At 62.4% G+C, this 113946-nt stretch carries 109 protein-coding genes and 1 tRNA gene (1 of these 110 running past the window's edge); 73 read left to right on the forward strand and 37 right to left on the reverse strand.

All coding sequences use genetic code 11. From position 1 onward, the window contains the following. Both pheS and pheT read left to right on the forward strand, forming a co-directional pair. Positions 1-1361, forward strand: the 3' portion of a protein-coding gene (gene pheS / locus EA462_RS02760; RefSeq protein ID WP_124177031.1) for a phenylalanine--tRNA ligase subunit alpha. It extends 166 nt beyond the left edge of the window; 1361 of the gene's 1527 nt are visible here — the last part of the coding sequence; the start codon falls outside the window, past its left edge; the stop codon is at positions 1359-1361. Beyond that, positions 1361-3091, forward strand: coding sequence for a phenylalanine--tRNA ligase subunit beta (gene pheT, locus EA462_RS02765; protein WP_124177032.1), 1731 nt, complete (start codon positions 1361-1363; stop codon positions 3089-3091). Before pheS ends, pheT begins: the two co-directional genes overlap by 1 nt. 192 nt (positions 3092-3283) lie before the next feature. On the opposite strand, the gene EA462_RS02770 is transcribed toward pheT, so the two are convergent. Then, complete coding sequence (locus EA462_RS02770) at positions 3284-3481, reverse strand: hypothetical protein (protein WP_124177033.1); 198 nt, start codon at positions 3479-3481, stop codon at positions 3284-3286. A 229-nt stretch (positions 3482-3710) separates the two neighbouring features. On the opposite strand from EA462_RS02770, the gene EA462_RS02775 reads away from it, so the two are divergent. The 5 genes from EA462_RS02775 to leuS all read left to right on the forward strand — a co-directional run bounded on the left by EA462_RS02775 (position 3711) and on the right by leuS (position 9264). Further along, positions 3711-4019 carry a non-histone chromosomal MC1 family protein gene (locus EA462_RS02775; protein ID WP_124177034.1) on the forward strand — a complete coding sequence of 103 codons (309 nt, stop codon included), beginning with the start codon at positions 3711-3713 and terminating at the stop codon, positions 4017-4019. 325 nt (positions 4020-4344) lie between these two features. Beyond that, positions 4345-5157, forward strand: a complete 813-nt coding sequence (gene pheA, locus EA462_RS02780; RefSeq protein WP_124177035.1) for a prephenate dehydratase — start codon at positions 4345-4347, stop codon at positions 5155-5157. Between the two features lie 273 nt (positions 5158-5430). Continuing rightward, complete coding sequence (locus EA462_RS02785) at positions 5431-5892, forward strand: peroxiredoxin (protein WP_124177036.1); 462 nt, start codon at positions 5431-5433, stop codon at positions 5890-5892. Between the two features lie 89 nt (positions 5893-5981). Beyond that, positions 5982-6401: an Hsp20/alpha crystallin family protein gene (locus tag EA462_RS02790; RefSeq protein ID WP_124177037.1), complete on the forward strand. Its 420-nt coding sequence runs from the start codon at positions 5982-5984 to the stop codon at positions 6399-6401. Between the two features lie 202 nt (positions 6402-6603). Next, positions 6604-9264, forward strand: a complete 2661-nt coding sequence (leuS, locus tag EA462_RS02795; protein ID WP_124177038.1) for a leucine--tRNA ligase — start codon at positions 6604-6606, stop codon at positions 9262-9264. Positions 9265-9328: 64 nt separating this feature from the next. Here leuS and EA462_RS02800 read toward each other — a convergent pair whose 3' ends face one another. Beyond that, positions 9329-10447, reverse strand: coding sequence for an ArsR/SmtB family transcription factor (locus tag EA462_RS02800; protein ID WP_124177039.1), 1119 nt, complete (start codon positions 10445-10447; stop codon positions 9329-9331). 323 nt (positions 10448-10770) lie between these two features. On the opposite strand from EA462_RS02800, the gene EA462_RS02805 reads away from it, so the two are divergent. Both EA462_RS02805 and EA462_RS02810 read left to right on the forward strand, forming a co-directional pair. Continuing rightward, positions 10771-11049: a hypothetical protein gene (locus EA462_RS02805; protein ID WP_124177040.1), complete on the forward strand. Its 279-nt coding sequence runs from the start codon at positions 10771-10773 to the stop codon at positions 11047-11049. Then, positions 11046-11486, forward strand: coding sequence for a type II toxin-antitoxin system VapC family toxin (locus EA462_RS02810; protein WP_124177041.1), 441 nt, complete (start codon positions 11046-11048; stop codon positions 11484-11486). Before EA462_RS02805 ends, EA462_RS02810 begins: the two co-directional genes overlap by 4 nt. Positions 11487-11657: 171 nt before the next feature. Here EA462_RS02810 and EA462_RS02815 read toward each other — a convergent pair whose 3' ends face one another. Further along, positions 11658-13856 carry a heterodisulfide reductase-related iron-sulfur binding cluster gene (locus tag EA462_RS02815; RefSeq protein WP_124177042.1) on the reverse strand — a complete coding sequence of 733 codons (2199 nt, stop codon included), beginning with the start codon at positions 13854-13856 and terminating at the stop codon, positions 11658-11660. Between the two features lie 177 nt (positions 13857-14033). Between EA462_RS02815 and EA462_RS02820 the strand changes: the two genes are divergently transcribed. From EA462_RS02820 to EA462_RS02865, 10 genes are all read left to right on the forward strand, one after another. Beyond that, positions 14034-14624, forward strand: coding sequence for a conditioned medium-induced protein 4 (locus EA462_RS02820; RefSeq protein ID WP_124177043.1), 591 nt, complete (start codon positions 14034-14036; stop codon positions 14622-14624). A 77-nt stretch (positions 14625-14701) separates the two neighbouring features. After that, positions 14702-15394: a CRISPR-associated protein Cas4 gene (locus EA462_RS02825; protein ID WP_124177044.1), complete on the forward strand. Its 693-nt coding sequence runs from the start codon at positions 14702-14704 to the stop codon at positions 15392-15394. A 45-nt stretch (positions 15395-15439) separates the two neighbouring features. Beyond that, positions 15440-16252, forward strand: a complete 813-nt coding sequence (locus EA462_RS02830; protein WP_124177045.1) for a tetratricopeptide repeat protein — start codon at positions 15440-15442, stop codon at positions 16250-16252. A 2-nt stretch (positions 16253-16254) separates the two neighbouring features. Next, positions 16255-16548, forward strand: coding sequence for a DUF424 domain-containing protein (locus EA462_RS02835; protein ID WP_124177046.1), 294 nt, complete (start codon positions 16255-16257; stop codon positions 16546-16548). A gap of 65 nt (positions 16549-16613) precedes the next feature. Beyond that, positions 16614-17522, forward strand: coding sequence for a hypothetical protein (locus tag EA462_RS02840; RefSeq protein ID WP_124177047.1), 909 nt, complete (start codon positions 16614-16616; stop codon positions 17520-17522). A 105-nt stretch (positions 17523-17627) separates the two neighbouring features. Beyond that, positions 17628-18872 carry an aminotransferase class V-fold PLP-dependent enzyme gene (locus tag EA462_RS02845; protein ID WP_124177048.1) on the forward strand — a complete coding sequence of 415 codons (1245 nt, stop codon included), beginning with the start codon at positions 17628-17630 and terminating at the stop codon, positions 18870-18872. Positions 18873-18955: 83 nt separating this feature from the next. Beyond that, complete coding sequence (locus EA462_RS02850; protein ID WP_124177049.1) at positions 18956-20167, forward strand: PGF-CTERM-anchored ABC transporter substrate-binding protein; 1212 nt, start codon at positions 18956-18958, stop codon at positions 20165-20167. A gap of 12 nt (positions 20168-20179) precedes the next feature. Continuing rightward, a complete protein-coding gene (locus EA462_RS02855) occupies positions 20180-21064 on the forward strand; it encodes an ABC transporter substrate-binding protein (RefSeq protein ID WP_124177050.1) in 885 nt (294 codons plus the stop codon). A 200-nt stretch (positions 21065-21264) separates the two neighbouring features. Continuing rightward, a complete protein-coding gene (locus EA462_RS02860) occupies positions 21265-21669 on the forward strand; it encodes a carboxymuconolactone decarboxylase family protein (protein ID WP_124177051.1) in 405 nt (134 codons plus the stop codon). 371 nt (positions 21670-22040) lie between these two features. After that, positions 22041-22745, forward strand: a complete 705-nt coding sequence (locus tag EA462_RS02865; RefSeq protein WP_124177052.1) for a hypothetical protein — start codon at positions 22041-22043, stop codon at positions 22743-22745. 57 nt (positions 22746-22802) lie between these two features. Here EA462_RS02865 and EA462_RS02870 read toward each other — a convergent pair whose 3' ends face one another. Continuing rightward, positions 22803-24308, reverse strand: coding sequence for a flippase (locus EA462_RS02870; protein WP_124177053.1), 1506 nt, complete (start codon positions 24306-24308; stop codon positions 22803-22805). Between the two features lie 96 nt (positions 24309-24404). Further along, complete coding sequence (locus tag EA462_RS02875; protein WP_124177054.1) at positions 24405-24893, reverse strand: metal-dependent hydrolase; 489 nt, start codon at positions 24891-24893, stop codon at positions 24405-24407. Between the two features lie 217 nt (positions 24894-25110). Here EA462_RS02875 and EA462_RS02880 point away from each other — a divergent pair, with 217 nt between their 5' ends. The 4 genes from EA462_RS02880 (at position 25111) to EA462_RS02895 (ending at position 29998) form a co-directional block, all read left to right on the forward strand. Beyond that, entirely contained in the window at positions 25111-25359 is a 249-nt protein-coding gene (locus tag EA462_RS02880; RefSeq protein WP_124177055.1) for a hypothetical protein, read from the forward strand. Between the two features lie 155 nt (positions 25360-25514). Continuing rightward, on the forward strand, positions 25515-27902 hold the full coding sequence (locus tag EA462_RS02885; RefSeq protein ID WP_124177056.1) for an ATP-dependent DNA helicase: 2388 nt from the start codon (positions 25515-25517) through the stop codon (positions 27900-27902). Continuing rightward, on the forward strand, positions 27899-28489 hold the full coding sequence (gene cgi121, locus EA462_RS02890) for a KEOPS complex subunit Cgi121 (protein ID WP_124177057.1): 591 nt from the start codon (positions 27899-27901) through the stop codon (positions 28487-28489). The genes EA462_RS02885 and cgi121 overlap by 4 nt, the downstream gene beginning before the upstream one ends. Before the next feature lie 147 nt (positions 28490-28636). Then, positions 28637-29998 carry an oxidoreductase gene (locus EA462_RS02895; protein ID WP_124177058.1) on the forward strand — a complete coding sequence of 454 codons (1362 nt, stop codon included), beginning with the start codon at positions 28637-28639 and terminating at the stop codon, positions 29996-29998. Positions 29999-30097: 99 nt separating this feature from the next. Here the strand turns inward: EA462_RS02895 and EA462_RS02900 are convergent, their stop codons facing one another. Continuing rightward, positions 30098-30847 carry a rhodanese-like domain-containing protein gene (locus EA462_RS02900; protein ID WP_124177059.1) on the reverse strand — a complete coding sequence of 250 codons (750 nt, stop codon included), beginning with the start codon at positions 30845-30847 and terminating at the stop codon, positions 30098-30100. Between the two features lie 131 nt (positions 30848-30978). Continuing rightward, a tRNA-Gln gene (locus EA462_RS02905) sits at positions 30979-31051 on the reverse strand. A 224-nt stretch (positions 31052-31275) separates the two neighbouring features. On the opposite strand from EA462_RS02905, the gene EA462_RS02910 reads away from it, so the two are divergent. From EA462_RS02910 to cysE, 3 genes are all read left to right on the forward strand, one after another. Beyond that, positions 31276-31866, forward strand: a complete 591-nt coding sequence (locus EA462_RS02910) for an IMP cyclohydrolase (RefSeq protein WP_124177060.1) — start codon at positions 31276-31278, stop codon at positions 31864-31866. Positions 31867-31918: 52 nt separating this feature from the next. Continuing rightward, positions 31919-32587: a metallophosphoesterase family protein gene (locus EA462_RS02915; protein ID WP_124177061.1), complete on the forward strand. Its 669-nt coding sequence runs from the start codon at positions 31919-31921 to the stop codon at positions 32585-32587. A 121-nt stretch (positions 32588-32708) separates the two neighbouring features. Further along, a complete protein-coding gene (gene cysE / locus EA462_RS02920; RefSeq protein ID WP_124177062.1) occupies positions 32709-33221 on the forward strand; it encodes a serine O-acetyltransferase in 513 nt (170 codons plus the stop codon). Positions 33222-33236: 15 nt separating this feature from the next. On the opposite strand, the gene EA462_RS02925 is transcribed toward cysE, so the two are convergent. Then, on the reverse strand, positions 33237-33650 hold the full coding sequence (locus EA462_RS02925) for a hypothetical protein (RefSeq protein WP_124177063.1): 414 nt from the start codon (positions 33648-33650) through the stop codon (positions 33237-33239). A 189-nt stretch (positions 33651-33839) separates the two neighbouring features. Here EA462_RS02925 and EA462_RS02930 point away from each other — a divergent pair, with 189 nt between their 5' ends. Further along, the gene (locus EA462_RS02930; protein ID WP_124177064.1) at positions 33840-34205 is read left to right on the forward strand and encodes a hypothetical protein; all 366 of its coding nucleotides are present in this window, start codon (positions 33840-33842) and stop codon (positions 34203-34205) included. Between the two features lie 75 nt (positions 34206-34280). Beyond that, positions 34281-36431, forward strand: a complete 2151-nt coding sequence (locus tag EA462_RS02935; RefSeq protein ID WP_124177189.1) for an ATP-dependent DNA helicase — start codon at positions 34281-34283, stop codon at positions 36429-36431. Between the two features lie 26 nt (positions 36432-36457). Here EA462_RS02935 and EA462_RS02940 read toward each other — a convergent pair whose 3' ends face one another. After that, complete coding sequence (locus EA462_RS02940) at positions 36458-36808, reverse strand: hypothetical protein (protein WP_124177065.1); 351 nt, start codon at positions 36806-36808, stop codon at positions 36458-36460. An 85-nt stretch (positions 36809-36893) separates the two neighbouring features. Then, complete coding sequence (locus EA462_RS02945; protein ID WP_124177066.1) at positions 36894-37394, reverse strand: 2'-5' RNA ligase family protein; 501 nt, start codon at positions 37392-37394, stop codon at positions 36894-36896. 115 nt (positions 37395-37509) lie between these two features. Here EA462_RS02945 and EA462_RS02950 point away from each other — a divergent pair, with 115 nt between their 5' ends. Next, on the forward strand, positions 37510-37959 hold the full coding sequence (locus tag EA462_RS02950) for a DUF2085 domain-containing protein (protein WP_124177067.1): 450 nt from the start codon (positions 37510-37512) through the stop codon (positions 37957-37959). A gap of 44 nt (positions 37960-38003) precedes the next feature. Next, on the forward strand, positions 38004-38438 hold the full coding sequence (locus tag EA462_RS02955) for a TM2 domain-containing protein (RefSeq protein ID WP_124177068.1): 435 nt from the start codon (positions 38004-38006) through the stop codon (positions 38436-38438). 132 nt (positions 38439-38570) lie between these two features. Here EA462_RS02955 and EA462_RS02960 read toward each other — a convergent pair whose 3' ends face one another. After that, on the reverse strand, positions 38571-38756 hold the full coding sequence (locus EA462_RS02960) for a DUF7554 family protein (protein WP_124177069.1): 186 nt from the start codon (positions 38754-38756) through the stop codon (positions 38571-38573). 88 nt (positions 38757-38844) lie between these two features. Here EA462_RS02960 and EA462_RS02965 point away from each other — a divergent pair, with 88 nt between their 5' ends. The 12 genes from EA462_RS02965 (at position 38845) to EA462_RS03020 (ending at position 51632) form a co-directional block, all read left to right on the forward strand. Next, positions 38845-40074 (forward strand): helix-turn-helix transcriptional regulator, encoded by a 1230-nt coding sequence (locus EA462_RS02965; RefSeq protein WP_124177070.1) that lies wholly within the window; start codon positions 38845-38847, stop codon positions 40072-40074. Between the two features lie 294 nt (positions 40075-40368). Further along, positions 40369-41556: an argininosuccinate synthase gene (locus EA462_RS02970; RefSeq protein WP_124177071.1), complete on the forward strand. Its 1188-nt coding sequence runs from the start codon at positions 40369-40371 to the stop codon at positions 41554-41556. 2 nt (positions 41557-41558) lie between these two features. Continuing rightward, the gene (gene argH, locus EA462_RS02975; RefSeq protein ID WP_124177072.1) at positions 41559-43088 is read left to right on the forward strand and encodes an argininosuccinate lyase; all 1530 of its coding nucleotides are present in this window, start codon (positions 41559-41561) and stop codon (positions 43086-43088) included. A gap of 187 nt (positions 43089-43275) precedes the next feature. After that, positions 43276-43440, forward strand: coding sequence for a lysine biosynthesis protein LysW (lysW, locus tag EA462_RS02980; protein WP_124177073.1), 165 nt, complete (start codon positions 43276-43278; stop codon positions 43438-43440). A gap of 109 nt (positions 43441-43549) precedes the next feature. Beyond that, positions 43550-44455 carry a lysine biosynthesis protein LysX gene (gene lysX, locus EA462_RS02985; protein WP_124177074.1) on the forward strand — a complete coding sequence of 302 codons (906 nt, stop codon included), beginning with the start codon at positions 43550-43552 and terminating at the stop codon, positions 44453-44455. Beyond that, on the forward strand, positions 44455-45531 hold the full coding sequence (gene argC, locus EA462_RS02990) for an N-acetyl-gamma-glutamyl-phosphate reductase (RefSeq protein ID WP_124177075.1): 1077 nt from the start codon (positions 44455-44457) through the stop codon (positions 45529-45531). The genes lysX and argC overlap by 1 nt, the downstream gene beginning before the upstream one ends. 79 nt (positions 45532-45610) lie before the next feature. Further along, positions 45611-46483, forward strand: coding sequence for an acetylglutamate/acetylaminoadipate kinase (locus EA462_RS02995; RefSeq protein ID WP_124177076.1), 873 nt, complete (start codon positions 45611-45613; stop codon positions 46481-46483). Further along, positions 46480-47634 (forward strand): aspartate aminotransferase family protein, encoded by a 1155-nt coding sequence (locus EA462_RS03000; protein ID WP_124177077.1) that lies wholly within the window; start codon positions 46480-46482, stop codon positions 47632-47634. Before EA462_RS02995 ends, EA462_RS03000 begins: the two co-directional genes overlap by 4 nt. Then, entirely contained in the window at positions 47631-48743 is a 1113-nt protein-coding gene (locus tag EA462_RS03005) for a [LysW]-lysine hydrolase (protein ID WP_124177078.1), read from the forward strand. Before EA462_RS03000 ends, EA462_RS03005 begins: the two co-directional genes overlap by 4 nt. Beyond that, positions 48736-49704 carry an ornithine carbamoyltransferase gene (argF, locus tag EA462_RS03010; protein ID WP_124177079.1) on the forward strand — a complete coding sequence of 323 codons (969 nt, stop codon included), beginning with the start codon at positions 48736-48738 and terminating at the stop codon, positions 49702-49704. The genes EA462_RS03005 and argF overlap by 8 nt, the downstream gene beginning before the upstream one ends. Before the next feature lie 185 nt (positions 49705-49889). After that, positions 49890-51167, forward strand: coding sequence for a threonine synthase (gene thrC, locus EA462_RS03015; protein WP_124177080.1), 1278 nt, complete (start codon positions 49890-49892; stop codon positions 51165-51167). A gap of 132 nt (positions 51168-51299) precedes the next feature. Next, entirely contained in the window at positions 51300-51632 is a 333-nt protein-coding gene (locus EA462_RS03020; protein ID WP_124177081.1) for a hypothetical protein, read from the forward strand. 22 nt (positions 51633-51654) lie between these two features. On the opposite strand, the gene EA462_RS03025 is transcribed toward EA462_RS03020, so the two are convergent. From EA462_RS03025 to EA462_RS03035, 3 genes are all read right to left on the reverse strand, one after another. Continuing rightward, positions 51655-52401, reverse strand: a complete 747-nt coding sequence (locus tag EA462_RS03025; protein WP_124177082.1) for a type 1 glutamine amidotransferase — start codon at positions 52399-52401, stop codon at positions 51655-51657. Between the two features lie 126 nt (positions 52402-52527). Beyond that, positions 52528-53733 carry a class I adenylate-forming enzyme family protein gene (locus EA462_RS03030; RefSeq protein ID WP_124177083.1) on the reverse strand — a complete coding sequence of 402 codons (1206 nt, stop codon included), beginning with the start codon at positions 53731-53733 and terminating at the stop codon, positions 52528-52530. 98 nt (positions 53734-53831) lie between these two features. Then, positions 53832-54269: an ArsR family transcriptional regulator gene (locus EA462_RS03035; RefSeq protein ID WP_124177084.1), complete on the reverse strand. Its 438-nt coding sequence runs from the start codon at positions 54267-54269 to the stop codon at positions 53832-53834. A gap of 138 nt (positions 54270-54407) precedes the next feature. On the opposite strand from EA462_RS03035, the gene EA462_RS03040 reads away from it, so the two are divergent. Beyond that, positions 54408-55007: an aminopeptidase gene (locus EA462_RS03040; RefSeq protein WP_124177085.1), complete on the forward strand. Its 600-nt coding sequence runs from the start codon at positions 54408-54410 to the stop codon at positions 55005-55007. A gap of 65 nt (positions 55008-55072) precedes the next feature. On the opposite strand, the gene EA462_RS03045 is transcribed toward EA462_RS03040, so the two are convergent. Beyond that, positions 55073-55864 carry an alpha/beta fold hydrolase gene (locus EA462_RS03045; protein WP_124177086.1) on the reverse strand — a complete coding sequence of 264 codons (792 nt, stop codon included), beginning with the start codon at positions 55862-55864 and terminating at the stop codon, positions 55073-55075. A 500-nt stretch (positions 55865-56364) separates the two neighbouring features. On the opposite strand from EA462_RS03045, the gene EA462_RS17965 reads away from it, so the two are divergent. From EA462_RS17965 to EA462_RS03065, 4 genes are all read left to right on the forward strand, one after another. Further along, the gene (locus EA462_RS17965) at positions 56365-57285 is read left to right on the forward strand and encodes an ArsR/SmtB family transcription factor (protein WP_124177190.1); all 921 of its coding nucleotides are present in this window, start codon (positions 56365-56367) and stop codon (positions 57283-57285) included. 190 nt (positions 57286-57475) lie between these two features. Beyond that, entirely contained in the window at positions 57476-58171 is a 696-nt protein-coding gene (locus EA462_RS03055) for a class I SAM-dependent methyltransferase (RefSeq protein ID WP_243641348.1), read from the forward strand. An 85-nt stretch (positions 58172-58256) separates the two neighbouring features. Then, entirely contained in the window at positions 58257-59891 is a 1635-nt protein-coding gene (locus tag EA462_RS03060) for a serine hydrolase domain-containing protein (protein WP_243641349.1), read from the forward strand. Further along, entirely contained in the window at positions 59888-60292 is a 405-nt protein-coding gene (locus tag EA462_RS03065) for a hypothetical protein (protein ID WP_124177088.1), read from the forward strand. Before EA462_RS03060 ends, EA462_RS03065 begins: the two co-directional genes overlap by 4 nt. 468 nt (positions 60293-60760) lie before the next feature. Here the strand turns inward: EA462_RS03065 and alaS are convergent, their stop codons facing one another. Continuing rightward, positions 60761-63535, reverse strand: a complete 2775-nt coding sequence (gene alaS / locus EA462_RS03070) for an alanine--tRNA ligase (RefSeq protein ID WP_124177089.1) — start codon at positions 63533-63535, stop codon at positions 60761-60763. Positions 63536-63799: 264 nt separating this feature from the next. On the opposite strand from alaS, the gene EA462_RS03075 reads away from it, so the two are divergent. From EA462_RS03075 to hjc, 3 genes are all read left to right on the forward strand, one after another. Further along, the gene (locus EA462_RS03075; protein WP_124177090.1) at positions 63800-65812 is read left to right on the forward strand and encodes a GAF domain-containing protein; all 2013 of its coding nucleotides are present in this window, start codon (positions 63800-63802) and stop codon (positions 65810-65812) included. 148 nt (positions 65813-65960) lie between these two features. Then, a complete protein-coding gene (locus EA462_RS03080) occupies positions 65961-66770 on the forward strand; it encodes a CPBP family intramembrane glutamic endopeptidase (protein WP_124177091.1) in 810 nt (269 codons plus the stop codon). Between the two features lie 183 nt (positions 66771-66953). Beyond that, positions 66954-67475 carry a Holliday junction resolvase Hjc gene (gene hjc, locus EA462_RS03085; RefSeq protein ID WP_124177092.1) on the forward strand — a complete coding sequence of 174 codons (522 nt, stop codon included), beginning with the start codon at positions 66954-66956 and terminating at the stop codon, positions 67473-67475. 269 nt (positions 67476-67744) lie between these two features. Here the strand turns inward: hjc and EA462_RS03090 are convergent, their stop codons facing one another. Beyond that, positions 67745-68386 (reverse strand): SWIM zinc finger family protein, encoded by a 642-nt coding sequence (locus EA462_RS03090; protein WP_124177093.1) that lies wholly within the window; start codon positions 68384-68386, stop codon positions 67745-67747. A gap of 290 nt (positions 68387-68676) precedes the next feature. Between EA462_RS03090 and pspAB the strand changes: the two genes are divergently transcribed. From pspAB to radA, 3 genes are all read left to right on the forward strand, one after another. Further along, a complete protein-coding gene (gene pspAB / locus EA462_RS03095; RefSeq protein WP_124177094.1) occupies positions 68677-69297 on the forward strand; it encodes a PspA-associated protein PspAB in 621 nt (206 codons plus the stop codon). 107 nt (positions 69298-69404) lie between these two features. Next, entirely contained in the window at positions 69405-70520 is a 1116-nt protein-coding gene (locus tag EA462_RS03100; protein WP_124177095.1) for an outer membrane protein assembly factor BamB family protein, read from the forward strand. Between the two features lie 251 nt (positions 70521-70771). Further along, the gene (gene radA, locus EA462_RS03105) at positions 70772-71803 is read left to right on the forward strand and encodes a DNA repair and recombination protein RadA (RefSeq protein WP_124177096.1); all 1032 of its coding nucleotides are present in this window, start codon (positions 70772-70774) and stop codon (positions 71801-71803) included. A gap of 182 nt (positions 71804-71985) precedes the next feature. Here radA and EA462_RS03110 read toward each other — a convergent pair whose 3' ends face one another. After that, complete coding sequence (locus EA462_RS03110; protein ID WP_124177097.1) at positions 71986-72405, reverse strand: iron-sulfur cluster assembly scaffold protein; 420 nt, start codon at positions 72403-72405, stop codon at positions 71986-71988. 196 nt (positions 72406-72601) lie between these two features. Here EA462_RS03110 and EA462_RS03115 point away from each other — a divergent pair, with 196 nt between their 5' ends. Then, positions 72602-72847: a ferredoxin gene (locus EA462_RS03115; RefSeq protein ID WP_124177098.1), complete on the forward strand. Its 246-nt coding sequence runs from the start codon at positions 72602-72604 to the stop codon at positions 72845-72847. Positions 72848-72861: 14 nt separating this feature from the next. On the opposite strand, the gene EA462_RS03120 is transcribed toward EA462_RS03115, so the two are convergent. Continuing rightward, positions 72862-73518: a helix-turn-helix domain-containing protein gene (locus tag EA462_RS03120; protein ID WP_124177099.1), complete on the reverse strand. Its 657-nt coding sequence runs from the start codon at positions 73516-73518 to the stop codon at positions 72862-72864. 80 nt (positions 73519-73598) lie between these two features. Between EA462_RS03120 and EA462_RS03125 the strand changes: the two genes are divergently transcribed. Beyond that, entirely contained in the window at positions 73599-75023 is a 1425-nt protein-coding gene (locus EA462_RS03125) for a cytochrome P450 (RefSeq protein ID WP_124177100.1), read from the forward strand. A 70-nt stretch (positions 75024-75093) separates the two neighbouring features. On the opposite strand, the gene mdh is transcribed toward EA462_RS03125, so the two are convergent. Beyond that, positions 75094-76008: a malate dehydrogenase gene (mdh, locus tag EA462_RS03130; protein ID WP_124177101.1), complete on the reverse strand. Its 915-nt coding sequence runs from the start codon at positions 76006-76008 to the stop codon at positions 75094-75096. A 278-nt stretch (positions 76009-76286) separates the two neighbouring features. On the opposite strand from mdh, the gene EA462_RS03135 reads away from it, so the two are divergent. Together EA462_RS03135 and EA462_RS03140 are read left to right on the forward strand one after the other, a co-directional pair. Beyond that, positions 76287-76739 (forward strand): TIGR00725 family protein, encoded by a 453-nt coding sequence (locus tag EA462_RS03135; protein WP_124177102.1) that lies wholly within the window; start codon positions 76287-76289, stop codon positions 76737-76739. Between the two features lie 87 nt (positions 76740-76826). After that, positions 76827-77549: an Sjogren's syndrome/scleroderma autoantigen 1 family protein gene (locus EA462_RS03140; RefSeq protein ID WP_124177103.1), complete on the forward strand. Its 723-nt coding sequence runs from the start codon at positions 76827-76829 to the stop codon at positions 77547-77549. A gap of 62 nt (positions 77550-77611) precedes the next feature. On the opposite strand, the gene EA462_RS03145 is transcribed toward EA462_RS03140, so the two are convergent. The 3 genes from EA462_RS03145 to EA462_RS03155 form a co-directional block, all read right to left on the reverse strand. Next, positions 77612-78028, reverse strand: a complete 417-nt coding sequence (locus EA462_RS03145) for a thiol-disulfide oxidoreductase DCC family protein (protein ID WP_124177104.1) — start codon at positions 78026-78028, stop codon at positions 77612-77614. A gap of 42 nt (positions 78029-78070) precedes the next feature. Further along, entirely contained in the window at positions 78071-79672 is a 1602-nt protein-coding gene (locus EA462_RS03150) for an HTTM domain-containing protein (RefSeq protein ID WP_124177105.1), read from the reverse strand. Positions 79673-79784: 112 nt separating this feature from the next. Next, positions 79785-82289, reverse strand: a complete 2505-nt coding sequence (locus EA462_RS03155) for a DEAD/DEAH box helicase (RefSeq protein ID WP_124177106.1) — start codon at positions 82287-82289, stop codon at positions 79785-79787. Between the two features lie 100 nt (positions 82290-82389). On the opposite strand from EA462_RS03155, the gene EA462_RS03160 reads away from it, so the two are divergent. Continuing rightward, positions 82390-83181: an ABC transporter ATP-binding protein gene (locus EA462_RS03160; RefSeq protein WP_124177107.1), complete on the forward strand. Its 792-nt coding sequence runs from the start codon at positions 82390-82392 to the stop codon at positions 83179-83181. After that, positions 83181-84539 carry an ABC transporter permease gene (locus EA462_RS03165; RefSeq protein WP_124177108.1) on the forward strand — a complete coding sequence of 453 codons (1359 nt, stop codon included), beginning with the start codon at positions 83181-83183 and terminating at the stop codon, positions 84537-84539. The genes EA462_RS03160 and EA462_RS03165 overlap by 1 nt, the downstream gene beginning before the upstream one ends. A 30-nt stretch (positions 84540-84569) precedes the next feature. Here EA462_RS03165 and EA462_RS03170 read toward each other — a convergent pair whose 3' ends face one another. Continuing rightward, positions 84570-85118, reverse strand: coding sequence for a DUF5518 domain-containing protein (locus EA462_RS03170; protein WP_124177109.1), 549 nt, complete (start codon positions 85116-85118; stop codon positions 84570-84572). A gap of 76 nt (positions 85119-85194) precedes the next feature. Then, on the reverse strand, positions 85195-86343 hold the full coding sequence (locus EA462_RS03175; RefSeq protein WP_207891620.1) for an AI-2E family transporter: 1149 nt from the start codon (positions 86341-86343) through the stop codon (positions 85195-85197). Between the two features lie 90 nt (positions 86344-86433). Here EA462_RS03175 and EA462_RS03180 point away from each other — a divergent pair, with 90 nt between their 5' ends. Together EA462_RS03180 and EA462_RS03185 are read left to right on the forward strand one after the other, a co-directional pair. Continuing rightward, positions 86434-87690 (forward strand): thiamine ABC transporter substrate-binding protein, encoded by a 1257-nt coding sequence (locus EA462_RS03180; RefSeq protein WP_124177110.1) that lies wholly within the window; start codon positions 86434-86436, stop codon positions 87688-87690. A gap of 98 nt (positions 87691-87788) precedes the next feature. Next, positions 87789-88175, forward strand: coding sequence for a hypothetical protein (locus EA462_RS03185; RefSeq protein ID WP_124177111.1), 387 nt, complete (start codon positions 87789-87791; stop codon positions 88173-88175). 35 nt (positions 88176-88210) lie between these two features. Here the strand turns inward: EA462_RS03185 and EA462_RS03190 are convergent, their stop codons facing one another. Next, on the reverse strand, positions 88211-89389 hold the full coding sequence (locus tag EA462_RS03190) for an aspartate kinase (protein ID WP_124177112.1): 1179 nt from the start codon (positions 89387-89389) through the stop codon (positions 88211-88213). A gap of 179 nt (positions 89390-89568) precedes the next feature. Here EA462_RS03190 and EA462_RS03195 point away from each other — a divergent pair, with 179 nt between their 5' ends. Further along, on the forward strand, positions 89569-90006 hold the full coding sequence (locus tag EA462_RS03195; protein WP_124177113.1) for a hypothetical protein: 438 nt from the start codon (positions 89569-89571) through the stop codon (positions 90004-90006). Positions 90007-90009: 3 nt separating this feature from the next. Here EA462_RS03195 and EA462_RS03200 read toward each other — a convergent pair whose 3' ends face one another. Next, positions 90010-91560, reverse strand: coding sequence for a DNA-directed DNA polymerase II small subunit (locus tag EA462_RS03200; protein ID WP_124177114.1), 1551 nt, complete (start codon positions 91558-91560; stop codon positions 90010-90012). Positions 91561-91676: 116 nt separating this feature from the next. Between EA462_RS03200 and EA462_RS03205 the strand changes: the two genes are divergently transcribed. Next, positions 91677-92699: a S26 family signal peptidase gene (locus EA462_RS03205; RefSeq protein WP_124177115.1), complete on the forward strand. Its 1023-nt coding sequence runs from the start codon at positions 91677-91679 to the stop codon at positions 92697-92699. 11 nt (positions 92700-92710) lie between these two features. On the opposite strand, the gene EA462_RS03210 is transcribed toward EA462_RS03205, so the two are convergent. Beyond that, entirely contained in the window at positions 92711-93172 is a 462-nt protein-coding gene (locus EA462_RS03210; protein WP_124177116.1) for a hypothetical protein, read from the reverse strand. 144 nt (positions 93173-93316) lie between these two features. After that, positions 93317-95092: a Cdc6/Cdc18 family protein gene (locus EA462_RS03215; protein WP_124177117.1), complete on the reverse strand. Its 1776-nt coding sequence runs from the start codon at positions 95090-95092 to the stop codon at positions 93317-93319. Between the two features lie 1170 nt (positions 95093-96262). On the opposite strand from EA462_RS03215, the gene EA462_RS03220 reads away from it, so the two are divergent. The 5 genes from EA462_RS03220 to EA462_RS03235 all read left to right on the forward strand — a co-directional run bounded on the left by EA462_RS03220 (position 96263) and on the right by EA462_RS03235 (position 99490). Further along, entirely contained in the window at positions 96263-96901 is a 639-nt protein-coding gene (locus EA462_RS03220) for an Era-like GTP-binding protein (protein ID WP_124177118.1), read from the forward strand. A 6-nt stretch (positions 96902-96907) separates the two neighbouring features. After that, positions 96908-97309 (forward strand): DUF2073 domain-containing protein, encoded by a 402-nt coding sequence (locus tag EA462_RS03225; RefSeq protein ID WP_124177119.1) that lies wholly within the window; start codon positions 96908-96910, stop codon positions 97307-97309. Then, a complete protein-coding gene (locus EA462_RS03230) occupies positions 97309-98247 on the forward strand; it encodes an OapC/ArvC family zinc-ribbon domain-containing protein (protein WP_124177120.1) in 939 nt (312 codons plus the stop codon). The genes EA462_RS03225 and EA462_RS03230 overlap by 1 nt, the downstream gene beginning before the upstream one ends. A gap of 371 nt (positions 98248-98618) precedes the next feature. After that, positions 98619-98708 (forward strand): hypothetical protein, encoded by a 90-nt coding sequence (locus EA462_RS17970; RefSeq protein WP_449289199.1) that lies wholly within the window; start codon positions 98619-98621, stop codon positions 98706-98708. Further along, on the forward strand, positions 98708-99490 hold the full coding sequence (locus EA462_RS03235) for a DUF7089 family protein (protein WP_124177121.1): 783 nt from the start codon (positions 98708-98710) through the stop codon (positions 99488-99490). Before EA462_RS17970 ends, EA462_RS03235 begins: the two co-directional genes overlap by 1 nt. 419 nt (positions 99491-99909) lie before the next feature. On the opposite strand, the gene EA462_RS03240 is transcribed toward EA462_RS03235, so the two are convergent. The 3 genes from EA462_RS03240 to EA462_RS03250 all read right to left on the reverse strand — a co-directional run bounded on the left by EA462_RS03240 (position 99910) and on the right by EA462_RS03250 (position 103609). Further along, on the reverse strand, positions 99910-100488 hold the full coding sequence (locus EA462_RS03240; RefSeq protein ID WP_124177122.1) for a DUF7090 family protein: 579 nt from the start codon (positions 100486-100488) through the stop codon (positions 99910-99912). Positions 100489-100590: 102 nt separating this feature from the next. After that, a complete protein-coding gene (locus EA462_RS03245) occupies positions 100591-102213 on the reverse strand; it encodes an ABC transporter permease (protein ID WP_124177123.1) in 1623 nt (540 codons plus the stop codon). A gap of 151 nt (positions 102214-102364) precedes the next feature. Then, on the reverse strand, positions 102365-103609 hold the full coding sequence (locus tag EA462_RS03250; RefSeq protein ID WP_124177124.1) for an extracellular solute-binding protein: 1245 nt from the start codon (positions 103607-103609) through the stop codon (positions 102365-102367). A 331-nt stretch (positions 103610-103940) separates the two neighbouring features. On the opposite strand from EA462_RS03250, the gene EA462_RS03255 reads away from it, so the two are divergent. Further along, positions 103941-104621: a class I SAM-dependent methyltransferase gene (locus tag EA462_RS03255; RefSeq protein WP_124177125.1), complete on the forward strand. Its 681-nt coding sequence runs from the start codon at positions 103941-103943 to the stop codon at positions 104619-104621. A gap of 47 nt (positions 104622-104668) precedes the next feature. On the opposite strand, the gene EA462_RS03260 is transcribed toward EA462_RS03255, so the two are convergent. The 4 genes from EA462_RS03260 to EA462_RS03275 form a co-directional block, all read right to left on the reverse strand. Further along, entirely contained in the window at positions 104669-105268 is a 600-nt protein-coding gene (locus tag EA462_RS03260; protein ID WP_124177126.1) for a DUF1684 domain-containing protein, read from the reverse strand. A gap of 220 nt (positions 105269-105488) precedes the next feature. Continuing rightward, positions 105489-106760 carry an ethylbenzene dehydrogenase-related protein gene (locus EA462_RS03265; RefSeq protein ID WP_124177127.1) on the reverse strand — a complete coding sequence of 424 codons (1272 nt, stop codon included), beginning with the start codon at positions 106758-106760 and terminating at the stop codon, positions 105489-105491. 15 nt (positions 106761-106775) lie between these two features. Continuing rightward, positions 106776-107258 (reverse strand): DUF892 family protein, encoded by a 483-nt coding sequence (locus EA462_RS03270; protein WP_124177128.1) that lies wholly within the window; start codon positions 107256-107258, stop codon positions 106776-106778. A gap of 88 nt (positions 107259-107346) precedes the next feature. Further along, entirely contained in the window at positions 107347-107919 is a 573-nt protein-coding gene (locus EA462_RS03275; protein ID WP_124177129.1) for a hypothetical protein, read from the reverse strand. A gap of 104 nt (positions 107920-108023) precedes the next feature. Between EA462_RS03275 and EA462_RS03280 the strand changes: the two genes are divergently transcribed. From EA462_RS03280 to EA462_RS03295, 4 genes are all read left to right on the forward strand, one after another. Next, positions 108024-108452 (forward strand): arsenate-mycothiol transferase ArsC, encoded by a 429-nt coding sequence (locus EA462_RS03280; RefSeq protein ID WP_124177130.1) that lies wholly within the window; start codon positions 108024-108026, stop codon positions 108450-108452. Positions 108453-108464: 12 nt separating this feature from the next. Next, positions 108465-109793, forward strand: coding sequence for an MFS transporter (locus EA462_RS03285; RefSeq protein ID WP_124177131.1), 1329 nt, complete (start codon positions 108465-108467; stop codon positions 109791-109793). A 170-nt stretch (positions 109794-109963) separates the two neighbouring features. Then, complete coding sequence (locus EA462_RS03290; RefSeq protein ID WP_124177132.1) at positions 109964-110884, forward strand: CPBP family intramembrane glutamic endopeptidase; 921 nt, start codon at positions 109964-109966, stop codon at positions 110882-110884. 65 nt (positions 110885-110949) lie between these two features. Continuing rightward, complete coding sequence (locus EA462_RS03295; protein WP_243641350.1) at positions 110950-113343, forward strand: ATP-dependent DNA helicase; 2394 nt, start codon at positions 110950-110952, stop codon at positions 113341-113343. A gap of 35 nt (positions 113344-113378) precedes the next feature. On the opposite strand, the gene EA462_RS03300 is transcribed toward EA462_RS03295, so the two are convergent. Further along, positions 113379-113855 (reverse strand): GNAT family N-acetyltransferase, encoded by a 477-nt coding sequence (locus tag EA462_RS03300; protein ID WP_124177133.1) that lies wholly within the window; start codon positions 113853-113855, stop codon positions 113379-113381. Positions 113856-113946: the final 91 nt, after the last annotated feature.

Here is a 113946-nt window from a genome sequence, read left to right on the forward strand (position 1 = left end):
ACGAAACGAGTAGACTCACCGACGAGGGAGAAACGTACGCGGACGACGGACTCCCCGAGGTCCGGCTCTACGAGGCCGCACTCGAGGCCGGCGCGGACGACGACCCCGCCTCGATGGGACGGGTCATCGGTGCGTCGGGACTCGAGGGATCGCAGGTCGATATCGCGCTCTCGAACTACGCGCGAAAGGGCTACGGAGCGATCGACAGCGGCGAGCTCACCGCCGACCCCGACGCCGATCCCGCGGCCGACGCCGAGGCGAACGCACTCGAAGAACTCGCCGGAACCGACGATACACCGCTCGAGGTCGTCGATGTCGACGGCGAAACGATGGGCGGACTCGAGCGTCGCGGGCTCGTCGAGATCGCCGAGACGACGGTGCGCGAGGTGAGGCTGACCGAACGGGGTGTCACGGTCCGAACGGACGGTCTCGAGCGCTCCGAGACGGTCGGACAGGTTACGCCGGAACTGTTGACCAGCGGCGAGTGGGAGGACGTCGAGTTCGCAGAGTACAACGTCGAAGCCGACGCCGAACAGGTAAAAGGCGGGCGGGTTCACATCCTGCGCCAGACCGCAGACCGCGTGAAAGACGTCCTCGTTGGGATGGGCTTTCAGGAGATGGAAGGACCACACGTCGACGCGGACTTCTGGATCAACGACTGTCTGTTCATGCCCCAGGACCATCCCGCACGAACCCACTGGGATCGGTTCGCACTCGAGGAACCGACCCACATCGACGAGCTTCCGGAAGGGCTCGTCGAACGCGTCGAGCGCGCCCACCGCGAGGGCGTCGGCGACGACGGCGAGGGCTATCACTCGCCGTGGGACGAAGACTTCGCGCGGGCGCTTGCGCTTCGCGGACACACGACGTCGCTGTCGACGCGCTACCTCTCCGGCGAACAGATCGGTGAGATCGAGCCGCCGGCGCGCTTTTTCAGCGTCGAGAAGGTCTATCGGAACGATACGCTCGATCCGACCCACCTCCTCGAGTTCTTCCAGATCGAGGGCTGGGTGATGGCCGAGGACCTCTCGGTTCGGGACCTGATGGGCACCTTCGAGGAGTTCTACGCCCGGTTCGGCATCACCGACATCGAGTTCAAACCCCACTACAACCCCTACACGGAGCCGAGCTTCGAGCTGTTCGGCACTCACCCGACGACGGGCGAACTGGTGGAGATCGGTAACTCGGGCATTTTCCGCGAGGAGATGCTAGAGCCACTCGGCGTGGAGTGCGACGTGATGGCGTGGGGGCTCGCGCTCGAGCGGCTGCTCATGTTGATGTACGGCTTCGAGGACATTCGCGACATCCACGGCACGCTGTGTGACCTCGAACTGCTGCGGGAAACGGAGGTGACTTACTGATGCCCACGGTCGACATCGACCCCGATGAACTGCGCGAACTGACCGGCCACGAGGAAAAAGACGACGACGAACTCAAAGACGACCTGTTCGGGCTCGGCCTCGAGTTCGAGGGTCGAACCGACGACGGCGCGTTCGAACTCGAGTTCGCCCCCGACCGTCTCGATCGGCTCTCCGTCGAGGGAGTCGCACGCTCCGTGCGGTACCAGTACGGCGACGCCCGGGGCGTCCACGTCCCGTCGACGAACTCGCCGGAGTGGACGATCGTCGTCGACGAGTCGGTTCCCGAGGAGCGCCCCTACGTGACGGGTGCGGTAATCAGGGACGTCGATCTGGACGACGCGAGCCTCGAGTCGCTGATCCAGCTCCAGGAGAAACTCCACGCGACGATGGGGCGAAAGCGCGCGAAAGGTGCGGTCGGGATCCACGATCTGACGATGCTGAAAGGCTCGACGGCGACGGAAGGCAACCCGACCATCGAGTACGTCGGCGTCGAACCCGACGGGGATCGGTTCGTTCCCCTCGATTCGGACGCCGAGATGACGCCGGCGGACGTCCTCGAGGACCATCCGACGGGACAGACCTACGCGGACCTCGTCAGCGAGTACGAGCGCTATCCCGCGATCTACGACGACCTCGGACTGTTCTCGTTCCCGCCGGTGATCAACGGCCGCCGGACGGAGGTTTCGACCGATTCGCGGGACCTGTTCGTCGAGATGACCGGCACCGACCAGTGGACGATCGACAAGATGCTGAACATCGTCTGCTACGCGCTCGCGGCGAGGGGAGCGACCCTCGAGGAGGTTCGGGTCGAGTATTCCGACGGCGAGTCCGGCGAACGCGAACTGGTCCGGCCCGACCTCTCGACGAAGACCAAGACCGTCTCCCACGACCGAATCGAGACGATCCTCGGCATCGACCTCGATCCGGACGAGGTGATCGACCTCGCGGAACGGTCGGGACTCGAAGCGGAGAAACGGGAGAGCGGAGACGACGACGGACTCGTCTACGAGGTGACGATCCCGCCCTATCGGGTCGACGTGCTTCATCCGCTCGACGTCATCGACGACCTCGGACGAGCCTACGGCTTCAACGACCTCGAGCCGAAGTACCCCGACGTGGGAACCGTCGGCGGCCGCCACGAGCGCTCGAGACTCGAGGACGCCGCCCGGACCCAGCTCGTCGGGCTCGGCTTCGAAGACCTGCTGAACTTTCACATGATCAGCGAGGGAGAGAACTTCGATCGACTCTCCGCCTCACCGGGAGACGACGTTTACGGTCCCGGCGAGCCGGCGACGATCAAAGGTCCGTACAGCGAGGATTACACCATGTTGCGGACCTGGGTCACGCCCTCGTTGTTGATGGTCCTCGAGCGAAACACCCATCGTGCGTATCCACAGAACCTGTCCGAGATCGGGTTCACGGCAGCGGTCGACGAGGCCGAAACCACCGGTATCAGCGAACGGCGTCGCGTCGGGGCCGTCCTCGCGAGTCACGAATCCGGCTACGAAGACGCCAAAGCCAGATTGCAGGCCCTCTGTCGACGGTTCGACGTCGACCTCGAGACGCCATCCACGGAACACCCGACGTTCATTTCGGGTCGTACGGCGAGCGTCGTGATCGACGGCGAGGCCGTCGGCGTGATCGGAGAAGTACATCCGCGCGTGCTCGTCGAACACGACCTCAAGGTCCCCGTCGCCGGCTTCGAGTTCGACCTGGCGGCGCTGTCGTAAGATCTCGGACGAAGCGACCGCCTCGTTTTCGCCGTGGACGCCGTAACGTACCGCGAGCGAACGACGTGAGCGAGCGGGCCGACGACTGACGTGAAGTGACGCTACGCGTCACGGAACGGAAGGAGGAGTGCTTTTAATCGAATTTTTGCCGAGGGTGCGCCTTGGCGCACCCGCAGAGCAAAACTTCGATGGCTAGAATTCGTGTTCGACGTCCTCTCCGTCGGCTTTCTGAATAATGATCTTCCCGTCCCGGACTCGGACGAAGACCTCGTCGCCGATATCCATCCCCGCGACTGCGAGTTCGTCCTCGTGGAGATTGAGGTGGACGTTGTGGTAGTTTCCGTCGTCGTCTTTCGCACCGCTTGGACTCAACTTCTTTTTCCGTACCATCGCGGGATTCTATGACGAACTTCGCCGTAGGATATACTTAAGTGTTTTCTACGAGATACCAGACGGCCGTCCGTGGCAAACGATCATCAGAACCACGCGTGAAACCGTTGGTCTGGGATAGTGCGACTAAATGCCGTAGTCCATGTACTTAAAGATACCGACGCTGTCGGTCGTTTTTCGGGGATATCTTTATGTCAGACCGTGCGCTGGATTGACATGGAGGAAAACCATGGTACGTGAAGACGGTAAGCGAAACTTTGCGCTACGTGAATCGAGCGGTGACGAGTCGAGCGTCTTTTCGGGGAACACTCCCCGACAGGCCGCACTCAAGGCAGCCAGGCGACTCGATCCGGGTTCCAGCGAGGACGACGCGGACCGAGTCGAATTGGAACTTCGCGAGAAGGGGACTGACAAGGTCCACATCTACGACGGCTGGGCGTGGGAGGAGACGGCTCCCGACGACAAGCCGGACTGGATGCCAAGCGAGATCACCGAGGCAAACGTCTCGAAAAAGGGGATCGAACATCTCGAAGAGTGAGAACGGAGGAGCATTTCGCGGTTGACGAGTTCGAAGGGCGAACCGTTCGGTCGAACGTGTGGACGTAGCTCCGGCGTGTTCTGAGACGATTCTCCCGACCGGCGAGCGGAGTGCCAACGCTGCGTTCATCCTCGAAGAGCGGACTGTGCACGCCTCGAGATCCGAACATCCACCCTCGAGAAGTGGCGGCTCGGGTCGATAGGCACCGAGTGGAACGGACCGTCGGTCTCCGCGGTCGCGTCCGTGGACGGAACGAGCCGTCTCGACGAGTCCGATCCGGACGAACCCGAGGGCCTTTTGATCCTCTCTGTACTATGAGACGACAATGGCCGTCATAACGCTCGGACCCGAGGGGACGTATTCACACAGAGCGGCGCGTGCGATCGGTGACGAGATCGAATTCAGCCAATCGGTTACGTCGATCGTCGACGCCGTCGCAACCGGCGAACACGACCGAGGCGTCATCGCGATCGAGAACAGCATCGAAGGAAGCGTCACGGAGAGTCTGGACGCGCTCGCGGAGTACGACGTCGCCGTCGTCCGCGAAATCGTCACCCCGGTCAGACACGCGTTGCTCGCACAGGGTCCGACGTTCGAGACGGTCGCCAGCCACTCGCAGGCGCTCGCCCAGTGTCGAACCTACCTCGAGCGCGAGTACCCCGACGCCGCGCTCGAGGCCGTCGCCAGTACGGCCCAGGGCGTCGACTTCGCTCGCACGGACGCCTCCGTCGCGGGCATCGGCCATCCGGCGAACGCAGACGACGGCGACGAACTCGAGGTACTGGCCGAGGACATCCAGGATCAGGACTCGAATTCGACCCGGTTTTTCGCGATCGCCCCGACGGAGGATCGATCGACCGGCGGCGGAAAGACGTCCCTCGTGGTCTACCCGAACGCGAACTACCCCGGATTGCTGCTCGAGTTACTCGAGCCCTTCGCGGACCAGGATATCAACCTGACTCGGGTCGAGTCGCGTCCGAGCGGACGACGACTGGGCGATTACGTCTTCCACGTCGACTTCGAGGCGGGGCTGTACGAATCGCGGACGAACGAGGCCATCGAGGAACTCGAAGAGCTCGCGGAAAACGGCTGGGTTCGGCGGCTGGGTTCGTACGACACGGAACACGTCGTCGATTGAGACGGTCCGCTGTAACTGTTTACCGGCGCACCCGGAACCCGGTCTCCGGATACGCCGGTACTGACTTACAGCAGACCGTACGAGAGACCGCTTCAGCCGATTTCTGTGTGTCCATCCCGTTCGCGGTTGCACCGGACGCAGGTACAACGGCCCGTACATCCACACTGGAGGACGGAGGTATCACGGCCAGTCACCGCACGTCAGATTCTGAGGCCGGTCTCGGCGGAGACGACCGCTCCGAACCTTTTCCCACGTGGCCCCGGTAGCCGGTGTATGGTACTCGAACCAGGCGAGAACGCGCCGACGGTGACCGCACTCGATCAGGACGGCGAGGACGTCGAACTCGCGTTCGACGCGCCGACAGTGCTGTATTTCTATCCGCGGGACGCCACGCCGGGCTGTGCGACCGAAGCGCGTCAGTTCGATCGCGAACTCGAGGAGTATCGCGACGCCGGCGTCTCCGTTTACGGAGCCTCGACCGACGACGTCGACTCCCACCGGGAGTTCCGTGACGACGAGGGGCTCGACTTCGACCTGCTTGCCGATCCCGACGGCGAGCTCGCGGACGCGTTCGACGTCGACCGAACTCGAGGTGCGACCGAACGGACGACGTTCGTCCTCGCTGACGGCGAAGTCCAGAGCGTCTACGAAGGGGTCGATCCGGACGGCCACGCACGCGAAGTGCTCGAGGACGCACTCGAGGACGGGCTGGTCACGCTGTCCGAGTTGGATTGAGATCTGCCGTGGCCGAACGGGAAGAAACGATCCGTTCTGTCCTCGATCGACGGGCAGAATTTATCTCCTTCGAGGACGTAGTTCCGCTCATGCGAGGAAACCCACTCGACGAACTCGAGGAGATGCTGAACCGGGTCAGCCGACAGGTCGAAGAGGGGATGACCGGTGGCGGACTGCAGGTTCCCGGCTCCGTCCCCGTCGACGTCGCGGACAGGGACGAAGAGTACGTCGTGACGGCCGATCTCCCCGGCTACGAGACCGACGACATGTCGCTGACGCTCTCGGACGGAACGCTCCACCTGGAAGCGACGCGAGCGGACGAGGAGGAGTACGACGGGGGACGCTACCTCCGTCGCGAGCGGACCCGGACGGCGGCGAGCCGACGGATCCGTCTCCCGGAGCCCGTCGAAGAGGGGTCGATCTCGGCCGGCTACGAACAGGGGGTGCTGACCGTCCGCCTGCCGAAAGCCGGCGGCGGTGACGAGTCGAAAGAAATCGACATCGAGTAGGGGCGTCGGCCAGCCCACGTTTCGTTTTCGTCTCCGTCCGATCGAGCGTCTCGGTGTCTCCGGTCGCGGACGCCTACGTCCGAGAAGACCGGCGCGTTACCGGACGGCGACCATCGCTGCCGCCCTCGATCGGCGGCACAATGAGGACCGACAATCGACGGATGGAAAGCTATAGGGCGGCGTCGCGTCCACACACACACAAATGAGCGACGCCGGTTACGACCACGCGCGAGTCGAACGACGCTGGCAGGAGGCGTGGAACGACGCCGAGGTTTATCGAACCGACGACGACGTCGAGGACCCGACGTACGTCCTGGGGATGTATCCGTATCCCTCGGGCAAACTCCACATGGGTCACGTCCGCAACTATACGATCACGGACGCATACGCCCGATATCGTCGGATGCGCGGCGACGACGTTCTTCACCCGATGGGGTGGGACGCGTTCGGTCTGCCGGCGGAAAACGCGGCCAAAGACCGCGATACGAATCCGCGCGACTGGACGATCGACTGCATCGAGACGATGCGCGAGCAGATGCACGCGATGGGCTTTGGCTACGATTGGGACCGCGAGATCACCACCTGTACGCCGGAGTACTACCAGTGGAATCAGTGGCTCTTCTCCCGGTTCCACGACGAGGACCTCGTCGAGCGTCGCGATGCCGACGTCAACTGGTGTCCCGAGTGCGAAACCGTCCTCGCGGACGAACAGGTCGAGGGTGAGGCCGAACTCTGCTGGCGCTGTGACACGCCCGTCGAACAGCGCGAACTCGAGCAGTGGTTCCTGAAGATCACCGAGTACGCCGACGAGTTGCTGGACGCGATCGACGACCTCGAGGGGTGGCCCAACTCGGTGCGACAGATGCAGCGCAACTGGATCGGTCGACAGGAGGGGACCGAACTGGAGTTCTCGGTGGACGGACACGGCACCGTCGAGGCCTTTACGACCCGTGTCGACACCATCCACGGCGCGACGTTCTTCGCGCTCGCGCCGGACCACCCGATCAGCGAGGAACTGGCCGAGGAGGACGACGTCGTTCGCAAGTTCATCGACCACGAGGCCGATCCGGACGGCGACGAGCCAAACGGCGTCGAGACCGGCCTGAGCGCGGCCAATCCCGTCACCGGCGACGAGATCCCGATCTACGTGGCCGACTTCGTCCTCTCGGACGTCGGAACCGGCGCGTTGATGGCTGTCCCCGGCCACGACGAGCGCGACCACGCGTTCGCGACGAAGATGGGCGAGGAGATCGTTCCCGTGATCGCTCCCGAACCCGACGACTGGGACGGCGAGACGGTCCCCGGCGTACCGGACGTCAGCGAGGAGGCGTTCACCGACGACGGCGTGCTCGTCAACTCCGGCGAGTACACCGGTCTCGACAGCGAGGCGGCACGAGCGCGGCTGACCGAGGACGTCGAAAGCGCCGCGTGGGCCACCCAGTATCAGCTTCGCGACTGGGGCATCTCCCGCCAGCGCTACTGGGGCACGCCGATTCCGGTCGTCCGCTGTCACGACGGCTGTGGATCGGTCATCGTCCCCGACGAGGAGCTGCCCGTCGAGCTACCGGAGTTCATCAACACGACCGGCAACCCGTTGGACGCCGCCGAGGAGTGGAAGGAGACGACCTGCCCGGAGTGTGGCGGCGACGCCACCCGCGAGACGGACACGATGGACACCTTCGTCGACTCCTCGTGGTACTTCCTGCGGTACGTCTCGCCGGACCTCGAGGACGCGCCGTTCGACGTCGGGCGAGCGAACGACTGGATGCCCGTCGATCAGTACGTCGGCGGTATCGAACACGCCGTCATGCACCTGCTGTACTCGCGGTTTTTCACGAAGGTGCTCGCCGACCACGAAGGGCTCGAGCACCGCGAGCCGTTTACCAACCTGCTCGCACAGGGAATGGTCCAGCTCGAGGGCGAGAAGATGTCCAAATCGAAGGGGAACGTCGTCTCACCGCAGCGAATCGTCGAGGAGTACGGCGCGGACACCGCTCGGCTGTTCATGATGCAAGCGGCCCAGCCCGAGCGCGACTTCGACTGGAGCGAAGAGGGCGTCCGATCCACGAACGCCTTCCTCGGCCGGCTACACGAACTGGTCGAAACTCTGTTCGAAGCCGATCTCGAGGAGACCGACGATGCGATCGCGAGGTACGTCGAAAGCGAGATCGACGCGACGATCGCGATCGCCGGCGAGGAGTACGACGAACTGCGGTTCAACCGCGCCCTCCGGGAAACCCAGGATCTGGTGCGAACGCTCAGACAGTACGCCGACTACGCGGAGCCAAACGCCGAAACCTTCGAGCGCGGGCTGTCTGCGGTCGTCCGCTTGCTCGCACCGGTCGCACCGCATCTGGCCGAAGAGCTGTACGACGAACTCGGAGACGATGGGTTCGTCGTCGACGCAACGTGGCCGACCGCCGACGTCGATCGGGAGTTCGTCGACAAGCGCCGCACGCTGGTCGAGAACACCCGCGAAGACGTCCGCCAGATCGTCGACGTGGCCGGCATCGATGACCCGCAGGCGATCGACGTGGTCGTCGCTCCCGACTGGAAGTACGACGCCCTGGGGATCGCGATCGCGAGCGAAGCCGACAACCTGATCGGTGAACTCATGCAGGAATCGCATATCCGCGAGCAGGGCGACGTCGCGGCCAGCTACGGACAGGAGCTCCAGGCCGAACGCGAGGCGCTCTCGATGACGCTGGGACCCGACGAGGAGTTCGCGGCGCTCGAATCCGCAGCGTGGCTCGTAGAGCGCGAGTTCGGCGCGCCGGTGACAGTCGTCAGCGCCGACGAGGTCGACGAGAGCGTGCTGAAAAACGCCGAACCCGGACGGCCGGCGATCGAGATCGAGGACTGATCCGGGACCGGGTTTTCGACGCCGTCGGCCATCCAGTAATCCCCAGTGGCCGTCCTCGAGGACGTCAGCGCACCACGACGACCCAGCTGACGATCAGCGCAACGACGGCGATCGGGTGGGCAACGAGGGCTCCGGCCGCTCGTCTCGAGAGATCCACTCCCCGTTCCCGACGCGTGGCGAGGAGTCGACCGGCGAGGTACGAGAGGGTCCCGAGCGGTGTTGCGACGACGAGGACGGCGACGGGACCGAGTGCGAGCAGGATCGGCTCGAAGCCGCCTCTGACTATGTCCCCCGCGACGAGATAGCCCCAGAGACCGGCGAACGGGGCGCTCGCGGCCGCCCAGCTTGCGACCAGACCGTCGTTCAGGTACGCGACCGCGGCGGCACCGACGAGGCCGGCCGGAATCGCGAGCTGCACCGCGAGCCACGCCAAAACCGTCAGTCGGTGGCCCGCCCCGACTGCGACGAGGTCGAGCGCCAGAAACGTCGCGAACGCGAACGCCACGATCCAGACGGCGTACCGGCGTGACGAACCGACGTGGCGGCCAAACAGACGACGAGGCACACCCGTCCGAGCAGCGCCGACGGCACCGTCGCGCTCGAACGCTCCGAGACGATCGGCCACGAAGACGATGAGCGTACCACAGAGAGCCGCCAGAACTGCGGCCACAAGCCAGGGTTCCGGCGCGGTCGGTGCGGTCGTCGCGGTCCCGGCGTCGTCACCGAGCATCCCGACCCGTGCGGGACCGCGAACGATGGCGGCGACGGTCATCGCGAGGAGTCCGACGAACGTGATCGGAGCGAACAGTCGATCGACGGCGTCGGCGAGCCGATCGACGACTCCGGGTTCACCCGCAGCCACGACGACCGCCCGTTTCGACGGCTCGTAGACCGTTACTTCGCGACCGTTCTGACCGTAGCGCGTCTCGACGGCCTCGAGCAGGTCTGCCGACTCGAGCTTGTCGACGTGATAGGAGACGTTTTGAATGCTCGTCTCGAGGTCATCGGCAAGCTCCGATCGAGTGCGCCCCTGCTCGTAACACGCCGCCAGGATGGCGCGAGAGGTCTTGGATCCGAGAGCGTCGAACAGCTTGTCGGCGTCTTCGTCCTCGAGCCCGGCGACGGTCGGCTCGTCGGCGTCGTCGCGAAACCGTCGCACGAGCCGGCCAGCGAGGCGGTCCATACACGGACCGTCGTACTCGAGAACAAAAGGGTATCGGGGACGTCAAATGAGCGTTTGAGCCGTGCCAGCGGTGTCAGTGGAATCGGAGGCGGCTTGGAGCAGCTGTGGCGTTCACCTTTCTGGACCGATGTCCGCGTCCGATCCGCCGTCCACCGAGTCCTGCTCCAGTCCGCCGACGATGGGGAGTACGCCACGGACAGCGACGTAGGGGAGTCTTCACACCGAAGAGCGGAGGGGTCGACGGCCTCGCTGTCAGGATCATCGTCGACGGGGTGAACATCTCAGCGGAACTATTTTCTGAGTGGAATCCTCTACTGAAAGGTATGAGCACGTCGGTCAAAGTGACGGATACCACGAAATCCCGCCTCGAGGAGCTCCAGGCCGAGATTCGTCTCGAGACGGGTCGGAACGTAACGCAACAGGATCTGCTCGAGCGGATCGTGACCAGCAGCTACGAGTCGAAAGACGAGGTGATCGATTCGTTTCGCGACGAGTTCGAGCCGCTGTCGGACGAAGAGATCGACCGGTGGCTGTCCGGAAGTTCCGATTGGGAAGTCGAAACGAGTGAAGAAGAGATCGACGACGTTCTGTACGGCCCATGAGCGTCCTCATCGATACGGGTGTGTTCGTCGCCGCACAGAACGAGCGTGACGAACATCACGACGTGGCGGTGCGAGCATTAACGGCCGGATTCAACGGGGAGTTCGGTGCGTTGTACACGACGGACTACGTGTACGATGAAGCCGTTACGCTCGCGCGTATAAGAACCGGTAGTCATCGCGAAGCGCGTCTCATCGGAGATCGCATCGCGGGTCGCCACTCGTACCCGTCCGGAATCGAACTCCTGTTCGTTCACGACGATCGATTCGAGAAGACGGTACGAACGTTCGAACGGTACGACGACCACGAGCTGAGTTTTACCGACGCGAGTCTCATCGCGGTCGTCAAAAGTGAGGGGCTGGACGCCGTTCTCAGCTTCGACGACGACTTCGACGGGGTCGTCGACCGAATCGATCCGACGACGTCATCGGGTCGATAACTCGAGGCGGCCAGGCGATCGCTGTGTCGGTTTGGGGGATAATCGGAGACGAGTCACAGGTACGCAAGAAACGGCGGACAATGCCGTCTCATACGGTCTACTGTAAGTCGTTACCGGAGCGACCGCGAGCCGTCCTGCGGTCGCTCCGGTAAAAAGTCACAGCAAACCGTCTCAGTCCGCGGCCATCTCGAGGTTCGCCTTCGACTGTGCGCCGATCGCCTCGACGATCAGTTCGGCGATATCGACGACCTCGAGGTCGTCTTCGAAGCCGCCGGTCTTGCGGCCGTCCTCGTACATCGTCATGCACATCGGGCAGGCGACGACGAACTTTTCGACGCTCGAGCCGGCGTCGGTATCCTCGAGGGCCTCGCGGAGCCGTTCCTCGCTCGGTTTCGGCTCTTCTTCGAAGTCCATCCAGAGTCCGCCGCCGCCGCCGCCACAACAGAACGAGTCCGCGCGGTTTCGCGGCATCTCGCGGAGATCACAGCCGGTGGCCTCGATCAGGTCACGCGGGGCCTCGTACTCGTCGTTGTATCGCCCGAGGTGACATGGGTCGTGGTAGGTGACGGTGTACTCGAGTTCGTCGCCCGAAAGCTCGAGTTTGCCCTCCCGTACCAGCTCTTCGACGGCCTGGGTCCAGTGGAGGACGTCGACCTCGCCGTCCTCGTTCCACTGGTCGGTGTACTCGAAGGGCATCATCGGGTCGTCAGCGAACTCCGCGAAGTCGACCTCGGGGTACTCGTTTTCGAACGTGTTGTAGGAGTGGGGATCGGTACAGACGATCGTGTCGAACTCGCAGCTCTCCCAGGTCTCGACGTGGTGGCCCGCGAGTTCGACGTAGAGGAACTCCTCGCCGACGCGGCGAACGTCGTTGCCGTCGTACTTCTCGTCGTCGAAGAGAATGCCGAAGCTGACGTCGGCTTCCTGGAGGATGGTGGCCAGCGACCGTGCGACCCGCTTGTTTCGTTCGTCGTAGCTCGGATAGTCACCGACGTACCAGAGGTAGTCGACCTGCTCTTCGCGGGCGTCCGTGAGGTCGAACTCGAGGTCGTCGGCCCAGTCGGCACGGTTGCGGGGACTGTTGCCGAAGGTGTTGCCGTGTTGCATGACGTTCTGAAAGACGTCCTGCATGGGCGCGGAGACGTCGCCCTGATCGGTCATCTGGCGATTGAGCCGGGTGAACGACTGCAGATGCTCTATCTCGACCGGACAGGCGTCCATGCAGGCCATGCAGGCCATACAGGACTCCATCGTCTCGGTGTCGATCACGCCGCCGCCGTCGGCAACGATCGGCTTCTCTTCGCCGCCGGCCTCGAGATCCTCGCGGTAGGATTTCAGATCGAGGATGACGTCGCGCGGGTCGAGCGGGCGATCGGACGCCTTGGCGGGACAGATCGACGAACAGCGACCGCACTTGGTACAGGCGTCCTGGTCGAGCAGTTCCTTCCAGGTGAAATCGTCGATGGATTCGGCGTTGGTCGCGTCCAGGTCGGCGGGAACGTTCGGCAGCCGCTTGCCGGCCTTCTCATCGCGTGTGATAATGTTCGCGAACGACGAAAGCATGTGGAAGGGCTTGGCGTAGGGAATCCACGCGATGAAGAAGAACGCGAGCAGCGAGTGCGACCACCACGACAGCCAGTGGAGCGTCTCGGCGTTGAACCCGAGGACGGAAACTGCGGTATAGTTCGGATCGGTCGCCGTTCCCGCGACCGTCGGCAGTCCGATCGCCTGGAACACCATCGCGAGGCCGTAGCCGACGAAGCTGACGGCTTCGTGGTCGGGCATCCCGGTCGCGTAGATGCGAAACCCCTCCAGGAGGAAGCCGCCGACGCCCAAGCCGAACAGCGTCCAGATAAAAATGGCATCCTCGTTCGAGGTGTGTCGTCCCCAGAGACGCTCGTTGCGGACCCAGTAACGCCGGTAGATCGCCATCCCGATGCCGACGACGAACAACAGTCCCATCGCGTCGACGATGAACTGGTAGGCGAGATAGAACTCGCCCTCCCAGAACGTCAGGTTCAACAGCAGTTCGGTCCCGTACTGTTCGACGGCGATGATCGCGGTCGCGATCAACAGCGTGAGAAACCCCCAGAGGATGAACGCGTGCATCAACCCGCCGTAGAGATCCCTGTCGAACTGTTTCTCGTTCGAGAGGACGATCGCAGCCCCACGGCTGATCCGGGTCGAAAGATCGTCGAGACGCTGAAACGGGTCGTCGGAACCGGCGGCGTACCGGGCGAACCGACGGTAGACGCCGTAGAGGAAGACGAAAATCGTAATCGCCGCGAGGAGATAGAACACCGCGTATTCGGTGGCACTGATCCCCCAGTACGTCTCCCTCGTCACCTCCGCCTGGGCTATCGCGTTCATGTACAGTCACGGGCAGGGGTGAAACTTAATTCTTGTCACGCCACCTGGAGACCACACCGCTCACGTCATGCGAAAATTATAATCTGCCAGTGAGTTCATAACAGTTGTTCGTGAGCGTCCACCGTCGACAGTCTCTGGCAACAGGCTTAAATAGCCACCCGTCGGGAGTGTCCACCCATGAACGAGAAAACCGAGGAATTGCGGGATATCTTCACTGACGTTACCGACGGCGAAGCGACCGTCACCGAATCGCAGGAGAACACCCGCGGTTCCCTCGAGAAGGACGAGCGGACGGAGGAAGACCGATTGGAAACGGTCGTCAGCCAGATGCGCGACCGATACGAGTTCGAGACGACGCTCTCGGACGAGGAGCTGATCCACGTCGCGAGGGGGTTTTACGACGGCGATAGGGACGACGTCATTGCCGACCGGGTGGGGGGTGGGCCGACGGAGGTGTTCGAAGCCCGGCTGTCGCTTCACCTCGTCGACGAGGACGACGCCGACGAAGTCGACCTCGCCGCGATCCGCGAGCGCGACGAAGACACAGCGACGCTGGCCGAGGAGTACGACGTCAGCAACGAACAGATCGAGCGATACCGTCGCGTCGCGTCGGCCAAAGACGAGTCTCGAGCGGCGAACGACCGGTATCGCGACGAGTTCGACAGCATCCTTGCCGACGCGGAACTCTCCGAGCGGATGACGACGGACGTTCGCGAGGACGGACTCGAGGACGCCACCGAAGGCATGGAGACGAACGTCGACCTGTGAACTCCGACGGGCGCGCCGAGTCCGTCCAAGTCGGGCGGAGACGAACGTTTTTGTAAGAAAACGCGCCCAAGCGGGCCGTGGCCAGAACCCGAGTCAGCTTTAGCGACCTCCGAACTGCCGCGTACTGTCCTCGAAAGTGCTATTATCGTCGTACCGAGGACGACGAGCGCGAACCGCCGCCGGAGATCGAGGCGATCCGTGCGCTCTCGACTCGATACGAGGAGCTACTCGAGGAGCCGATAGCCGCGCTGGCGGACGAGCCGATCGCCGTCTCACCGGATCGGTACCGCGAGACGCTGATAGCGACCAGACGACGACTCGAGGACGACGGCTGTTGGACGCGACTCTGTGCTCCCGAGGGGCGAAACGCGCTCGTGACCGGACGCGACTGTCGGGGCGTGGTCCACAAGGTGCTCGTCGATCCGCTCGAGCCGGTTCTGGTCTCGGCGGGCGAACCACCGGAGCGTGGCGTCTGGGAATCTCAGTCCGTCCACGCCGTCGCAGCCGCGAAGGCGCTCGGCTGGGAGCGACGGACGGCGATCGACCGGGTCTGGCTCGAGTACCCGGCCTACGGAGTAGTCCGGTCGGTCAGCCTCACGACGCGACGGAAAGCCCGGTACCGACGCGCGCTTCGGACCGTTCGGTCCCTGGACGGACCGCCATCACGGATCGCGAACCGATCGAAGTGTACCAGTTGCGAGTACGCCGCACGGTGTGGCGTCCGGACCCGGACGCTCCGGTCGATACTCGGGTTCGGCCGAGGCGAGTGACCCGACGTCGCAGCCCTTAACAGTCGTCGCCGCCACGTTTCAGTAATGACCGACCGAGAGGGCGACCGCGATCACCGCTTCTCCGAGGGAGAGGGGTTCGACGACGCCTACGACGAGTTCGATCTGGATCCGCCGGAACTGGCCGTCGACCCGTCGAAGGTCGATCCCGTCGACTCCCGGGTCGTCACCGATACGCTCGACGACCAGCAGATCGCGAGCGACGACGTCGACGCCGCGGAACTGCTCGACGTCGGGCTGAACTACATGGGAATCAACCGCTACGAACAGGCCACCGACGCGTTCGGACGAGCCGCCCAGTTCGCGGAGGACGACCTCCTCGCACAGGAGTCGTGGGTCAACAAGGGCGTCGCTCACGCCGAACTCGAGGAGTGGGACGAGGCGATCGGCGCACACCGAGAGGCGCTGTCGATCGACGATCGGAGCGAACACGCCGCGACAGCCGAGACGAACCTCGCGTACGCGCTCTGGGAGTTCGGTGAAACTGCCACGGCGCTCGAGCACGCCGAGCGAGCCGTGGAGATCGACGAGCGCTTCGCGGAGGGGTGGTTCAATCGGGCGTTCTTCCTCTCCGAGCGGGGGCTCTCCGAGGAGGCGCTCAACTGCGTCGACAACGCGATCCGACTCGGCATGCGCAACGCGCGGGTGCTCGAGGAAAAGGCCCAGATTCTCGAGGACCTTGGCGAGTACGACGAGGCGGAGGAAATCGCAGAGGAGGCAAACGAGATGCGCGAGCGAGTCGAACAGCAGATGATGGAAGATCGCATGGAAGGACGCGGACAGATGCCGGACGGGAGCGACCCCTCGCGAGCAGACGATCGCGAACGACGGTTCGAGTGACGATGATCGTACACGAGCGGGAGACGCCGGAGGGGCTGCTGGTCGCGATCTGTGACGACGACGTGCTGGGAGAGACGTTCGAGGAAGACGACCTCTCGCTGACCGTCACCGAGGAGTTCTACGGCGGCGACGAAACCGACGAGCGTGGCGTGATCGACAGTCTTTCGAGAGCGACCGTCGCCAACATCGTCGGAACGCAAGCGGTCGAACTGGCCATCGAGGAGGGGTTCATCGACGAGGCGAACGTTCTCGAGGTCGACGGAACCCATCACGCACAGCTGTTGCGGATGTACTGACTTCGGCAGGCAGAGCTGACCGATTCGGGAAAACGTTTTTATTCCATAATGGTGTCCCATCAATTATGAGCCGCGAACAGCGGTCGGTTCTCGACAGGGTTCGCCAACCCGAGTACACTGGTGCGAACCGGTGCGTTCCGTGTACTGCGGTCAATCTCGGTATCGCGGTCGTTCTCGCCGGTGGGATCGCCATCGTCGCACCGCTCGCCGCAACGCTCGTTCTCGTCAGTTCGGTCGCCGTCATCTACGTCCGGGGTTATCTGGTACCGGGAACGCCGACGCTGACCGAGCGATACGTCCCCGACCGGCTGCTCGCCGCGTTCGACAAGCACCCGGAGCCGCGCAGTGGAACGCTCGAGACGAACGGCGACGGGCTCGAGACGGAAGCGGGTGGCTCCGTCGACGAGATGAGTCCTGACCCGAGCGACGGCGGAGCGTCCGCCGCGATCGATCCCGAATCGACGTTTCTCGCGCACGACGTTCTGATTCCCTGCAGCGACCTCGCGGACTCGGACGGAGCGCACCCGGACGACGACCTCTGTCTCACCGAGGACGTCGAGCGTGCGTGGCGACGCGAGATCGACGCCCATCGCGGCGGCGACCGCGAGGATCAGGTGGCCGCGTTCCTCGAGACCGATCCGGAACGGGTTCGAATCGTTCAGCCGCGAGATAGCGGCGTCAGAGCCCTCGTCGACGACAGGTCGGTCGCACGATGGGAATCCGACGCGGCACTCCTGGCCGACCTCGCGGGAGCGACAGTACTCGCGACTCGAGTAGCCGACTGGGAGCGGCTGTCGGTCGAAAACCGCAGTCGACTCGCGAACGGTCTCCGGACGTTCGTCGGGCAGTGTTCGGCGTGCGACGGCGAAGTTTCGCTCGACGAAGAAACCGTCGAGTCCTGCTGTCGATCCCATCAGGTGTACGCGATCACCTGCGAGGACTGTAACGTTCGCATTCTCGAAGTTCCGCTGTAGCTCCGAAGCTCCACGAGGTCCGGATACCGACCCAGAACCGCTCTCGAAAATCCGCCTCAGATCGGACCGAAGGAGTGTTTTGTCTGGGTCCCCTGCTAGTCGCCAATGAGCCAGCAAAACCTCGAGTCGCTCGACGTCGAGGCGATCCGTTCGGAGTTTCCCATCCTCGAGCGCGAGTTCGACGGCCAGCAGGTCGTCTACCTCGATAATGCGGCAACGACCCAGACGCCGGATGCGGTCGTCGACGCGATGAGCGACTACTACCGCGAGTCGAACGCGAACATCCACCGCGGTATTCACCACCTCAGTCAGGAAGCCTCGGAAGCGTACGAAGTGGCACACGACCGCGTCGCGGAGTTCATCGGCGCGGAAGGACGCGAGGAGGTCATCTTCACCAAGAACACCACCGAGAGCGAGAACCTCGTGGCCTACGCGTGGGGGCTGAACGAACTCCAGGCCGGTGACAGGATCGTGCTCACGGAGATGGAACACCACGCCTCGCTCGTCACCTGGCAACAGATCGGCAAGCGAACGGGCGCCGACGTCGAGTACATTCGTATCGACGAGGACGGTCGCCTCGACGTGGACCACGCCAGAGAGCTGATCGACGACGACGCGGCCATCGTCTCGGCGGTCCACGTCTCGAACACGCTGGGGACGGTCAATCCCGTCTCCGAACTCGTGGATATCGCACACGAACACGACGCGCTAGCGTTCATCGACGGCGCACAGGCCGTCCCCAACCGCCCGGTCGACGTCGAAGCGATCGACGCCGACTTCTACGCATTCTCGGGTCACAAGATGGCCGGGCCGACTGGGATCGGCGTCCTCTACGGGAAAGAGCATCTGCTTGAGGCGATGGAGCCCTACCTCTACGGCGGCGGCATGATCCGCAAGGTCACCTTCGAGGAGACGACGTGGGGCGACCTGCCGTGGAAGTTCGAGCCTGGAACACCCCCGATCGCTGAGGCCGTGGGTCTGCACGCGGCGATCGACTGGCTCGAGGAGATCGGCATGGATCGCATCCGGAGTCACGAAGAGGAAATCGCCCGCTACGCCTACGAGCGACTCGACGCCGAGGGCGACGTCGAAATCTACGGCCCCGAACCCGGCCCCGACCGCGGTGGCCTCGTTAGTTTCAACCTCGAGAGCGTCCACGCCCACGACTTGACCTCGATCATGAACGATCACACCGTCGCCGTCCGCGCCGGCGATCACTGTACGCAGCCGCTACACGACAAGCTCGGCGTTCCCGCGTCGACTCGAGCGTCGTTCTACGTGTACAACACTCGCGAAGAGGTCGACACGCTGGTTGCGGCACTCGACGACGCGCGCCAGCTGTTCGCGTAGCGGTACACAACGCGTCGACTCGAGTTCCACAAATCGAGTTTCAATAGTCACGTATTTATTGTATTGGCGGCCACGGTACTGATATGTCCACAGTACGGATCTGTTTCGTCGCATTGCTCGTCGCGGCGATCGCGGTGAGTCCGGTCGCCGCCGTCGCCGACGCGGGCGGAGAGTCGCTACACTCGAGCGCCGCGGCCGACGCGTCGACGGAGTGTTCGTTTCCGCTCACCGAGACTGACGACACTGGAACGGAGGTAACGCTCGAGGAAGAACCCGAGACGGTCGTCACGCTCAACCCGAGCGCCGCTCAGACGATGTGGGAGATCGGTGCCGAGGAGAAGGTGATCGGCACGACCAAACACGCGGAGAACCTCGAGGGAGCCGAGGAGCGGACGAACGTCTCGACCGACGCCGAGACGATCGAGCCGGAGATCGTCGTCGACGCAGACCCCGACCTCGTGCTCGCGCCGAGTTCGAACTTCGTCTCCGAAGAGACCGTCGAAACCCTTCGTGAGGCCGGCGTGACCGTCTTTTACTTCCAGTCGGCGGAGTCGATCGACGAGGTCCGCGACCGAACCCAGCTGGTCGGCTCGCTCGTCGGAGAGTGCGAAGGGGCTCAGGAGACCGTCGACTGGATGGACGAGGAACTCGAGATCGTCGAGTCAGCGCTCGAGGGCGAAGAGCGTCCCGACGTGCTGTACACCTTCTTCGGGTTCACCGCCGGGGAGGAGACGTTCATCCACGACCTCATCGAAGCGGGCGGCGGGACGAACGTGGCTGCCGAAGCCGGCGTCTCGGACTACCAGCAACTCAGCGAGGAAACCGTGATCGACGCCGATCCGGAGTGGATCGTCCTCAACACGAACTCGCCGGAGGTTCCGGAGGGGGCGGCCTACGAGTCCACGACGGCCGTCGAGAACGATCAAGTTCTCACCGTCGAGATCAACCATCTCAACCGACCCGGACCCCGCGTTATCCACGCCGTCACGACGTTCGCGGAGACGTTCCATCCCGAAGCGTACGCGGCCGCTGCCGCCGAACACGACGGAGTCGAAGGTGGTGCCGACGACGATGACGACCACGCAGAGACCGACGTCGAAGGCGACGGATCCACGACCGATGACGTGGACGAGGGAGCCACAGCCGACGGTGCGGACGAGTCCGCGACCGACGACGAGTCTGTGGCCGGCGGCGCTGACGACCAGCCAGGCTTCGGCATCGTCGCTGCCGTCGTGGCACTGGCCGTCGCAGCCGTCTCGATCGGCTCGAGTCGGTACCGTCATGGTCACCGATAACAAGGCACCTGTATGAACGTCATCTCCACGTCGCCGTCGTCGACGGAGATCCTGTACGAACTCGGCGTCGAACCGGTCGCGGTTTCACACGCCTGCGATCACCCGCCGGCGGCGACCGAATTGCCGACGATCGACGTCTCGAAGGTCGACGCAAGCGCAAGCGCGGACCGCCACGAACAGGTTCGCACGGCGACGGCGAACGGCCACCTCTACCGGATGGACGGCGAGCGAATCGACGCCCTCGAGCCGGATCTGATCGTCACCCAGGGCGTCTGTGGCGTCTGTGCCGTCGATGACGTGCTCGTCGAAGAGACCCTTGCCGATCTCGCGGTCGATCCCGACGTGCTCGCCCTGCAGGCGAACCGACTGGCGGACGTCCTCGAGTGCGTCGAGGACGTCGGACGAGCGACCGCGACGGAAGAGCGTGCCACAGCGCTGGTCGACGACCTCCGCGAGCGCATCGCCGGCGTCGAGAGACGAGTTCCAGACGAGCCCCGACCGCGGACGGCGGTCCTCGAGTGGATGGATCCGATTCGACCCGCCGGAAGCTGGGTTCCGGACGTCGTCGATGCGGCCGGCGGGGAGTACGACATCGGTGATCCCGGCGAGCGCTCACAGCCCCTCGAGTGGGACGCGTTTCTCGCGTACGATCCCGAGGTACTGGTCGTCGCCCCCTGCGGGTTCGACGCCGAGCGCACGCTCGAGCAGTTCCACGAGCTGTCGGATCGTCCCGGATGGGACGAGATCACGGCGGTCCGCGACGACCGGGTGTTCGTCCTCGACGGGAGCGCCTATCTGACCCGGTGGACGCCGCGGCTGGTCGACGCCATCGAGCGCCTCGCGGCGCTCTGTCACTCCGAAGAGTTCGAGCTTCCGGCGGACGTCGTCCGGCCGTAGCCCGAGAGGGTACGACGCGTGGATTGCCTGTGTCGTCGCCCGATCAACTGGATCGCACGGCGGATACTGTGGGATGATTACAAAAGTTCTTCGTAGAAAAGAAATAAGTGGTACGTCGGGATAGAACGAGTGGTGTTTGGTATCATTGAGCAATATCGGGCACCGCGGACCGTTCTCCGCGAAGAACGGGGAGAAAAACCATGGCAACCGAACAAACACACCAGGAGATCGAGGAGTATCTCGGACAGGTACCGAGTTGGATGGAGACCATCGCAGAGCCGGCGGGCGATCACAGCTGGGGCCTCTTTCGCGACCTGGTTCTCGGGGAGACCGAACTCTCCTCGCGAGAGAAAGGACTCGTCGGACTCGGCGTCGCGGCCGCGATCGGCTGTCCCTACTGCACCTACTTCCACAAGGAAGAAGCGCGGCTGGCCGACGTCTCGGACGAAGAACTCGAAGAGACGATCAACGTCGCTAGCAACACGCGGTACTTCTCGACGATACTGCACGGAAACGAGGTCGATCAGGACGATTTCGTGGCCGAGACGGACGAAATCGTCAACTACATCCAGGAGCAACAGGAGGCCGCACCGGCAGACGACTGATACGATCAGCCGTCACTGCATACCGGAACGACCGCTGGACGGAACGCGGTCGCTCCCGGCCTGACGAACAGCGATCCGTATGTACGCGCGCTCGGAACGCTTTTTTCGGATCGCAGACGGCTCACCGGGCCGTCCGAACCACGCTTTGGAGACGGCCGTACGGGCAGTCGACGACTCGAGGTTCATCCGGCTTCGGTCGTCGCCGCGGCGATCCGGTCCCCTTCCTTGGAGTGGGGAAAGTCGTGAGATCGACGTCCGACATATTCCAATCATCAGACACTTTTTGACTACTTTACTAGGATTTAGATGACTTTTTCCCAATTTATCGGGTTTTGAGAATCTTTTTGTTGTATGGATCGAAGCACGCACTCATGCAGGCCAATTTCCACACGGATACTGCTCGCTTGATCACGGACATTCGGTACGAGTTCGACGTGGACAACTTCATCGAGACGGGAACGAACGTCGGAGAGACGGCCGAGTGGGCGAGCGAATACTTCGATCAGGTCACGACGATCGAGATGGACGACGAACTGCACGCACAGGCGACGAACGAGAGGGGGCACCTCGACAACATCGAGTTCGTCAAGGGGAAATCTCAGGACGAGTTACCGACGATCGTCCAGGAGCTGGAGGAACCAGCCGTCTTTCACCTCGATGCCCACTGCGGCGGAAAGTGGTTGGATTCGGCGGGAGACACGTCGGCCAACGCCGAGTTTACCGAGTGCCCGGTGTTGGACGAACTGGAAGCGTTATCGCTGTCCGACCACGACCATTTCGTGTTCATCGACGACGCCCGAGTGTTCACCTCCCCGCGACGGGAGCCGTTCGATATGGACGACTGGCCGGGCATTCAAGAGATCAGCCACACCGTTGAAGCGCTCAACGAGGACTACCACATTCTGATCTACGTGGACGAAATAATCATCGTCCCGCCGTTCGCCACCGAGTTCGTCCGCGAACGCATCAGGACGTACAAGACGGAAAACCGGGACCAATCGAATCGATTCAAGCGATACGTGATGAACAAAGTGTGGCAACACGCTAGCCTCTCCGGTCCGGTTCAGGACGTCTGACTGGCTCGAAGGCCCTGCACAACTCGAACAATACTCTCCGTTTCGGGATCGGGTTTTTTACCGCGACGTCAGCTGACGAACTCGAGGGACGGTCTCGAGCACCTCTACCACTTCGCTGCGGGAGAGTGCCCTCGTTGCCCAGGCGAGCAGAAAGAACGAGGCCAATCCGACCAGAGTCACGACGACGATCGAGAGCACGTTCGACTCGAGGGATCGATCGATCAACCAGAGAATCGGAATCGGTCCGGTGCAGGTAACGACCACCCGCCCGAGCCGAACGTTTCTGAGTGGGTTGAAGCCGAGCCGTTTTGCCGCCAGAATGTGGAATATCAGCATCGATCCGTATCCAACGCTGGTCGCGACCGCTGCCCCGTAGACGCCGAACTGCGGAATCAGCGCGAGATTCAACACCACGTTTAGTATCGCGGCACCTCCGGTCCCATAGATCAATGCTCGCATGTTCCCGTGACCCTGCCCGATCGCGTATATGGGGCGGGCGACAGCGAATCCGACGACGCCCGGTAACAGCAACAGCATCGGTACGTACGATGCGGTGAACTCGCCGCCGAAATAGATCGGCAAGAACGAATCACCGACGATCGCGAGCACGATGCCGACGCCGCCGGTGAGCAACAGCGTGTACCGTGTGATGTTACTCGCCACCGCCGTTATCTCTGCGGTCCGCCCTTCGGTCCACAGCTGTGAGGCGGAGTGGAGCAGAACGATTTGTAAGGCAAGTGGGACGAACCACAGGAATTCGGCGACGACGAGCGATGCGTTGTAAAACCCCACACGTTCGCTCGTTACGAACGGTTGTAGGAGGAGAATATCGGTGATATAAAGAGATTTGGTTAGTAGCACGAACACGACGTTCAACAACCCGTACCGGAACATGCGAGAGTGGAATATTTCGGCCGGGTTCGGGACGATCGACCGCATTCCGCGGACACGGATGTTCGTCTGGCGTTTCAAGGCGACGTAGCCGAGACTCACGATCAGAAACGTCGAAGCCGCGTGTCCTATCAGTATGCCCGAAACGTGAAATCCGATCACGGCGAGAGGTAGCCCGATGATCGGAAAGAATACCCTATTGAGAACGTACATCGTCTCCGAGTACTCCTCCAGTTTGAACCCCATCAACGAACTCCGGACGAGGTGGTAGAACGCGTGGAAGAACACCATCACGGCGACGATGTACAGGTAGTTCCGCAGGCGATACTCGAGCAGCACGGTGCCGATCGCGCCGTAGGTGAACAGTACCAATCCCAGTGCGATAGTCGCGCCGGACAAAAACGAAATCGTCAGGTAAAACGAAAACACCGCGGCTTTGTCCTCGCGATCCGGGTATTCCGCAATGTACTTTCGTGCACCTTCGTACACGCCGCCGCCGGCCAGCGTTCGTAAGGCGCTGTAGACAGCCATCGCGAACGCGTAATCGCCGTAGCCCCCGCTGCCCAGCACGCGCACGACGAGCGGAGTGGTGAGTACAGTCAACACCCCGGCGCCGACGCGACCGGTGAAAATGTAAAAGAAACCGTGAGTCAGCCGCTGTTTGATATTCATGGTTCGATGAGTCGACCGATCGAAACGGGTACCGTTCCGTCGCGCTTACCCGGTGAATCCGTCGTGTTTGTCATCGCCCGAGCTGTGCGCAACATCTTATGCGACCACCACGCTCGCCAGTCCGGCTGCGAGGACGATCGCCGTGACTCCGAGACAGAACAACGCGTAGTTTGCGACCGGATCGGCGGCCGTCGTTACGGAGAGGGAGTATCGGTTACCGGTGAAAAGCGGGTCGACTCCCATGGGCGTGAGTGCATCGACGGCGATGTGAGACGCGACAGCGATCGTTCCGATGACGAGCCCCAGCGATCCGAGTACGAACGGGGCGCCGAAGTTAGTTTGCACACCAACAAGTATTCCTGTCAGACCGAGGATGACACCGACTAACACCGCAAAATGGACCGTGTGCGTCACGCCGCGGTGGGCGATTCGCGCGGTCTTCATATCGACGTCGGGAAGAACTGAGAGTCCGATCGCTACGAATCCACTGACGGCGGCCAGTTCGGCCGAGAGGAGTACCGCTACGACGAACCCGACCGGCGCGTAAGCCACGAGCGCCGCACCGTAGTGTCCCGTCTGCTGCATTACTACCGGTTCACAGGTGCTGGGGTACCAATCTATCGGTGCTCGAGTATGGACGAGTCTCACGATCACAGCTCGTGATTCTGCTTCGACGCGGCCGGCAACGAACTGTGGCAGGACGGAACTGTTCGGTCATCGGAATATCGATCGGACGGCCGAGCGTTCCGCAAAGGGCTTTTCCCGCTCGCTCGAGTACGAACTGATGCCGAGGTGAGAACGAATGTACGAGAAGCGCATCGGCCGTCCCGAACGGGATCCGTTCGATGCCCTGGTCGACGTTCTCGCCGCGGTGGATCGGTACGACCTGTTACTCGGGATCGTGCCGATCGCGTTCGCGGTTGCACTGGTCGCGGCGAGCTTGCTCGGCGTCTCGGTGACGCAGGCGATGATCGTTCCGGCGATCGTCGGTGTGTTCACCATCGTCGACGCCTGCTACCGCAATCCCCCGATCGACCAGGGGTCACGGTAACGGTACCGTCGGAGGCGGTTCCGGCGACGAATCGACCACCAACCGTTTTCGAACGACCGCCGTCATCACCGTCCTCGAGCGACGCGTTCGCAATCGAAGAGAAGTCGAATCGTCGAGACGATAGTTTAAACCGCAACACGAGCCAAGGCCGGGTAATGAACGTCGAGGAGCTGTCGGGGCTCCCGCCCGGTGCGATCTCGCACTTCGAACAGCAGGGAATCGAGGAGCTCTACCCGCCACAGACGGAGGCCGTCGAAGCTGGCGCGACCGAGGGAGGAAACCTCGTCGCCGCCGTCCCGACCGCGAGCGGCAAGACGATGATCGCCGCCCTTTCGATGCTGTCGGCGGTCGAACGCGGCGGGAAGGCGCTGTACATCGTGCCGTTGCGAGCGCTCGCCAGCGAGAAAAAAGCCGAGTTCGACGACTACGAGAGCTTCGGCGTGACGACCGGTGTCGCGACCGGTAACTACGAATCGACCAGCGAGTGGCTCGCCACCAAAGACGTGATCGTCGCGACCAGCGAGAAGGTCGACTCGCTCGTGCGAAACGGCGCGGAGTGGCTCTCGGATCTCACCTGCGTCGTCTCCGACGAGGTCCACCTCATCGACGACCGGAATCGGGGACCGACGCTCGAGGTCACGCTCGCCAAACTCCGGAGGCTCAACCCGGGCATACAGGTCGTTGCGCTGTCGGCAACCGTCGGAAACGCGGGGGAGATCGCAGACTGGCTCGACGCTTCGCTCGTCGAGACGGACTGGCGACCCATCGACCTCCGGATGGGCGTCCACTACGGGAACGCGCTCAACTTCGACGACGGCTCGACGCGGGAGGTGCCGGTCGAGGGTGCAGAGAAACAGGAAGCGGCGCTCGTCAGGGACATCCTCCAGGAGGGCGGTTCGTCGCTCGTGTTCGTCAACTCCCGTCGCAACGCCGAGGCCGCCGCCCGCAGGCTGGGCAGCGTCTCGGTGGACGAACTCACCGACGACGAACGGACGAAACTGACGGACGTGGCGGAAGAGATTCGCGACGACAGCGACACCGAGACGAGCCAAGATCTCGCAGACTGCGTCGCGAACGGCTCCGCCTTCCACCACGCCGGGCTCTCGAGCAGCCAGCGGAGCCTCGTCGAGGACGCCTTTCGCGATCGGCTGCTGAAAGTGATCGCCGCGACGCCGACGCTCGCGGCCGGCGTGAACACGCCCGCCCGGCGCGTCGTCGTTCGGGACTGGCGGCGCTTCGATCCCAGCGCGGGCGGAATGGCGCCGCTCGACGTCCTCGAGGTCCACCAGATGATGGGACGAGCGGGTCGGCCGGGACTCGATCCCTACGGCGAGGCCGTCCTGCTCGCAAAGAGCCCCGACGAGAGCCAGGAGCTGTTCGATCGGTACGTCTGGGCCGATCCGGAGCCCGTCCGATCGAAACTGGCGGCCGAACCCGCCCTGCGGACGCACGTCCTCGCCACCATCGCCTCCGGGTTCGCCCGGACTCGAGAGGGGCTGCTCGAGTTCCTCGAGGCCACGCTGTACGCCAGCCAGTCGGCCGAGTCGGGCCGGCTCGAGACCGTCACCGACGACGTCCTCTCGTACCTCGAGCGAAACGACTTCGTCGAACGCAAAGCGCCAGACGCCGCGGAATCCTCGAGCGGTGACACCGACGCGGCGGGTGCGTTCACCACCGCAGCGGACATCGCGGACCGCGGGGACGCAGCCGCCGTCGAACTCGAGGCGACGAGCCTCGGTCACACAGTCTCCCGGCTCTATCTCGATCCGATGAGCGCCGCCGAAATCGTCCACGGACTCGAGAGCGCCGACGAGCGACCGACTGCGCTCGGGCTCTACCAGCTCGTCTCGAGAACGCCCGACATGTACGAACTCTACTTGCGGTCGGGCGAAGAGGAGACGTTCGGTGAGCGGTACTACGAACGGGAGACGGAGCTGCTCGGTGACGCACCGAGCGAGTTCGAGGAAAACCGCTTCGAGGACTGGCTCGCCGCCCTGAAGACGGGATCGTTGCTCGAAGACTGGGCCGAGGAGGAAAACGAAGAGGCGATCACCGAACGGTACAAGATCGGACCCGGCGACCTCCGCGGAAAAGTCGACACCGCCGAGTGGTTGCTCGGCGCGGCGGAATCGCTCGCCCGTGAGATCGACAGCGAGTGGACCGTCGCGGTCCGGGAGGCTCGCGCTCGCGTCGAACACGGCGTCGGAGAGGAGCTGCTCGAACTCGTCTCCGTCGGCGAGGTCGGCCGCAAACGAGCCCGTCGGCTCTACGCCGTGGGGATCGAAGAGCCCGCCGACCTGCGCAGTGTCGACAAGGGCGTCGTTCTCGGCGCGCTCAAGGGGGCGAAGACGGCCGAAACGATCCTCGAGAACGCGGGTCGCGAGGAGCCGTCGATGGACGGCGTCGTTCCAGCCGGCCCGGGCGACGGAGCTGCCAGTGAAACCGTAGAGGACGACCAATCCGGCGGGAGCGAACCGAGCCAGACGGCGAACGGACGGTCAGCGGAGGGAGACGACCAGTCCAGCCTGGGTGATTTCTCGTGAGGACACTCGAGTGTCGACTCGCGATCGACGATCTCGACGGGTTCGTCGCCGCTCTTGGCGATATCGGAGACCGGACGGGAACGACAGTTCAGGCGTTCGATGCCCGGTACGTCGCGGACCGTCGCCACCTGAAGCGTGCGCTCGAACTGGCCGATCGATCCATCGCTCGAGGGGAGAACGTCGCCCGCGATCGCGCCGTCGAGATCCTGCTGTACGCCGCCGGCAGACGTCAGATCGACCGCGCACTCGAGATGGGCATCGGTGAGAGAGAAACCCGGGCAGTCGTGCTGGTCGATCGGAGACCGGACGGCGGAGACTGTTCCCGCGCCGACACCGACGACGGCAACGGGATCGGTGGGACCGACGTCAGCGACGCGGAATCGGAAGCCGTCGACGCGGAGTCCGAAGCCGTCGACGCGATCCGAGACCTTGAGGCGTTCGTCGGAGAAGAGCCGACGCTCGATTCCCCCGACGAGACGACGCTGTGTGCGTTCTTCGACGTCACCGACGCCGAACGGGAAGCGACCGACGCCTCACTCGGGGCGCTCGTCCGCGAGCGAGTTGCGCTGCTCGAAGTCGAGAAATGAACGGCGTCGAAATCGCTCTTCCGAGTGAATCGATCGAACTCGTCTGGGATCCGCGTCGACGAGTGTCCGGGCTCGTCGGACCGGCGAGGGAACGACCATTCGCGTTTCGGACGGCACGCTCTTGTGCGATCCCGTGATAGGCAAGCTATGGCCGCGCTCGAGGATCCGATCGAGATCAACGGCGTCGAGATACCGAACCGGCTGTATCGGGCTCCGTTGCTCGAGTGTGCCGGCAACGGACCGGACGCAGTCGAAACGTTGATCGACGACCTCGAACCCGCCGCCGCCTCCGGCGTGGGACTGATCTGTCAGGGTGCAACGATCGTTCGCGGCGAGGGCGGCTGTGCAGCGCCGGGAATGACCCGCGTCCACGATCCGGCGTTCGTTTCGCGACTCTCGAGGCTCACGGACCGGATCCACGACCACGGAAGCCGGATCTTCTTGCAACTCGAACACGGCGGATTGCGAAGCATGGAAACCTGGCACGCCGAGTATCGCGCCGAGAACCCGGCGCTCGGGCAGCTGGCGGTTTCTGAGCCGCCCTGGCAGTTGCGGCTGCTGGATCGAATCGGGATACTCTCGTACGATCCGCACGTCCTCTCGACCGAGGAGGTGTACGAACTCGCCGTCGATTTCGGTCGCTCGGCCGCGTATGCGATCGAAGCCGGCTACGACGGCGTTCACCTCTCGGGGGCGAACATGGGGATTATTCAACAGTTCTGCTCGCCGTTTTACAACCGACGAACCGACGAGTTCGGCGGCTCGCCGGAAGCGCGCCTCGAGTTTCCGGCGCTCGTTCACGACGAAATCCGCGAGCGGGCAGGAGACGTTCCCCTGATAACGAAGGTACCCGCAGAGACCCCCGCACCGCCTCGTCCCCTCGTCACCCGAAAGCTGTCGCTCGAGGACGGCGTCGAGATGGCGCGCCGACTCGAGCGCATCGGCTACGACGCCGTCGTTCCCGTCGAAACGTCCGTCGTCTGGGACATGAGCGTCGTTCGCGGCGAGTATCCCGACCGCGCGTGGGCGAACGAGGCGCTTCGGGAGGGATACGACGCCGCCTTCGGCGGTCCGGGACGCCGCCGGCTCGTCTCGGTCGGCAACCGACTCGAGTCGATCGTCTACGACACCGAGTCGGCGTGGAACGAATCGTTCTGTCGACGCGTCCGCGAGCGAGTTTCGATTCCGGTGCTCGCGGAGGGCGGAATCCGTGAGCGAAGCACGATGGATCGGCTGCTCGGCTCGAGTGGAAACGAGGGAGTTCGAACCGGTTCGAGCGGAGCCCCACCAGCCTGCGAGATGGTCGGACTGGCCCGTCCGTTTTACGCCGAGCCGCGGCTGGGAGCGCGTCTGCTCGAGCCCGAAACCGACGAAACAGGCGTTCTCTGTGGGAGCTGTAACAACTGCACCGTTCCACAGGCAACGGGCGCGCCGGGCATCTGCCGAACGCCGTCCGTGTTGCGACGACGAGGGGAACTCGAGCGAGCGGGTGCGTACGAACGGCAGTGAGGACGAAGACTCGCACTCGTACGGCCGACTGTAAGTCGTTACCGGAGCGACCGCGAGCCGTCCTGCGGTCGCTCCGATGAAAAGTCACAGCAAAGCGTCTCAGGCCGTGATGACGTCGCTCGTAATCTCCGCGAGCGTGAGTTCGTGCGTGTACTCCGGCCCGTCGACCTCGAGTACCGTGTCGTCGTCGACGTCGGTGAAATACAGAGTCATCTCGTAGCGACCGTCGGCGTCGATCTGACCGGGCTCGCGCTGGCCCGTGACCGGATCGCGAATCCAGACGAACTCGCCTTCGTACGCGGGGTCGGTTCGTCCCTGGACGTCGAACGCCGGGAGCTCCTCGTCGACGTCGTCACCCTCGAGAGGGTAGCCCGCCTCGATCCAGGCGTTGAATCCCTCGTCCAGCGCGTAGACGTTCTCGTAGCCGTCCTGTATCAGCGCGGCTGCGCGCTGGACGGCCATCGCGTGCGGACAGACACAGTAAGTCACGATCAGGCCGTCTTCGTCCCACGCCTCGACGGGGTCGTCGGAGTCGGGACCGGTCGGTGCCGGACTCAACGCCGCACCGGCGATGTGACTGACCTCGTACTGGTGTTCCGATCGCGTATCGACGACGGAGACGGCATCCGAATCGTACCACTCGTAAACGTCCTCGAGCGGCGCGAGCGGAACGTCTACGTCGTCGTAGTTCATCGTCGGGTACGCCTCGCCGTTGACGACCGGCTGTTCGTCGGAACCGGATGCGGTCGTCTCGCCGGATTCGTCGGGCTGGTCGTCACCGTCCAGACAGCCAGCGACTCCGCCGATAGCGAGCGCGCCAGTCGACACGAGGAGCTTTCGCCGTTCCATGATCTCAGGGTAGTGGCGGCGGAACAATATCGGTTGCGGTGACGGCGAGGAGCCGATCTACCGGCCACAGACCCCTTCGTTTCGGGTGGAGACCGGGGGATGTGACTGGAACGGTTCTCGAGTCGAAGAAGTAGTCCATCCTGGATTCGAACCAGGGTCGAAGCCCCCAGAAGGCTTCAGGATTGGCCGCTACCCCAATGGACTGCCATATCTCGCCGGACCCCGCTCCGGCGGCGTACCACCCCGTAGTCGGTGTTCATATTAGAGTGTTACGAACTCTGGTGGAACCAGATGAGGGCACACAGTCCGAGCGATCGCGCGAGCGCCGTCGCATAGACGTCCAGCGGGAAGATCGGTCCGGCGAGGAATCGTCGGTTGGGAGCCATCCAAACCGACATTCCTTTTCCCTTCTCGCTCGGATCTCGAGTATGTACGTCGGACGATTCGTCGTCGTCGGTCCGGAGGTCGGTGCCTACCGCGTCTCCTCACGATCGTTTCCCAACCGCGAAATCAGCGCCCGAGACGGGGCGCTCACCGTCGGTCCGACCGCGGACGCTCCGGAGACGGACAACCCCTACGTCGCCTACAACTGCCTTCGGGTGGTCGAGACGCCGACGGGCGAAACGGTCGCCTTCGGCAACGGCTCGCAGGTCGACCCGATCGCGGAGAAACTCGAGTTGGGCTACCCGGCCCGCGACGCGCTGGCGGAGTGTCTGCTCGCGCTGGATTACGAGAAGGACGACTACGACACGCCGCGCATCGCGGCGACGATCAGCGGCGACGGCGAGGCGCTCGTCGGAACGGTCCGGAAAGACGCCTTACTGGTCGAGACCGTCGACGAGCCGACGCTGGTCGCGACCTACGAGAAAGACACCCCCGAGCCGTTCGAGTTCGACGTCGAGACCGCTGGCGAAGCGGCCAGCGAGGCGTACGACCTCGAGTTCGAACACGCGGTCTGTGCGGCCGGCGTTTCCCGGACCGAAAACGGGTTCGTGACGGCCCTCGAGAACGGCGAGTGAGCGATCGACGGGAGAACCTACATACCCCTCGAGGCGGTTAGCCACGAGTACGATGAAGGTCGGACTCATCTCGGACGTCCACGGGAACCTGGTCGCACTCGAGGCCGTCCTCGCGGAGATGCCGCCAGTCGACGAGGTACTGTGTGCGGGCGACGTCGTCGGCTACAATCCCTGGCCGGGCGAGTGTATCGACGAGTTGCGAGGCCGCGACGTGCCGACCGTGATGGGAAACCACGACGCGGCGGTCGTCGGAGACGCGCCGTTTCGGTTCAGCGGGATGGCTCGAGCGGGCGTCGAACACGCCGAATCGGTCCTTTCGGGGGCACAACTCGAGTGGCTCGAGTCGTTACCGATCGAACGTACCGAGTGCGACGGACGGGTAAAACTCGTCCACGGCCACCCGGACGATCCGGACCGCTACACCCGGTATACGTATCCAAAAGAGTTCTCGCCGCGGATGCTCGGTGACGAGGACGTTCTGGTTCTCGGTCACACCCACGTTCAGGGCGCGTCCCAGTACGCAGAGGGAATCGTCGTCAATCCCGGCAGCGTGGGCCAGCCGCGCGACGGCGATCCGCGTGCGGGCTACGCCGTCGTCGATCTCGAGGCGCTGACCGTCGACACCCACCGCGTCGAGTACGATATCGAGGCTGTCCAGTCCGCGGTTGCGGAGACGGATCTTCCGGAACAGATCGGCGGACGGCTCAGTCGGGGGAAGTGAGACGCCGACGCGTCGAAACCGGTCAACCGCCGGCGCTCGAGGAGAGTGACTCGGCGGCACGTCGAGACGGCGACCGGAAAACAACCGTTTTATGCGATCCGGATCGGTAGAACGTCGATGGATGTTCGGACGGCTTCGTGAAGATATTCGTGCGATGTGCGATCGTGATCCCGCCGCGACCGGCTGTCTCGAGGTCGCACTCTGTTATCCCGGCGTTCACGCCGTCTGGGGCCACAGGGTGGCTCACTGGCTCTGGAATCGCGGGCTCCGACTGGCCGCGCGGCTGTTCGCACACGTCGTGCGGCTCCTGACCGGTGTCGAGATCCATCCCGCGGCGACGATCGGTCAGCGGGTGACGATCGATCACGGGATGGGCGTCGTCATCGGAGAGACGGCCGAGGTCGGAGACGACGTTCACATGTACCACGGCGTCACGCTGGGCGGAGATACGAACGAACGGGTCAAGCGCCATCCGACGCTCGAGGACGGGGTTACGGTCGGCGCGAACGCGACGCTGCTCGGCGCGATCACCGTCGGGTCGGGGGCGTCGGTCGGTGCCGGCTCCGTTCTGACCACCGACGTCGAGCCGGGCGCGACCGTCGCGGGCGTCCCGGCACGCCGCCTCGACGACTGAGTCGTCGACCGAGACTCACTGCTGGTCGTCGTCTACCGACCCGTCTGCACCGGGTGGCTGTCCCTCTCCGGAGACGCCCTCGCCGGTATCGACGTCGTCCGTTTCGACGTCCTCGGCGTCGAGATCGGTCGCTTCCGGACCAGCAACGGACGCACCCTCCGAGTCAGCCCCCTGCTCGTCGTCGGGACCGGAGACGTAGCCGAGTTCGAACCAGAGCGTCGCTGTACAGTTCATCGACCGTTCGTCCAGCTCCGTATCGTCCGTTCGACGGTCGAGATAGGCGTTACAGCGACCGTGTGTGACGACGTTCATCAGGCTTGCAGCGGAGCCACACTCCGGGCAGTCGATGTAGTAGTTCCCCTCGTCGTTCTGGTGCCAGGTGTCCGAATCGAGCTCAGTGTACGCGGCGTCCCGAGTCCTGTCGGTCATACGCAGATGGTGGACACCGAGGCCGGTAAGTGCAAGCCCGGAGTGCGCAACCACTGATACGGTCTACTGTAAGTCGTTACCGGAGCGACCGCAGGACGGCTCGCGGTCGCCCCGGAAAAAAGTCACAGTAAACCGTATGAGCCCAGACAGTAGCTACTTAATCGATCGAACGAAAGGGACCGCTAAACGATGTCCGTCAAGACGGGAACGATCGCCCTCGTCGCGGGGCTCGCCGCGTTCTTCGGCGTGGGAATCGGCGTGACTGCGATCACCGAACACTGGATCGACTTTCCGCTGCTCCTCGGCCTCCTCGCGGGGACGCTATCGGGGCTCGTGGCGACGATTGCGGTCACGGTCGGCCTCGAGAGCGACGTTTCCGCGGGGCGGAGACGGACCGCCGGTATCGTCACGGGCTTTGGCGGCGGGTTCGTCTGTGGCCTCCTGATCGGAGCCGCCGCCGAACCCATCGGAACGGTCGGATCGATCGGCGTCGGAGCGGGTGTGGGACTGCTCGTCGCCGGAGGATACGCGGTCAGTCCGTTCGGATCCCGGTAGCCGCCGGGCTGACAGGACGAATGCTTTTATCGGAGCGGGAACCAATCACCACTCGTGTCCGAGACGAGCGACTACATGCGGTTTTTTCCCTACGAGCAGCCCTACGAGAATCAGCGCGAGGCGATGGATCGAATATACAACGCGCTGACTCGAGGCCAGAGCATCCTCTTCGAGGGTGCCTGTGGCACGGGGAAAACCCTCTCGTCGCTCGTCCCCGCCCTCGAGGTCGCTCGCGAACGAGATAAGACGGTCGTCATCACGACGGACGTCCATCAGCAGATGCGTCAGTTCGTCGCCGAAGCCAGAGCGATCACCCGCGAAGAGGAGATTCGAACGATCGTCTTCAAGGGAAAATCGTCGATGTGTCACATCGACGTCGGCTACGAGGAGTGTCAGGCCCTGCGCGATAACACTCGGGCCGTCGTCGACGCCGAACGGGACAGAAATCAACTCGAGCGACGACAGCGGGAACTGCTGGCCGAAAGCCAGCAAGGAGACGGCGGCGCGGCCGACGCTCGCAGTGCAGTCATGGACGAACTCGCGAACATCGAGGAGCGACTCGAGGACCTCGAAGAGCAAAACGTCTGTGAGCACTATCGGAACAACCTGACCGAGGATACCGAGGAGTTCTTCGGGTGGTTGTTCGAGGACGTCCGGACCCCCGAAGAGATCTACGAGTACGCAGACCGCCAGGAGTTCTGTGGCTACGAACTCTTAAAAGAGGGGATCGAGGGCGTCGATCTGGTCGTCTGTAACTACCACCACCTGCTCGATGCCACCATTCGAGAACAGTTCTTCCGGTGGCTCGGCCGCGACCCGGAGGACGTCATCGCCGTCTTCGACGAGGCACACAACGTCGAGGACGCCGCCCGCGAACACGCGACGCGAACGTGTTCCGAGCGGACGATCGACGCCGCGATCGACGAGCTCTCCGAAACCGACGATCCGCTCGCCGACGACGCGGCGAACGTGTTGTCGGCTTTCCACCGGGCGCTCGTCGAAACGTACGAAGAGTCGTTCGGGTTCGGAGCACGCGAGCGGATCGACGAGCGCTGGGAGGACGTCCCGATCGCCAACGAGGACCGCCGCGACGACCTCACCCTCGAGTTTCTCCAGCGCTACTCGGGACGGGGAATCGACGTCGATCTCGAGGCCGCGACGAAGCTCGGGCAGACGCTCGACGAGGAGTACGAGGAAGCTTACCGGGAGGGTGAGACGGCGACGCGGACGGAGTGTCAGACCCTGCAGGCGGCGGCGTTCGTCAGCGCGTGGATGAACGAAGGCGCGAAAGACGGCCTGTATCCGGTCGTCTCCGTCACTCGCGACGCGGGAACCGACGAGGTCTACGGCCGTGCCGAACTGTACACCTGTCTGCCGCGCCAGGTGACGGGACAGCTGTTCGACGAAGTGTACGCGACCGTCCTGATGAGCGCGACGCTACAGCCGTTCGACGTCACCGAAGACGTCCTCGGGCTGGAGGAGTCGGTCACGATGGCCTACGGGCTGCAGTTTCCCGCGGAAAACCGACGAACGTACGCGGTCGAAACGCCGCCGCTGTTCTCCTCGGATCGCGACGATCCGGCCGTCCAGGAGGCGGTCACCGGAGCGATCCACGACGCGGTCCGCATGACGCCCGGGAACACGCTCGCCTTTTTCCCGAACTACGGCGAGGCGAGCCGGTACGCCGGTCGCCTCGAGCAGCGAGACGAGCGGACGGTCTACACAGACGAGCCCGGAACGGCCGTCGAAGAGCTTCGCGCTTCGTTCGTCGACGACGACGATTCGATCCTCTGTACGTCGCTGTGGGGAACGCTCGCTGAGGGAGTGAGCTTCGACGGCGACGACGCACGCACGGTCCTCGTCGTGGGAGTCCCCTATCCACACCTCGACGACCGAGCCGAGGCCGTCCAGGACGCCTACGACGGCGCATTCGAGGGAACCGACACCGGCTGGCGCTACGCCGTCGAGATTCCGACCGTCAGAAAGACCAGACAGGCCCTCGGTCGGGTGATTCGGTCGCCCGACGACGTCGGCGTTCGCGCGCTCATCGATGCGCGCTACTCTCGAGACGCGAAGGCCGACCTCGGCAAGTACAGCGTCAACGGTAGCTTCCCTCACGAGGAACGCGAGGAGCTACTGGATCTCGAGCCGGAGAAACTCAAGTTCGCGATGTTGAACTTCTACACCGATCACGACAGCTACGACGGAGCGGTTCCGTCGCCTTGATCACCCGGAACGAAGCGGCCGCGGCGCTACTCGATCGTGACCGTTGCGACCCCGCCGATAATGACCACCGAGTGCGTTCCGCCGTTCTGGACGGTTATCTCGAAGGTTTCGGACCCCTCTATCGACCGCGTATCGAGGATACCGTGTTCGGTGTGATCGAGCCGGAACCCGATTCCTTCCCGTTCGACGTCCATATCGTCACCGAGTTCGTGCACCTCTTCGACGTCGACGGTCACGGTCAGCTCTGCTCCCTCGTCGGCCTCGAACTCGACTCGCTCGTCCTCTCCGATCGTCGTGTCGATGCCACCACCCAGGAGAGAGCTACAACCGGCGAACGGGACGACTGCTGTGAGCGCGATAAATGAGCGTCGGCGCATAGTAAGACGTACCGAGACCGGTCTGGAATAGTTTCCGGCCGGTACCGGGGACGACCGAGGTCGTCCGACGATTCGGACTCACCACTCACGCGGGCAGCGAGATACGACTCACGGGGAGCCTGTAGGAGCCGTCCCAGAACTCGAGTTCGGAGACCGTCCAGGTGATCGGCTCTATCTCGCGCGCCGCGAGTCGCTGTGCGGTCGCCTCGTCGCCGCCGCGAGCGAGGGTGACGTGTGGGACGTAATCGGGGCCCTCGAGTCCGTCGACCACCTCGAACGCCGTCGCGAGATCGGCGTGGATGGACTCGAGACCCGGGCTTTCGACGGCGAGGTAGACGACGGGAGCGGATCCCAGCGGCGGGTCGGCAAAGTACTCGATTCCGGTGATTCGGGCTTCGACCGCGGGTGCGCCCTCGAGCGCACGGTGGGCGCGCTGCTGGAGGCGGGCGACGTGATCGGCGTCACCGAAGCGTTTGAGCAGACACGAGTGATCGTCGCGGACGGTATCGAACGCGACGAGATCGGGGTACAGGTCGTTGGCGAGGGTGCGAACGCGACCGGGAACCGGAACGTTGACGCTGTACACTTCTGATCGTGGTAGGGTCGTGTTCGGTATCAGACTGTCGGACGACGACGGGCCGAACAGCGCCGATCGAGACGGCACCAGCAGGTTCTTTTCGATCCCGCACGAGGCGGATGGTATGAGGGTCGATACGGCAGAGATTCGGCGTGGAATAGCCGAAACGCGCGGGTTTGTGCTCTCCCATCACCTCCCAGAGGAGTACTACCGGTGTTACTCGCCGGTCGTCTTCGGTCGGCAACTCCACATCTGTGCCCGGTGTGTGGGGATCTATCCGGGAATTCTCGCAGGGCTGTTCGCCTACGCCGTTGCTCCGCCGCCGATGACGTCGGTCGTACTGGTTGCACTCGTTCCGCTACCGGCGCTCGTCGACTGGGCGGTAACGACGTTTACCACACGGCGCGGGTACAACGTGGTGCGAACGGTGACCGGATCGGCGCTCGGATACGGATACGGTCTCGGCGTCGGCTACGTATTCGTCGAAACGAATCCGTTCGTAATCGGCGTGGGCGTTCTGTACGGGCTCGTCGCCGCCGTCTTGCTCTTTCGCTCGAACGCGACCGACGAGTGAATAATTATTTAACTACTGTGTGACAATAATGTGCAAGATACGTAATGAAACACTGTCTCAACTGCGGCGACCAGATCAAGGCGGAAGCGGCGGTCTGTCCGACCTGCGGTTTCAATCAGTCGGATACGCTCGAGGGAAGCCACGAGGACCGTGCGGAAAACGAAAAGTACTGCGTCGAATGCGGAGCGACGATCAACAGGCAGGCGGAGATCTGTCCCGAATGTGGGGTTCGACAGCCGTCGGCCTCCGGTTCGGGTGATACGGACAAGATCGCGGCCGGAGTCCTGGCGCTCTTACTCGGCGGCTTAGGTGCGCACAAGTTCTATCAGGGGCGAATGAAGCTCGGCGTGTTGTATCTGTGTTTCTTCTGGACGGGGATTCCGGCCCTGCTCGGACTGATCGAGGGGATACTCATGTTGATCGCGGACGACGACGAGTACGAGCGAAAGTACGCGGACGGGGGCATACTCGGCCGATAGCGGTCCTATCTCCCGACTCGAAAAACGGAGCGCCCGATCGGCGGGCGACTCATACGGTTTGCTGTGACTTTTTACCGGAGCAACCGCAGGACGGCTCGCGGTCGCTCCGGTAACGACTTACAGTAGACCGTATCAGAGCCGGTCGTAGAGCCACAGGACGACGACGAGTGCGACGATCAGCAACAGGATCGGCGTCAACAGCTGAGCGATCCAGCCGACGACGATGCCGACGATCTGGAGGGCGAGCAAAACGGCAACGAGCGCGAGGACGATTTTCAGGAGCGTTTCGACCTCGAGTGCACCGCGTGAGTCGATCATGCGTTCGCTCGTTCACAGGGCGATGTAAAAAACGCACCGCCGTCGCCGTCGGAAAGACCTATTTAGCCGGCTACGACATGTCTCAGTAATGGACGAGAGGGGGCTACGGGCCCTTGTCTGCGTGCTCGTGGTGCTAGGGTGCTCGGTTGCGCTCGTTCCGTCGGTTTCGGCTGCTGTGGTGGCAGACGCCGGCATGGAGAGCCCCGCCTATCAGGAGCTAAACGAGAGTGAACAGGAGACGGAAGACGACGGAGCGGTAAACGAAAGCGACGGAGCTGACGAGTCGAACGGAACGGACGACGACGGAAACGAAAGCGAACAGGGACAGAACGAAAGTACGGCGTTGAACGAGAGCGATCAGCTCGACGACGCTGATGAGGTTCACATCGACGTTTCGTTACACGAGAACGGATCGGCAACGTTCGTCGTCGACTACCGGTTCGGAAACGACTCGACGGAAAACTGGGAGGCGCTGCGCGACGACGTCGAGGCGAACTCCGAGGCGTACGCCGAAAAAGAGCGAAACGACTGGAACGAAATCCTCGTCGAGGGAGCGAACGAAACGGGACGCGACATGGAGATTTCTGACGTTACCGTGGAGACGGACACCAGCTCCGCACCTCGGAATATGGGCCACGTCGAGTTCACGTTCCGGTGGTCGTCGTTCGCCCACGTCGAGTTGAACCGGATCGAAGCGGGCGATGCGCTCGCCGGGTTTACGCTGGTCGACGACACGACGTTGCAGTTCTTCTGGCCCGAGGAGTACGCGGTTCGTGAGATCGATCCCTCACCCGACGACCCACCGGATAATTCGATCTTCTGGGACGGAGACGGGACCGAGTTCACCGACGAACAGCCGTGGATCGTCCTCATCAAAAACGGTGGCACAGCGGACGAAGCCGTCGAGGTCACCGAGAGTCCGGCGATGCCGTGGCTCGCCGTTCTGGGGGCGTTGCTCCTCCTCGCGGCGGCAGCAGCCGTCGGCTGGCTGATCAGACATCGTGCCGACGGAATCGGATCGAACGATGACCACTCCACCGGCTCGTCGCCACCATCGACGGAGACGCGAGAACCGATCGAACCCGGCGAACGGGGGACCGGACCGCCGTCGGACCTCCTGAGCAACGAAGAGCGCGTCCTCCAGCTGCTCGAGGAACGGGGTGGTCGGATCAAACAACAGGAGATCGTCTCCGAACTCGAGTGGACGGAGGCCAAGACGAGTCAGGTCGTTAGCGGTCTGCGAGAGGAAGACGAGATAGACGTCTTCCGAATCGGCCGCGAAAACGTCCTTGCGATCCCCGAAGACGGGGACGAGTAGCAGGACTTAATACTCGCCACTCACTATCCCAGTCAAATGAGTCGTCGTGTCGGCCCCGTATCCGTCGTGTTCGACGTCGACAGAGCTCTTTCTTCGCCGCGGGTCGAGCGGCTTCGACGACCCCGGCGACGGGCCCCTTGAGCCCGCACTATTACACATCTCACGTCCCGTTGGTTCGAACGTTTCACCGTTCCACAGAAATCCCGTTTCTCGGATAGCAGCTGCTTTCAGATTTAATTCCTAAACGTGAATCAACGAATTTAATACCGTCCTTCCGTTTCACACGAGTACGACATGACACGCGTTGCACTTGCGTTTTCGGGCGGGCTGGACACGACTGTCTGTGTCCCGCTGCTCGAGGAGGAGTACGGATACGACGAGGTAATCGGCGTGACGGTCGACGTCGGCCAGCCGGCCGAAGAGTTCGACGAGGCCGAAGAAACCGCCGAAGCGCTCGACCTCGAACACCACATCGTCGACGCGACGGACGAATTCGCGGACCTCTGTTTCGAGGGCGTTCGCGCGAACGCGACGTACCAGGGCTACCCGCTCGGGACCGCACTCGCACGCCCGGTGATCGCAGCAGCGATCCTCGAGGTGGCAAACGAACAGGACTGTACCGGTATCGCTCACGGCTGTACGGGCAAAGGTAACGATCAGCTTCGGTTCGAGGCCGTCTGGCGCGACTCCGATCTCGAGGTCATCGCCCCCGTGCGCGAACTGGGACTGACCCGCGAGTGGGAACAAGAGTACGCCGACGAGAAGAACCTCCCCGTCGAGGGTGGAAGCGGCGGCGACTGGTCGATCGACACCAACCTCTGGAGTCGCTCGGTCGAGGGCGACAAACTCGAGGACCCGAACTACGTCCCGCCGACGGAGATCTACAACTGGACGGACGAGCCGTCGGGCGAGACCGAAGAGATCGAGATCCGCTTCGAAAACGGCTATCCAGTAGCGATCGACGGCGAGGAGTACGACCCCGTCGCGTTGATCGAGTACCTGAACGAACTCGCCGGTTCCTACGGCGTGGGCCGAACGGACTCGATGGAAGACCGCATGCTCGGGCTGAAGGTTCGTGAAAACTACGAGCACCCCGCCGCGACGACGCTACTCAACGCCCACGAGGCGCTCGAGGGGCTCGTCCTCACCCAGGAAGAACGCGAGTTCAAACAGCTGATCGATCAGCGCTGGTCGAAAAAGGGCTACGAGGGACTCGTCGACGCGCCGCTCGTGAGCGCGCTCGAGGGCTTCATCGACGAGACCCAAACGCGCGTGACGGGAACCGTGACGATCCGCTTCGAGGGCGGGCAGGCTCGTGCGGTCGCACGCGACAGCGAGTACGCGGCGTACTCGGCCGAGCACGCCTCCTTCGACACCGAGTCGGTCGGCAAGATCTCGCAGGAGGACGCGACCGGGGTCGCGAAGTATCACGGCTTCCAGCGCCGTCTCGCCAACAGCGTCATCGACGCCGAGGACGAGTAATCATGACCGAGGAGAGCGCTCACGACGGCGTCAGCCGCCCGGAAACCGGATCGACGATCGCGACCGACGGCGGTGAGCGATCGACCGACGGATCCGACGAAGGCGTCGTCCGCCGAGATCGCTTCAGCGGCGGTCCGGCCCGGAGCTTCCTCTCCTCGCTCGAGGCCGACGAACGGATCTTCGCGGCCGACCTGGAGGTCGACCGCGCACACGTCGTCATGCTGGCCGAACAGGGAATCATCGACGACGACGTCGCCGGTGATATCCTGACCGCCCTCGACGCGATCGAAGTCGACAGTCACGGCTCGCTACCCGACGGCGAGGACGTCCACGAAGCCATCGAAACGGCCGTTATCGAACGTATCGGAGCCGACGGTGGCAAAATGCACACCGCCCGGTCGCGCAACGACGAGGTCGCGGCCTGCATTCGTTATCGCCTCCGCGAGGACGTCCTCGCGGCCATCGAGACGACGGTCGCGCTTCGCGAGTCGCTTCTCGACGTCGCGGCCGACCACGCGGAGACGGTCATGCCGGGCTATACGCATCTTCAGCCGGCTCAGCCGACGACGGTCGCCCACTGGGCGCTGTCCTACGAGGGGGCGGTTCGTCGCGATACGGCGAGATTGCTCGAGGCCTACGATCGAATCGACGAGTCGCCCCTCGGCGCGGCCGCGTTCGCGGGAACGACCTTCGACATCGACCGCGAGCGGACGGCAGAGCTGCTCGGCTTCGACGGTATCGTCGAGAACTCGATGGACGCCGCCTCGAGTCGCGACTTTCTGCTCGAGACGACGCAGGCGCTGTCGACGCACGCGACGACGCTGTCCGGACTCGCAGAGGACGTCGTTATCTTCGCGAACCGCGGCTTCGTTTCGCTTGCGGACGACTACTCCTCGACGTCGTCGATCATGCCCCAGAAGAAAAACCCCGACACGCTCGAACTCGTTCGCGCGGTCGCGGGCGACGCGGCCGGCAACGTTCAGGGACTGACGACGACGCTCAAGGGTCTTCCGCGCGCGTACAACCGCGATCTCCAGCGTGCGACGACTCACGCCTGGAAAACCGTCGACGCGGTTACCGAGGCGAGCGAGGTCGCCGCGGGTGCGGTGGCAACGGTCGACTGGAACGAGGAGAGCCTCGCCGCCGAGGCCGACGCGGGCTTTTCGACCGCGACCGGCGTTGCCGACCTGCTCGCCGCGAACGGATTGCCGTTCCGGACGGCACACGAGGTCGTTGCGCTCGCGGCCGAACGAGGCAGCGACATCGACGCGGTCGAGGCGGCGGCCCAGGACGTCCTCGAGGAACCTCTCAAATCGTTCGTGGATCCGGCCGACGTCGAAGCGGCGCTCGATCCGACCGAGAGCGTCGGCAGTCGCGACTCGCGGGGCGGACCCGCTCCCGGAGCGGTGACGGCGAATCTCGAAACCGCACGCCAAGTACGCGAGAACGATGAGCACCGACTGACCGACGAGGCGGCCGCGCTCGAGACGGCCCACGAAGCGCTTCGGTCGGAGGTGAACGGCTATGTCTGAGCTCACCGTCTACCGTCGGACATCGCGACGACGAACCCCGCGAGGGGGATACACATGCTAAATGATATGTCATACTAAAATTTCGGTAAGTCAGGGTTGAAGGTCCGATAGAGTGGCGTGCAGATAGTATAATTTTGCTGTTAAGTTCGAAGGCTTTAAGGGAGATCGGTTCCCAGTTGGGAGTACAATGACCGAATGCGTCGAGTGTGGGGCCGAGGTGTCCCTGCACGACGATCTAGAGATTGGAGAGATCGTTGACTGTACCACCTGTGGAGCAGAGCTGGAAGTCGTCGATACCGAGCCGCCAGTCCTCGAACGAGCCCCGGAGCTCGAAGAGGACTGGGGTGAGTGACCTTGCAGACGGTCGCAGCTAAGCAGCCCCCTGCTCACCCTCAGCGCTGTCGGACTCGTCCGACGAGGATCGGCTCGCAGGACGCGGCTCATCACGGGAGGTGGCTCGCGTGAACGTCGGAATACTCTACTCCCGGATCCGCAAGGACGAGAAGCTGCTGCTCAACGAGCTCCGCGAGCGCGACCACGAGATCGAGAAGATCGACGTCCGGAAACAGGCGTTCGACATCGGCGCGGTTCCCGAGGAGCTTGCGGACCTCGACATCGTCGTCGACCGCTGTCTCGCGACGAGCCGAAGCCTGTACGCCACACAGTTCCTCGAGGCGTACGGGATTCCCGTGGTCAACAGCCACGAGACCGCCGAGATCTGTGCGGACAAAGTCAAAAACAGCCTCGCGCTCGAGGAGGCGGGCGTTCCCACGCCCGCGACGAAAGTCGCGTTCACGAAAGAGACGGCGATGGACGCCATCGAGAGCTTCGGCTACCCCTGCGTGCTCAAACCCGTCGTCGGCTCCTGGGGTCGCCTGATGGCCAAGATCGACTCGCCGGACGCCGCCGAGGCGATCTTAGAGCACAAGGCGACGCTCGGCCACTACGAGCACAAGGTGTTCTACGTCCAGGAGTTCGTCGAGAAACCGGGCCGCGACATCCGCGTGCTCGCGGCCGACGGCGAGCCGATCGCCGGAATGGTTCGCTCTTCGGACCACTGGATCACCAACGCCGCAAAGGGTGCCGAAACGGACGTTTTCGAACCCGACGGCGAGGCGAGAGAACTCGTCGCACAGGCGAGCGACGCCGTCGGCGGAGGCTTGCTCGGGATCGACCTGATGGAAACAGCAGACATCCCCGAATCAGAGCCGGAGTCTGGCCAGCGGTACACCGTCCACGAGGTCAACCACACCGTCGAGTTCAAAGCCCTCGATGGAGCCGTCGACACCGACGTCGCCGGCACCGTCGTCGACTGGCTCGAGGAGAAAGCCGCCGCGACGAACGACGACCTCGAGGTGACCGCCTGATGGCGGCCGACGCCGAATCCCACGCGGACGGACGCGCGGACGCAGTTACCGCGAGTATCGTCGGCGGCTCCGGTTTCACCGGCGGCGAGTTGCTTCGGCTGCTCGCCGGTCACCCGCACGTCGAGGTCGCGGAGGTGACGAGTCGATCGAAAGCCGGCAAGAGCGTCGGATCGGTCCATCCGCCGCTTCGCGGCTCGGACCTTCGCTTTACCGAACCCGACGACATGGAGAACGTCGACGTGCTGTTCGCCGCCACGCCACACGGCGTCTCGATGGGGCGGATCGACGACTTCTTCGAGATTGCGGACACCGTCGTCGACCTCTCGGCCGACTTTCGCCTCGGCACGGAAGCGCAGTACGACGAGTGGTACGACGGCCACGACGCACCCGAGTACATGGAGAAGGCCGAGTACGCGCTCCCCGAGATCAACCGCGAGAACCTCGAGGGAGCCGAACTCATCGCGGGCGGCGGCTGTAACGCCACCGCGACGATCCTCGGACTCTACCCGCTGTTTGAACACGGAATTCTCGAGGGAGGAGAACAGGTCGTCGTCGACGTCAAGGTCGGCTCCTCGGAAGGCGGAGCCGGCGGCGGCGAGGCCTCGAGTCACCCCGAGCGCTCGGGCGTCGTCCGACCCTACGCGCCGACGGGCCACCGCCACGAGGCCGAGATCGAGCAGTTCCTCGGCACCTCGGTGGCCTTCACCTGCCACGCCGTGGACATGATCCGCGGCGCGAGCGCGACGAGTCACGTCTTCCCCTCGGGACCGGTCTCGAAGGGAGACCTCTGGAAAGCCTACAGGGGATGTTACGAGGACGAACCGTTCGTCCGCATGGCCGCCGGAAGCTCCGGCGTCTACCGCTATCCCGAGCCGAAAGCCGTCGCCGGGACGAACCTCGCGGAGGTCGGCTTCGAACTCGACCCGTCGAACGAGCGCATCGTCGTCTTTTCAGCCATCGATAACATGATGAAAGGGTCGGCCGGACAGGCCGTCCACGCCGCCAATATCGCGCTCGGCTTCGAGGAGACCGCCGGACTCGATTTTGCGGGGCTACACCCCGTGGGGGCACCATGAACTCGCTTCGCTCGTTCATGAGCCTTGCTTCGCTTCGCTCAGCAAGACACCCTGAGATGACACACCGGAGGTGGCTCGCGTGACCGTAGTCGTGAAAATCGGCGGCGCGCGCGCCGTCGATCCCGAGGGAGCGCTCGTCGACGTGGCCTCGCTGGTTGACGAGGGCGAAGACGTCGTCCTCACCCACGGCGGTTCGACCGCCGTCGACGAAACGCTCGAGGAACTCGGCCAGGAACCGACCTACGTCGAGACGCCCGGCGGCATCGTCGGCCGCTTTACCGACGAGGAGACGATGGACGTCTTCAAGATGGTGATGCCGGGTAAGCTCAACACTGATCTGGTCGAGAGCCTGCAGAACGAAGGGGTCGACGCCGTCGGCCTCTCGGGGACCGACGGCAAGCTCCTCCGTGGCAAGCGCAAGTCCGCCGTTCGAATCAAAGAGGACGGCAAGAAGAAGATCAAACGCGGCGACCACTCGGGTACGATCGAGTCCGTCAACGCGAGCCTGCTCGAGACCCTTCTGGCGGGGAACTACACGCCCGTCGTCTCGGTCCCGGTTCTTGGAACCGAAAAAGACGGAGGCTACACGGCGGTCAACGCCGACGCCGACCGTGCAGCCGCCGCTATTGCGGGAGCACTCGAGGCCGACCTCGTCGTGCTGACGGACGTCTCCGGCATCTACGCCGATCCCGACGACGAGTCCACGAAGTTCGACTCCGCCTCGACGCCCGAGGAGTTCGACGCGGTCAAAGACGCCGCGGAAGGTTTCATGACCAAGAAGGTCATGGCAGCATCGGAGGCGCTCGAGGGCGGCGCGGCGTCAGTCACCGTCGCCACCGCGAACGCCGACGAGCCGATCACGAGCGCGCTCGCCGGCGAAGGCACGACGCTCGAGCCCGGCGTGCTTGCGAATGGGGATGCGAGCGAAACTCCACAGGAGGCCACGAAATGAGCGACCACGACTTCGTCTCCGGGGGGAAGCCGATCGCCATCGATCGCGGTGAGGGACCGTTCCTCTACAGCACAGACGGCACGGAGTACGTAGACGCCGGTGCGAGTTTCGCGTGTACGCCGCTGGGACACTCTCATCCCGCGGTCGTCGATGCCGTCAAAGCGCAGGTGAGTAAGGTGACGTTCGTCGATTCTTCCTACCCCGTGCAGTCGCGCGAGGACGCTTACGCCGCGCTCGTGGCGGCGACGCCCGACGGACTCGATCAGGCCTGGTTCTGTAATTCCGGCACCGAGGCCAACGAGGCCGCACTGAAGTTCGCTCGCTCGGCCACCGGGGAGTCGAAAATCGTCGCCGCGACCCGCTCGTTCCACGGACGGACGATGGGATCGCTCGCGGCGACCTGGAAGGACGAGTACAAGAAACCGTTCGAGCCACTCGCCGGTGACGTCGAGTTCGTCCCGTACGGAGAGAGCGAAGCGCTCGCTGACGTAGTCGACGACGAGACCGCGGCCGTGATCCTGGAGCCGATCCAGGGCGAAGGCGGCATCAACGTTCCGCCCGCTGGTTACCTCGAGACCGCCCGCGAACTCACCGACGAGACCGGTTCGGCGCTCGTCTTCGACGAAGTCCAGACCGGTATGGGTCGGACCGGATCGATGTGGGCCTGTGAGAACGCAGGCGTCACGCCCGACGTGCTCTCGACGGCGAAGGGACTGGGCAACGGTCTACCCGTCGGCGCGGTCGCGGTTCGCGACTGGATCGCAGACGGCGCGGCCTCGCACAACGCCACCTTCAGCGGCGGCCCCGTCGTCTCCGCGGCGGTCCACGCGACCGTCTCGACGCTCGTCGAAGAGGGGTGGCCCGACCACGCTGACGAAATCGGTGACTATCTCGTCGACGAACTCGAGGCGACACTGGGCGACGAAGTGCGCGAGATTCGCGGTGATGGGCTACTCATCGGCATCGAACTGAAACGCGGGGCGAACCGCGTCGCCCGCGACCTGGCGATGGATCATCGGATACTGGCGCTTCCCGCCGGCCGGACCGTCCTCCGATTGCTGCCGCCGCTCGTGATCGGTGAAGACGAAGCGGATCGAGTCGTCGACGCACTGACCGAGATCGTCGTACCCGACGCAGAGACCGAGTCATGAACGCGAGCACGACCGAGTCGGCCGACGTGTCGATCGAAGACGCCCGCCAGTTGCTGATCGATCTGGTCTCGATCCCCTCACCCTCGGGCGAGGAAGCGAAGGCAGCCGAGCATCTCGTCGAGTTTTTCGAGTCCTACGGCCGCGAGGCCTGGATCGACGAGGTCGGCAACGTTCGTGCCCCCGCAGACGACGCGGTGTTACTGACGTCTCACGTGGACACCGTTCCGGGCGAGATCCCGGTCGGCGTCACGCCAGCGGACGAGACAGACCTCGAGACCGAGATCGCCGACGAGGTGGGGGAAGACGTCCTCCGGGGCCGCGGCAGCGTCGACGCGACGGGACCGCTCGCCGCAATGGCCGCCGCGGCCGTCAGAACCGGCGTCTCGTTCGTCGGCGTCGTCCGCGAGGAGACGAGTTCTCGCGGCGCGCGTCACCTCGTCGAGGATCGCACGGAACCCGATGCCGTCGTCAACGGCGAGCCAAGCGGTTCGAACGGAATCACGCTCGGCTACCGCGGCTTTCTCGCCGGAACGTACGTCGCGACGAGCGAGTCCGGTCACACCTCGCGACCGGAGCCGAACGCGATCCAGCACGCGATGAACTGGTGGACGAGCGTAGAGGCGGCGTTCGAGCAGGACCAGTACCAGCCGGTGTTCGAACGCGTCACCACGAAACCCGTCGACATCGACGGCGGGATCAGCGACGACGGTCTCTCAGTCGAGACGACGCTCGAAGTCCAGCTTCGCGTCCCCCCGACGCTCGACGTCGAGACGGTTCGCGAGACGGCCGAAGCGAGCCTCGAGATCGGAACCGTCTCCTGGGCCGAGCCGATTCCGCCGGTGATGGAAAGTCCCAGAACGGACGTCGCCCGAGCGTTTCGCGCGTCGATTCGCACGGCGGGCGAGGAGCCACGACTCTTGCGCAAGACCGGCACCAGCGACATGAACATCTACGCGAGCGCCTGGGACTGTCCGATGGTGACCTACGGACCGGGAAACTCCGATCTGGATCACGCGCCCGACGAGCGTATCTCGCTCACCGAATTCGATCGATCCGTCGATATCCTCGACGGAGTTGCGACCACGCTACGCGGAGGTAACGATGACTGATACCGACACCGACACCGAAACGACTGACTCGAGCGCCGTCGACACGGGCGACGCCGAACTACGCCACTTCCTCGAGGTCGACGATCTCTCGCGAGAAGAATTACTGGCGGTTCTCGACCGCGCGGCGGCGTACAAAGGCGCACAGGCTCGCGGCGACGACCACGAGGACCTCGAGGGTCAAACGCTAGGAATGATCTTCCAGAAGCCGAGTACGCGAACCCGCGTCTCCTTCGAGACGGGGATGACCCATCTCGGCGGTCACGCGATCTTCCTCGGAGCCGACGATATCCAGCTCGGTCGCGGCGAGCCGCTAAAGGACACCTCGAGAACGCTCTCGAGGTACGTCGACGCGGTGATGGGGCGAGTGTTCAAACACGACAACATCGAGGTGCTCGCGCAGTACGCCTCGGTTCCGATCGTCAACGGACTGACCGACGACGCCCATCCCTGCCAGACGCTCGCGGACTTACAGACGATCCGCGAGCACGAGGACGGATTCGACGACGTCTCTGCGGCCTGGATCGGCGACGGCAACAACGTCGCCCAGTCGTTCGCCATCGGCGCGGCGCTGACCGGTATCGATCTGACGATCGCGACGCCCGAGGGATACGGCATCGACGACGCCGTTCTCGAGCGCGCCCGGAGCCTCGGCGGCGAGCCAACGGTGACGACCGATCCAATCGACGCCGTGGCTGACGCCGACGTCGTCTACACCGACGTCTGGATCAGCATGGGTCAGGAAGACGAACGCGACGTTCGCATGGACGACTTCGAGGGCTTCCAGGTCAACGACGGCCTGCTCGCCCACGCCCCCGACGCGTCGGTGATGCACTGTCTGCCCGCCCACCGCGGCGAGGAGATCACCGACGACGTCGTCGAGGGCGACCGCTCGATCGTCTTCGACCAGGCCGAGAATCGTCTGCACGCACAGAAGGCGTTGTTGAGCTGGCTGCTCGAGTGATCGTTCCGTGAGCACCGCGAGCGGCTTTTTGGTCCAGATTTTTGCGTGAGGGTGAACGCACGTGAACCCGAACGGAAAAAGGTGGCAGTCAAGGCGTTGTTGAGCTGGCTGCTCGAGTGAACGAGCGTCCGAGTTGACGGACGAATCCACGTTCTTTTTGCCCGTGCCCGCCCTCTCGAGCGACAATGAGTCTTAATCTCTCCGCCGATCAACCGGCCGTGCCCGACGACGCCGACGACGGCGTTTGGCTCGAGTGCATCGAGTGTGGCGAAACGTTCGCGCCGTTCGCGGACGTCCGCTACACCTGCGACGAGTGCGATGGCCTGCTCGAGGTCCGCTACGCCGACCTCCCGACGTTCGGGGACTTCGAGGGCCAGGGAGTCTGGCGCTACACCGCCGCCTTGCCCCTCGAAGAGGGCGTCACGACCCAGGAAGGGGCGACGCCACTGTACGAGGTGCCACGGCTCGAAGACGAAATCGGCGTCGAGGCGCTTCGAATCAAACACGAGGGAATGAACCCGACGGGCTCGTTCAAAGACCGCGGAATGACCGTCGGCGTCGCCGTCGCGAAGGAACTCGGCGTCGACCGGCTGGCGTGTGCCTCGACCGGAAACACGAGCGCGGCGCTTGCGGCCTACGGCTCCCGCGGCGGGATGGAGACCCTCGTGCTCCTGCCGGCGGGCAAGGTCGCCGCGGGCAAGGTCGCCCAGGCCAGCCTCCACGGCGCGCGTATTCTCGAGGTCGACGGTAACTTCGACGCCTGCCTCGATATCGTTCAGGAACTCGCCGCGAAGGGCGAGGCCTACCTGCTCAACTCGCTGAACCCCTTCCGCCTCGAGGGCCAGAAGACGATCGGCCTCGAGATCCTCGAGGGCTTTCTGTCGGATTACGACGCGGTTCCGGATCGGATCGTCCTGCCGGTCGGCAACGCCGGGAACACGTCGGCGCTGTACAAGGCGTTTCGCGAACTCGTCCAGGCCGGCGCGCTCGACGAGAGCGAGGTGCCGAAGCTGGTCGGCGTCCAGGCCGAGGGCGCGGCACCGATGGTCGAAGCGATCGAGAACGACGCAGACGAGGTGCGCCGCTGGGACGACGTCGAGACGCGCGCGACGGCGATCCGGATCGGCAACCCGGTCAACGCGCCGAAGGCGCTGCCCGGAATCCGCGAGACCGGCGGCACCGCGATATCGGTCACCGACGAGGAGATCACCGACGCTCAACGCGACCTCGCGGGCGAGGGGATCGGCGTCGAGCCGGCGTCGGCGGCGTCCGTCGCCGGCCTGCGGAAACTCCGGGCCGAAGGCGTCGTCTCTGACGACGAGCGCGTCGCCTGCCTGACGACCGGCCACCTGCTCAAGGATCCGGACGCGGCCGCGGCCGCGGGCAGCGATCCCGAACCGGTGCCGGCCGAGACGAACGGCGTTCTCGCGACCCTTGCGAGCGAGAACTCGTCGGATCAATAGATCTGACGGCGTACTCGAGCAGCGGAAATCGTCCCCGAGACGGACCGTGACAGCCGGGCGAATGACCGTCGTCTGACGAGTCTGACGCTCGACTGACTGACCTTTTTCCACGTCGCCGTGGTACTAACTGACATGTCCGTCGAACAACGGCCCGTCGACAGTCCCCCCACCGACGAACGAGCGAAGAACCCGCGATACGGTATCGAACTCGAGTTCCGATCGACCGATACTGATTCGTCCGCCGATCGGGTCGAGCGAACGCTCGCCGTCCGTATCGAGCGAGTCCGGTTGCTCGCTCGTATCGCCGCACTGGAACGCGAACTCGAAGAGTGCGAAAAGCGCCGACAGGAGATCATCACGCGGTACGAACGAGTGCTCGAGGATCAGCGAGCGGACGCGGATCGCGGTGAAACGCGGACGAACGCACCCGATCCGCTCGGTCGACTCCGTCGAATCGTTCGGTAAGCCACCGGTTCGAAGCCGTCCGTCAATCCGACCGGCCAGTGGCGGACGGTCGGTCGCCGTTGGCCTCGACCGATACGTCACCCGCAGTGGTCTCGCGAACGAACGCGAGGAAGTTTTCGAAGACGAGTTTTGCCTGGGCAGCCGCCCGATAGTTCTCCTCGGTGATCTCGTCGAGAACGGACGCGAGGCGTTCGTCGGAGAGGTTCTTGCTGTGGACGAGGTCTCGAGCAGTCACCGGATCGTACTCTGGGTGGAACTGAACGCCGAAGACCCGACCCTTTCGGAAGCCGTGGTTCGAGTAGTCGTTGGTCGCGAGTGACGTCGCGCCGGGTGGCAACTCGGTGACCGCATCCGAGTGGCTGGTAAACGCCAGAAACCGTTCGGAGACTCCCTCGAGGAGTCGTGAAGTCGAATCACGATCCGTTCGCTCGATGTCGCTGTATCCGACCTCGTACGAACCCATGTCCTCGACTGTCCCGCCGAGGACGTCCGCGAGCAGCTGGTGGCCCCAACAGATACCGAAACACGGCATTCCGCGATCGATCGCCGCAGAGATCCAGGCCTTCGTCGACTCGATCCACTCCTCGTCCCAGTAGACGGACGAGCGCGAGCCGGTGACGACAGCGCCGTCGAACTCGAAGTGATCGGGAAGCGAGCCGTCGGTCACGTCGAACTCCGACAGCGAACCGTCGAGTTCGCGCCGGAAATTCCGTCTCGTGTGTTCGTCCTGGTGGGTCGCGTCCAGGACGGCGATACGAAGCTGACTCATCGGTTACTAGTGACTCCGCCGAACGGATAGACCTTCTGTCAGTCGCCGGCGTTGCCGCGACCGGAGACGGGATTCGAGCGCCGCCGATCACGGCTCTAGGAGCGACTGGATGGCTCGAGTCGGCGGTTACGACGTCTCTATGTGATAGACGCCGCGTTCGTCCCGTCGAAACCGTTCGCCCGTGTCGAACCAACCGTCGAGGAACCGTCCGCCGCCGAATCTGTCGTCCGCGGCGGCGTCGTCGGAAGCGGCAGCGTTTACGTATCCATCCGCGACGACGGGGCCCGAGAGCAAGAGCCGTCCCGTCCCGGCCTCCTCGAACACCGCGCCGTCATCGTCGATCAGCCTGACACGACAGTCCGGGATGGGGACGCCGACGGTGTCGTCGCGGTTCGGGTGGACCGTCTCGGCCGATTCGCAGAGCGCGGTCGGACACTCGAGTCGACCGTAAGCGCGAGTCACCGTTACGTCGCGTTCGCGATAGGGCGCGAGAAGCGCGTCGGGAACCGATCCGTCGGCGACCGCCCGCTCGAGCGAGTCGGCGGCGGCGTCGAAAGCGGGGTCGGCCGCGAGGTCGCGAAACGCGACCGTCCGGCCGCTCAGGAACGTTGCGTCCTCGGCTTCGATCGCGGTTATCGTGTCGCCGGGATCGAACGCCCGGTCGAGGAGCAATCGACCGCCGGCGTACACCACTGACAGTGCAACGCGGACGAGACCGTCCGGTTCCGAAAGCGGCGTGACGACGGGGACGACGTCGTCGGCCGAGAGGCCCCAGGTCACCAGTGCAGAGATACAGTTCCATTCGAGAGCGCGTTCGGAGAACGCGACGGCCGGTCGGCCGTCGTCGCCGTGGAGAACGAGCAAGGGACGATCGGTGTCTCCTGAGTCGACTCGGGCCGCTCCGACGGGATCGACGGTGGCCAGCTTCTCGAGCGTGATCGATCGACCGTGGGGGATCGATCGGACGAGGTCGCGCTGGGCGGCTTCGAAGACGACGATGTCGGGCGAAATCGCGTCGAACGGCCGCTCGACGGTCTCCGGAGTCAGTCGGTGAGAGATCGGTGCGAACGTCGCGTCGAGACGACGACAGGCAAAGAGCAACGCGAGCGAGACGACCCGGTTTCGCGTGACGAGCGAGACGGTGTCGCCGGCGTCGACCGCGAGCGCCGAAAGCCGCTTTGCCGCGTCGGTTGCCAGATCGGAGAGTTCCGAATAAGAGACGCGGTCCTCGTGAACGGTCTTCGCCGGCGCGGACAGTCGCTCCTCGGAGACGTCGACCACCGCCGTCCGATCGGGAAATCGCCTGGCCCGGCGAGCGAGCGAAAGGGTCACGCACTCGAGTACGACCCACGAGCCCGTAACTGACGGGGGGCCACCTGCAAGGACCTCCGGAGTCGACGGCGGGCGGGTCGGAACGGAAACCGAGAACGTTACTCGACGGTCGGACGAGGCATCGCCTCGAGGTCTTTGATCTCGCCGGTGCGTTGTACGCGGGCGTACTGGCGTTGCCACGCGTCGGTGGGAAAGAGGTCGTTCCGATCGAACAGCTCACGTGCCGGATCGCTCAGCCGGTAAAACTTGTACGGATATCCGCGAATTCGGTTTCCGGGTTCGACCTCGAGTTCGGTGACGACACCGACGTCCCGCAAGATAGAGAGGTGACGCCGGATCGCATCGGCCTCGAGGCTCGGGTTCATGTAGTCCAGTTCCTTCACGCTCGGCGCGCCTTTCGGGTGACCGACGATATCAGCGATCAGGTTCGCTCGAGTCCGATCGGTCGCCTTCTGAAGTGCCGTCCACGAGTCGAAAGCGCCAGGGGTTCCCTGTTCACCCCCGGTATCGTTGGCTCCCTTCGCTTTCGGGTGCATACGAAACGGTACGTGCGCGGCCATCATAAACACTTGGTCCGTGAGATCAATTGATCAGCTAACTGTTTCCCAAAATAGTCACTCGTATGGTTTCACAACAGTACCACTATTACTCCGCCACCGCATCGAGTATTCAGGATGGATGACGGTAATAACCGAGCGGACGGAGCTGACTTCATCGACGGGACCGACCCGGAAGCGCTCCGGGAAGAAGAACAGCTCCAGCCGACGCCGGAGCAACACGAACGGTTGAAGGACGGACTCCACGGCGAGCTATTCGACGACATCCGACGAGCTGATCGACGGTATCTGGTGATCGGACGGGGCTCCGACGCGCCGGGCGAGCGACGCGCGGCGGTCTGTGAACAGCTCGACGAACGTCTGAGTGCGGTCGCGTTTCGACTCGAGGAATTCGGATTCTCCGGAGAAGAAGTCGACCTGTGGGTACCGGCGTTCGAGATCCTCTCCGAGATGGCGTCACGGATCGTCGCCATCGTCGAGGATTACGACGGCGGACACGTCTGGGAGCTCGGCTACCTCTATCGCTACCAGACGACAGTTCGGAACGCCCTCTGGATGCTCAAGCGCGTCTACGAGACCGAATCGAAACGCCGCGAGCGCTACGACAACGGCATGGCGGCGTCCCACATGGCCGCACTCGAGAAAGCGGTGAGCGAGCGAGTTATCGGGTGGGAGTCGCCGGACGACCTGCCACGGGCGGTCGAACGGGTCCCTTGACATCCTCCCCGCGCTGAATCGCAAGACTTCCTCCCTTGATTCTCCGTAACCGACGCCATCCGACGCTAGAGCGGAGACTCATCCTCGAGCATTCCCGCGATCCGATCGTTGATCGTCCGCGAACGCTCGACGAACGCGAGGTGTCCCATGTCCTCGAGTGAGACGAACTCGCCACGCGGAAGTCCGTCGGCGAGGTCGCGGCCGGCCGCGGGCGAAACGAGGTCGTCCTCGCCGCCGTGACAGACGAGCGTCAGCTGAGTCACCTCGATCAGCCAGTCGCTCGCGTCGAACCCCTCGAGAGCGGCGAGCTGTGCCTCCCATCCGGCGCGGTCGGCGTCACCGTCGGCTCGCCAGTCGACGATTCCCTCGAACATGTCGGGCTGGTCCTCACGGAAGTCCGCCGAGAGCGCCGTCTCGAGCGACTCTCGGATCGCTGCCCGGTCGTCCGACGGAGCGAACAGCGGTTCGAGGTCGTACTCATCCCCGCGGGCCGCGGTGCCGAACAGCGTCAACGTCTCGATCCGACTCGAGGACCGAGCCGCGACGAGGGCGATCGCGCCGCCGAGACCGCAACCGACGAGGTGGGCGGTGTGGATCTCACAATCGATGAGTACCGCCTCGAGATCGGATACGAGCGCCTCGAGGGAGTACGGGCCGGGGGGCGAATCGGAGCGGCCGGTCCCCCGGAGGTCCCAGACGACGGTCTCGAACGGGCCGGCGAGTCCGGCGTGTTGCCAGCCCCAGAGCCAACCGCCCAGACCCGCTTCAGAAACGAACACGACCTGCTCAGCGTGGGGATCGCCGGCGGATGTGCGGTCGTAGTACAGGGAGACGTCGCCGTTCGTCGCGGTGGGCATACCGATTGGAAGTGCACGGAGGTAAGCGATAGTTTCGATTCCGCGCGGTGACGGTCATACTCACAGGCATTAACGTAGATCCTCATCCCCCACCGTGGCAAGTAACTGATATTTTGAGGTCGGCGTACAAGACTTGGAGCACGAGTACAGCGACTAGACGGCGTTTGTTTCGACCAGAGAGGGAGAGATCAGCCGTACTGTAGAGTATGCGAATCGATCGCTGGGAATCCTGCCAAATTCAGATGACGTTCGGAGCGCCGTGCGAGATGGAATCGCGTATACAGAATGACTCGTCTTACCAATAGTTTTATGAATCGAAACACGCATAATCTCGTCAACTGCCTACGTGGTCCGGGGCTCACAAACAGGGCGGTCTCGAGCAACCATCCGCGGTGTGATACCAGCGATAGTTACTGGGTTGTTCGTGTTGGTTGTTGCAACGTATCTCTATCAACCGGGGATTCAATACTGTTGGCGGCGCTAGTCCAAAAGTGACTGAGATGGGTGTAAAGGAACCCGCCAATGCAGTCTTCGGACTCCTGTCGGATGAAACAAGAGTCGAAATCCTTCGGGCAATCGCTGTAGCGGAAAGCGAACACGAAAACGCAGATCCGAGCCCAGCCGAACTTTCGTTTTCGGAAATCTACGAACGCATCAACGTCGATAACACCTCCAAATTATCATACCATCTCGGCGAACTCACTGAAACGTTTCTTCGAAAGAGTGACGATGGGTATTCATTCACACACGCCGGTGAACAGATCGTTCGATTCCTCTTATCAGGGAATTACGAGAAACCGGCCGATTTCGATCCACAACCGACCTCTGGAACGTGTCTTTACTGTGGGGAAACAACACTCATAGCGCAACTCCACCATCAATATTTTCAAATCGAGTGTGCGTCCTGCGAGCGCCCTGTCTCAGCGTTCCCGATCACACCTGCACAAGCAAGATCATGGACTGATAACGACCTAGTAGACAATGTCAAACAGAAGCAAGCGATCGATTACGAACAGATTCGACGTGGCACGTGTCCGGAATGTGCTGGTCGTCTCTCAACCGAGGTGGCACGTCTTCCAGAGTCACAACGGACTGAAACAATTCGTCACCTCGTCGTTGACCGATGTCGAGAATGTTTGCGGCGGTACAACTCACCGCTGACGTACAGAGTCGCGTATCACCCTGCTTCGGTCGCGTTTCATTGGGACCGCGGGATCGATATAACTTCGAAGGGATTGTGGGAATTGCACGGCCACGTATACGAGGGGCGCTGGGTCTCTGAACGAATCTCGACTGATCCCGATGAGTACGAGATCGTGCTGCGTTACGACGGTGATATATTACGTATTCGCCTTGACTCGTATGCCACTATCACACACACCGAACGCGCCCGAAGCCGAGACGTCGCCGATCAAGAGTAGCAACAGACAGATTACAAAACCGACGTTGACCAGATTCGATTAGAATTGTGATTGCGGTCTCCTTTCCGTTGTGAGTGGATCTATTAGTGGCTAAAACGCTCAACTGTGGTTTTGCAACGAACCTGATAGAATATCAACTTTCCTACACAATATATGGTGTTCCAGTGTAACCACCGAAGTAAGAAGAAGAATGACTCAGACCACAAACCCGGACGAGACTACTGAACGGCATCGGAACAACGGTGACGATTCAGCCGATCCCGCCTACGACCAGCCAATGTCGACCAAGGATATTCAGACAGCGTATGCTAAGTACGCAGATCTGGTCGATCGAATGGAGTGGTTCGACCGATTACTCATCGGTCGGTACCGTCGCAAGCAGTTCGAGAATATTGATGGGCGCGTTCTTGACGTGGCCTGTGGGACCGGAACGAACTTTCGACATCTCTCTGAAACGATCGAACTCGTCGGGATTGACATCAGTCCTGAGATGTTGGCGAAGGCGCGAGAGAGACGCGACCAGCTCAACCTGGATGGGGAGCTCCACCGAATGGATGCGCAGGCCCTCGAATTCCCTGATGACAGTTTCGATGCCGTCATTTCGACTCTCTCTACCTGCACGTTCCCTGATCCCATCGCTGCGTTGCAGGAGATGGAAAGAGTCTGCAAGGCAACCGGCCAGATTCTGCTCGTCGAACACGGTCGAAGCAGCGTCGAATTGATCGCACGTTTCCAGGAGTGGCGAGCCGATTCCCACTACAACAAAATGGGTTGTCGATCAACTCAGGAGCCGCTCGAACACGTCTCGAAAGCAGGGCTACCTATTCTGAAGACTGAGTCCGGAATGTTCGGGATTATCACCACGGTCGAGGCACAGCCTAACTGACATGGCGGGATCGACAAGACGCGCGTTTCTCACAACGCTTGGCACTCTCGGCTTCATCGGCCTCGGGGCCGGAACTGGGACGGCGATGACTACCGATGGCCACTCCAGTAAGTCCACAGTTTCGGCCAATCCGACATTCACCGAGATAGATGGAATCGAATCGTTCATCGATGCAGTGATGTCCAAGCGAATCGGTACCGAAATCCCCGGCGCAAGCGTCGCTATCGTTGAGGGCAGTGATCCCGTTCTCGCAAAGGGATACGGCTACGCCGACATGAACTCTGGAACACCGGTGCAGGCGGATGAAACGACGTTCGAAGCCGGGTCAGTTGGGAAACTCGTAACGTGGACAGCCGTGATGCAAGGAGTTCAAGATGGGTTACTTGATCTCGATGAAGACGTCAACACGTACCTTGACAACTCCGACGTTCAGGTCCCGGACGCCTACGAGGACCCGATCACACTCAGGCACCTTGGGACCCATACGTCTGGTCTAGAATCAGCTCTCGCTCCTGCGGTGGTTGATACACCGGATCAGCTCACGTCACTGGAAACAGTACTCGTTGAGAGACGACCCGAGCGCGTTAGACCGCCAGGCAAAGCGGTGGGATACTCCAATTACGGAGCTGCACTCGCCGGGCACATGGTTGCGGAAACGTACGACACTCCGTTCGAAGAGCACGTTCAATCAACGATCTTCGAACCACTCGACATGAGTCATAGCACGTTCGCCCAGCCGGTACCAGAGGAGCGTCCTGGAACACTGGCAGCATCACACAGGCGAGACGGCAGTGAATTCATCACCGCTGAACCGGTCTACATTAATATGTGGCCAGCGGGGTCAATGACTGCAACTGCCACGGACATGGCGACGTTCATGAGCGCCCACCTCGGAGACGGTTCGGTTGACGATACGAGGATTCTTGAATCGGATACGGTAGCCACAATGTATAGTCAACACTACGAGCGACATCCAGCAGTCAACAATTGGCGGTACGGGTTTTACGAGTACGGACATCCCGATGGCGATGTAATCGCGCACTCTGGTGGTACGATATATCAAGAGAGTCAACTCGCACTCGCACCCCAGCATGACATCGGTATATTCGTGAATTACAACTTGCGAACTGACGACGAAGAATCGCTAGCTGTTATCGATGAAATTCTAGAGGAGTACAACCTCCAACCAGATTCTACTACTCCGATCTCAACGAGTGAATCAGGAGGCAAGCAGCGGGCCGAAACCGTCACCGACGAATATGGGCTTACAATGTTACCTCAGAATGGTCCATTGAAATCACTTGATTCCTTGTCACGCGTGTCCGTTGAGGCGGCCGGTGATGGACGACTTCTCAGTAAAACGTTAGATGGGAGTCGGGAGTGGGTTGAAATTGATCCGTACGTGTATCAAGAGCAGGATGGAAACGATGTTCTAGCGTTCGATATCGTTGATGGGGAGGTCGCAGCGATGCACGAAAGTAGTCTCCCACAGAACACCTATAGATCGGTTCCATTTCACGAACGCCAACTCGTCACGGGTGGCGTGCTCGGTGTCTCTTTGTCTGGATTCGTGCTCTCGATACTCGGATGGGGTGGGCATTACGCATACCGTCAGTGGCGTCACGATCGTACTGCAACTGGTGCGACCACAATGGAACCTTCAACAGGGGAGCCGACTCAGGTCACTGAAAGTGGGAATGACGAGGAGGGATGTGCATGACCGAACTGCCCACCGATCCAGAGGATGAGCGACTAAACAGAGTCGGCAGACTCGTTACAGCGATCACTCGTAAAGGCAGGCAGCGGATCTGTAATCCAGCATGGCTCGCACGGGCATCCAGTGTCGGTCTATGCGTAAGCTCGATAGGATTTATCGTGACCTTCGCTTTCATCCTCGAAAGCAGTGGAGAACTCGCACTCATAACGAACCCGACACCGATGCGACTTGCGCTCGTTCTCCCCCACTTCGTCCTAATCTCTACTATCGGTACGGTCGCCGGTACCGGGCTGGTTTGGTTGAATCATTACTGGTCGTTGACTGCGCGCATCCACCAGACGATACTATCCATACTCGGTATCGGCTTTACTTGGCAACTCTTCGTGCTTGGTTTCCTCGGTTGATGGACGGATCCGTTCACTAAGAAGTATTTGCTCTCATTTCACATTTCTTGAGAACCGATGTGGCACATCCTCCGTCGATACTGAACGGCTACGACCACTACTCGATCAATCTTCGACTCGTGTCACATTCGCGCTGTATATGCAGCAGCTTTTGAACGGATTGGCTGATTATTGCCAGAGTTTGCGTAACCGACTCAGAGAATGAGTTCAGTTCGATGACTTCGTTTGTTCCACGCCGAAGTGAATGAATTAGCCGTTCAGTAAATATGTAAACTGCTCGCTTCGCTCGCAGTTTCTACACGGGTAGATCGCTGTTCGAGACGCGCGACAGCGCGTCTCTCTGCGGTACGGCGAAGGCACCGTGAGCGTAGCGAGCGGTAACTGAGCCGTCTGTACTGCCCGATCACTCCCCTTCGCAGGTAGTAACGTGGACTCGAGGGGATTCGAAAACGAGTAACGGTATCCGGATCAGGCGTCCTGAACCTGACGCAACACGTCGGGTGCGTCCTCGAGTGCGTCCTCGAGCGCATCGACATCGGGGCCGCCGCCCTGTGCGAAGTCCGGCGGACCGCCGCCGCCGCCACCGACTCTGGCCGCGAGTTCTCCGACGACCTCGCCCGCGTTGACGCCGACGCCGTCGGGAACGGCAACGACGAACTGTGCGCCGCTTGCACCGCTGCCCAGGACGGCGATGCTCCCTTCTTCGACGATCGCGGTCGCGGTCGCTCGAAGCTCGTCCATGTCGGCGTCGATCCGATCGACGACCGCCGTCGTCTCCCCGACGTCGACTTCGTTTGCGTCGCCACCGCCGCCGGCTCGAGCCGCCGCGAGCTGTTCTTTCAGGTCCTCGATCTGCTTGGCGCGGTCTTTCCACTCCTCGAAGAACCGGGCTGCCGTGTCGGGAACGTCCTCGGGGGAGACGTCGAGGATCTCTGCGGCGTCGTAGAGTGCGTCCTCTTTGTCCTGGGTCGCCTCGACGGCGGCCTCGCCGGCCGCGAACGTGATTCGCTCGACGCCGTCCTGGACGCGTTCGGTCGAGAGGACCTTGATCGCGCCGATATCTCCGGTTCGAGCGACGTGCGTTCCGCCACAGGCCTGGACGTCCTCGTCGACGTGGATGAGCCGGATCTGCTCGCCCGGCGGGATACCACCCTGATAGAGGTCGAAACCGTACTCCGCCTCCGCTTCGTGTCGGTCAGGCCACTCCTGCGTGACGGTCGTGTTCTCCATGACGAGGTCGTTGGCGATCCGCTCGATCTCTCGGACGGTCTCGCGGTCGATCCGATCGTAGTGTCGCATGTCGATCCGAGAGGAGTCGACGCCCTTCTGTGCGCCCGCCTGGCGAACGTGGTCACCGAGCACCTGTCGTGCCGCGTGGATAACGATGTGCGTCGCCGTGTGGTGGCGCATGAGCTGTCTGCGGCGGTCGGTGTCGACCTGGCCGTTGACGAAACCGCCTTTGCCCGGGTCCTCGTCCGTCCGGTGGAGAACGACGCCGTCTTCGATCTGGACATCGGTGACCTCGACGGTCACGTCGTCGGTCGAGAGCGTTCCCCGGTCTGCGGGCTGGCCACCGCCTTCGGGGTAGAACATCGTCTGGTCCAGGACGACGTCGTAGCCCGCCTCGCGCTCGAAGACGTCGAGAATAACGGCTTCGAACTGCGTTCGCTGCTGGTCGTCGTAGTAGAGTTTCTCCGTCGTCGGGAGGTCCTCGAAGCGTCCGTCTTCCTCTTCGGCCGTCGTCTCGAGCGCCTCGTGACTGTCGTGGCGCTGTGCGACCAGGCTGTAGAAGTCGTCCGGAACGTCGACGTCGGCACCGGCGGCGGCGGCGATCTCGACGACCATATCCGGCTGAATGCCGTGGGAGTCGTAGAGTTCGATGAGTTCCTCGGTCGGAATCGGCTCGCCTTTCGCCGCGTACTCCTCTGCCAGCGACTCGACGCGTCGGCCGCCGCGCTCCAGAGTTTCGCGATATTTCTCGACTTCCGTCCGGACGATATCGCGGATAGTGTCCCGATTTTCGTATTCCAGCCGGTCGGCCTGCATATCGACGAGCTCGTCGAGCGGCGCATCGATGCCGACCGTATCGCACAGCCGCTTGGTGCGCCGGAGAACCATCCGTGCGAGGTAGCCGGTACCGACGTTCGACGGAACGATGCCGTCACCGAACATGTACGCGAGCGTTCGACAGTGATCAGCGATCGCGTAGATGTCCTCGAGCGGTTCCACCAGCGTTCGAAGCTCGTCGGTCGAGACCTCGAGCTGTGCGGCGATGTCGCCGCGGGCGGCCTCGACGTCGTCGACGTCGTCGATATCGAGTTGGCCCGACAGTCGGGCGGCGCGGTTGACGAGTTCGGCCTCCTCGTCGGTGTGGGAGACGCCGGCGTTCTCCTTCAAAAACGAGATCATCTCCGGGTAGATCGCCTCGTAGACCGTCGGCGTTCCCTGGCTCATCCAGGTCCAGCGCTCGAGGCCGTAGCCCGTATCGACGATGTACGTGTCCATGTACGAGTAGGTGTTTCCGTCCTTGAGTTCGTACTCGCCGTCGGGGTTTTGCTCCATGCACATGAAGACGAGCGTCGCGAGCTCGAGACCCTTGTAGATGACTTCGATCGCCGGACCGGCGTTACCGCCGCCGACCCAGGGATCCTCGATGTAGGTGACGTCAGCGATGTCCGCCCCCAGCGAATCGAGGAGCTCGTCACAGAGTTCGACCGTCCGGTCCTTCCAGTACACCTCGCCCTGGTAGGCGTACCGGTCGCCGGCCTCCTCGCGCGCGTTGAACGCGTGGTGGGCCATCATCTCGAAGGCCATCGTGTGTCGGCCGGTTTTTCCCACATTATCGATATCCTGCATTCGAATGCAGGGCTGGGAGACGGTCAGCGGATTCGCCGGCGGTGGCGTCTCGCCGGACGTGACCAGCGGCTGGAAGTCGTATATCGACGCCTGGGTCAACAGCACGTCATCGCGCCAGCGGTTTGCCGCGACGGGGTAGGGATCGATCCGGTCGTGGCCGTGATCCTCGAAGAACGAGAGGAACTCCTCGCGCATCTCCTCGAGACTGTACTCCGCCTCGAACCCGGGTCGCCCGATGAAGTCGTACTCCGCACACGGCGGTTCGCCGCACGTCTCCCTGTCTTCGTCGCGCGTCCAGAAGTGAGCCCCGCACTCGGCACACTCCGTTCGCACGAATCCTTCCTCCTCGAAGTACTCGAGGTGGTACTCCTCCGCCAGTTCGCTCATTATAGGTGTGTTGGCCTGCGAGCGCCTAAAACAGTTCCGCAACGTTCATCGAGTGAGGATCGCACGACGCGGGCGGGGCCGAGTACGAACGGCGTGTCCGCTCGATTTCGCTCACAGATAGTTCGCCAACTATCGTAACGTGGTTCGACTTTCGACGTGATTATCCGGCAATCACGGCGACTCACCGACCGAAACGCCCAGCAGAATTTTATCGTGGTCATCCGGACAGTACGTATAGACGAACAAGTGGATCCGATGACATCGATGGCACACTCGACAGCGAAGTCGCGACCGCTCGACATACTCTACGTGGCCGGAACCGACGCTGACGCCCGTGAAAGAGCAGACGCGCTCGAGCGGGCCGTCGACGACGGATCCGATCGGACGGTCCATCCCGCGACGTCGATCGATCAGATACAGGAGGAAACGGCGGATATCGACTGCGTCGTCTTCGGGGAATCGGCCACGGAAGACGGCGGTGTGCACCTCCTCGACGTCGTCGAAGCGATCGGATCGACGCCGATCGTGTCGTTCGCTACGAGCCGTCCTGGCGCAACGGAGGCTCAAACGAGCCGTGTGTTCGACGGCTACGTTCGACGCGATACCGAGGACGCGATGGTCCACCTCCTCGACGAGATTACCTGGCTCTGTAGCGATGCGGCCGGGCGCGAAGCCGTCGGGTCGAATCGGACGTCGCTGACGCAGGACAAAGCGAACGTCACGGCGCTCGAAACCGCCGCAACGATCGTCACCTGCCGGGAGCGCGATCGACTGTTCGAACGCCTCGTCGAGGGCGCAGTCGACGTACTCGAGTTCGAGTCCTGTTGGGTCGCGACCATCAACTTCGGAAACCTCGTTCCGCGGGCAACCGCGACGACGATTCCCGACGACGAACTCGAGGCGATTCCGCTCGACGATCCGCTCAGCGTCGCGTTTCGCGCCCGTCAGTCGATCCGGCTCCCCGATCTCGAGGCGCTCGAGGCCGTCGACGCGCCGTTCGATCACGTCCGATCGCTGTGTAGCGTTCCGGTCGGTGATGTCGGGGTCCTTTACGTTGCATCGGAGCTACCGGACGCCTTCGATAGCGCTGATCTCGAAGTGCTGGAAGCGCTCTGTGACATCGCCAGCGCGACTCTCGAACGCAACTGGATCGAAACGGGAATCGGCAACGAACGCGACCGACTCGAGCGAGAACGCGATCGACTCGCGGACGAACGGGATCGAATCGCCGGCGAACGGGACGCGCTCCGCTCGCTCGTCGCGAGCGTCTCCGAGCCGACGATCCGGTACGAGCTGGTGGACGGAGAGCCGATCGTCACCGACGTCAACGGTCCGCTCGAGGCGACGTTCGGAGACGACGCCGAGGCGGTCGTCGGCGCGTCGGTCGTCGAATACGCCGTTCCATCCGGCCTTACAGAAGAGGCGACGAAACTTCGCGAGTCGATCCGGGCGGGGACGCAACGCGAACTGGCGTGTCGTCGCGAAACCGTCGACGGGATCCGAGCGTTCGTGGTGACCGTCGTTCCGCTCGAGACGGCGGCGGATGGCGACGACGCGAACGGCCTGCTCGTGTACGAGGACGTGACCGAATCGAGACGCCGAAAACGGACGGTTGCCGCCACCAGGGGCCGACTCGAGACGGTCTCCGAACTGATCGACGGCCGCGTGCGGACACCGCTCAATACCGCCAGCGGCTATCTCGAACTCGCTGAGAAAACCGGTGACGCCGAACACTTCGAGATGGTCGAGGGCGCTCACGAGCAGTTGGCCGACGGGCTCGACGTCGTCACGGAGATCGCCACCGGACGGAGCGAAGCGGAGCCGGTCACCGTCCAGGAGATGGCGCAACTGGCCTGGGTCGGCGTCGACACTGGCGATGCGAGGCTGGTGACGGAGGGGGACCTCGTCTTCGAGGCGAACCGAGAACAGGTTCGAGAGCTGCTCGAGTACGTACTGAGCGCGACGATCGAAGTCGAGCGCGGAGACGGTGAGGGAACCGTGACCGACGATGATGACGGGGATCCCGTCACAGTGACGGTGGGGACGACCGACGATGGGTTCTACGTCGCGGGTAACAGGCCGACGCCCAGCGACGCCGACGGGGATCGACGAACGGAGCCGGACTCCGGACGGTTCGGTGACGCAAACCGGAGCGGAATCCAACTCGAGCTCGTCGGGCGGATCGCTGACGGTCACGGCTGGGACGTCGGCGTCGCAGAGGACGATGACGGCACCGCGTTCGCGTTCCGCAACGTCGCCGCCATCGACACGAACTGACGCGTCCCGGTTTCCCGCGGTCCGCAGACGGACCGACATCCGTCAGTTCCGCCGCACCCGGATCACTTCCCGTACCCGAATCGCTCCCACACGTGTCGACCCGCCTCACAGAGGAACGCACAAGGACCTCCCTGTTCTACTTCGAGGTATGGAAACGCCCACACGGCTCCGTACCGACGGCCCGCTCCGTGCGACGCTCGTCGCGATCGGACTGACCGTCTTCGGGATCGCCGCGACCCAGTTTACGACCCTCCCCGCGTTCCTCCTCGAGCCGGCGCTGATCGACTCGCCGGCCGAAACCTCGATCGGTATGAGGTCGGCCTTTCTGGCCCTGAACTTCCTCGGGTTCGTCCTCGCCGGTGCGATCTATCTGGCCGCGACCGACCGCGGCTGGGCGTACGTCGACCTTCGAATGCCGACGATGCGCGGCTGGCTCTACACCCTCGGCGGAATCGTCGGAAGCATCGCCTTTTTCGTCGCCGTGAGCCTCATCATCCAGCTCGTTTCGGCACCGACCGCGGAAAATCAGGTTATGGACATCGTCGGCGGCGATCAGACGATGGTTCTCGTCATGATCGTGATCGTCTTCTTTTTCAACGCTCCCGCGGAGGAGTTCCTCTTTCGAAATATCGTTCAGAAACGACTGTACACCGCCTTCACCCGGCTCCAGTCCGTCCTCGTCGCCAGCCTGATCTTCGCGCTGGTTCACTTCCCGGTCTACTACGTCACCGCCGATTCGCTGGTCGCGACGAGCGTCTCGCTGAGCGTCGTCTTCGGCGGCTCGATCATCTTCGGCTATCTCTACGCGAAAACCGACAACCTCGTCGTCCCGACGGTCGCCCACGCCGCGTTCAACGCGGTCCAGTTCGGACTGCTCTATCTCGCCCTCGCGTACGACATCGAGGAGGCCGAACCCGCACCGTCGCTGTTCGTCGACGCGATCGTCTCGCTGCTGTAGCGAGTTCCGGATCGGCCGACCGAGTCGAACTCCCTCGAAGTCGGGAAGCATCTCGTACGGTCTGCCGTAACGGCTTACCGGAGCAACCGCAGGGCTGGTCGCGGTTGCGCCGGAAATGACTCACAGCAGTTCGCATCGCTCCGGGTCCGTTCCTTTATTAGTGCCCGCAGGCGAGAACCCGGTATGTCTCAGGCGAAGGGCGACCGCCGCGAGCGAGAGCTCGTCAACGAACTCGACGAGGCCGGCTTCGCGGTGATGCGTGCGCCCGCGAGCGGTTCAGCGACCGAACGCGAACTCCCCGACGTGCTCGCCGGCGACGGCGAGCAGTTCTACGCGATCGAGGCGAAATCGAGCGCCGGTGATCCGATCTACCTCACCGGCGAGGAAGTCGAGGCGCTGATCTATTTCGCACAGAACTTCGGGGCGAAACCCCGAATCGGCGTTCGCTTCGACCGCGAGGACTGGTATTTCTTCCATCCCGGCGATCTGCACGTCACCGACGGCGGCAACTACCGGGTGAAAAAAGAAACCGCAATCGCGACGGGAACCGACTTCACCGAGTTCGTCGGTCGATCCGAGAAAGTGACGCTCGAGGAGATCACCGGCGCGGACGACGACGGCCCCGACGAGGAGATTCTGCGGATCCTGAACGCGGTCGAGCAGGGTGTGATGGACGTCGACGAGGCGGCCGAATTGCTCGACTGATACGGACTATTGTAAGCCATTGCCGCTGGGACCGCGACCCGTCTGCGGTCCCAGCGGTAAATCGTTACAATAGACCGTATGAGACGGATCGGTATACCGTTTTACCGGTGATCGCTGCCCCGTCCGAGCGATCAACGGTAACGAATCATAACAGACCGTATGACGCCGTCTCGCACGGAATATAGATCCCCTGTCGAGACCGTCAGCTCGACAAATCAACAGGAACAGGAGACTACCCGGGGCGTGACCACGAGGCGGTTCACCGGTCACTACGGGCTCCGGTTCGATCCAGACACCGCCTCGAGTCGCGTCCGCGGAAAGGCGTAAACCGTCAGCGACGACGGAACGACGCCGTTGGGTTTCACGCTGGCGTGGGGATAAATCGCGGCGACGACGGGGACGTCGGGGTCGTACGCCGCGTTCGTCTCGTACTGAGCGACGGTGTCGTCGGTCGCCCGAACCCGGACGGCGTCAGCACGGTACTCGGAGACGTCGACGACGGTGAGCCGAGCCCCGGTCTCGCGGTCGGTAGCCGTATCACCCGACTGGAGGATGTGTTGCTCACAGTAATAGGGCTCGTGCGTGTCCTCGTCCACGAACGTCGTCTCGCCGCAGTCGCGACACGGAACGGCGATTTCGCCCGGTGGCGGCGTTCTCCCCGCCGTGATCTCGATGGCGATCCGGCGGACGTGCTTACACCGGACCCCGCGGAAGACGTGGTCCGGACACGTACAGCGGCCCGCCTCGAGGTCGACGAGGTAGGTGCGTTCGCTGGCCGATTCGACCTCGTAGAGGCCGTCTCCGAGCGGAAGGACGGACATCGGCTCGGCTCGCGCCCGTCGCGAGCGCTCGGTGAGGTGATCGGATTCCGGTACGGGAAGCGGCGCTTTCGGTGACGCTAGTGTTTTCATGGGTGCGTCGGGTGTTCGACAGGTGTTCGGTCGACTGGCTATTCGAATAGAGTACGTTCTCGGGAAGTATAACGGCTCCGACGGTCCGGATAAATGTCCAGTCTGTCAGTCGGAGTGACGTGTTCAACGACGCGCGGTTGGCCGACTCCGGGCGTAGTACTCGAACGAACCGCCGGCGAGAAGAACCGCAGGTTCGAAACCGACCCCGAGCCCTCACGGATCCCGCCGCCGTCGGGATCGAGCCGTCGAACAACAGATGGTTTCTAAACGACCGCGCCCGTTCGTCCGCCATGGGACTGTTGGACGGACTCCGTGCCGCGCTCGGATTGCGCGCCGAAGCCGACGCCAAACGCGACGCCGATCCCGACGACCTCTTCGGGATGAGCACCGCCTACGTCACGATGGAGGCCGAACTCGGCTACGAATCGCTTGACGTCGGTGCGCTCTGTTTCTCCGGCGTCGAGTCGAGTCGGTTTCGGGACGCGGTCGACGAGGTCGAGGCGATCTTAGAGGCGGGCAAAGAAGAGACCGGAACCGAGTTCTCGGTCTCGGCGGACGACCACGGGTATCACTGGGTGATCCTCGAGGACGACAATCCAGAGGACCTGATAACGAGCATTCACTTCGCCGCCGACACGTTCGTCGAACACGGCTACGGCTCGCGGTTGCTGGCCGCCGTCTTCGCCTACGACGAACGGGCATCGACCGACGTGCGCGGGGTCGCCTACTGGATATACTCCTTTCGTCGGGGCTCGTTTTACCCCTTCGCGCCCCGGACCGACCGCGAGCGCGACTCGAGCGTCGAGTTCAAACTCGAGGCCGCACTGGACGGCGAACTCGAGATCGAACGCGACAAGGAGTACTGGTATCCGCTGTGGCCGAGTCAGCACGGCACGCATCCCTGGGAGTGACGGACAGCGGCGGACACCGGTCAGCGTGGACGTCAGATTGCGAACGGGTCGATCGCGCGGCGCGGATGTCGCATCCATTATACGGGTCCGATCGGTACACCGAGTCAGTGACAGCGTGGAACCAGTTCAAGCGAGATCGGCGGAACGGCGGCCAGCGTCGCGATGTCGAGGGACCCCATCGCGTCGAGGAGGCCTGGACGGTCGACCTCGTCGGCCCCGTCGGATCGCCAGTACTCGACCGCGATACCGTCTTCGTCGGAACGAGTCGTGGAAACGTCTACGCACTCGACCGCGAGGACGGACGACGACGGTGGGTGTTCGAGACGATGACCGCGACAGATGTGACGCCGGTCGTCACGCGCGAGGCCGTTCACGTGGGAACGAAAGAGGGGACGATCTACAGCCTCGAGCCGGCGACCGGTGAGCAGCGCTGGGAAGCCGATCTCCCAGGATCGCACACGACCGCACTGGCAGTTTCGGACGGCCAACTCTACGCCGGGCACACGGCGGGATGTTCGGCGCTCGAGACGGCGACCGGAGCGGAGGTCTGGACGCACGAAACTGACGCACCCGTCGCCGGCAGTCCGGCGATCGACGACGACCGAGAGTGGAGCCAGCCCCGCGTCTTCGTCGGCACCGACGACGAGACGGTTCTGAGCCTCGAAAGCGAAAGCGGCGAGGAGAGCTGGAGCGTCCCGGCGGACGGGGCCGTCACAGACGGGCCGACGGTGGCTGACGGGCGCGTCTACGTCGGTGACGACGGGGGGACCATGCTCGCACTCGACGGCGAAACCGGTCAGTCGTGGTTCACCTACGAGATCCGAGGTGCGTTCACGTCGTCAGCGACGGTGCTCGGCGACGAGAGCGAGACTGAAGAAGAAGACGGAACCACGTTCATCGGTGCCGACGACGGCTACCTCCACGTCACCGGTACCACCTTCGGCCGGCGAAAGGTCCGCGGCTGGCTGTTCGCAAAGAAGGGGATCGCACTCGACGGCGAGGTTCGCTCGAGTCCGATCGTCGTCGGCGATGTCGTCTGCGTTGGCGACTCCACTGGATCGCTCTACGGAATCGACGCCGAGGAGTTCGATCACCTCTGGCACTTCCGAACGGAGGGACCGATCTCGAGTACCCCGGCGGTCGGAAACAACAGGCTCTTCGTCGGAAGCGAGGACGAACGGCTCTACTGTCTCGAGTGGACGCCTGGCGACCCGAAACCGTAACCCAGCGTCTGACGAGCGGGCGACCCAGTAATCGGTACTTTACGCTCCCTCGTTCGCCAGCGTGTCGCTCGAAGAGACTGGGGCCCCAGCGACGATCGGCGTCGCTTCTCGTTCGTGAATCGATCGGCGTCGCTGCTCTTTCGCACATAAACTGTCGTCTCCGTCCTCGAGTATCCCGCCGCACGCTGGCACTTTCACTTTCACTTTCCTGTAAACGGGGGTTTATGGGGTGACCGAGACAACGACGAAGTATGCCCGAAGTCAATCTCGAGGAACTCCCCGGCGTCGGACCGGCAACCGCAGACAAACTCCAGGAAGCAGGATTCGACTCGTTTCAGAGTCTGGCCGTCGCCTCTCCCTCCGAACTCTCGAACACGGCGGACGTCGGTGAATCGACCTCGGCGGATATCGTTCGTGCTGCCCGCGACGCCGCCGATATCGGTGGTTTCGAGACCGGTTCGACGGTGCTCGAGCGACGAAACGAGATCGGCAAGCTGACCTGGCACATCGACGAGGTCGACGATCTGCTCGGCGGCGGAATCGAAACCCAGTCGATCACCGAAGTGTACGGTGAGTTCGGCTCCGGGAAGTCCCAGGTCACCCATCAGATGGCCGTCAACGTCCAGCTTCCACAGGAAGTCGGTGGGCTCCACGGGAGCGCGATCTTCGTCGACTCCGAGGACACGTTCCGTCCCGAGCGGATCGACGACATGGTTCGCGGCCTGCCGGACGAGGCCATCGACGCGACGCTCGATGACCGCGAAATAGAGGGGTCCGCGACCGACGAGGAGGCGGTCGACGAACTCATCGACGACATCCTCGACAAGATCCACGTCGCGAAGGCGTTCAACTCGAACCACCAGATGCTGCTCGCGGAGAAAGCAAAGGAGCTCGCGAGCGAGCACGAGGATTCGGAGTACCCCGTTCGATTGCTCGCGATCGACTCGCTGACCGCACACTTCCGTGCGGAGTACGTCGGTCGTGGCCAGCTTGCAGACCGACAGCAGAAGTTGAACAAACACCTCCACGATCTGGACAAGGTCGGAAACCTCTACAACGCCGCCGTCGTCGTGACGAATCAGGTCGCCTCGAACCCCGACTCGTTCTTCGGTGACCCGACACAGCCGATCGGTGGCAACATTCTCGGTCACAAATCGACGTTCCGGATCTACCTCCGCAAGTCCAAAGGCGACAAACGGATCGTCCGGCTGGTCGACGCCCCGAACCTTGCCGACGGCGAAGCCGTCATGCGAGTACAGGGTGACGGTCTGAAGCCGGAGTAAGCCTACCGTCGCCATCCACCGTCGGTACAAGAGAAGGGGGGCCTCACCAAGATCGGTTCGGAGAGCGCTGAACGCCCGGAAAATTCGACGAGGAAAACGCGTCTTACGGTCTGCTGTAAGTCGTTTCCGATACAACCGCGACACGTCTGCGGTTGCACGATAATTCGGTACAGCAGTCCGTATCAGTCTTCGGTCGACGTCTTCTCTTTCTCGAGTTCGCCTCTGTAGATCTCCGCGCCGTCCTGGGCGACTTTCTCCGCGAGTACCGCACATTTGATCCGCATCGGTGAGATGTCGACGCCGAGCATGTCGACGATATCGTCCCGGTCCATTTCGAGGAGGTCGTCGATGCTCTTGCCCGCGAGTTCGCCCGAGAGCATGCTCGCGGAGGCCTGGCTGATCGCACAGCCGTCACCGGAGAACGCGACGCGTTCGATCGTCTCGTCGTCCTCAGCGAGTTCGACGTCCATGCGGATCTCGTCGCCACACATCGGATTCTCGCCGATGTGGGTGAAGGTTGGATCCTCGAGTGTCCCGTAGTTTCGCGGGTTCTTGTAGTGGTCGAGGATCTGCTGTCGGTACATATCCGATCCCAGTCCCATCGTTGTCCTCGAGTAGACCGGAAGGTTGTAAAAGGGTTCCGGGGAGTGGCGTCGTCACGTTACCGAAATCAGTTACTTGAGAAGGTCTCGCACGTGTCTCCGCGAACAGTCGTTACCGGGACGGGTCTCGATCCGTCGTCGCTCGTGGCGAACGGCATCCCGTCAGCACTTTATCGGTGTCGAACAAAGTCTGCCCATGAAAGTCGAGTTCGACGAGGACACCTGTATCGGAATGTACCAGTGTGTCGCAGAGTGGGACGCCTTCTCGGAGGATAAAGCGAAGGGGAAGGCGATCCTCGAGGAAAGCGAAGAGGTCGAAGACGGGGTTTTCGTTCGCGAAGTGCCCGAAGACGCAGAGCTGGACGCGAAGTTCGCGGCCCGAACCTGTCCGGTCGACGCGATCGTAATCTACGACGACGACGGCGAGCAGCTTATCCCCTGACCGTCACGCTTCGATTATCGTCGCAGTGCCGCGTCGACGAGTTTTGACTCGATCGTTCGAAGCAGCGTCGACGCCGCGCTCTCGGAACACTCGAGTCGCGTTGCGACCTCGGCCAGGGATCCCGTCCTCGGAACGTCGTAGTAGCCGGCCGCTCGAGCTGCTTTCATCGCCTCGAACTGCCGTCCAGTAAGCCTACCGGCGAGCGTTTCGGCCTCGCGCTGGTGGTCGCTGATTCGATCGACCTCGACGCCGACATCGTCGGGGAAACGCTCGACCAGATCCGTCAGCGCGTCGGGTTCCCCGAGGACGGTGACGTGGACGGTTTCCCGGCCGGTGTAGACGACCGGCGGGACGACGACGAGACCGGGAGCATCGAACGCTCCCATCAGCGTCGAATCGGCGGCGCGAACGTCCATAACTGCGTACGCGTAGAACGTATCCCGATCGATAGGCGTGAGATCGAACCGGTGAACGACGTCCAGGTCCGTCGCCGTCTCTCGGATCGCATCGCGGTCACCGACGATCAGTGAGAGAAACCGGACTCGACCCGTCTCGATATCGACGTGCCACGAGAGGAGTTCTTCCCGGTGGAACTCGAGGTCCGAATCGGGGACAGGTATAGGCAGTTGCATCCGATTCGGCAGTCGGAACGTCAGATCCGTCGACTGCATACGCACACGTCGGGCCACAGTATAAAGAAGTTCAGTGGTTCGGGACAGAGCCGACGTTCGTCCACGCCGTTCGTACAATCATGGCCGAGACGCACACGGTGCAATCCGACGACGGGACGTCCACTTCGAAGACGAATCGATCGAACGCCGAGCGACCGCCGCGATTGCGCGGGTTTCCGCTGATCGGACGGACTCTGTCGATCGCCCGCGATCCACTCGAATTCCTCGAGTCGGCTCGCGAGTACGACGACGTGGTGGTCTACGAGGCGTACGGCACCGAGTTCGCGCTCGTCTCCGATCCAGCGCTCGTCGAGACGATCCTCGTCTCCCGCGCCGACGAGTTCCGTAAGGGGGAGTTCGAAACCGGCTTCGGTGAGCTCATCGCTCCTTCGGGAATCGCGTTCACCGAAGGCGAACGGTGGCGTCGCCAGCGAAATCTGTTGCAGTCATCGTTTACGCCCGATCGGGTCCGCTCCGCCGCCGACGGAATGGTCACGGAAGCGTCGGCGCTCGTCGACGGCTGGGACGACGGCGAAACAATCGTCCTTCGGGATGCGCTGTCGGCGTACACCCTTCGCGTGCTCAGCCGAACGTTGTTCGATCTGCCGCTCGAGGACGACCGAACTGCGATCGTCAGGCGGGCGACGACCGCTCTGGACGAGTACGCCTCCCCCCGGCGGCTGGCGCTCGAGTCGATCGTTCCGTCGTGGCTTCCGACTCCGGCCGAACGGAAGTACGAGAACGCGATGGGAGACCTCGAGGCGCTCGTCGCGGACCTGGTCGAGACGCGACGTACGAAGGACGCAGCGGGTGACGATCTCCTCTCCCTGTTGGCCCGCGCGGAGTATCCGGACGGCACCCGGCTCACTCCGACGGAAATCCGGGATCAACTCGTCACGTTCCTCTTTGCCGGCCACGAGACGACTGCGACGACACTCACGTTCGCCTGCTGGTTGCTCGCGGACGATTCAGCAGTGCGGAGCGAACTCGAGCGAGAACTCGAGGCCGTCTGTGGCGATCGGGATCCGACGATCGCTGATCTCGAGGACCTCGAGTACACCGAGGCCGTCGTCAACGAGGCGATGCGACTGTACCCACCAATAACGAGTATCTATCGAGAACCATGCGCCGAGACGGTGCTGGGAAACCACCTCATCCCGGCCGGAACGACCCTGCAGCTTCCGGTGTACGGCATCCACCGCGACGATCGCTGGTGGTCCGCCCCCGAGGCGTTTCGACCCGAACGGTGGCTAAACGGGTCGAACGGGGGTCTAACGCGCGACGATCGGGAGCGACCCGAGTACGCCTACTACCCCTTCGGCGGCGGACCGCGTCACTGTCTGGGAATGCGTTTTGCGATGGTCGAACTGCAACTAGCGCTCGCCACGCTCGTATCGAAGATCGTCCTCGAACAGGTCACCGAATCGCTCGAGCCGTCGCTCGGAGTGACGCTGGATCCGGGCTCGGTCGAAGCTCGAGTTCGAAAACGGGAGAATAGTCGCTGATCGATCGCACCGGCGGCAGGTACCCGAGGCCGGCGCGCGCAGTGACGTTCGTCGGTCTGGTTGCCGACTTTCAAGCGATCTTGTCGTACTGGTCCGAGAGCTTCTCGGCGGCTTCACCGAGCTGGTTGCGCTCGAACTCGGTAAGGTCCCACTCGACGACTTCCTCGACGCCGTTCGCGCCGAGTTTGACGGGGACGCCGAAGGCGGTGTCCTCGTGACCAAACTCGCCCTCGAGGACGACGCTTGCGGGAAGGACTTCGCCGGTATCACGGAGGATCGCTTCGACCGTGTGGCCAACGCCGGTCGCCGGCCCCCACTCCGTTGCGCCTTTCTTCTCGATGACGTTCATCGCGGATGTCTGTAGTTCCTCGAGGAGTTCCGTTTTCTCGTCGTCGGTGAACTCGAGGTCGCGGCCGTTGACGCGGACCTTCGAGAAGACGGGGACCTGTGCGTCGCCGTGTTCTCCGAGAATCGTCGCCTCGACGTTCTGGACGGGGACGTCGTAGCGCTGGGCGATGACGTATCGAAACCGAGCGGAGTCGAGTCGGCCGCCGAAGCCGATTACCTGCTCTCGAGCGCGGTCGCCGGCCTCGTAGAGGTGGCGGTTGAGCAAGTCGACCGGATTCGACGTCGTGACGGTGATGAAGTCGTCGTTGTGTTCGGCAAGCGAGGAGCCGATGTCCTCCATGATCGGTGCGTTGTCACCCGCGAGATCGATTCGAGTCTGTCCTGGCTGGCGCGGAATGCCCGCAGTGATGACGACGACGTCCGAGCCCGCGGTGTCCTCGTAGTCCCCCTGACGAATCGTCGTATTCGAGTCGTAGGCCACGCCGTGGTTGGTGTCGGCAGCCTGACCTATCGTCGTGTCTTCCTGATCTGGAATATCTACGAAGACGAGTTCGTCTGCGACGTCCCGAAGCGCGATGTTGTAGCCTGCGGCGGCCCCGACCGTTCCAGCCGCGCCGACCACGCTAACTTTCGTCATACCACGTAATGGTCCGCCTGCCCCTGCGTTAAATCCGTCGAAACCGCCTCTCTCAGACGTTTTGACGATAAGAATGACGACGATTGTCGAATAGCGACGTTCGATACGAGGCTCATCGGAATCGAAATACGAGTACGGTTTCTGGCGACCCAGGAGAACCACTTTCGATTTACGCTGGCGGATAGCCGCGTGCAGGGCGAGCGGATCGGGGAGTGGATCCCGACGAACTACCTCCGTCCGGTCGAGTGAGTGAAGGGGGCGGGCCGACAACCGGCCGTATGCGCGTGAGTGTCATCGGCGGTGGAACGATCACGGACAGTCAACGAACGCTCTCGGAGGCGGTCGGTCGGGAACTCGCCGCTCGCGACCACGTGGTCGTCTGTGGTGGGCTCGGCGGAACGATGGCGGCCGTCTGTCGCGGTGCTAAACGGAACGGCGGGACGACGATCGGTATCCTTCCGGGCGACAGTCGCGGCGCGGCCAACGACGACGTCGACGTGGCGATCGCGACCGGCCTCGGCCACGCCAGGAACACACTCGTCCCGCTGAACGGCGACGCGGTGATCGCACTCGCGGGCAGCGCCGGCACGCTCTCGGAGATCGGTTTTGCCGCGGTTTACGGCCGCCCGATCGTCAGCCTCGGTAGCCGCGAGATCGACGGCCTGGATATCGAGGTCGTCGAGACGCCCGCGGAGGCGGTCGAGGCGGTAGAAGCCGCCGTGTCCAGCTGATTCGGGCACTCGAGTCAGACGGTTGGGACGTGCTCTCGACCATCGCCTGTCGTAGCCTTTTCGGCGTCAGAGTACATCTAGACGGACATGAGCGACTTCGACAAGGAAGCCGAGCGCGAAAAGCTTCGGGAGAAGTACGAACGCGACAAGCAAGAACGGGAGGCGACCCAGCGGATGAGCGACCTTCTGCTCAAGGGCGCGACGATGACGAACACCCACTGTGGAACCTGTGGGGATCCACTATTTCAACAGGAGGGAACGACGTTCTGTCCGAGCTGTCACGGGAACGCCGACGCCGTCGAGGGCACGAATCTCGACGGCCAACCGACCGATGAACCGTCAGCCGGGGGGAACTCAGGTGGGTCGGCCGGGTCCGGCTCGGAGGACGTGAACACGTCGCCGGCCCGGCGGGCTGCGGACGAGCCGCCGACGGCCCGGCGGACAGGTGACCAAGCGCCGGCGGTCCGGTCGGCTGATGGCGAACCGACGACGCAGCCGGCCGGTGAAACGGCCGAAACGACCACGCCACGAGGCGGCGAGGATCCGAAATACGAGCGTCGGTCGACCGGCGGCTCCGAATCTCACGACCGAGGTGGTGCGAGCCACCCCTCGAGCGACGAAACGGCGTCGAGGGGGTCGTCGCTGTCCCAGTCCGTCGCCGAAGGGGACTGCGAGACCGCCCGCGACTCGCTCGTCCGCGCTCTCGAGAGGTTCTCCCGTGAGGCCGCCGATACGGACGATCCTCGATACGCGAAGGAGTGCCTCGAAGCCGCTCGAGAGGCGAGCGAGACGCTGAACGCGTTGCGATAACGGAGTATTCGACGCTCTCGACGTTCAGCCCGATATCGTTCCCGAAGACGACCCGCGCGATATCACTCGAGAAACCGAGATCGAACGTCGTCGCTCGGCATCATACACTGGTCTTTCTTACCGAACAGGCGGTATCGGTTGGCTGCGACGACGTCGTAGCCCCAATCGCGAAGCCGACGCGGGAGAAATCGAAGCGGACGGGCAAGCGCGTAGATTCCGCCCAGCAGTCCAGCGATTCGAATCACGGCAGCTGACTTGACGTACACGTCGTCGCCGTCGATCAGGACGATCGAATCCAGGTCGTGACTCGAGAGGCCGTGTTCAGCGAGTAATCGCTCCCCGACGTCGGACTGGAGCGAAGCGAAATAGAAGATCCCGTTCGGATCGCGGGGGATGAGGAACTGGACGAATCCGGTACAGAGGTTACAGACGCCGTCGAAGAGAACGATCGATCCGTTCTCAGGGATCTCCGCGGACATCGATTGTTCGATGTTGGGGTGGTGGGCAGTTCAGGATTCCGGTTACCGGATCTCCTCCGGGGGCGGCGCGATCTCCTCGGGTTCGTGATCGCCACAGGTGTTTCGCTGAATCAGATGAACGTCAGTTTCGCGGTCTTCGTGGGCGGTGAGCGTCTCCATCGTGATATCCTCGTCGACGTGGTACATGTCGATGTGCGTGAGTTCGATTCCGTACTCTTCTTCCCAGGTGTCACAGAGGTGGCCCGCCAGCACGTCCGGTGCGTTGTTGCCCGCACTCGATCCCCCGCGACGGATTGTGTTCATGTAGAACCGCTCCCGATAGGTTCCGTACTGGTTCTGGAGCTGGTCGTAGGGTCGGTCGTAAGTCATCGGCCGATGGTTGTAAACGTCTATCAGATCGCCGTCAGCGGTTTTCGCCGGGAAGACGTAGTACCGGTCGGTCGTTCGCGGATGCGGTGCGAAGATCGTCCAGTCCGGTTGATCCGCGGAAACGATCGACGCGACGTCGTCGATCTGCTGATCCGGGTTTACATCGTCACCGACGACTGCTCCCATCGGTGCGTGTGCAAACAGCAAGAACACGACCATGGATGCGGCGACGACGGCGAGACTCACGTCGAATACCGCCCGCCGAATCTCGAGGTGGCGCTCCGAGTTAGCCCGCAGTCTCGGGAAGTAATCCGCGACCCGCTCCAGCCGGGAGAGTCGCGCCGTGATCCGGGACGGCTCGAGTCCGGCGTATCGCAGCAGCCGTTTGCCGTCCTCCCAGACCTGCGTCTGGAAGAACGGAAGCAGACCCGCCCACGCGACGTAGGGGAACGCACCGATCCGAACCGTGACGGCGAACGCCGCGTGGCCGCCGACGAACAACAGCGCAAACAGCATGCGCTTTCGTCCCACGAGCAAGAGCAACAGCCACGAAAACAGGAGCATGTAGTACCACTTCAGCCCGCCGAGCTGGAGCAGCGTCGGAAACTCACGGAGCGGTTCCGCGAGCAAAAACGTCATATCGTCGAGACTTAGGATCTTCGGCGTGGCCTCCCCGCCGGTCCACAGATCGGACTCAATCTTGTGGACGCCGTTGTGGAAGTACATGTAGACCATCTGAAAGAGGATCAGCGCCGAAGCCATGCTCGCGACGTTCGTACGCGGCTGTCGATCGCTGTGGACGGCATCGATCGACCACCGTTCACCGATCGGGAGGAAAATCGCCCAGAACAGGAGCAATCGGAACAGGATATCGGCGTAGCTCGTCACCAGCGGATTGTGGTGATCGAGCGAGATGACGAACAGAAACGAGAGGACCGTCGCGAGCCGCGTCTTGTAGCCGACGATGAGCTGGATCGCAATGAGGATCTGTATCGCAAACAGCGCGGCGATCACCGTCGGGTCCGTCGTGTAGTGATAAAACGAAAACGCGCCGTCCGACGAGAGCGTGTGTGCAAGTGACCGTGGAACGGCGCCGGTTTCCGTATAGAAGTACGAGAAGTTCCGGCTTCGGAGCAACACGTCGGCAACGATGAGAAGCCCGACGAACACTCGGAAGACGGCGAGCGTCCGCGTATCGACCCGGACCCGGTCCTCGAGACCGCCTCGGAGACGAGCGAGGAGGGCAGCGCCGCGGGCCGAAAATTCAGGGGTCATGTGTTCACGGAATTCACTCGGCGGCTCGACCGTGGAGGACGGTCGGCTATCTCTCGCAGTATCGAGAGCGGTGAAGTATATATTTTCTGTTCACCGGTCCGGCATCGGTGTGTCACCGACCGGTTCCGGTATACTCGTTGCCGATGACTTCGCGCATCCGCTCCGCCGTCACCTGTCCGACGCCGTCCGCTCGCTGCAGTTCGTCCTCGCTTGCGATCATCACCGCCTCGACGGTGCCGAACTCGGAGAGGAGCGACCGTGCCGTGACGGGACCGATCTCCGCGATCGAGGAGACGACGTACTCCTGTTGTTCCGCGAGGGTTTTCGACTGTTTCTCGCCGTGGACCGACACCTCGCGGTCGGCCGTCTGCTGTTCGCGAGTGGCGATCACCGCGAGCAGTTCCGTCGTCTCGTCTTCGTCTTCGGTTCGCAGGACGCTCGCTCCGAAGTCGACGGCGAGACTCGAGAGCGCTCCCCTGATCGCGTTCGGGTGAATGTCTCGCTGGTCGTAGAGCCCCTCTCCCTCGACGACGACGATCGGACGCGAGTAGTGACGAGCCATCGCGCCGACCTGCTCGAAGACCGACCGGTCGCCGCCGACCAGCGAATCGACGAAGTCGGCCACGGACTTTCGCTCGACGACGACTCGGTCCGAGCAGACGTAGTCACCGACCGCAAGCGTCTCGAGACGGATCTCGACCTCCTCGCGTCGCGAGAGGTCTCGCGCGATGTTGGCGTCCATCTCGCGCTGGTCGGCGACGATCTCGATCGCGTCGCCCTCGGCGGTGGGCTCGTGCGTTTCGACGCTCTCTTCAGCACTCGAGGAGTCGTCGTTCGATGCGCTCTCGTCGGGGCCGCTCGAGCCGTCCTCGTCGGAGTCGCCCGAGGCCGCGTTCTGGTTCGCGAAATCCCGCAATCCCGGCTGCATCGGATCCCCCTCGCTTCCACTGGAAGAGTCGGAGACTGCAGCGGGGTTGGGTTCGGCGTCGTTCACTTTCACTTCGCCCTCCGATTCGCCGTCAAACGCGGCGAGTGATCGCTGTGCCTCGTCGAGTTCTCCCGCGAGGTGGTCTGCCATCCCCTTGAGTTCGCGGAGCTCGCGCTCCATTTCTTTCTCCCGACGCCGGGATATCCAGAAGTACGCCTCGTCGCGAGTGTCCTCGGCCATCAGGACGACGACTCGACCCTCGGACTGGCGGCCGGTTCGTCCCTTGCGCTGGATGGACCGGATCGCCGTCGGGACGGGTTCATAAAAGAGGACGAGATCGACCTCGGGGACATCGAGCCCCTCCTCGGCGACGGACGTGGAAACGAGAATTTCGAACTCGCCCGAACGAAACTCGTCGAGGACCGCCTGTTGTTCGGTCTGGGTCATCCCGTCGGAGCCGTCCCGGTCGCCCTGTCCGACGAATCGCTTCGCCTCGAAGCTCTCGGAGAGAAAGTCCGTCAACGCCTCTGCCGTGTCACGGGATTCGGTAAAGACGATGACGCGGTCGCCGCCCTCGAGACCGAGCGTCTCCGCGAGCAACATCCGCGCCTTGCGGTACTTCGGGTGGAGTTCGTCGAACTCCTCGGCGCGTCGCATGGCCTCGCGGACCCGCGGATCCGAGACCATTCGCTGGCTCGCCTTCGACGCACCCGAGGAGCGAGCCTGGTTTCGCTGGCGCTCGAAGTATCGCCGCAGGGCTTCGACGCTCTGTGTCTCGACGAGGGTAACGGCCTGGCGGAGTTTCATCACCTCGGCGTGGACGGACATCCCCTTGAAGCCCTCCGACTGGTCGTTGTCGATCAGCTCCTGGAGCTGTCCGCGCATCCGATTCAGATCCGTCTGGGACTGGTCGGGCTGCGTCGAGCGCGCGACGCCGAGGTCCTTGAGTTTCTCGAGACGATCCGTGATCACCTCGTTCAGCGCGTCCCGAATCTCGAGAACGGCCTCGGGGAGGTCGATGCGTTCCCACTCGAGATCGGTCTCGTGGGTGAATTCGGCGACGTCGGCGTCCTCTTCGGTCATCACTTCGACGTCCCGAATGCCGAGGTTCTCACAGACTTCGAGGATCGCCTCCTCGTCGCCCCCGGGCGAAGCGCTCATGCCGGTCACGAGCGGCTGGTCTGCGTCGGCGTGGTAGCGCTCTGCGATGTAGTTGTAGGCGTACTCGCCGGTGGCACGGTGACACTCGTCGAAGGTGACGTGCGTCACCTTCGATAGCGAGATTCGCGAGCCGACCAGGTCGTTCTCGATCACCTGCGGCGTCGCCATCACGACCGTCGATTCGTCCCACAGCGCGGCGCGGTCGTCGGGACTGACGTCGCCCGTGAAGACGACGATCTCCTCGTCGGGAACCCGAAGGGCTTCCCGGTAAAAATCCGCGTGTTGCTGGACGAGCGGTTTCGTCGGCGCGAGCATGAGCGACGTTCCGCCGACCTCCTCGAGCCTGCGGGCGGTGACGAGCAGGCTCACCGTCGTCTTCCCGAGTCCGGTCGGGAGACAGACGAGCGTGTGACCGTTCGCGGCCGTTCCCGCGAGTTTTAGCTGGTAGAGCCGACGCTCGAGGAACTCGGGTTCGAGAAGCGGATGCTCGATCGTCGCCAGCTCTCCGCGCTCGTCCGTCGATGCCATTGGCGAGAGTTCAGCCTCGTCGCGAATAAGGGTTCCCGTACCGCGGTGAAAGTGGTCCGTTCCGACGAAGCTTTTTGTCAGCCTCCGTGGTCGAACGCCCATGACGCATTCGGGAAGCGCAGTCTCCCTCGAGGACGTTCGCAAAACGTACCAGCTCGCTGAGGCGGTCCACGCTCTCGACGGTGTCACTCTCGAGGTTCCGCGCGGCTCTTACACCGCGATCATGGGACCGAGTGGATCGGGGAAGTCCACGCTGATGAACCTCGTGGGCTGTCTGGACACGCCGACCGAAGGACGGGTGATCGTCAACGGCGAGGACGTGACGGAACTCGACAGTCGCGAACGGACCGATCTCCGGGGAACGCAGGTCGGGTTCGTCTTCCAGACGTTCAACCTGATGCCGCGGCTCTCCGCGCTCGAGAACGTCGCACTCCCGCAACTGTTTCAGGGAGCCAGCCGGCGACAGCGCCGCGAACGGGCGCGGCGGCTTCTCGAGCGGGTTGGACTCGCTGACCGCGAAGATCACCTGCCGAACGAACTCTCTGGCGGTCAGCGCCAGCGGGTCGCGCTCGCCCGGGCGCTGGTGAACGATCCCGCGATCGTGCTGGCCGACGAACCATCGGGAAATCTGGACACGGACACGGAAGCGGACGTCCTCGATCTCTTCTCGGAGTTTCACGAGGGCGGGACGACCATGGTCGTCGTCACGCACGAGCGCCACGTCGCTGAACGCGCAGAGCGGATCGTTCACCTCCTCGACGGACGAATCGAACGGATCGAACAGCTCGAGTCAGGTGCGGGATCGGACGGGATTGCCGACGAACAGGGCGAGGAAGCGGTCGACGAGACGAGTGAGAGTGGCGCTGGTGGAGACGGCGAGGCCACGAGCTAATGCGGCCGCTCGAGCACGTTCGCCTGTCCTGGCGATCGATCCGCGGCCACAAGCTGCGCTCGGCGTTGACGACGCTCGGCGTCATCATCGGTATCGCGGCGGTCATCGCGTTCGTGACCCTCGGTGCGAGCCTTCAGGCCGGCGTCATCGGAGACATCAGCCCGGACGACCAGCGCAATCTCTACGGCTGGGCCGCCGATCCGGACGTCGAGGGTGGCCCGCTCGCTGGTGCCCAGCCCGTCGTCAGCCAGGCCGATCTCGAAGAACTAGAAGAGTTCGAAGAGGTAGCGGCCGCCTACGGTTACGCGCCGATCCAGACCCAGGCGGTTTCGGACGGCGACGAGCGGGTTGCCCAGGGGGATGGGGTGGTCGCATCCGGGCCTTCGTACGTTCGGACCGCCGATCTCGAGGAGGGAAGACAGTTCGAGATGGGCGAACGCGAAGCCGTGCTCAACCCCGCCGCAGCGGGCCAGTTCGAGGAGAACGTCAGCGTCGGTGATGAACTGACGGTCGCGACTCTCGGTGGTCGAGAGACGGCGATCGAGGTGGTCGGGATTACCGCGACCTCGGACGGGTTGAGCCCCTTCGAGGGGTTCGAACCGTCCCCGCGGATCTACGTTCCGACCGACCCGTACTACGAGGAAGCCGCCGGTGGCGTGGGCTTCGGCGGGGGTGGCGCTGACGAGGGTAACGCTGGCGACGATGGTGCCGGCGACGGTGACGCTAGCGACGGTGGAGACGGATCCGCAAGCGGTGTCGAGGAATCGAACGGGTCGCTCCGGTTCCTCGCCATCGTCGTCGAGGCCCACTCGCCGGCCGACGACGACGTCGATGCCGCTCGCGAACGGACGATCACCCACCTCGAGAGCGGGGAGGCCGACGCCGGTGAGTTCCTCGGTGACGACGACTCGCTCGCGATAACTCTCCAGACGAGTACGGAGCTCCTCCAGCAGCTTCAGGACGTCCTCGAGTTGTTGCAGAACTTCATCGTCGGTATCGCGGCGATCTCGCTGCTCGTCGGCTCGATCGGGATCGCGAACATCATGCTGGTCAGCGTCACCGAACGGACCCGCGAGATCGGGATCATGAAGGCCGTCGGCGCACAGAACCGAGAGATACTCGGACTCTTTCTGGCCGAGTCGGTGATTCTCGGCGTGGTCGGTGCGATGCTCGGAACGGGGCTCGGACTCGCGGCGGGCTATCTCGGCGCGCTCTACATCGACCTGCCGCTGGTGTATCCGATCGAATACGTCACTCTCGCGATCGTCGTCGGCGTTCTCGTCGGCATCTGTTCGGGGCTGTATCCGGCCTGGCGTGCCGCCAGGACCGATCCGATCGACGCGCTCAGATACGAGTGATCGAGCGAGTTCGAACGCGGTAGACGCCGCTTACTCGCTCGACGTGTCGTCTTCCTCGCGCCACCGGGCCGAATCGTGACGCTCGTCTTCGGCCTCCGACTCGAGAGCGGTCGACTCCCGCGTCCGATCTCGACGCCGTGATTCCGATCGGTCGTGCCGAGACCGTTCGTCGCGTCTCATCCCGAAGGTTTCCCGCGTGTTCGTCCGCTTTTCGGGGTACTCCCGCGCGAGGTACGCTCCGAGGTAGCCACCGAGCAGGGCCAGTCCGACGGTGTAGAACAGTACGACCGTCGAAGCCACGACGGCGAAAAAGAGGACGACTGCGAACCCTTCGAACGGAACGGCCGCAAACCCCATCCCCAACCCCAAAACCCCGAGACCGAGAACGGTCATCCCTGCGATAGGAACGAACGTGATGAGCCCCGCGATCAGTCCCACAATCGCACCGTCCCGACCATCAGGCCCCTCGAGAAATCCCGCGGCCGCACCGCCGACGACGGTCGAAAACGGGATGAACGAGAGGACGACGCCGACGAGCGCGCCGATGAGTGCGTTGATGACTGTTCGTCCGGTGACCATATCGTATCCGACGACGGGCGCAGACAAAAGTGTCGGTGGTCGACACTGTCGTCGATCACGACGAGGAGGATGGTACTTAGTCGTTTGCCGTCCGAGAGCCCGACTCCTCGAAGGTGGTCTCGGTATCGGAGTCGACGTCTGTCGGGGAGTGATCGCCGTCGGTAGTCGCGTCGAGATCGCGTTCGTCGTCGGCCTCGAGAAGGGAGGCGATGTCGACGTCGCCGTTGACCTCGTCTGCGAGCAAGTCGATGGCTTCGACGAACACCGCGACGATGAGCGGGCCGACGACGATGCCGATCGGGCCGAGCGTGAACAGTCCCCCCGTAAAGCCGACGAAGTAGAGGCTTCCGGGTAGGTTAGCCGAACGCCGTGCGAGTCGCGGTCGAACGGCGATGTCGGGAAACCACGCGACGAGAGCGACCCCGAGAACGCCGACCAGTACCGCCGCGAGCAGTTCACCCGCGGCGACGTGATAGAGCGCGATCGGAACGACGAGCAGGCTGGGTCCGATGATCGGAACGAACTGCAGTATCGCGGCTATGAGCGCGAGCGTCAACGCCATGTCGTATCCGAGCGCCCAGAACAACGGGTAGCCGATGATGAACGTCGCGACGGAGGTTGCGAGTTGCAACACGTATATCGCATACAGCGTCTCCCGTGCTCGAGTCCCCAGCGCGTAGGCGATATCCCGGTATTCGTGCGGGATCGGAGCCACCGCAGCCCGTGCGGCGGCATCGCCTTTGAGTACCAGCGCGAACAGCAGGATGACGAAAAGGGCGAACTTGATCGCGAGGACGGGCAGTGCCGACGCAAGGGAGAACGCAGCGTCCGTGAGGAGATCGATCGCAGAGCGCTGGACGTCAGCGACTTCGACGGTGTAGGTCACGTCGAACGCAGTGATCGGGATCTCAGCCGGGAGCTCCTCGACGATCCCGATGACCTCGTCGAGGCGAAAGTACAACGTGAGCAGGATCGGAGAGAAGACCGCGACGATGCTGACGAATCCGAGGAGGGTCGCTGCGAGAGCACCGATCCACTCCGACAGGCCCCGTCGAACGAGCCACCGCTGGACCGGGACGAGCACGTACGCGACGGTCAGCGCGAACAGGATCGTCCCGAGAACCTCCAGCAGGATCGCAGCCGTGAGGATCCCGAGGAGTCCGACGACTCCCGCGAGGACGTATCGACGGCTCCGGTCCGGGCTCTCGCCCACGTTCGTTCCCACAACCGTGACTCACACGGTGTGGTGAAAATCCTTTGCACCGGACGAACGAGTGCCACGAGCCTTAAGCCCTCGTAGCGTGATAATCGACCAATGAGGCGACGGACCTTCGTCCGCAATGTCGGTGGCGGCTCGGTAGTCGGTCTGGCCGGTGCCGGCTGTCTCGAGCGCGAGGACGAAGCGCCGAACGGAGAAGAAGAAGTTCCACCCGAAGAAGACGACGGAACGCTCCGAATCGCGACCTACTCGTCGATGATCGATGGCGAGAATCCGGCCGGAGAGTGGCTTTCTGAGGGGTTTCAAGAGGAGTTTCCCGACGTCGAAATCGACTGGGTGGTCCCCGAAGCGGGAATCGACCACTTCATCCAGCGCGCACGGCTCGAGACGGAGATCGGAGCCGACGTCTATCTCGGATTGACGATCAGTGAACTGATTCGCGTCGACGACATCCTCGAGAGAAGACTGTTCGAAACGCTCGAGCGGGACCGACTCGAGCGAGACGGTCGCGTCCGGGACGACCTCGAGTTCGACGACCCGCTCGACAGAGCCATTCCGTTCGATTCGGGCTATCTCAGCCTCGTCTACGACGAAACCGTGCTCACGGAACCGGCGTCGTTCGAGGATCTGACGTCGGCGGAGTACGAAGACAGCCTGCTCGTTCAAGACCCCCGACACTCGGATCCGGGACGGGCGTTTCTACTGTGGACCGTCGCGGAGTACGGCGAATCGTTCGACGAGTACTGGCGGGCCCTCCGAAGAAACGGCGTCCAGATGCACGAGTACTGGTCGACGTCCTACCGCGAGAACTACCTCGAGGGCGCACGGCCAATGATCGTCTCGTATTCGACGGATCGGGTCGGTGCGAACGCAGCCGACAGGGACCTCGACGGTCACCGGATCGCGACGCCAGACGACCGGGGCTACGAGATCAGAGAGGGCGGCGCAATCTTCGAAAGCACCGACAAAACCGCACTCGCGTACGAGTTTCTCGACTTCGTGCTCTCGAGCGATGCCCAGGCCGAACTCGCCGTACGGAACGCTCAGTACCCGGCGATCGAGCCAGATTATCTCGATCTCGGATCGGAGTTTACGGCCTATGCACGCCGACCGCCGGAGACCATCCGCTTTTCCTACGACGAGCTCAGAGACGGGTTGAACGAGTGGCTAGCCGTCTGGGTCGACGAGTGGAGCGACGAGCTAGACGAGGACGATCCGGCGGCCGACCTCGAAATGAACGAGACCGTCTCCGATCCGCCCGAAGCAAACGAGACAGCATCCGATTCGATCGATCCCAACGAAACCATGGCCGACTCGACCGACGACGATGGGGGGACGGAATCCGGTGGATAGCTGAGACAGCGATCGCTCGTCGTAGGCCGAGGTTACCGTACACTGACCGCTCGAGACCTGCGCAGTTTTATCAGCGAGAACGTGGTACGTCGTCGCGCATGGTACTCAAACGGCTACTCAGCGGCGACCCATCGAAGAGTTCGAAGCTCTATCTCGCCATCGGCGTGCTTTCGCTCGTGAAAGCGATCGCGGTGCGAAAGGATCCGAATCGATTCCGGCGGGAACTGCTCGATGCCGGGCTCTTTCTCGGCGTCGGGATCGCACTCAGAAAGTACAGTCAGCTCAAAGCGCAGAAGCGATCCGAGATCGAATCGCAGCTCCCGAACTGGCTCGGAGACGTCGGCGGCTCGGAGGGTAGGTTCGACTCCGGATCGGAATCGACGGTAACCGGATTTCAGTCGCGTGCGAAAGAGCGTCTTCAGGGACGGTCCGAACCGGAACCCTCGCTCAGGGATCGGGCTCGGGGAATCGTCTCGAGCCAGTGAGACGATAGGGCTCCGGAGGACGGGTCAGTTCGGCCTCAAAAGAGGTCCTGGGTCAGCTCGAGAGTTTTCTCGCGGTCGTCCCAGTCGACGAAGAGCGCGACGCTGGTGGCGCTCGTGATGACGTCCTTGAGGTGGATTCGTTCTTTCGCGAGCGGGTTGATGATCTCGCTGACGACTCCGGGTCGGTTGGGGAGTTCGCCCCCGGTCACGCGAACGACGGCGATCGGTGAGCTAACAGTGACACTCGAGAGTTCGTCTCGGGCGATGACTTCCCGGTGGAGGATGTTTTCGGCGCGTTCGGCCTCGTCCTCGTCGATGTAGAACGTGATCGTGTCCATTCCGCTCGCGACGGCATCGATGTTGATGTCGCTCTCGCTGAGCGCCTCCGAGAGGTGATGGAAGATTCCGGGCTGGTTACGGATGGCCCGGCCAGCAACCGTCAGACAGGCGAGTGGCCGTTCGCGAAGTCCGACGAGACTCTTGAACTCACCTTCGATGCTCGTTCCACCGGAGAGAAGATCGCCGTGTTGGTAGTGGACGACGCGAACGTTCAGTCGCCCGTCCTTGTACGACAGCGCAGATGGGGCAACGACTTCGGCGCCCCGGAACGAGAGGTTTCGAAGTTCGTCGACGGAAATCTTGCCAACGTTACGCGCACCCTCGACGACGCGCGGGTCGCCGGTCATGACGCCCTCGACGTCGGTCACGATGACGACCTCGTCGGCGTCCATGTACTTGCCCATCATGACCGCGGTCGTGTCGCTTCCGCCGCGACCCAGCGTCGTGATCGCGCCGTCCGGTCCCTCCGCGAGGAACCCGGTGAGGACGGGGACTTCCTCGTCCATCGTTTCTGAGACCTCGAGCGCCCGTTTCTGGCTCTCTTCGACGTTGACCTCGCCGTACTCGTCGGTGACGACCGGCCATCCCTCCTTTCCTGGCTCTAAGAATTTGGCATCGATTCCACGGGCCGACAGCGCAGCCTTGAGCATTCTGACCGAGGTTCGCTCGCCCATACTGACGATCTGCGCTCGGTCGGCTTCGTCGGTCTCGAAGGTGATATCGTCGAGCAAGTCGTCCGTGGTCGATCCCATCGCGCTCGCGACGACGGCGATCTCGTGGCCGTCCTCGACGGCAGCGGCGACCGAATCCGCGGCGCGGTTGATCCGCTCCCCGCTGCCGAGACTGGTCCCTCCAAACTTGGCTACAACGCGCATACTGGCACCTCGTCGGTCCGTGCTCGCGTACCGGTGGCGTGGCTCATACCCCGCCGTTACCAGAGCGAGCAAATAACTGTGTCCCATTGATTCCGCTTTTATCCCACATAGGAAACGAGCGAACGTGATCGCCGCCCGCAGCCGGGATTTATGTTCGTGCACAACATTACCACACCACGATGAACGTACGGGACGCACTCGAGGCCGACGCGGACGCGCTGGCGGCGATCGCGGACTCGCCGACCGACGTGATGCGAAACCTCGTCCACGATCGGACGGTCCGCGTCGCCGAGGACGGCAGCCACGATCCGAACGCGGACGTCTCGAGTTCACAGTACGACGGCTCGAATCCCGAGGATCTGCTTGGATTCATCAGCTTCGATGCGCGCGAAGACACCGTTCACGTCACACAGATCGGCGGAACCGAAGCCGCCTGCGAACAGTTGCTCGCGGAGCCGGTCCGGTTTGCCGAGCGGGAGTCGATGGCCGTCGAGATGCTGGTGGCAACCGACACGGACTCGATCCGCGACGCCGCCGAGGAACTCGGTTTCACGCGCCAGGGAACGGGCCCGCGGTTCGACGGTGCTCGGACCGACCGGTTTCGACTCGAGCCGTAGCGCTCAGGCGAATTTCTGGACGGTTACCTCGAGCGTATCGAGGTCGACGATCGGTGCGTAGCCCGCATCGGGATCGATGTTGACGCTCTTTTGGAAATCGGTCTGAGCCTGCCAGCAGCCGGAGTTGATCGCGAGAACGTTGTGGTACTTGCCGAAGCCGAGTTTGTGGACGTGGCCGGTGTGGAAGATATCCGGAACGTCGTCGATGATCAGGTAATCCCGCTCCTCCGGTGCGAGGCGGGTGTGGCCGCCGAACTGCGGTGCGACGTGGCGCTTTTTCAGGAGGTGGTACATCGCCTTGTGCGGTTCGTCGTAGCTCGCTTTCTCTTCGGGCAACTCCGCGATGACCTCGTCGAGCGAGACGCCGTGATACATGAGGACGGAGACGCCCTCGAGCGTCACCGTCGAGGGATTACTCACGATCTGAGGATCGTGAGCGGACATGATCTCCCGGAGGTCGTCGGTGAATCCCGGCTGTGGCTCGGCCAGCCGAACGGCGTCGTGGTTTCCGGGGATCATCACGATCTCGATATCGCCGGGAACGGCCTTGAGGTACTCGTTGAAGGCTTCGTACTGGTCGTAAATGTCGACGATGTCCAGTTCGTCGTCCTGATTCGGATAGACGCCGACGCCCTCAACCATATCGCCTGCGAGCAACAGATACTCGACGTGCTGGGCCTGTTCCGTGTGGAGCCACCGGGCGAAGTCGTTCCAGGCGTCGGCCATGAACTCCTCGCTGCCGACGTGAACGTCGCTGATCAGCGCCGCCTGAACGTGTCGGTCCGCAGTCGACGGATCGTGCGTTCGAGGCACGTCCGGAAAGTGCATCGAGTCGACGAAGGCGATTCCCGCGTCGTCCGAAAGCGTTCCCTCCATCGCCAACACTTCGTCACGGAGTAACTCCCCGACCAGATCGGCATACTCGCGATCTTTCATCACCAGCCAGGGGAAGGTTCCCGTGGCGTCTTCGAGTTCGATCAGCCAGTGACCGCTGGCAGTCGACCGGATATCGTTGACCAGCCCGACCATCCCGACCTCGCTTCCGCCGGACATGCTCTCGATCGCCGTCGCCGGACGGTGATTGATCCGGCTTCGAAGCGAAGAGCCGAGTCGCTCGAGTCGATCCCGAAAGACGGAGACGAAATCCTCGTACTCGCCGGTCCCCGTACTCGAGCCGGTCATATCCCCGTCAATCTCGATCGATCGTCGCTCGAGATCGGTGGATCGAGTTTGCTCCTGACTACATTCCTTCGTTTCAACTGGAGACGGAACATCAGACAGGTCCGTTACGTGTGAGGGTTTTCCAGTCGAAGTGGAGGGGTGTTCGTTCCCCTCGGAAGCAGCCGGTCCGCCGGACGATGAGCTCGCTTCGAGTGCGGCGTCGACGTGATCCGTTCGAACGACCAGGGCATCGTCGGGCAGTTCGGTGAGGATCGACTCGAGCAATGCGTCCGGATCGTCGGCGGACGAAATGCGCGTGACCGCCTCACGCTCGGCGTTATAGCCGCGACTCGTGAGCTCACTGACGATCCGAGCCGGCCCCTCGAGTGGCACACTCCTGGCATTCGTGACTGTGCAGAAAAGGATAGCGAAAGCTCGGTTGGACGGTGAGTTTTCCTCGGTGCCAGCGAGCAGAAAGTTGATTGCTCACCCCATCAAAACCCAGAGCGATGAGCGGTCCCCACTCTGACGACTCTCGCTCCAGCGGTTCGGATTCCGACGAGTCCGATCCAGACGACACCGTCGCCGGAGAGTCCGGATCCGAAAGACCCGGAAGTTCGAGAACTGACGACGAACGAACGGGTTCAGGGACCGTCGACACCGACTCGGCCAGAGCCGCGACGGACGAAAGCGACGAACCCGACGTCACCATCGAGGACGACGGGCTCCTTCGATGGTTCGTTCGGACGGACGACGGAACGGTCGTTCTCGTCCGAGACGTACTGAGCAGCGTTGCACTGGTCGCGGTCATCGGCCTGTTGCTCTTTGGAATCAGCGGGATCTGGCCGCCGCTTGTCGCCGTCGAAAGCGGAAGTATGGAGCCGAACATGCAGCGCGGCGACCTGATTTTCGTCGTCGCGGACGATCGGTTCGTCGGTGACGGGGCGACCGAAGGAACCGGCGTCGTCACGCTCGAGAACGGCCAGAACGCCGGTCACGAGAAGTTCGGCCAGTCTGGAGACGTGATTATCTTCAAACCGGACGGGAGCGACTATCACACGCCGATAATACATCGCGCGCATTTCTGGGTCGAGGACGGTGAGAACTGGGTGGAGACGAAAGCCGACGAGGACATCATCGGCGGTTCGACCTGTGAGGAGGTTCCGACCTGTCCCGCCGAACGCGACGGCTTCGTCACGAAAGGCGACGACAACAGCGGCTACGACCAGTACGGTGGAGCCAGAACTGACGTCGTCCAGCCCGACTGGATCACCGGGAAAGCGATGGTTCGAGTTCCGTGGCTCGGCCACGTCCGCCTGGTGTTCGACTCGCTCCTCGGCGGACTGGTCGCTCCGATTCCAACGGCTCCGGGAATCGGTTCACCCACAGGTGCGATCGGTACCGGTCTCGAGGCCGGGGGCGTCGGGCTCGCTGGGGCGACAGGGAACGTCGGTACGGCCGGAACGATCGGATTCATCGGCGGAAGCATCGGCGTCGGCGGAATCGGGGTCGCTGCCGGGCGTCGATTGTAACCTCGTCGGACTCAGCTATCCGTCGTGATCTCGAGCGAGAGATCGTCGCCGTCTTCGAGGACGTAGTCGGTCGGCTCCACGTCGGTGTCGTCGACGGCGAACGTCAGTTCCGTTCCCGACTCGTCCCCACGATACGTCGTTTCCTCGTAGCTGACGACGTGGACGTCTCCGTCTCTGCGGTAGGCAAAGTGGGGAAGGACGTCGATTCCCGCGGCGAACGTTACGGGTTCGTCGCCCTCCATATACCAGAAATCGGTGTCCTCGTGGAGATGAAAGTCCATCGAGTAATCGTCGGCGTGCTCGGCCTGAAACCGGTCTTCCGAGAGATCGATCGCCGAGTCGTCGACGACGATCTCGATAGTACCGAAGCCGTGAAGCTCGGGTGGTTCGGCAGAATCATCGCGGTCGTCGAACAGACATCCGGAAAGCGCGACGACAGCGGCGGTCCCGACGACGACAGTTCGTCGTCTCATACGTGATCGGTTCGACTCCAACTATATCCGCCCGTCGATGATTCCTGTGAGCGGAAAAGGGACGGCGATCGCGGTCGAAAAACGGCGAAGGCGGACAGAGGCAGGTGGCGAAGTGGAAGGTCGAACGCGAGGAATCCACTCGAGTTAGTTCTCGAAGCGAGCCTGAACGAACGGCTGGACGTCGTCGATGTCGCTCAGTCGAGAGTCAGAGAGCAAGACGGCCTCCGTCTCTTCGAGTGGAACCGAGAGGCTGATCTCTTTGGTTCGGCCGTAGCGTCCCTTCGAGACGACGACAGCGTTGACGATCCCCAGCATGTCGAGTTCGCTGATGAGATCGGTTACTCGACGCTGAGTCAGAACGTCCGCGTCGATCTCATCACAGAGGCGTTTGTAGATGTTGAACACTTCGCCGGTGTTGATGCTGTGAACGCCGTTTTTCTCGAGTAAGATGATCGAAAAGAGGACGAGTTTGCTCTGGGTTGGCAGCGTCCGGACGACCTCGACGACGCGGTCGAGTTCGATCTTGTCCTGGGCCTGACGGACGTGTTCTTCGACGATGGTTTCGGCCTGGGCGCGTTCTGCGAGTTCTCCCGCCGTCCGAAGCAAGTCGAGCGCGCGACGCGCATCACCGTGTTCCTGGGCCGCAAACGCCGCACAGAGCGGGATGACGTCATCCGACAGCGCACCACCTTTGAACGCGACCTCGGATCGATGCTGCAGGATGTCTCGCAACTGATTCGCGTCGTAGGGTGGGAAGACGATTTCCTCTTCACCGAGGCTGGATTTGACCCGAGGATCGAGGAAGTCAGTGAATTTGAGATCGTTCGAAATACCGATAATAGATACGCGGGAGTTCTCGAGTTCGGAGTTCATACGCGAGAGATTATAGAGCGTGTCGTCACCGCTCTTCTCGACGAGTTTGTCGATCTCGTCGAGCATGATGACGACGACCCGTTCCCGGTAGTCAACCGCATCGAAGAAGACGCTGTAGACCCGATCGGTTGGCCAACCGGTCATCGGCACTTCCTCGAACGAGTCCCGGTCCGTCTCGAGTTCCTCGATACGGTCTTCGACCGCGGCCGTCGAGTCGAACTCCGTCGACTCGAGCGGGTGGGGAGATGATCCCGAATTTTCGGCGTTCGAACCCGGGGAACGCTCTGTGGCTCCCTCCGAAGATGTGTCCGACGAACCTCCCGGCGTACTGGACGGCGAAGACCCCTCTGTTTCACCTGGAGATTCGAGAGACTGGCGCTCATTGTCGTCTCCAGATGAAGCGTGATCATTACGCGTGCGAGAAGCGTCGTCGTGGGTCGAGTTTCCGTGAGAGTCGTCGGACGACGGATCGAACAGATCGGATCCGAGATCGACCGATTGCGAATCTACCTCCTCGTTCGCGGCGGTAACGTCGTAGTCGTCGACCGCCTCGAGCAGGTTCTCGAGAGAGTCGATTCGATCGTCGATACCCGCCACGTTCGTTTCGATGAACTTGTTCGCCAGCTGTGCGAGGACACGATACTGGGTATCGGTCACCTCGCAGTTGATGTACTCGACGTCACAGGGAACGCTGTACTTCTGAGACGTGCTCTCGAGTTCCTTACTGACGAACTTCGCGCTCGCGGTCTTTCCCGTTCCAGTCTTTCCGTAGATGAGGATATTCGATGGCGTCTCACCGCGAAGCGCTGCGACGAGAATCGTGGCCATCTTGTTGATCTGGTCCTTTCGATGGGGGAGTTCGTGGGGGGTATACGAGGGACGGAGGACCTCCTTGTTCTCGAAAATCGGCTCGCCGCTGAGCAGGTCGTCGAACAGTCCCTGGTTCGGCTCATCGGCTCCGAGATCCGTTCCGCTAAGCTCCGTGGAAAACCCGGGCTGTCCATCGATTCCGTCCGAACTCGTCGTGTTCATCTCGTCGTCTGACATTCGTCGTACACGTACCCCCTTATTTCGAGTGGAGAGTGAAATCCAATACCAGGATTATACGAGCGTAGATGGGGCAATACAGCCGGACTCTGAGTATAGCCACCTGGTCTGGATCCAGTTGATGCAAACGAAACAGAGGAACAGCTTGGTAATAAATTCTTCCCTTTAATTCAGCCTTCCAGACTGAATCGTAGACGTTGGAGTCCGAAGTCGGGACCCGAAACTAGATGAGACACGTGATCGATCATCGTCGTGTCGAATCTCCCGTATCGATGCACTCGGCCTTCATTCGATGGATTTCGATCTTCTTTCGATGGGTTTCGATCGGTAGATCTGATAATCTATCGGAGTATTTCGTCGTCCTCGAGAACTGATTCTAATAAACGGAGGTCGGAGAAGACGGTTTCTCGACGTATCGGATCCGAAGAGAGCACCGTTTCAACTCCAGAACGATTATCCGTTCTAGATGGAGCAGCGAGTACGATGCCGAATCGATCCCGATCGACGATGTGGCCACGCGAGAAGTGGTGAAGTCCCAGTCAGTGAAGCTTGATGGATGTCTCACTGCGAGTTGTGTTTGTTGATTGCTAGTTTATGACAATGGCTGCAACCCCCCACCCCTCCGTTTCAACTGGAACGCAGTGAAGGAGGGGAGGGGGATCGAGAGGTCTTATAGATGGAAGGTTTTATTTGGGTGTGTGAGTAATAAGGTCCGTAGCACTAGCAAAATAGTATTTTTACTAGAAGGTATTGGTTTAATTGCTAGTCGTACCTAGATTACATCTCTTATTCGATCTAAGTTACTAGAGCGATCGATATCATCGAAATCCATCACGTTGGGGACTCATTCGGTGGATTTCTCCTCGGCTCGAGTTCCGATCGGTCGATACGGGAGCTCAGACGACTATTCGGGGACTGTCCTTCGGATGGTTCCAGTTGAAACGAGGGGGTGGGGGTGTCGGAACGCGGTTGCTATTTAATCACACGGGTTTGCGGTTGTATGTGTTCAAGGTTCTTGATTTAGCTTCCATCCCAGATTATAGCCTCCATCCCTGATTCATGCGATTGCACACTCCGTCTTGTTTGAACCTCAACTCGTTTGACGTAGGCTTAAGTGAGTTCGGTTCAGTAGTACGCGCAGACACACCCCGTGTGCTGGAGGCCCTATAGATGGGACTGTTCACAGAACTCAAAGATAGTATCTCTCGGGCTACGGACCGCCTGTTCTCCGAACAGGAGCCCAAACGAATCGGTATCTATGGTCCGCCGAACGCTGGAAAGACCACGCTCGCAAACCGTATCGCTCGGGACTGGACCGGCGATGCGATCGGGACGGAAAGCCACATTCCACACGAGACGCGTCGCGCGCGTAGAAAAGAAAACGTCGAGATCGAACGAAACGGTAAGACGGTGACGATCGACATCGTCGATACACCCGGTGTCACGACGAAGGTCGATTACGAGGAGTTCACCGACGAGATGGACGAAGACGATGCCATCCGTCGCTCTCGAGAAGCGACAGAGGGCGTCGCTGAAGCGATGCACTGGCTCCGCGAGGACGTCGACGGCGTCATCTACGTTCTCGATAGTGCGGAAGACCCCATTACGCAGGTCAACACGATGCTGATCGGGATCATCGAATCTCGAGAACTTCCCGTCCTCATCTTCGCGAACAAGATCGATCTGGACGACTCGAGCGTCAAACGGATCGAGGACGCCTTCCCACAGCACAAGACGATCCCCCTATCCGCCAAAGAGGGCGAAAACATGGACGAGGTTTACGGCTCCATCGCGGAGTACTTCGGGTGAATACCGATGCCGAAGGCAACTAACGCGGACGATTCGAACCCGTCGGACGGCGTTCAAATCGATCTGATCAGCGGCGAGCGGATGGACAGCATGGCGACCATGGAGAAGATACGGATGATTTTAGACGGCGTCCACGACGGCAACATCGTCATCCTGGAGGAGGGATTGACGCCGGACGAAGAGAGTCGGCTCATCGAAACGACGATGGCCGAGATCAATCCCGACGAGTTCAACGGGATCGAAATCGAAACGTATCCGAAATCGGATACTCGCGACTCGTCGTTGCTCGGCCGTCTCATGGGTGCCGAGGAATCAGAGGCGAAACTGACCGTGATCGGTCCGGCAAACCAGATAGAAACGCTTCACAAGGACGAAACGCTCATCAGCGCGCTCGTGTCCCGAAACTAATGCCCCACGAATGCACGGACTGTGGTCGGACGTTCCCCGACGGCTCCAAGGAGATGCTTTCGGGCTGTCCCGACTGCGGCGGTAACAAGTTCCAGTTCACGCCGGCGGGATCGTCCGCGAGCGACGAGGCCGACGCGGAAGCCGATCGAGCACGCAAATCGACTGCACGGAACCGGACGTCGACCGCTCGACCGGGAGACTCGAGTCGGACCTCCCAGGATCAGTCTCCTCCGTCGTCCACTTCCACCGATCGCTCCGACGCGTCCGACCGTCCGAAGCGACCGGGCCGACTCGAGAAGCGGGACGTTTCGACGCGAGAGTGGCCGGAGACGGCACGCCGACCCGAAGACCGTTCGTCGTCGACCGCTGACGCGTCGACGGCCGACTCGACCCGGACGCCGGAGCCAAATCCCGATACGGACGTACGGAGGTCCGACTCCGGCACGGACGTCCGGACGTCCGATACGTCTGCGGCCGGAACGGCCGATGGAGAGCCACCGGAGGTGACCGAAGGAAAAGCTCAGTCGAACGCACGAAGCGACGTCGTCTCGAGCGCCGAACTTCCAGCGGAGTGGACATCGAGCGATCCCCCCGACTCGAGTCCCGAGTCCCCGGCCGAAACGCAACCCGAAACGTCCGGCGAGCGGCCTTCCTCATCAGCGCACCATCGCGACGGGCAGACCCCACAACAGGGTGCCGAGGAGAAATCACCGAAAGGCGGGCGAGTCGTCAGCGAGCCGTCGGACGATCAGCCGTCGATCGACGAGTTGCGCGAGGAACTGAACGAACAGTTCGAGAGCATCAAGATCGTGAGTCCGGGGCAGTACGAACTCAATTTGATGGGGCTGTACAACCGTGAGGAGTACATTATCTCCTTGCAAGAGGACGGCCGGTACGTCATCGACGTTCCCGATTCCTGGCGAGACGGCGACGAATAACGCTTTTCCGATCTTCCACGCTGTATCGATTTTCCGCCTTGTGCTCTGTATCGATTTTCCGCCTTGTGCTCTATACCGATTTTCCGCCTTGTGCTCTATACCGATTTTCCGCCTTGTGCTCTATACCGATTTTCCGCCTTGTGCTCTATACCGATTTTCCAACGCGTACGCTGTAGAGCGTTGCAGTGGGACGCTCCGTTCCAGTTGAAATGGTGGCCTCGAGTGCTGAGTAGTTCACGACAAGCAGATGCCTGTCCAATATCATCCTGGCGAGACGATAGAACGCAACTCTTGGCGAGACGACAGCCGTCTCGGCTGCAGCCGGCGGTAAGAAGGATGGATTTAAGCGATACGGGCGATAGCTCCCGACTATGAGCACCCCAACCAAGATCGTCCTCGGAACGGTTGCCGTATCGGCAGTCCTGTCGCTTTTGCTCGTCTTCCAGACAGTCTTCGTCTGATGTTCGAGCCTCGAAATCTCTCGAGTTCGGTATCGGCCGTTCGTGACCTGCACGCACCGGATGCGCTCGTCTTCGACTGTGCACGCGATTTCGAGACGCTTGCGCCCGCGCAGGCGGAGGATCTCGGCCTCGTCGTCGACGGACTCGAGCCGACGAGCTATCCCGACGAGTGGCTGCCGGCCGACACGCCGGCGCTACTCGCGCGGTATGCGGGCTCCGAGTTCACGATCGGCATGCCGGGCGACGGCAGCATCGTCTGGACGCACCAGACAGCGCCGCCGGTCGTGCTGGTCAAACCGCGAATCGAGGGCTCGCCCGATCCATTCGTCGATTTCTTGCTCGCTGAGGCGTTCGTCGAACTCGGTCTCGAGGTTCCGGAACACTTCCTCGGCTTTTTCGAGGCGGAATATCGGGAGTTCGATCGAGCGGTCGATCTCGAGCCGGCCGGCACGTATCAGATCGCAGCGGCGCTGTACGACGGCTGGGTCGGACTCCAGAGCCGAGACGTCTTTGCCGAGTGGCACGCCGACCACTCCGACCTCGCGGCGGCCTGGCAGGACGCCGGCAGCCGACTCGAGGGCCGTGTTTCGGAGCTTCCGCGTGCGGTCGCTCGCGGTGACACCGACTTTGCGGACGCGGCCGAACTCGCGTGTGCGGCGATCAAACACGCACTCGAGTTACCGGCTCCGTTTGCAGCACTCGAGACCGAAGCTTATCGCGACCACGGCTCGTCGTATGCGGTCAGATGGGCCGAGAAGACGTTCGATGCGCTCTCCGAGTAACCGTTCGACGCGCTCTCCGGATGACTGTTCAGCGTGGTTTTTCCTGTCATATATAGTGACAACTACACTTCTGGCACCGAGGATTTCCACGTCCTCCCCAACCGATTCGCTCGCTCACGCCGTTCGCTCGCTCACCCCTCGCACGGTATCGAATCGCGGTTCGCCGTGCTCACCGCGATACAGCGTGCGCCGCGGTGGATCGATCGGTTCGGAATCCCCGTGGACGGAAACACTCTCGAATCCGCAACCCCTTCGCTTCCTCTCGAGCCCCCTCGAATACTCGAGTGATTCGAGTGCAGTACATACTGATGTAATTCGAGCCCCTCGAATATTCGAGTACGTTGAGTACTCGAGTGTAGCGATCTCTCCGTCGTCGAAACCTGTCCGAGATCGTCGAAATTCGCTCTGCCTCGGTCCGGTCAGAAATCGGCGTCGACGCTTCCGTCTTCGTCGAGGTCGATCACGCCGTCGAAGCGCTTGCGGAACTCCTCGACGAGCGACGCATCGTGGGGTTCTTCGGAGACGTGAAAGAGCCCGACGGCGTCGTACGAAGCGAGTAACTCGAGGATTCGATCGACGGTCTCGAGTGCGTCGTCGTCGCCGGCGTAGTAGGCGAGTTCGGTGATCGAGTCGAAACTGAGCCGGAGTTTGCCGTCGTACGCGTCGAGAAAGCCGTCGATGTGCTCGACGATGGCGTCGACGTCGTCGGGGGCGGCGACGTAGTGGACGGTGTCGCTCGTTCGTCGGGAGTAACCGCGTTCGATGCTCAGCGTGTCCAGGATTTCGGCGCGTTCTTCGTCGACGTCGTAGTACTCGAGTTTCTGTTTGGCTTCGCGGGCTGTCGTTCGGGTGGAGACGACGAGGAAGTGGTCGGTGTCCGTTTTCAGAAAGTCGGTGTCGATGCGGTCCGTTTCGCCCGTACTCGGATGAAGCAAGAGAACGCCGGTTCCACCGGAAATCGTCGCCGGTGTCCCCTCGATTTCGAGCCGATAATCCATGTTGGCGTGAACAACTTACGGAATCGACTTAATAGTGCGGATTCCCGCCCCCGAGCGGTGATGCTGAACGGGTACAAATGTCGGGATTTGACCTCTAGACTATCAGTCCAGGTCGGATCCTTCCTGTCGTAGCAGGACCAACATCGAGAGTCCCGAGATGAAGATGAGAAACAGCGCTGGGATGGCCGCGTATCGATAGGCAAGGGCGTCCTGGGCGTCCCAGATGATGATTACGAGCGTGTCCATCCCGATGGGGCCGACCATCAGCGTCACCGGTAGTTCCTTCATCGTCGTCAGGAACACGAGGATACCGCCGGCGATCACGCCTGGCATTATCTGTGGCAAGGTAACTCGTCGGAACGTTTCGAGTCGCCCAACATTGAGCGTTCGAGCGGCTTCGATCGTCTGGCTATCGACTTGTAGTACGGACGACCGAACGGTACCGACCGCCTGGGGCAGAAACCGAATAACGTACGCGAACACGAGCAGCCAGATTCCCTGTCTGTACAGTGAAGGGAGCGTTCGAGTTCCCAGAAAAACCAACGCGAGCCCGATAACGATGCCCGGAACGGCGAAGCCGACGTAGGTTGCCCGCTCGAGTATTCGGGAAACCAGCGAGTTCGTTCGCCCGGAGTAGTACGCGACCGGTAGGGCGAACGCACACGCCACCACCGCGGCGAGGAGTGCCAGATGAACCGAGTTGTACACAAACTCCCACTGGAACTCGAGGGACGGAATCCGATCTCCCTCGCTACGGAATAGCCAGCTCGTAAAGATCGCGACTGGAACGACGAGTGTGACGAAGCCGAGCAGCGAGATGAAGCTCATCGCCGCCCACTTCCAGTTGCCGAGCCGTATCGTGCTCCCGCTCCCGTCCGTACCGCCGCCTGCGTCTTCGTCGCGTCCGATGCCAGCTTCGATGACGAGAACGACGGCCACGATTGCGACCAGCTGTAATGCCAGCAACGCGGCGTATTCGGGAGCGAATCCGCTAAACTCCCAGTATATCGCGCTCGTGAACACGCTGGCTTGCATGAACGCGGGCGTTCCGAAATCCGATATCGCGTAGAGACCGGCGAGTAATGCTCCGGCGGCGATTCCCGGCCTGATCCGGGGAAACGTAATCCGTCGAAACGCCTCGAGCGGGCCGGAGTTGAGCGTGCGGGCCGCATCGACGAGCGAACTGTCCATCGATAGCAGCGCCGCCCTGGTCGTCAAAAACACGTACGGGTAGGTGTACAGCGTAATGATGAAAATCGATCCGCGAAGCCCGTGGACGCGGGGAAGCGTGACGCCGAGTAAGGAGTCCACCTCGCCGCCAGAGCCGAACATGGAGACGAACGCGATCGCGCCGATGTAGCTCGGAATGACGAGCGGGAGCGCGGCTACGACCGTCCAAAAGCGGGGATACGGCAGGTCGGTTCGTGTTGTTAGTACGGCGAGTGGAACGCCGAGTACGATCGAAAACAGCGTGACTGACAGCATCAATCCGATACTGTTCGCCGTAATCAACGCGGTCTGTGAGGAGACGACGAGGTCGTAGGCACGTGAGAACTCGACCGTCGACGCCTGCCACACCACCCAGAACATCGGAGTGACGACGAGAAGGGCGACGATTGCGCTCAGCGACCCCAATGCGGCCGTCCACTTGTTGACACGATCGATCCGGCTACGGATGGAATCGGTCCGACGTGTGGCCTCGGGGTCGTTCGTTGTCGATTTCATCGTGTGTTTCGCGCACCGATGGGATCAGTTCGCGTGGTCGAGTGCTCGGCGCCCAACGCTCTTGAAACTCTTGATTAGCTCCTCGAGCAACCCGGGCCCCGGACGGCCGGTGAGCGTGTCCCTGATCAGGAGGTAAAACGGTTGACTGCCGTTAGAGTGGAAGCATTCCCTCGTCTTCGAGGAGTTCGCGGGCTTCCTGCAGCTCCATATCGAAACTACTGAGATCGAAGTTCGGGGAGTTGAGCTCGTCGGGATTCGGCAGCGGTCCGACGTAGTCGACGCCTTCGACGACGGGGAACTCGCCGTTGGCTTCCATCATGAACTCCTGGCCCTCCTCTGCGACGAGGTGACGCGTAAATTCAGCGACGAGTTCGGGATCGTCGACGTTGTTCGTGACGGCGACGCCCGCGACGCTGAACAGACAGCCCGGATCGTCTTCCGTGAACGTTACCCGGATCGGGGAGTCGGGGTCCTCGTTGACGAGTCGTGCGGCGTAGTAGCTGTTGCCCAGTCCGATGATCGGATCGTCGTCGCCGCCACGTTCGACGGCCGCAGCCTGATCGCTGCCACCGGAGAACAGCTGTGGATCTTGATCCATGAAACCGCTGACCCACTCTCGAGTCGCGTCTTCGCCTTCGAGTTCCACCATCGACTGAATGAATCCGCGGAACGTTCCGGAGTTCGGACGCGTCGAGATAATCCCCTCGAACCGGTCGTCGGTCGCGTACTCGAAGATATCGGTCGGCAGTTCGTCCCAGCTGTCGAACGGCGTTTCGTCCAGTCGATCTTCGTTGTACTGGATCGAACGGACGCGACCGCTGACGCCGGTCCAGTGTCCGCCGGGCTCGCGGTAACTTTCGGGGACGGTATCGACGACGTCTTCCGGAAGCTGCTGTACGAGTCTTTCGTCGTGGACTGCACCCAGAGCACCCGGATCCTGGGAGTAGAACACGTCTGCCGGCGTTGCGTCACCCTCCTGAACCAGCTGGTTGACCTGTGCGTCGTTGTCGTCCCAGTTGCGGTGTATTTCGAGTCCGTCGTACTCTTCTTCGAGGGCTTCGAACACCAGATCGATCTGGTCGCGTGTTCGGCCCGAGTAGACCGTGACCTCGCCCTCGAGGTCGCCAAGCTCGTCCCAGGAAACCCCGCTTCCGTCGACCGGGCTGGCGAGCGGATCAGCGTCAGCGACCGTCGCGGTTCCGGCGTCTCCGTTGCCACCGGTATCGGTTCCGCCGTCACCGTTACCGTTACCGTTCCCATTTCCATTCCCGGTCCCGTTTTCATCGCTGAGACAGCCAGCGATGCCGGCGGTCCCGGCTACGGTAGCGCCCGTCAGGGCGAGAAACGATCGTCGACCAGTCTTTCGATGCATCCGATTGCTGTTGCGTCGTCGCATATCTAGTTTTAGGCTGACCTAAAACACATATATCTTCCGATGTTCGTTGCCGACATCAACAAAACGTGGCGGCAGCTACCGCTCGAAGGGCCGTCAGCCTGAACGATGCCCACGTTTTTGGCTGACCTAAACCCCTGTATGTATGATTTTAGGCCACCCTAAAGAGTTTGTCGGTTGATCTCGTTCCGACGCGCCTACCGATACCTCGAGTGACCGATCAACTTGCGCTTGGGAAAGTGGCCTCAGCACCGGCCCTCGTTACCGATGAAGACGACTCGTCCGTCACCTCCAAACCCGTAACCGGGAAGGGTTCCCTGCTCGAAGATGGGCTATGAGCGTTCGCGAAGAGTTCGACGAGTGGGCGGCCAACGGCAAAGATAGAGGCATGGAAGAGCGCCACTGGCATACCGCCAAACACGCACTGGCGCGGATTCCCCTCGAGCCGGGTGAGACCGTTCTCGATCTCGGCTGTGGAAGCGGCTACGCCGGCCGTGCGCTGCGAGAGACGAAGGGTGCAGGACGCGTCTACGGGCTCGACGGCGCACCCGAGATGGCACACAACGCCGCGGGCTACACCGACGATCCCGCCGTCGGATATCTCGTGGGTGACTTCGATTCGCTCCCGTTTGCCGACGATTCGATCGATCACGTCTGGTCGATGGAGGCGTTTTACTACGCCGCCGATCCCCACCACGCGCTCGAGGAAATCGCTCGAGTGCTCCGACCCGGTGGCACGTTCTACTGCGCCGTGAATTATTACGAGGAGAACGTTCACTCACACGAGTGGCAGGAGTTCATCTCGATAGAGATGACCCGCTGGGACCGCAGCCAGTATCGCGAGGGGTTCCGTAACGCCGGTCTATCCGTTGGCGAACAGGACACTATTCCCGACCGTGAGATCACGATTCCCTCCGAAGAGGAGTTCCCGACGGACGACTGGGACAGCCGCGAGGACATGGTCGAACGGTATCGTGAGTACGGAACGTTACTCACCGTCGGCGTGGCCCCGTAGCCGCCGTTCAACCGCGACTGCCGCGTTCTTCTAGACTCCCCGTCAATTCACTCGAAGCGCTCGCCCGCCGGAATCGTCACCTCGAGCCAGTTCTCTTCCGGCGGGAGCGGACAGTCGAACGTCTCGCTGTAGGCACAGAACGGCGTGTACCCCAGGTTGAAATCGACGACGATTTCGTCGCCGTCAGCGAGCGTTCGATCCGACGCGAGTTCCATGTAGCGACCCCCCTCGTAGCTCTGCTGGCCGGTCGTCTTGTCCCTGAACGGGACGAACAGCGGCTCTTCGTTCGGGCTCTCGAGCTGGTACGCTGCGAGTTCGAACGTCCCGTCTCGCAACTCGCCGTCGCCGCGTTCGAGGTCGAACTCGAGGGCCGCGACGCGGAGATAGCGCATCTCTCTTCCGGCAGTCGTCTCCATGAGCACGACCGCCGGATCCTCGTCCGTCTCGACGGTCGCCGTCACGCGATAGGCTGGATCCGGCTCGAAGTACTCGAGGCCCTCGAACGACTCGCGACGTTCCGGTGGGATCGGTGATTGCGGGTGCTCGGTGAAGAACTCGTCTTTCTCCGTGCGTTTGTCCTCGAGTTCGGTTTGCCACTGGTCGACGTCGAACTCGGCTTCGGCGTCGACTTCGGACGAATCGGTCATACCTGCTGTAGCGGTGCCGGACGGGAATGCGTTGCGCTTCGAAGGACACCACACCGGGTTCGGTGTCGAGTGGCTATCTTGAACACGAGACTGCTGTAAAACGATTCGTGTGACGTTCGTTTCGTTCTGTTGGATGAACTGTTTGCATTCACTTCACGCGCGTATTGAACGGACAATCTTCCTATCCGTGAATAGGGATATATACACATCGTCCCTCTGGTTATTCGAGAAACGATTCTGGATCCTTTTCATAGAGCTCCCACATCGTTATCTCCGCATTCCGGATCTCTTCACTCATCGCATGGTTATCGCTAGTGAGATCGGTCCAGTCGAGTATACCTGGGAAAATGAGTGGGATCGTATAGGTTGGAACCTCGCTCCAGTCGGGCCTTTCACCGTCGAACGCTTCGGCGACGAGTTCGCTCGTTCCGTGGGAATGGTACTCGCCGCGATAATCCGGCCTGACGCCGAGACCGAGTTTGTACGGATACGCGACCCAATGCCAGCGTTTCCCAGCACCGTGATGAACCGCTGGTGTCCAGGTGTAGACGCCGCCGCGCTCCAATTGCTTCGTATCCGTCGGATGGTCGGTCTGTAGGTCACGCCACATCTCGACGATCCACTCTCCATCGTCCCAGGTTCCGGCCCCTCGCCAGTCCGCTGCGCTCCCGTACGGTTCTCGAAGCGGACGTCGGGGGATCATCGCTCCCTCCCATTCGGCGACGTCAGGATCGAATTCAACCGCATTCTCCAGTACTAACGCGTACGTGCCGTCCTGCTGATCCGGAAAGTTTCCCCGCTGAATCTCGTGATAATCAAGTGCACCTCCCTCGACGACGTCGGGATCCCACATGTACTCGGGACCGTCCACGGGATCCCACTCCTGTGTCGTGTATGTGTTTTGGCCCTGATCGCTATGACGATAGTCGAGGACGTGATGGTCAGTTCCGTACCCCTTCGGATTGCTCCGGTGGGCTCGCCACATCGGAAGATCGAGAAAGACACCGTCCTGTTTGAGCTGGTCGAGTTCCGTCTCAGATCTGATCTGTCGCCAGTCGTTCTCCCACCACTCCCCTTCAACGGCCTGTGGAATGTACTTTCGAATATCGGTCTTCTCGAGGCCGTCGTCACCGAGGTGCTCGTGCTCTCGAACGGTTTGTTCGGATACCTCACTGGGCAGAGACCGCATTCCTGTGTGGACGGTGAGCCAACCCCCGAACTCCTCGAAGCCTTTTACCGAACCGTCGTCGAACAGGAAGCTGACGCGATCCTCGTAGAAGCCGGTATGTTCGGAATTATCGCCTTCTGCGATCCATGGAGACGGGTTGGCAAACTGTGTCCACTCACCATCACGGTAGACCAGCATGTCGTGAATCCAGCCACCCGGGTTCGGCTGGTCCCATCGAAATCGGAAGTAGATCTGTTCCGAATTAAACGCGATTTGGGTGTCGAGTCGCTTCAACTTCTGTTCTGGCCGCCAGTGGTCAGTCATACGGGATCCCACGTACTATTCGACCCGCCGTCGTTCGACGATCGCTTCCATTTTGGTGAGCGCAGCTCTGGCTTCCTGTCGGTTTGCCGCCAGCTCCTTCGTGATCTCCTCGGGGAGTTCTATGTCCGCCGCCAACAGCAAGAGACGGTCGAGCACCGTGATTTCGAACCGTTCATTCATCATCCCGGTGCTCAACACGTCCAAATCGCGGAGCGCTGGCGGGACATCGGTCGAGACGATCTCGTTTTTCTCCGCGAGGATCCCTTCCATAACGGGGCTCCCTTCGGCTCGTGGCTCTTGATCGAGCTCCTCGAACAGTCGCTCGATCCGATGAATTTGTTCGACCGTATCCTCCTCGTGATCCGTAAAAAGCACCTCGACATCCTCACTCGCCGCGGCTTCAGCGAGATCCGCGTGAAGATCGAGGATCTCGAGTTCTGCGTGATAGAGCTTCTGTAGTTCCCGTTCGAACATCTCGGTCGGTGTCGTGGTCGTCATCGATTAGTTCTCCTTACAGCAAATCGGATTAGTTGCGTTGCCGTGCCCGGCCGTGTCTGAGTACCAGTGTTTCGTGTACCACCGAACATCATTCGTCTAACACCTGTCTACGAATGTGTTCCTGAACTTCTCGTGTGTCTACGTCCTCGCTTTCAAGCAGTATCTTGAGCTCGTGTGATGACAGCTCGTTCCCAGCCGCTAAGTCCTCCAGAAGAGATTCTCGTGGGAGCTCCACTACGTCGATGTCGATGTCTACGTTCTGGACAAGGACACTCTCTCGTCGACCTACCCGATGAAACGCCTCGGTCAGCAACTGGTCCGCAACCGGGCTTGGTCTGTTCGCGTCCGTGCCTAGTCTTGCGTCGATCCCCGTACTATACAGGAGGAACGCGAACGCGTCACGAACACCGTTGGACAGTTTCCGATCGTCCGTAAGTGTCGTCTGTTTTGTCCCTGCCGTGCCGAACAATTTCTCACGCTCATCCGCCTCAAGATACTCGAACAAGATGGTGAAATCGAGCAACGAGTTGTAGACGCGTTCCCGAATATCCCGACGACGTTGGTATCGCTGTTGTTTCGCGTGTTCACCCTCGTAGCTTTTTTCACCCGTCAACCACCGCCGGTCTTCTGTCGTGAGCATCGCATTCTTCCGGCCGGTCATAGTTCGTCTGTGAGCCTCGGTATGGGAAAGCACCGTTACCGGTAAATCGATATCGATTGACTGTATAGAGAAATATATTTATTCTTGACCAATGATAGAGGCCTATGACCAAAATAGCGTTCGTCTGTGTCGGGAACGCCGGCCGCAGTCAGATGGCGACCGCGTTCGCCGAACGAGAGCGAAGCCAGCGGGGACGTGAGGATTCGGTCAACGTCGTTACTGGCGGGACCGATCCTCACGCTCACGTTCACGAAAATGTGATTACGGCGCTCGACGAGGTGGGAATCGACATCAGTGGTCGGAATCCACGCGAAATAACCGTCGAGGATGTCGCTGACGCCGAATACGTCGTCACGATGGGCTGTTCGATCGACGATTTTGTCCCCGATGACTGGAATGGAACGACAGAGGCGTGGAATCTCGAACATCCTGGCAGTGATGATCTGGACGCTGTTCGATCTCAACGCGACGAGATTCAACAGCGTGTCGAGGATTTTTTCGATCGAATCGAGCTGTCGGACACGCAACGATAAACGGACCCATCAATGGCTAGAGAACAAGTCACGGTCGAGGCAGATGAAACGAGCCCGTTGGATACGTTCCAGCAGTTCTTTTCGCTCAAACGGGACGTGCTCGTTCTCTCGCTGGCGATGTTCGCGTTCAGCCTCGGGTTCCAGATGACAAACCGGTTCCTCTCGGAGTACCTCATCTTTCTGGGAGCCTCAGGCCTCGTCGTCGGAATCTGGGGATCATTTGGGAACGTGATCGGTGCGGTGTATCCGTATTATGGTGGCGTAATCTCAGATCGTGTCGGTTCTCGCTACGCCCTGACCGTCTTTGGCTTTCTGTCGTCGATCGGCTTCGGCATCTGGCTGGCAGCCGCCTTTATAGATCCCATTGACCTCGGTGTTCTCACCATTGAGCCGTGGGTGTGGGTGTTCGTCGGCCTATTGCTCGCTCAGTGCTGGAAGTCCTTCGGCATCGGTGGCCACTATGCTATCGTCAAGCAGGCCACGGAACCGGATCGTCTGGCTCGCGGGTTCGCCAGCACGGAGACGTTCCGACGGACGGCATTCCTGCTTGCCCCGCTGATCGTCGCGGTTTTGGTCGCCGACGAATTCATACCTGGATTTTTGTGGGTGCTCGTCATCGGGATCATCTTCGCCGTTCTCGGGACGTTCGTCCAGCACGTCATGTACGAGTCCAAGCAAGACTCAGTCGGCTCCGAGTTCGAAGGATTCGGACAGATCCTCGACGATCTCAGAGCGCTCCCGGAACCGTTGCAGCCACTCCTCGTAGCGGACACCTTTGTCAGGTTTGCCAACGGAATGGTCTACGTGTTCTTCATCCTGGTAATCACGCAGATGATGGAGATTGGCTGGATGGTGAACGTGCCCGCAGTCGGAGCGATTGACCTCGCTCCAGCGGCATTTTTCGGCGTGCTCACAGGCATCGAGATGCTCGTTGCGCTGCTAACGATGGCACCAGCAGCGAAACTCGCCGAACGAACCGGTCTCAAACCGGTCGTTGGGTTCGGATTTTTCGTCTACGCCGCCTTCCCGATCGTGCTGATATTTGCACCGGAGGACGTCTGGGTTCTGATCGCCCTGTTCGCGTTCTCCGGATTGCGGTTTGCTGGGCTCCCAGCACACAAGGCGTTGATCGTCGGTCCCGCTGAACGGGGGGCAGGCGGCCGAGTCACCGGCTCGTATTATTTTGTGCGGGGAGCGATCGTGATCCCCAGCGGCTTACTTGGGGGGATTCTCTGGGATTACGCGACTCCGGAAACCGCATTCACGGCCGCTTCCATCATCGGGATGGTCGGAGTTGTCTACTTCGCTATCTACGGGAAAGAATTTGATGCGTACCAGTAAGCGAATGTGATCCCATTCTTCCGGACCGGTTGATTGCTGAGATATTACCCAACCGCTGTATTCGTTCTATGATTCTCACTCGAGCATAGTAACTGACAGTACACTTATGGTCAAGCACGAAAACCATCGAATATGTTACAGTATAATTCTACGAAACTCGAGGTGAGACCGTGACCGATCGCCGTCCACTCTTCGTGTTTCTGGGTTCGCTGATCGTGCTCTCGAGCGGCTTCGTTTTCGTCTCTCAGCTTTTGAGCGTGAGTATGATCACCCTCGCGCCGGCATACATGTTCACGCCGATGTTCGCCGGAATCGTCACCTGTCTGGCCGGCTCTCCGTCGTTCGAGCGGGCCGGGCTCCGAATTCCCTGGGGACGTCTTCGCTGGCTCGGGGCCGCAGCCCTCGCTCCGATCGCGCTGATTCTGATCGGAACGGGACTCGCGCTGGCGCTCCCCGAGGTTCAGTTCGTTCCCGACGCCAATCCGCTCACCGGCGAGGGAACGGAGTTCGCACCCGCAAACGGTGACGGAGCCGCCGGTCCGTCGCTTCCCGGTTGGCCGCTCAATCTTATTCTCACGGCCGTCGCGGCGCTCGTTCTCGGCGTGAGTATCAACGCGGTTTTCGCTTTCGGTGAGGAGTTCGGCTGGCGTGGCGTCCTCCTGACCCAACTCGCTCCGTACGGGTTCTGGCAGGCCTCGGGCGCTATCGGCGTACTCTGGGGTGTCTGGCACGCACCGATTATCCTCGAGGGATACAACTATCCGAACAACCCGGTCGTGGGCGTGGGCGTCATGACATTCGCCTGTCTCGCCATGTCACCGGTGTACACCTACCTGACGATCGCGACCAGATCCGTTCTGTCGGCGGCGGTCTTTCACGGAACGTTCAACGCCTTCGCGACGACCATGATCGTCTTCGCACGGGGCGGCTCCGAACTGGTCGTCAACCCCGTCGGCGGGGTCGGTATCGTGGTGTTCGGCCTCGCCGCACTCGGGATCGCGATTCGGGGCACGCCGGAGCTCACGGCGGACTGGGCGGTCGGCCGAGACGAATCCGTCGCGGACCCGGACGGATCGACGCACGCGACGTAGCCGTCCGAGGGTTTATAACCGAAGGCACGGCCAGTTCGGTCCGTCAACGCTATGGACGACCGACGATGAGTAAGGCAAGAATGGCGGATTCGAACTGGCGTGCGGTGTTCGGCCACGAAGAACCCTACGACGAGCAAGTCGACGGCATCGAGACGACGATCGACACCGCTCGAGACGGCGGCTATACGGTCATCGAAGGAGCCTGTGGTACCGGGAAGACGATGATTGCGCTCACCGCGGGCATCGATCTCGTTCGCGATCCCGACACCGACTACGAGCGCGTCCTCGTTCTCACGAGCGTCAAACAGCAACTGCGCCAGTTCGAGACCGACCTCGAGACGATCAACGACGCCCTTCCCGACGACTCCCGGCCGGTCTCCGGGCTCACGCTCGTCGGGAAGGCCGACGTCTGTCCGTACAACCGCGAGCGGGTGGCGGGATTCGACGACGGGAACGTCTACGACCGCTGTGAGACACTTCGGGATCGAACCAGGGATATCACCGGCGAGGGCGGCGAGACGACCGCCGGAAGCCTGGCCGGACGCGCTCGCAGCCAGCAGATCGGCCTCGCGGACAGCGGCACTCGAGACACCGGCGGAACCTTCCTCGAGACCACGGGCGAGGCGACGCCCTACCCGCGCCAGCTACCCGAGTACAGCGACGGCGGTCCCGTCGGCGCCGAAACCGAGTACTGCCCGTTCTATGCGCGCTACCTCGAGGATCTTCCAGAAGAGGGAAGCGACAGTGACAGCGCCGAAGCGGTTCCGTACGATTTCACGACGGCGGGAGCGGTCACGCCGGAGGATCTGGTCGCACAGAGCGTCCGTCACGGCACGTGCCCGCATTCGGTGATGGGTGCCGTCCTCGGCCACGTCGAGGTCGTCGTCGGCAACTACTACCACGCGTTCGATCCGCGGACCGTCGGCTCTTTTACGGGAGCATTGCTCGACGAGTCGACGTTCGTCGTCTGCGACGAGGCACACATGCTCGAGCCTCGCGTGCGAAACCTGGTTAGCGAGGGGATTACGGATACGTCCCTCAGGGATGCAGAGACCGAACTCTCTCGGGTTATTCAGCCCGTCAAGTTCGAACGGGAGGGTCGGCAGGTCGAAGGAGGATCCAAGACCGCCGACGCCGACCTGGTTCGAGCGGAACTGAACGACAGCGAGGTCTCGATCGAAGACCTCGACAGGACCCTCGAGTTCGTCCAGGATCTCCGGAGCGAACTCGATCGACGAGTGACCGCACATCTCGACCGGAAATGGGGGGGTTGGAAATCCGACATCGCTGCTCTCGAAGACGACGAAGTCCCGCTTCGAGATCCGGCCGAACCGGCCGAAGACGAACTCTCCGAATGGGCTCGTGAGGCCGGCTACGGCGACGCTGACTGGACCCGAGCCGAAGCCGTCGGTGCCGTCGTCGAACGTATCCTCAACGAAGCCGAAAGCGAGGACCGGACCCGGAGTTCGCCTGCGGTCGGTCGCGTGCTCGGAGAGTGGTATCGTCGCGGACACACCGATCACTTTCGCGAGATCGAACTCGAGCGCACCTGGAACGAGACCGAGCCCGCCGACTCGTGGCGTCGCGCGTACACCGCGCGACTCGCGTTACACAACTGCGTTCCGAGCGATGCCATCGGTTCGCGGCTCGCGTCCTTCGGCGGCGGAATTCTGATGAGTGCGACGCTCGAGCCGATGGCGGCGTTCACCGAGGTTACCGGGCTCGACTACCTCGAACGTGAGGAAGATCGTCCGGTCGTCGAACGGCGCTACGGGCTGCACTTTCCCGCGGAGAACCGCGAGAGCTTCGCCGTTGCCGCTCCGAAGTTCACGTACGATAACCGGGGTTCCGTCGATGAATCGAACCCGACGCGGACCCACTACGTGCGTGCGATTTCGAAAGCGGCGGCGCTCCCCGGAAACGTTCTCGTGGCGATGCCGAGTTACACCGAAGCCGAGTGGATCGCGGACGTTCTCTGCGACCGTCTCGACAAGCCGGTCTTGCGCGACGCCTCGAGCGACGACGAGGCGACCGAATCGCTAAAGAGCGACTTCTTCGCCGGGGAGGGGAAAGTGCTCGTGACGAGTCTCCGCGGGACGCTGACGGAGGGAGTCGACTACAGCGGTGACAGACTCTCGGCGGCGGTCGTCTGTGGCGTTCCGATCGTCAACACCTCGAGCCCGCGGACGAAAGCCGTCAGGCGAGCCTACGACGACGAGTTCGAGGACGGCTTCGTTTACGCGTTGACCATCCCCGCGGTCCGGAAGGCCCGACAGGCTATCGGCCGGGTGATCCGGTCGCCCGACGACGTCGGCGTTCGCGTCCTGCTAGACGAACGGTACGCACGCGAGAGCTGGGACTCCGTTCGACCGTACCTTCCCGACGACGGCGAGTTCCAACCGGTCAGTCCCGACATGCTCGAGTTAGGACTCGAGCGATTTCGCTCTCGACTCGATTGAACCGCGCGCATTCGCTCGAGCGGTTGCGTCCGGTTTCAGGATCGTTTGTCGGCGACAGCGATGCCGCGGTGGCGCTCGCCGTCGATCGATTCGATCGAAAAGCCCAGCCGCTCGTAAAACGGCCGCACGCGGTCGTCGAATCGCGCCGTGAGCCGCCCCTCGTCCTCGAGCGCACGTTCGACCAGTGCGCTCCCGATACCGCGCCCCCGGTGACGGCGACGGACTCCGACGGCCGAGACGTGTGCGCCAGGCTGGTTGCCGTGGGGTTCGAGGACGAGCGCGCCCAGGAGGCGTTCGGCCTCCCTGGAATCGTCGCTTCTCGTCCTTCCATCGCCGTGAACTGCGTTCGCTCGAGCACTCCCGGTCGATCTGGCGCGTCGGTCGCCTGCGACGAGGACCTCACCGTTGTGGATTCGCGCTTCGACGTTGCCCGGCTCGAGCATCGCCGCGTCGAGGATCCGACGCACCTCGAGCGAATCGTCCCGGGTCGCGACGCGAACGAAGGCGGTCATATCAGTGGATCAGGCCGGCGATCCTCAAAACGGGTCGGCTTTCGGACGTCTCTCGTACACGATCGAAACCCTCGCAGGATATATTTGCCGC

The organism is Natrarchaeobius halalkaliphilus (assembly GCF_003841485.1).
Classification (GTDB): Archaea; Halobacteriota; Halobacteria; order Halobacteriales; family Natrialbaceae; genus Natrarchaeobius; species Natrarchaeobius halalkaliphilus.

Excerpts from the sequence above, each read along its gene's own strand:
- pheT (WP_124177032.1), top strand. The coding sequence starts at position 1,361 with ATGCCCACGGTCGACATCGACCCCGATGAACTGCGCGAACTGACCGGC.
- EA462_RS02770 (WP_124177033.1), bottom strand. The coding sequence starts at position 3,481 with ATGGTACGGAAAAAGAAGTTGAGTCCAAGCGGTGCGAAAGACGACGAC.
- EA462_RS02775 (WP_124177034.1), top strand. The coding sequence starts at position 3,711 with ATGGTACGTGAAGACGGTAAGCGAAACTTTGCGCTACGTGAATCGAGC.
- pheA (WP_124177035.1), top strand. The coding sequence starts at position 4,345 with ATGGCCGTCATAACGCTCGGACCCGAGGGGACGTATTCACACAGAGCG.
- EA462_RS02785 (WP_124177036.1), top strand. The coding sequence starts at position 5,431 with ATGGTACTCGAACCAGGCGAGAACGCGCCGACGGTGACCGCACTCGAT.
- EA462_RS02790 (WP_124177037.1), top strand. The coding sequence starts at position 5,982 with ATGCGAGGAAACCCACTCGACGAACTCGAGGAGATGCTGAACCGGGTC.
- leuS (WP_124177038.1), top strand. The coding sequence starts at position 6,604 with ATGAGCGACGCCGGTTACGACCACGCGCGAGTCGAACGACGCTGGCAG.
- EA462_RS02800 (WP_124177039.1), bottom strand. The coding sequence starts at position 10,447 with ATGGACCGCCTCGCTGGCCGGCTCGTGCGACGGTTTCGCGACGACGCC.
- EA462_RS02805 (WP_124177040.1), top strand. The coding sequence starts at position 10,771 with ATGAGCACGTCGGTCAAAGTGACGGATACCACGAAATCCCGCCTCGAG.
- EA462_RS02810 (WP_124177041.1), top strand. The coding sequence starts at position 11,046 with ATGAGCGTCCTCATCGATACGGGTGTGTTCGTCGCCGCACAGAACGAG.
- EA462_RS02815 (WP_124177042.1), bottom strand. The coding sequence starts at position 13,856 with ATGAACGCGATAGCCCAGGCGGAGGTGACGAGGGAGACGTACTGGGGG.
- EA462_RS02820 (WP_124177043.1), top strand. The coding sequence starts at position 14,034 with ATGAACGAGAAAACCGAGGAATTGCGGGATATCTTCACTGACGTTACC.
- EA462_RS02830 (WP_124177045.1), top strand. The coding sequence starts at position 15,440 with ATGACCGACCGAGAGGGCGACCGCGATCACCGCTTCTCCGAGGGAGAG.
- EA462_RS02835 (WP_124177046.1), top strand. The coding sequence starts at position 16,255 with ATGATCGTACACGAGCGGGAGACGCCGGAGGGGCTGCTGGTCGCGATC.
- EA462_RS02840 (WP_124177047.1), top strand. The coding sequence starts at position 16,614 with ATGAGCCGCGAACAGCGGTCGGTTCTCGACAGGGTTCGCCAACCCGAG.
- EA462_RS02845 (WP_124177048.1), top strand. The coding sequence starts at position 17,628 with ATGAGCCAGCAAAACCTCGAGTCGCTCGACGTCGAGGCGATCCGTTCG.
- EA462_RS02850 (WP_124177049.1), top strand. The coding sequence starts at position 18,956 with ATGTCCACAGTACGGATCTGTTTCGTCGCATTGCTCGTCGCGGCGATC.
- EA462_RS02855 (WP_124177050.1), top strand. The coding sequence starts at position 20,180 with ATGAACGTCATCTCCACGTCGCCGTCGTCGACGGAGATCCTGTACGAA.
- EA462_RS02860 (WP_124177051.1), top strand. The coding sequence starts at position 21,265 with ATGGCAACCGAACAAACACACCAGGAGATCGAGGAGTATCTCGGACAG.
- EA462_RS02865 (WP_124177052.1), top strand. The coding sequence starts at position 22,041 with ATGCAGGCCAATTTCCACACGGATACTGCTCGCTTGATCACGGACATT.
- EA462_RS02870 (WP_124177053.1), bottom strand. The coding sequence starts at position 24,308 with ATGAATATCAAACAGCGGCTGACTCACGGTTTCTTTTACATTTTCACC.
- EA462_RS02875 (WP_124177054.1), bottom strand. The coding sequence starts at position 24,893 with ATGCAGCAGACGGGACACTACGGTGCGGCGCTCGTGGCTTACGCGCCG.
- EA462_RS02880 (WP_124177055.1), top strand. The coding sequence starts at position 25,111 with ATGTACGAGAAGCGCATCGGCCGTCCCGAACGGGATCCGTTCGATGCC.
- EA462_RS02885 (WP_124177056.1), top strand. The coding sequence starts at position 25,515 with ATGAACGTCGAGGAGCTGTCGGGGCTCCCGCCCGGTGCGATCTCGCAC.
- EA462_RS02895 (WP_124177058.1), top strand. The coding sequence starts at position 28,637 with ATGGCCGCGCTCGAGGATCCGATCGAGATCAACGGCGTCGAGATACCG.
- EA462_RS02900 (WP_124177059.1), bottom strand. The coding sequence starts at position 30,847 with ATGGAACGGCGAAAGCTCCTCGTGTCGACTGGCGCGCTCGCTATCGGC.
- EA462_RS02910 (WP_124177060.1), top strand. The coding sequence starts at position 31,276 with ATGTACGTCGGACGATTCGTCGTCGTCGGTCCGGAGGTCGGTGCCTAC.
- EA462_RS02915 (WP_124177061.1), top strand. The coding sequence starts at position 31,919 with ATGAAGGTCGGACTCATCTCGGACGTCCACGGGAACCTGGTCGCACTC.
- cysE (WP_124177062.1), top strand. The coding sequence starts at position 32,709 with ATGTTCGGACGGCTTCGTGAAGATATTCGTGCGATGTGCGATCGTGAT.
- EA462_RS02925 (WP_124177063.1), bottom strand. The coding sequence starts at position 33,650 with ATGACCGACAGGACTCGGGACGCCGCGTACACTGAGCTCGATTCGGAC.
- EA462_RS02930 (WP_124177064.1), top strand. The coding sequence starts at position 33,840 with ATGTCCGTCAAGACGGGAACGATCGCCCTCGTCGCGGGGCTCGCCGCG.
- EA462_RS02935 (WP_124177189.1), top strand. The coding sequence starts at position 34,281 with ATGCGGTTTTTTCCCTACGAGCAGCCCTACGAGAATCAGCGCGAGGCG.
- EA462_RS02940 (WP_124177065.1), bottom strand. The coding sequence starts at position 36,808 with ATGCGCCGACGCTCATTTATCGCGCTCACAGCAGTCGTCCCGTTCGCC.
- EA462_RS02950 (WP_124177067.1), top strand. The coding sequence starts at position 37,510 with ATGAGGGTCGATACGGCAGAGATTCGGCGTGGAATAGCCGAAACGCGC.
- EA462_RS02955 (WP_124177068.1), top strand. The coding sequence starts at position 38,004 with ATGAAACACTGTCTCAACTGCGGCGACCAGATCAAGGCGGAAGCGGCG.
- EA462_RS02960 (WP_124177069.1), bottom strand. The coding sequence starts at position 38,756 with ATGATCGACTCACGCGGTGCACTCGAGGTCGAAACGCTCCTGAAAATC.
- EA462_RS02965 (WP_124177070.1), top strand. The coding sequence starts at position 38,845 with ATGGACGAGAGGGGGCTACGGGCCCTTGTCTGCGTGCTCGTGGTGCTA.
- EA462_RS02970 (WP_124177071.1), top strand. The coding sequence starts at position 40,369 with ATGACACGCGTTGCACTTGCGTTTTCGGGCGGGCTGGACACGACTGTC.
- argH (WP_124177072.1), top strand. The coding sequence starts at position 41,559 with ATGACCGAGGAGAGCGCTCACGACGGCGTCAGCCGCCCGGAAACCGGA.
- lysW (WP_124177073.1), top strand. The coding sequence starts at position 43,276 with ATGACCGAATGCGTCGAGTGTGGGGCCGAGGTGTCCCTGCACGACGAT.
- argC (WP_124177075.1), top strand. The coding sequence starts at position 44,455 with ATGGCGGCCGACGCCGAATCCCACGCGGACGGACGCGCGGACGCAGTT.
- EA462_RS03000 (WP_124177077.1), top strand. The coding sequence starts at position 46,480 with ATGAGCGACCACGACTTCGTCTCCGGGGGGAAGCCGATCGCCATCGAT.
- EA462_RS03005 (WP_124177078.1), top strand. The coding sequence starts at position 47,631 with ATGAACGCGAGCACGACCGAGTCGGCCGACGTGTCGATCGAAGACGCC.
- argF (WP_124177079.1), top strand. The coding sequence starts at position 48,736 with ATGACTGATACCGACACCGACACCGAAACGACTGACTCGAGCGCCGTC.
- thrC (WP_124177080.1), top strand. The coding sequence starts at position 49,890 with ATGAGTCTTAATCTCTCCGCCGATCAACCGGCCGTGCCCGACGACGCC.
- EA462_RS03020 (WP_124177081.1), top strand. The coding sequence starts at position 51,300 with ATGTCCGTCGAACAACGGCCCGTCGACAGTCCCCCCACCGACGAACGA.
- EA462_RS03025 (WP_124177082.1), bottom strand. The coding sequence starts at position 52,401 with ATGAGTCAGCTTCGTATCGCCGTCCTGGACGCGACCCACCAGGACGAA.
- EA462_RS03035 (WP_124177084.1), bottom strand. The coding sequence starts at position 54,269 with ATGCACCCGAAAGCGAAGGGAGCCAACGATACCGGGGGTGAACAGGGA.
- EA462_RS03040 (WP_124177085.1), top strand. The coding sequence starts at position 54,408 with ATGGATGACGGTAATAACCGAGCGGACGGAGCTGACTTCATCGACGGG.
- EA462_RS03045 (WP_124177086.1), bottom strand. The coding sequence starts at position 55,864 with ATGCCCACCGCGACGAACGGCGACGTCTCCCTGTACTACGACCGCACA.
- EA462_RS17965 (WP_124177190.1), top strand. The coding sequence starts at position 56,365 with ATGGGTGTAAAGGAACCCGCCAATGCAGTCTTCGGACTCCTGTCGGAT.
- EA462_RS03055 (WP_243641348.1), top strand. The coding sequence starts at position 57,476 with ATGACTCAGACCACAAACCCGGACGAGACTACTGAACGGCATCGGAAC.
- EA462_RS03060 (WP_243641349.1), top strand. The coding sequence starts at position 58,257 with ATGACTACCGATGGCCACTCCAGTAAGTCCACAGTTTCGGCCAATCCG.
- EA462_RS03065 (WP_124177088.1), top strand. The coding sequence starts at position 59,888 with ATGACCGAACTGCCCACCGATCCAGAGGATGAGCGACTAAACAGAGTC.
- alaS (WP_124177089.1), bottom strand. The coding sequence starts at position 63,535 with ATGAGCGAACTGGCGGAGGAGTACCACCTCGAGTACTTCGAGGAGGAA.
- EA462_RS03075 (WP_124177090.1), top strand. The coding sequence starts at position 63,800 with ATGGCACACTCGACAGCGAAGTCGCGACCGCTCGACATACTCTACGTG.
- EA462_RS03080 (WP_124177091.1), top strand. The coding sequence starts at position 65,961 with ATGGAAACGCCCACACGGCTCCGTACCGACGGCCCGCTCCGTGCGACG.
- hjc (WP_124177092.1), top strand. The coding sequence starts at position 66,954 with ATGTCTCAGGCGAAGGGCGACCGCCGCGAGCGAGAGCTCGTCAACGAA.
- EA462_RS03090 (WP_124177093.1), bottom strand. The coding sequence starts at position 68,386 with ATGAAAACACTAGCGTCACCGAAAGCGCCGCTTCCCGTACCGGAATCC.
- pspAB (WP_124177094.1), top strand. The coding sequence starts at position 68,677 with ATGGGACTGTTGGACGGACTCCGTGCCGCGCTCGGATTGCGCGCCGAA.
- radA (WP_124177096.1), top strand. The coding sequence starts at position 70,772 with ATGCCCGAAGTCAATCTCGAGGAACTCCCCGGCGTCGGACCGGCAACC.
- EA462_RS03110 (WP_124177097.1), bottom strand. The coding sequence starts at position 72,405 with ATGGGACTGGGATCGGATATGTACCGACAGCAGATCCTCGACCACTAC.
- EA462_RS03115 (WP_124177098.1), top strand. The coding sequence starts at position 72,602 with ATGAAAGTCGAGTTCGACGAGGACACCTGTATCGGAATGTACCAGTGT.
- EA462_RS03120 (WP_124177099.1), bottom strand. The coding sequence starts at position 73,518 with ATGCAGTCGACGGATCTGACGTTCCGACTGCCGAATCGGATGCAACTG.
- EA462_RS03125 (WP_124177100.1), top strand. The coding sequence starts at position 73,599 with ATGGCCGAGACGCACACGGTGCAATCCGACGACGGGACGTCCACTTCG.
- mdh (WP_124177101.1), bottom strand. The coding sequence starts at position 76,008 with ATGACGAAAGTTAGCGTGGTCGGCGCGGCTGGAACGGTCGGGGCCGCC.
- EA462_RS03135 (WP_124177102.1), top strand. The coding sequence starts at position 76,287 with ATGCGCGTGAGTGTCATCGGCGGTGGAACGATCACGGACAGTCAACGA.
- EA462_RS03140 (WP_124177103.1), top strand. The coding sequence starts at position 76,827 with ATGAGCGACTTCGACAAGGAAGCCGAGCGCGAAAAGCTTCGGGAGAAG.
- EA462_RS03145 (WP_124177104.1), bottom strand. The coding sequence starts at position 78,028 with ATGTCCGCGGAGATCCCTGAGAACGGATCGATCGTTCTCTTCGACGGC.
- EA462_RS03150 (WP_124177105.1), bottom strand. The coding sequence starts at position 79,672 with ATGACCCCTGAATTTTCGGCCCGCGGCGCTGCCCTCCTCGCTCGTCTC.
- EA462_RS03155 (WP_124177106.1), bottom strand. The coding sequence starts at position 82,289 with ATGGCATCGACGGACGAGCGCGGAGAGCTGGCGACGATCGAGCATCCG.
- EA462_RS03160 (WP_124177107.1), top strand. The coding sequence starts at position 82,390 with ATGACGCATTCGGGAAGCGCAGTCTCCCTCGAGGACGTTCGCAAAACG.
- EA462_RS03165 (WP_124177108.1), top strand. The coding sequence starts at position 83,181 with ATGCGGCCGCTCGAGCACGTTCGCCTGTCCTGGCGATCGATCCGCGGC.
- EA462_RS03170 (WP_124177109.1), bottom strand. The coding sequence starts at position 85,118 with ATGGTCACCGGACGAACAGTCATCAACGCACTCATCGGCGCGCTCGTC.
- EA462_RS03180 (WP_124177110.1), top strand. The coding sequence starts at position 86,434 with ATGAGGCGACGGACCTTCGTCCGCAATGTCGGTGGCGGCTCGGTAGTC.
- EA462_RS03185 (WP_124177111.1), top strand. The coding sequence starts at position 87,789 with ATGGTACTCAAACGGCTACTCAGCGGCGACCCATCGAAGAGTTCGAAG.
- EA462_RS03190 (WP_124177112.1), bottom strand. The coding sequence starts at position 89,389 with ATGCGCGTTGTAGCCAAGTTTGGAGGGACCAGTCTCGGCAGCGGGGAG.
- EA462_RS03195 (WP_124177113.1), top strand. The coding sequence starts at position 89,569 with ATGAACGTACGGGACGCACTCGAGGCCGACGCGGACGCGCTGGCGGCG.
- EA462_RS03205 (WP_124177115.1), top strand. The coding sequence starts at position 91,677 with ATGAGCGGTCCCCACTCTGACGACTCTCGCTCCAGCGGTTCGGATTCC.
- EA462_RS03210 (WP_124177116.1), bottom strand. The coding sequence starts at position 93,172 with ATGAGACGACGAACTGTCGTCGTCGGGACCGCCGCTGTCGTCGCGCTT.
- EA462_RS03215 (WP_124177117.1), bottom strand. The coding sequence starts at position 95,092 with ATGTCAGACGACGAGATGAACACGACGAGTTCGGACGGAATCGATGGA.
- EA462_RS03220 (WP_124177118.1), top strand. The coding sequence starts at position 96,263 with ATGGGACTGTTCACAGAACTCAAAGATAGTATCTCTCGGGCTACGGAC.
- EA462_RS03225 (WP_124177119.1), top strand. The coding sequence starts at position 96,908 with ATGCCGAAGGCAACTAACGCGGACGATTCGAACCCGTCGGACGGCGTT.
- EA462_RS03230 (WP_124177120.1), top strand. The coding sequence starts at position 97,309 with ATGCCCCACGAATGCACGGACTGTGGTCGGACGTTCCCCGACGGCTCC.
- EA462_RS17970 (WP_449289199.1), top strand. The coding sequence starts at position 98,619 with ATGAGCACCCCAACCAAGATCGTCCTCGGAACGGTTGCCGTATCGGCA.
- EA462_RS03235 (WP_124177121.1), top strand. The coding sequence starts at position 98,708 with ATGTTCGAGCCTCGAAATCTCTCGAGTTCGGTATCGGCCGTTCGTGAC.
- EA462_RS03240 (WP_124177122.1), bottom strand. The coding sequence starts at position 100,488 with ATGGATTATCGGCTCGAAATCGAGGGGACACCGGCGACGATTTCCGGT.
- EA462_RS03245 (WP_124177123.1), bottom strand. The coding sequence starts at position 102,213 with ATGAAATCGACAACGAACGACCCCGAGGCCACACGTCGGACCGATTCC.
- EA462_RS03250 (WP_124177124.1), bottom strand. The coding sequence starts at position 103,609 with ATGCGACGACGCAACAGCAATCGGATGCATCGAAAGACTGGTCGACGA.
- EA462_RS03255 (WP_124177125.1), top strand. The coding sequence starts at position 103,941 with ATGAGCGTTCGCGAAGAGTTCGACGAGTGGGCGGCCAACGGCAAAGAT.
- EA462_RS03260 (WP_124177126.1), bottom strand. The coding sequence starts at position 105,268 with ATGACCGATTCGTCCGAAGTCGACGCCGAAGCCGAGTTCGACGTCGAC.
- EA462_RS03265 (WP_124177127.1), bottom strand. The coding sequence starts at position 106,760 with ATGACTGACCACTGGCGGCCAGAACAGAAGTTGAAGCGACTCGACACC.
- EA462_RS03270 (WP_124177128.1), bottom strand. The coding sequence starts at position 107,258 with ATGACGACCACGACACCGACCGAGATGTTCGAACGGGAACTACAGAAG.
- EA462_RS03275 (WP_124177129.1), bottom strand. The coding sequence starts at position 107,919 with ATGACCGGCCGGAAGAATGCGATGCTCACGACAGAAGACCGGCGGTGG.
- EA462_RS03280 (WP_124177130.1), top strand. The coding sequence starts at position 108,024 with ATGACCAAAATAGCGTTCGTCTGTGTCGGGAACGCCGGCCGCAGTCAG.
- EA462_RS03285 (WP_124177131.1), top strand. The coding sequence starts at position 108,465 with ATGGCTAGAGAACAAGTCACGGTCGAGGCAGATGAAACGAGCCCGTTG.
- EA462_RS03295 (WP_243641350.1), top strand. The coding sequence starts at position 110,950 with ATGAGTAAGGCAAGAATGGCGGATTCGAACTGGCGTGCGGTGTTCGGC.
- EA462_RS03300 (WP_124177133.1), bottom strand. The coding sequence starts at position 113,855 with ATGACCGCCTTCGTTCGCGTCGCGACCCGGGACGATTCGCTCGAGGTG.